We start from the raw sequence: 115,343 nt of genomic DNA, 5'->3' as shown, positions 1-115,343 counted from the left end.
AACCGGTAGCGGTGCCGGGAAAACAACGGTGACCCTCGGCCTGATGAAAGCACTCGCCCAGCGCGGATTGCGTGTACAGGGCTTCAAATGCGGCCCGGATTATATTGACCCTACCTACCATACTGCCGTCACAGGAAGAGCATCTCGCAATCTGGATGCATGGATGACATCTCCCGAGTATGTTCGGAATACGTTTGCCAAGGCTTCAGCGGGACATGATATTTCCATCATAGAAGGCGTCATGGGATTGTACGATGGCAAAGATCCGCTCAGCAATACGGGTTCTACAGCGGAGATTGCTCTCGTAACACAAACCCCGGTGATCCTGGTCGTCGATGTCCGCAGCATGGCTCGCAGTGCGGCTGCAATTGTGCTTGGTTTTCAACAGCTGGAGCCTGAATTGAACATTGCAGGTGTCATCGTCAATCGCTGTGGAAGTGCTGGTCACTACAGCATCGTGAAGAAAGCGATTGAGCAAATGTGCGGCATTCCCGTTGTAGGCTGGCTGAAGCGGGATGAAGATATGTCCATTCCGGAGAGACATCTGGGGCTGGTTCCTGCCATTGAGCGCGGCGAACTTGAACCGTTATTTCAACGGGCTGCTGACGTACTGCTGGAAGGAACCGATCTGGACATGATTCTGGAGCTTGCAGCGAGTGCGCCGCCTTTGGAGGGAAACACGTCAGACCACATCGATAGCGCGGTGGAAAGTCATGTTTCCGGAACATACGGTACGAAGCCCAATGCCCGTGAGGATGTCAGTTCTGGATCAGCGGGAGAAGAGGAAACGAACGCCAATATGCGTCCTGTCATCGCTGTTGCACGTGATGCTGCGTTTAATTTCTACTATCCGGACAATCTGGAATTGCTTGAAGCAGCGGGTGCTAAGCTTGCCTATTTCAGTCCGCTTGCTGGTGAGGGCATTCCATCGGATGCGGATGGCATTTATCTTGGAGGGGGCTTCCCGGAGGAGTTTGCAGCTGTAATTGCAGGGAACGAGGTATTCTTAAGTGGGCTGCGTCAGGCAGTGCGCAGTGATATGCCTCTGTTTGCAGAGTGTGGCGGATACATGGTGCTTGCCGAGACGCTGACCGACAGGCAGGGTTTAACCCACAGCATGGCGGGCATTATTCCTGCACAGGTGCAGATGCAAGCGAAGCGAGCGGCACTCGGGTATCGCGAGGCAAGCGCAGTTCAGGACTCTTTTTTACTGAAAAAAGGAGAAGTGCTTCGGGGTCATGAGTTCCACTATTCGACAATGACCTATCGGGAGGAAGACACCATTCCTTATGCGTATGAGACCAAGGGATTACGGGGTCTGAAGCAGGAGGGATATGCCTCAGGTCATATCGTTGCCGGGTATACGCATGTCCATCTGGGTTCATACCCTGGTGCAGCACGGAGATGGGTAGAGCATTGTTTGACGTACAGATTAGGAAAAAGAGGTCAGTAACGAGGATGGAATCCGGTTATAAGTCGCAAAAATGAGGGGGTAACTCCTGAACAAGTCTCATGAGACTTTGGTCGTGAAGTTCAGCTTTCCTGTATACAATTAAAGGTTTTTGCCTGACCATGTGGAATGAATTATAAGACAGAGTAGCCTGCCGAAGGAGGGATAGTAAGATGAAAACCGTATGTGTAACCGGGGCAGCCAGGGGACTTGGACTCGCTTTGACGGCACAAATGCTGAAGAGAGGTTATATTGTTTATGCAGCAGGTCTCGATGTGGAAGAATCCGAAGGGATTCGTCTGCTTACGCAAGCTTATCCGGAGCATCTCCGAGTCATCGAGCTGGATATTTCCGACGATCTATCGGTTGCCCTGTTTACCGAAACGCTCAAACTGGATACAGAACATCTGGATATGCTGATCAATAATGCGGCTATACTAGGGAATATTACGGACCACGTCCGTGGGCCGTTAAATTTTGCAGAGATGGCGGAGGTATTCAACGTGAATACCTTGGGTTCGCTGCGTGTAACTCATGCACTGCTGCCCCTCCTTCTTCAGGGAACCAGCAAGCTGATTGTGGACATTTCTTCGGAGGCAGGCAGTATTGAGCAATGCAGCAGGCATGGCTGGTTTGCCTACTGCATGTCCAAATCTGCGCTGAACATGCAGGCCCGTCTTGTGCATAACGGTCTGAAGGATGAAGGTGGACAAGTCATGCTGATTCATCCCGGGTGGGTGCAGAGCTATATGAGCGGGGAACTGAATACCGCCGCAGACCTCACGCCAGAACAATCGGCACAGCATATCGCAGCGCTCATCGACCGTCATAAGGAGTTTATGGGCGATCAGCCTGCGTATGTAGACTACAAGGGGGACGAGCTTCCCTGGTAATCTTTGTTTATAAATTGAGTCTGATTTTACACTATAACGGAGAGCGCAGAACCAATCTGGAGAAACGAAGTGCTCGGTTTATCCCTAGATTTTCCCATTTGTAAAAGGATTCAAAAAAATCTGGGATAACAGCGATCGTAAGATGGTTCTGCAATCGGAGTGAACTGTGTAGAAACTTTTCTCATTTTATATAGGTTTAACTTGAAAGGAGTTTTTATTAATGGACCATCGTAAAAAGGCATTGTTACTCGGCGATTATACACATCCGGACTGGCATCCGCTGCAGGATGTTGACGCAGAGATCAGCCGTATTTTTCATGATAGCATGACCGTGCAGTGCAGCGAGAATCGCAACATGCTGCTGCAGGAGAATATATCCGGATTCGACGTATGTATCTCATACATGGATGATTGGAAAGGAAAAGTCTCTCCTCAGCAGACAGCCGGACTGCTGTCCTACGTCAGTAACGGAGGTGGACTGGTCATTCTACATAACGGGATTTCGCTCCAAAATCGTTATGAGCTCAAGCAGATGATTGGTGCCAAGTTCCTGCACCATCCACCGTATGCCCCGCTGGAGTTTACCGTAACAGAACATAAACATCCCGTGACTGAGGGAATCACTGGATTCACCATGGAAGAGGAGCCCTATCTGTTCGAGTTCGGATCATTTGCAGAAACGACCGTTCTGCTTGAATACCAAACCGAGGATGGACCTAAACCGGCAGCCTGGGCGCATACCTATGGGCTGGGCCGGATCGTTTACCTCATGCCAGGACATCATGTGCCTTCTTTTGCACACGAATCCTATCGCCAGTTGATTTTGCAGGCAGGCAAATGGGCAGCGCGTTACGTGTAACCTGACCGATTCTTTGTTGTGCTGGTTATAAAGGGTATAATATAGAGATCAACGAAGAGGAGGATGACAGGAATGAGCGATTTGTTCAAAAAGGCGATCTCGTTAGGGTTGGGTCTCACCGTCGTAAGCAAGGAAAAAATCGAAAAAACCGTAGATGATCTGGTCAAGCGCGGGGAACTTGCGCCCGGAGAATCCAAAGCTTTGGTAGAGCGTCTGATGGAACGGGGCGACGAAGAACAGGGCCAGCTCAAGCGAGTGATTCATGAGCAGGTCAAGCGAGTGCTTCAGGAAGTTGGTGTACCGTCCGAGAGTGATGTAACCAGTCTGGAACAGCGCGTTGCGGTACTGGAGAAAAAGCTCGCCGAACTGGGTCACACACCACAGCTTCAACCAGATGCATCCCCAGCTCCACTTGAAGTTCCTCCTCCGGCTAAAGGAAACGAGATCGAGTAGATGGCTGTGCGAATTAAACATGTCGGCAGATACCGGGAAATTGCCATGGCGCTGGTGCGTCATGGCTTCGGTTATATGGTCGAGGAGCTGGGCCTGTTCCAGCTGCTGGCCATACCCCGGCGGTGGATGTCACGTGAAGCACATACAACCAAAACGCTGAGTGAACGAATCAGGCTTGTGCTGCAGGAGCTGGGGCCGGCTTTCGTCAAGCTGGGGCAACTGGCAAGCACAAGAGCAGATTTGCTGCCTGAGCCGGTCATCCGCGAACTGGTGAAGCTGCAGGATCAGGTGCCACCGTTTTCTTCGGAGACGGCACGGGGTATTTTGGAACAGGAATTGGATACACCGCTGGAAGAGATCTTTTCCCGGTTCGAGGATACCCCTGTAGCTGCAGCCAGCATTGGACAGGTGCATCTGGGCAAGCTTCGAAGCGGTGAGGCGGTAGCCATCAAAATACAGCGCCCCGGCATCTCGCGAATTGTACAGCGTGATCTGGATATTTTGCGTGAGCTCACAGCTATGGCCGAGAAGCGATGGGACTGGGTGAAGCAGTACCAGATTCCGCAAATGGTGGAGGAGTATGCCCAGGCCCTGATGGCTGAACTGGATTATACGGTCGAGGGGCGGAATACGGAAAAGATTGCTCAGCAATACCAACAGGACAACAAGGTCAAAATCCCGTTAATCTACTGGGATCAGACCTCCTCTCGCGTGCTGACCATGGAGTATGTGGAGGGCATCAAACTGAATGACCGTGACGAACTGGTCAGACGTGGACATGACCTGAATGACATTGCTCAGCGGCTGGTGGATTCCTTGTTGAACCAGATCTTTATTCATGGATTCTTCCATGCCGATCCGCATCCCGGCAATCTGATGGTGCTCAAAGATGGACGACTCGCTTTTATCGACTTCGGCATGGTGGGAAGTCTAAGCGATGAGATGAAGCAGCAGCTGGCTTCGCTCATCATCGGGCTGATGCGCAAGGACACGGACAGCATGATCCGGGCGATTGAGAAACTGGGCATGATGCCTGATGATATGGATCTCCGCGGTCTTCATAATGATCTGGACAAGCTGCGCAGCAAATATTATGACATTCCTTTTTCCAAAATCAGCGTGGGTCAGGCGCTCAACGATCTGTTTGGTGTCGCTCAAAGGCATCGGGTCGTTATGCCAGCTGATATTGTGCTGCTGGGAAAATCGCTGCTCACGATGGAAGGTGTAATTGAGCATTTGGATCCATCCCTCAGCATTGTGGACATGGCGGAACCCTTCGGGCGCAAACTGCTTAAGGAACGCTTCAGCCCAAGCAGAATCAAGAACAGGCTGTTCCGCAGTGCTGCAGATATGGCCGAAAGCGTGATTGGTCTACCAGGGCAACTGAGGCAGCTGTCTTCCATTATCAGCAAAGGCAAGCTAAGGCTGGAGATCAGCGTTCCTGAACTGGACGCGCTCATGCGGAGACTGGACCAGATCAGTAACCGGTTGTCTTTCAGCATTGTGCTGCTTGCGTTCTGTATCATTATGGTCGGACTCATTATTGGTTCTTCCATAAGTCATCAGTCAACGATGCTCTGGGATATCCCGGTCATTGAAATCGGCTTTCTGGTCGCCATTCTGATGGTAGCATTCCTGCTCTATTCCATATTTAAATCGGGAAAATTCTAGATTCACTTTGTGATGAGAGAGTCGTTAACGCTTCTTGGTGAAGGAGCATTAGCGGCTCTTTTTGTTAAACGGAAAATAATCCCTACTGCATCCCGCAGATAAACAGAGCATAGTCGAGGAATAGTATAAAAAATAGAGATATTTCAGGATTATATACCAATTACGAAGACATATCCTGTTCGTGCAGAGAACACATTCTGTCTATAATAATAGGTCAGTACATAACGGACCCGGTTTTTCTGAGAGGGGAAGACCAGAGGCATCAGAATCAGGATCAAGGTGTCTTACAAGCTAGAACCTGAATGTTGCAGCAGAATCATATGGAATGCGCTGGAACGGATAAGACGGGATCGCCATGATTTCGGGGGATTTTCCCGGGATGATGAGCAGCTTACATTCAACACGTACAGACTATGATGCGGAAGGAGTGTTCCGTTGTTTTGTGCTGTCTGTCGTGGTTGGTCAGTGATGGTCCATACTGCTGCGATTCAGGTAATCAACCCAAGAGGTTAACCATGTAGGAGGAACGGCAAGAACATATGAATACGTTAAAACAACAATGGTTTGGTAACATTCGCGGAGACGTGCTGGCAGGCATTACGGTAGCGCTGGCGCTTATTCCGGAAGCCATTGCCTTCTCCATCATTGCGGGCGTTGATCCGATGGTCGGATTGTATGCATCCATTACAATTGCCATCGTGATCTCGATTGCGGGCGGCAGACCGGGAATGATCTCGGCTGCAACGGGCGCCATGGCGGTACTAATGGTTGGTCTCGTCAAAGATTACGGCGTGGAATACCTGTTTGCGGCTACGATATTGACGGGTATTATTCAGTTTATTTTGGGGATTTTCAAGGTTGGAAAGTTCATTACGTTTGTGCCTCACTCGGTCCTGACCGGATTTGTGAACGCCCTGGCGATTCTGATCTTTATGGCGCAGCTGACGCATTTCACGGGAGCGAACTGGATCATGTATGCGATGGTAGCGGGTACTCTTGCGATCATCTATATTTTGCCACGGTTTTTCAAGAGTGTTCCAGCGCCGCTGATTGCCATTATTATCATGACCATTATTACAGTAGTGTTCCATCTGGATGTGAAAACGGTGGGCGACATGGGGAATTTGACAAGTACCCTGCCGATGTTCCATTTGCCGAATATTGCATGGACATGGGACACGCTGATGATTTTGCTGCCTTATTCATTTACCATGGCGCTGGTCGGTTTGCTGGAATCCCTGCTTACCGCTACGATCGTGGATGAAATGACCGAGACCAAAAGCAGCAAAAACCGTGAGGTGCGTGGTCAAGGGATTGCGAACTTCGTCAACGGTTTATTTGGCGGCATGGGCGGCTGTGCCATGATTGGACAATCCGTCATCAATGTGAAGTCTGGCGGACGGGGACGGCTGTCTACGTTCACTGCAGGAGCCTTCCTGGCCATCTTGCTGCTGCTGCTCAGCGGAGTGGTGAAACAGGTGCCGATGGGTGCGCTGGTTGGCGTCATGTTTATGGTGTGTATCGGGACATTTGACTGGAGCTCTATCAAAAATATTGCACGTGTCCCTCGCGCGGAAGCATTAGTAATGGTGATTACGGTGGTTATTGTCGTCATTACCAACGATCTATCCATCGGGGTACTGGTCGGCGTTGTGCTCAGTGCCCTGCATTTTGGATGGAAACAGGCCAAGATTCGTGTTCATTCCAGTCAGGAGCAGGGACATAAGGTATATCGGGTTCATGGACCGTTCTTCTTCGGTTCTTCGTCCCGCTTTGTGGATGAATTCAATGCCGAGGCTGATCCGGAGGAGATCACGATTGATTTTGGCGGGTCCCATATTTGGGATAACACCGCGGTGGTCGCCATTGGCAAGGTGAAATTCAAGTATGCGAAACTGGGCAAAACGGTGCATCTCCGCGGACTGAACGAGGAGAGCTCGCGTTTGCTGGAGAGAAGCGGATTTGCGGCTTCGCAGAGCCACGGTTAATCCGTATAAATAACCTGTAGGTCATAAAATACAATAAAAGGGTACCGGAACAGGTCCGGTGCCCTTTTGTTTTGCTGGACAAACGTGTAAACTACACGGTATGGAGAAAAAGAGCAGACGGACTGATTGCTTTTTGAAAATCCATTTCATGGGGAATAATACGTGAAATGGGCTTATCTAAATGAACATACAGAGGTGTAACGATTGGCAAACTTTGAACAACTGGGCATTCGCCCGGAATGGTGCGAGATTCTGAAACATCAGGGGATCGCCGTGCCGACACCGGTACAGGAGCGTTCAATTCCCGTACTGTTAGGCGGACGTGACATTATTGCTGAGGCACAGACAGGCACAGGGAAAACGCTGGCTTTTTTGCTGCCGATTATTCAGAAAATCAACGTATCGGATCGCTCGCCGCAGGCATTAATCATCGCGCCTACGCGTGAGCTGGCCCTGCAAATTACAGAGGAAGCGAAGAAGCTGACGGCAAATGACGATAAGCTTCATGTGCTTGCTGTATATGGTGGACAGGACGTGGAGAAGCAGCTGCGCAAACTGCAAAATGGTACTCAGATCGTCATCGGTACACCGGGACGTCTGCTGGATCATTTGCGCCGTGGCACGCTGAAGCTGGATAACGTGAGAAAATTGGTACTGGATGAAGCCGACCAAATGCTGCACATGGGCTTCCTGGATGATGTGGAGACCATTCTTCGTGAACTGCCACACAAACGTCAGACGATGCTGTTCTCGGCAACGATGCCGAAGGGCATTCGCAACTTGGCGAAAAATTACATGAAAGATCCTGAAGATGTGAAGGTATCTTCGAAATCGGTTATCCCGATCAATCAGATTCGTCAGCAGGTGCTCGAGTGCACGGATCGTGGCAAGTTTGATGCACTTCGCGGCATGATTGATACGTATCGCCCATATCTGGCGATTATTTTCTGCCGGACCAAGCGTCGTGCATCCAAACTGAATGAAGATCTGCGCGAAGCAGGATACGAAAGCGACGAGCTTCATGGGGACCTCTCCCAATCCAAGCGTGAGAATGTCATGAAAGCGTTCCGCGACGCGAAACTGCAAATTCTCGTTGCTACCGATGTGGCGGCACGCGGACTGGATGTTGAAGGCGTAACGCATGTATTCAACTATGACATTCCACATGACGCGGAAAGCTATATTCACCGGATCGGTCGTACGGGTCGTGCTGGCGGGACGGGCCTTGCCGTGACGTTTGCAACACAACATGACAGACCGGAGCTTGCGCGTATTGAGGAAGGAACCAATCAGAAGCTGACCCGTATCCAGTGGACGAGCGAAGGTCCGGTTGCCTCAACCGGAGCAGCGAGACGTTCCATCAACAGTCAAGGTGATGATGAACGTTCGGGTGGACGCTCCGCCGGGACAGGCAGTGCCCGTCGCGGCGCAGGCCGTAACGGCCGCAGTGAAGGCGGACGTGGAGGCCGTGGCTCCCGCGGCGGTGAAGGTGGACGCAGCGGTGGTCGCAGCGGCGGCCGCAGTGGCGACGAGCGCAGCGCAAGCCGTGGATCGGCACGCAGCGATAGCCGCGGTGCGGGTCAAGGCGGGCGCGGTGCGGGTCGCAGCGGCGAGGAGCGCAGCAGCGGCTGGGCTGGCCGCAGCGCGGACAAGCGTAACGCAGGCCGCGGCGGTGAAGGCGGCCCGGGCAAGCAGGGACGCGAGGGCAATCGCCGGCCGGATTCCGCAGGACGCGGACCGGCCAGAGGTGACCGCCGCGATTCTCGTCGCGGACGGTAAACCTTGTCGCCAGCGGCGGTGCAGCCGTGCTGAGCGATGGGTTTGACGCCATGCAGAGGACAGCAGCATGGCGAGAATATGAGAGGACTCGGGTACAGATGTACCGAGTGCTCGGTGTAAGGGTCGCGACGAATTTCGTCGCGACCCTTTTTTCATAGGCAGCATTGCACGCAACGCCCTTCCTTCTGGAACGTATTGGATACATATGTGAAAATAAGTGTTTGATTCATTGCTCGGATGCCATGGTGCATATGTGGAGAATGCGGGTATGCAGGAAGTGGGGAATTCCGTCTGACAATGGCATGAAGAGAAAGGCAGATTAGGAGTACATACCGAATTTCATCAAGGAGGCGGATATGATCGAATACGATAATTCCCAGAACAACGTCTCAGAGCTGATAGAGAGACAAAGACCGATAAGAGCATCCGTTAAATCGAAGCTGACCACAAACAGGGCTATGGGGATCGCGATGGTTGTCGTGCCTCTGCTGCTGATTGTAATCTATTTTTCTGCGGCGACCTGGTTTCTGCTTGGTCTTGTTCCATTTGGTGCTGTGATGTTCTATCGTTCCATGCAAGCTTTGCGGATGGAGTCTTGGCGGGATAACCACCCGGCATATACGAAAATGGATCAGAACGAGGTAAGCTACGTCACTTGGACTCCTCATTCTTACACATCTGAGGATAACCGATTTGAAATATCCCACATTCAACATGTATATTACGGCCGGCATGCCGTGGAGAATATGCATTTTTATATGGAGAGAACCCCGGAGACAGCGATTATGCTGCCCGTCATTCACTTTGTTTATGACCAAAACATGAAGCGGAGAGTCCACAGCGTCTCTTTTCTGGATGATAAGGATGCAGAGACATGGCTGGAACGTCTAACCTCGCTGGGGGTTCAGCTGAAGTTTACGGCAGAGCCCACTTCAGACCGAATGTCAGAAGTAGAGCTGCTGGATAAGCTCCTGAATGACAGGGATCAAAAGCCATTTGTGTTTAAGGGGAATGTGGACGGGCAATTTTACACTTACTTGGACAGGGTGGATGAAGAGTTTAGCAGAGCTTATGAAGAAGGCACTCTGTCCAAAGAAGAGGAAGAAGAGTTCTTGCAGAGAGTGCGAGCATATCAAGAAAAGGAACGTAACTCCTCGGCATTCAGGAATGTCGGTTTAGGCTGGTTTGTATTTCTTCTTCAGTGGGGAGTCGCTTATTACCTGGGCTTGGAGGCAATGCAGGGGAAAATAGATGCGGAACACTGGCTAACACCCAGTATCTGCATCATGGGGTTGAGTGTGCTGTTTTTTGTATTGGTCAAAAGGCTGCGCTGGAAACAGATTCTCATCTACGGCATAGGTTCCTTTATAAACTTGCTTGTCGCAAGTATGGTCCTTGAGCTTCTGGATCATACGGAGCCTGCGGCCGAATTGTACGTCTCCCTGTATTCAAGCGTTTTATTGTGCTCGGTACTGCTCTGGATCCCATACGTTCTGATCTATCCATTGAAGGCACGAAAGAGAGAATGACATGGCAGACAGATCACGAAGTTGTTATTAAACCATTTGGAAAAAGCACCTTATTCTCAAGAGAGAATAAGGTGCTTTTGGGTTGAAGAAAGGTTATTGTTTTTCAAGGGATGCTCCTGTACTGCCTTGTCCCAAAATCGATGCAGGGGCTTGCAGACATTCCATCGTCTATATTTTAGGGAATCATTTTGCACTAAAACACCTATTAGGAATGGATATCTGCATAGTCATTCCGATATTTCTCGTTATACACTCTCCCAACGGATTCGGCCAGACCGCCACGTGCCTTCCCTGGATACAGCTCAAGGGTTCGATACAGCCGCATAAACCGGTCTTTGGGCATAAAGCGAGCGTAGCGGGTAATAAGACTTGGGAACAACTCAATATATTTGCTTTTGCGCACGGCGGCAGCTGCTACGGCAGTCAAAATCTGAATTCCATTGTGCAGCTGCAAAATGTTAACTTCGTATGTGGCAATATACCGGATTGCATCCTCACGAATCAACTCCGGTTTAAGTCTGGCAATTTCGCCGATATACTCGGCCAGCAGCCGCTCGAAGCTGCGCAGCAGCAGAGGTTGAAGCTGCAGATCCATATCACTGCGCAGCACGAAGGATTGCAGCAGGGCAACCTGCTGAAGACGAATCCGGTCGTTGTAGACAAGTGAACCAATCTCGCGAAGCATCTCGTAAGCGAGCGCCTCGTCTTCTTTGCGGGCTTCGGCCACGAGAGCCCAGTTTCGGTTGATGCCCTGACGGATATCCTCCCGATCTTCGTTTAACATGCGCTTCATTTGCCGGTTTTGCTGGGCTGGGAAGGAACGGTGATGCATGAAGATAAGCCATCCGACAAGCAGCAGGGTTACCGTGGCTGCCAGCATGGTCTGATCTGTGGTTTCGCCAAAATAGGTGGCTGCAGCTCCAAGTAGGGCGGCCAGGAACAGATCGCGAGCGACCCGGCGTTTCACCCGTGATCCGGCACGCTCCTGGATAGAAACCAGGGCACTGCGACCGCAGGAAGTACACTCCTCTTCCCACAGGCAGGTATACTGCCCGCAACGCTTGCAGACATGCAGCTTTTCAAAAGCATGTGTCGTTCGCTTAAAAGGTCTGATGGATACCACTTGTTTGGTACTCATACTTAATCACGCTCACCATTCAGTATAGTGTATAGGGTACGGTCCGAATCTTCCCGTGTCACGGGCTTGCGGCCCTGGAAATAAAGGGAGACCCCTTTTATAAGGACAAAAAGAAACAATATGGCGAGGCATCCGTATGTAACCATAGTCGATTCCTTTCTAGGCATAGTTGTTATGCAGATTAGTGTAAATCAGTAGGTTCGGTTTTGTATGATTGCAGTTTGCTGCCAATAACTATATCATATTTCCATAGTTGGAATTAAAATGCCAACCGAAGCGCTGGATAGGTGGATTTTTGTCAGTCATTACAAAACTGTAACTCAAGATAGGGGTGCTTTTCAGAATATATTAGTAGACTGTTAAGATTTCCTTAAGGCTTGACGCCTATAATAAACTATTCCCATTTTAATCTCAAACGTGAAGGAGTACACCCAATGCTGCGGACAAGCAAAATATGCTGGCTCAGTGGAACCCTGGTTCTGCTGACACTTCTTACGCTGCTGCTGCCTCAGACGATGCTGCCCCAAGCTGCAGCTGCTCAGGCACAGACGAGCGGGATCGACGCGGTACTTGTAGCCGATGTAAGTAACTCGATGAATACAAGTGACCGTGACAAGATCAGCAATGAAGCCATGAAAATGTTTATTGATATGCTGCCGGTCCAGGGGGACAAGGTAGGGATCGTTGCTTATACCGATCAGGTCGAGCGGGAAAAGGCAATGCTGGAGATTCAGTCCGATGCGGACAAGAGCAGCCTGAAAGACTTTATTGATCAGCTCGGCCGAGGGCCATATACCGATATCTCTGTCGGGGTAGCCGAAGCGGTGAATGTACTGAATCATGGTGCTGATGCTTCGCATTCCCCAATGATTGTATTGCTGGCTGACGGAAACAACGATTTTAACGATACCAAAGGCCGCACGCAGGCAGAGTCGGATGCGGATTTGGCCAAGGCGGTCAAGGAAGCACAGGATCAGGGCATTCCGGTATATACGATCGGACTGAACGCAGACGGCAAACTGAACAAGGATGCACTTGCTGATCTGGCCAAGCAGACTGGAGGCAAGTCATTCATAACCAATACACCGGATGATCTGCCGCAGATTCTGAGTGAGATTTTTGCAGACCACGCCAAGCTGAATGTCGTGAAATTGCCTTCAATCACAGGGAACGGCAGTTATCAGGAAGTTACCGTGAATGTGCCGAATGATAGCGTGCTTGAAGCGAACATCTCGATTATGTCTTCTAAGCAAGTGCAGATTGAATTGACCGATCCTTCCGGCAAAGTGGTGGACCTGAATTCGGATGAAGCCAAGCTCTCCACATCCAAAAGTTATTCACTGGTGAAGCTTCTCAAGCCGCAGGAGGGAGACTGGAAACTTCGGGTAAAAGGGGCTCCCAAAGACAGCATTGATATCAACCTGCTGTTCAACTATGATCTGCAGCTCGTCGTGGACCCAATTAAGACCAAGTCCTATACGAAAGGTGACAATGTGGATCTGGCAGCCAAGTTGGAAAATGGAGGCCAGCCGCTTCAGGATAATGATCTGTATGCCGATATGAAGGCGACATTGGTCGTGACTGATCTGGATACGGGCAAGAGCGAAGAACAACCGCTGGAAAATACGGGCAGCGGCTTTGCCGGTACCTTTGAAGTGCCGGACAATCATAACTATGAGCTGGTGATTCGTGCGGAAGAAGACAGCTTTTACCGTGAAAGTGCTCCGATCACCATCAATGCGGGCAGTGCAGCAGGCACGGGAACGCAGCCGACCACTTCAGGTGGTGCGCAGGACAAGCCGTTTCCATGGTTACCCGTTATTTTGGGAGTCGTAGCCTTGCTGGTGATTGCCGTTGGTGCCTGGTTCCTGATGGGCTGGCTGAAACGCAAAAACCGTGGTTTTGTCGGACAAATTATTATCGAAATCCGCGATGAGAACACCGGAGACAAGTCCTATCCGCAATACAAAAAGCTGGCTTCCTTCCGGGGCAGATTCCATCTGCATCAGCTGTTACAGCTCGATCCGGAATTGAAGGAAACCGAGAAATATGTATTTACGCCCAGCAATGGGGATCGAATTATCATTCGCAACACCGCAGGCGGTACATTGGAGAAATCCGGACGTGCCGTTGATGCAAGCTCAGGCGTTGAACTGAAGAACGGTGACCAACTGAGCATCCCGCTGCAACAGGCGGATAAAACCATTTTGATTGAGTACCTGGTCTAAAAGAAACAAATGGATAAGTGAATGTAAGCTATATAAGTTGAAATATACATTTACACGAGAACGTAGAGGGCAGAAATAACCTGAAGAAGCGGAGCTAAAAGCATTCTGTAAGAAAGCTGCTTCGGGAGCATGTTCTTCGCCTTTATCACCGGATTTTCACCTTTGTAAAAGTGAATCAAAAAATCTGGGGATAACAGCGATCGGAAGGTTGTTCTGACATCGAAGTGGCAAGTGTAGATATCTTTGATTTCAACTTGTATACATTGAAGCATATGTGTGTTAACCAAAGGGAGGACATGGTATGAAACCAATTGTCAGAGAACATATTCAGCAACTGGACGTATCGCTTGGCGGAGGGATTGTCAGCGAGAAAATCAGGGTCGACACGATCGATAACCCGATCCTGATTATTGGTCTTGGGGGAACGGGAATTGATGCGCTGCTGCGTCTCAAATATCAGATTAACCGCCGCTTCAAGCTTCCTCAGGACCCGGTATCCAAGAAAAAAATGGACAAGCCGGACAACGTGGAGTTTCTCGCGTTTGAAACCAACGAACAGGATCGTGCGAAGAAGTACAAAGGCATCGGACTTGACCCGATAAACGAATTCGTCCTGTTGTCCAATGCCGAGATCGGTGGACTGCTGCAGAACCGCAGCGTACTGGAGCCGTATATTACAGACTGGCTGTCTCCGGAACTGAGCATCACGGACGGTATGAATGGAGCAGCAGGTGTACGTCAGGCTGGACGTTTGCTGCTGTTCACCAAGATTAATCAGGTCGTGCAGGCGATCGACAAAAAGATCAAAACACTGTCTGTAGGCACCAACAAAAAGCTGATGGTGTTCCTGCTTACCGGTTTGTCCGGTGGTACGGGCAGCGGCTGCTTCCTCGATATTTCCTATATCGTGCGCGGCATCATCGAACGCGATCATGGTTCTGCCGGGATTGACCGCGTAAATACGCTGGGATACCTGTTTACGCCAGACGTGAACCTGTCGAACAAAAGCTTGAGCGAACACACCCGCGAATACATTCGCAAGAACGGGTACGCTGCCCTCAAAGAGCTGGATTACTGGATGAACGTAGACAGCCGCGGGGAGCGTTTCACACAGAAATACGGCAATATTCTGACCGTAAATTCACCGCTGCCGCCATTTAACCTGTGTCATCTGATTTCGGCAACGAATACGGAAGGCAAGTTGCTGGAGAACGCCTATGACTACTGCATGAACGTTACGGCTGAGAACATCACCAACTTTATGGCCAGCGAGGAGAAGCAGTCGGGCGAAGAATTTGCGATTCACGATTATATCAGTAACATTCGCACCAACATTGCACAGATGAACAAGGCTTATCCGGCCAACTATGATTACAACATTATCGGTGCCTCTTCGGCCGTACTCCCGATTGAAGAGATGACCACCTATCTGGCTTACCGGATGTTCGACAAAATGAGCACCATGTTCTCCAAAGCACCGAACCAGGAGGACACGGAGAAGTTTGCCCGCAAGCTGGGCATCGATCTCGAAAGTGTCGTGAAATCTTTCGAATCCCGCGTGCCTGAACCACTGCCGGGTTATCAGAACAGCGAACGTCTGTCGTACGGAAATGTGGTGAAATCACAGGTCGTGAACATGGACACCGAGCTGGAGCAGAACTTCCTGGCCCGTGCCCGTGAGGAATATATCAAGGCGAAGAAACAGCTGCCGGGCGAGATTGCCGGTCAGTTTACCGAACAGATCCGGCGTATGTTTTTGCATCCCGAACAGGGTCCGTTCTACGTCTCCCGTCTGATCTACACGGAGAAAGGGTTCTGTATACTGAAGATGATCCAGTCGTATATCGAAACCCTGCGTGAGAATGCGTTCCGCATTCCGCGTGACATTGAAGCTGCACAGGAGCAGTCCGAGGAGAAACTGGGCGACGCGAAGAGTGCTTTTGTTTCAAAAGAGAAGAAGAAAAATGCTTATATTGAAGCAAAAATCCATGAATACTGGCTGCACGCCGACGTGGAGCGCAACGATCAGATGATCGAGTTTTATGAAGATCTGTACGAATTGCTCAATCAGGAGAACAGCCGCATCTACAACGTATTTACGGAGACGCTGAATGCGCTCAGCTCGATTTTCTCCAAGAACGGAGATATTTTGACGCGTGGCGAGGAACAGTCCGATCACAAAGGAAATAAAACATACTACTGGAATGTGGTTAGTGTACCGGATATCGTCAATGTGGTGGATGGGCTGCTGGACAAGCGTGATACGGATGATCTGATCCGTGACTTCTCCCGTGAACTGCTGGAGAACTCGAACCAGTGGGTGAAGGAAAATGAGATTGACGTGGTCAGCTCCATTTCAGACTTCCTGACCGAGAAGTTCGGGGACCTCATTACCCGTTCCATGGAAGATTTCCTGGTGATCAAATACGGGCAGGACGAGTCTGTCGAGAAATTCGTGGAGCGTCACATTGCAGGCAAGCTGGATGACGAAGCCGTTCCGGTGTTCAACCTGAGCAACAGCACAGGCAGTCTGCATTTCCCGTCATGGGGATTTGTCTCTGTGCCGACACAGGCACCGGGCATTCTCAAAGGGATTCGCAACTATCAGAACAATGCGGTCGGCAAATCCCACTTTACGGTCAAGGAAAGCGAAGTCCGCAACCGGATTTTCTGGCTGAACACGCGCAACGGGGTGCCGCTGTTTGTGTATACGCCGCTCAAAGTATATGAAGAAAGTTATGAACGCACCATTTTGGACAAGGAAGGCATTGGCCGCCATCTGGTACAGACGGAGAAAAACAACTGGACCTACCTGCCGTCTCCAATTCCGGAAAAGTCTTGGGGCGATGTATACGAGAATGCTCGGGTGAAGCAGTATAACGCCCGCATACGTACCGAATTTGAGCAAGCGATTGGATACAACATCATTACAGCCAAAACGATCGATGAAAATACGAGCAACCGTTATGCCGTTGTCACAACAGAGCCGTTTGACCTGTCCGCGAAGATGAATGCCTACGACATGCGTCTGACGTCAACGACCCCGAATCTGGGTGAAGTGAAACGGGCGGTTACGGAACTGAAACGTCTGCAATCTGAAGGCCTGCCGCGTGTAGGGGTTAAGGATATTTTCGGTAGTATTAATGAGGATATGGCAAAAGAAAACCTGGTACGTTCCCCGCAGCTCATCGCACGGGTACGTGAGGAACTGGCGAAAATGAATGCCATCTCGGCCAAAGTTGCTGAACTCGAAGGCATTCTTGCCCAATATCAGGACGAGGAGCAGTGGTATGACCGCTTCATCGAAGCTCTGTATACCGACACGATCGTCAAAAAAGGCGCGCTCTACGTCTATGACCGTGATCCGGAAGAAGATGCATGGGAGCCGTTTGCGAACCTGATGAAGAGCCGCAACTTTGCCGAGTATGAAGTGTTTGGCAACTTCCGTGGTCTGTCCGAGAAAGATCGCAGCACATTGCTGCGCAAAGCTTCCCGCCGGGATAACGAATTAACGGCTTCGGAGGACATTGCTCCGCTGCTGGTGAAACTGGATGATCTGGCTGCCCTGTTCATGGAATCCCGCGACCGTCTGGAATATGAACGCGTGGAGCTGGCGAACGGTGAAGACATCTATCAATTCTACAGAACGATGTCGTCGAAGCTGAATGACATTCGCAGAAGGCTGAAGTAACATGGCGGCCGGGAGGGAGTTCAGTATGAACAATACCCTGAAGCGTGACCTGGAGAAGTATGCGGCACAGTATGCGGCAGAGCAGGAGCGGCAAGGCAGCCTGGGTGATGGACGAAGCAGCATCCATTACCCGGCCCTGTTTCTTTTTATAGGCGACCTGGTCGAACCGGCCATGTCTGCAGTGCGAGAGATCAATCAGTTGAAGTGGGATAACGGGGAAGGCGTGGTGTATCTACACATTGGAACGGAGGGCGGGAAAGGCCAGGGGGGACGAGAACATCTTGATTCATCGGATGATGGTCAGGTGACCCATCATACCCTGCCTCTAACCACCGTACAGGCGGAGCGGCCTTCCAAGACCATGCGCAAGGATGTGCACCGCAGCTTTCACGATTCGGAGCAGGCGCTCTTCGGTCTGAATCGCACGTTACGCCGGGTGAGCAACCGGATTGCTGAATACGGGCGGCTGTATTCATCGTTTGACCGGATCTACGTGACGGTTGTCACAAGGGCGGATGATCCGCTGAATGTGCTCCTGCCCGAACTGACCAAGCTGACCGAAATCATTCTAGCCCAATCCTTCAAGTCGGTTCAGACGGATCTGCATGTGCTGGTCAGCGAAATGGAGCAGGTGGATTCCTTCGGATATGCAAGTGCAGCCGGACTCGCTTTCCTGCGTGAACTGGATTACATGCAGGCGCTGGACTATACGTTCAGCGGCAATCTGTTAGTGACGGAAGATGGCATTTCGATTCCGGTGGAGCATCCTTCTTCGCCTTTGTTTGATCTCGTCTATATCCTGTCAGACAAAAATGAGCGCGGAACCGGTGTAACCGGTGGATGGATGGAGAATGCCGAGATTATCTGCCGAATCTGCCTGCTGAAGAACCGGAAACAGGATCCCGATGCATTTGGTGCTGTTGCAAGCACAGGAGCCAACACCTATAACAATACGTCATTCAAAAACAATATTCGTACCACCTCGGACCAGCATGGCTATGCGAGTGCAGGTTTTGCCGAGATCAGACGGCCAAACAAACCAATCGCGCTCGCAGTCCTGTATCATCTGTACCGATATCTGTTGGATCGGATGCGGCAGGAACCCGAATGGAGTATGAAGGACAAGCTTGCTTTCTTCGGACTGGATGCGGCATCCGTTGAGCGTAAGGTCGAAGGCCTGCTGCCTGAACAGGATCTGGTGGGCGGCATGAGCGGCATTATGACGCATAACGTCAGCTTCTCCGATCTGAAGCCGCTATCGCTGCGTGAAGCAGAGCGAGCGCTATTCGGTCAGGGAGCTGAAGCGTACTTCCGTGATAACATGGTGCGTCCGGCCGAAGAACGTTTGCGTCAGCGCAGCAGCCAGGGCTCCCTGCGCCGGCAAGCGGAGCAGTCACGGACGGAGTATCCGGAGATTGGCTATTTTCAGTGGGCTTCATGGAGTGACAGCAGCCCCGGAAGCGTACGTGAGGCCCTGCAGGGACTCATTCGTGATAAATCCGTTCAGCTGGATTCTGCACGTGCACTGCTGGAACAGCGCCAGCAGGAGCAGGTGGAGGATCAGTCGTTCAAACGGGCATTGTTCCGCGACAAACAGAACGTAAGGAACCTGATCGATTGTTTGCTGGAGAGAGTGTATGTACCCAAAGTCGAACTGTTACGTCTGGAAAATGAACTGCAGTTGTTCCGGATCTGCGATTCAGAGATGGAAGAGCTTCATAGCTTCAGCCGCAGCGTAACGGCAGCATTGGAAGCACTGGAACGCATGCTGCGTGAGACGGCAGAAGAGCGTATCGCTGCCGCGGACGAATACATCGGACAGAATGTGATGGAGTATTACGGCAAGGTGACAGAAGCGTTGATAGCCGATTTGGAGGGCAAGCGCGGACGGGATGTATGGTTTGAGGATCGTTATATGGGAGACATAAACCGGCTTGCTGCCGAAGGCAATGAGCGTTTGCTTCAGCGTCTGATGGAGGTATGCCACACATTACTGCTCACAGCGGAACCGCTGAGGGTACCTTTTGAGGAAGAGCTGCTGCAGCGGGCGAATGTAACCATTGCTTATGGGGACAAGAACGTATTGACCCGTGATGATCTGTTCCGCAGGCTGTATCGTACGCTGGAAGATCAGGCGGTTATTCGGATACGGGTATTTGATTACACACAGGAACATCGATATGAAGAAAAGTATTTCTTTGGTGATCATCACAGTGCCTTCATGGATTATGCGGCGCATGCCGAGGAAACGTCACGCATCTATAAGCTGGGTGTCGTGTACGAAGAGCGCAGCAGTGGTGTGGAAAAGTTGAACCTGATGGGAGGGTTCCATCTGGAGGATCTGATGGTCTATCGCAACGGCAAGGTTTATTACGACTCGTATACGGAGAACGGTTATGAGCTACACCCCTCCGATTTGGCTGATAAACTGTCACCCATGCGGTAGTACGACATATCAGATCAACTCTGGTATTAATTCAGCCTACGATAGGCTGGTTTGGAAAGGATGCATGCGAACATGCAGCGAAAAATCAATCTTCTCCTGGTCCTGTTCAGCCTGATTGGCGGAGCCGTGGGATTTGCGGCAGGAGAAATCATGCTGCGTCAGTGGCTCGGGGAAATGCCGCGCCTGCTGCTGATGGGATTATACTTCGGTGTACTGGCGCTGAGTGTGGGTCTATTCTGTTTGCTCGCCGAGATGATCTCGCCCAAGCTGAACGGGTCTTCCTGGAAGCTGAGATATCTTGGGTTATCGTGGAAACTGCTCGTTCCGGCAACGCTTGCTCTGCTGTTTGTCGTTGGGCTGGTTTTTCAATTGTTGTATCAGATCAATCCAGGCGGTGTGAAACAGGTGAAAGACATCGTGCTGATGATCGACAACTCGGGCAGTATGACGGATACGGACCCCGATAATGGGCGTTTCGAAGCAGCCAAGACGCTGATCAATCAAATGGAAAGTGACAAGCAGGTTGCGGTCTTCACCTTTGATGATCAGCCGCAGCTGCTGCAGCCCTTTATCGCATTGGATAGTGAAGCGGCCAAAAACGAGGTAAACAGCAAGATCGACGGCATTGTCACAACGTCAGGCGGTACAAACTTCGATGCCGTGCTCCGGGAAGCCATGGAGCAGATCCAAGGCAAGCAGGACCCTAAACGCGGAACGGTTGCCATACTGCTCTCGGATGGATTCAGCGAGGCCGATACCTCAGACATATTGGACGAATATGCGAATGAACAGATTGCCGTCAACACCGTCGGTCTGAGTCTGGTAGATCCATCCGGCACCGACTTGCTGCGCAACATTGCTCAGCAGACAGGCGGCATGTACTATGACGTACCGGATTCCGGTGGTCTCAACATGGCATTTCAGCAAATTTACGATACGATTGATGAACGGACATTGGTGACCGAACGTACGGGCATGATGGAACACAGTACCTATCTGGCGATCTTCCGTGTTGCCGCTATGCTGCTGATTGGTATAGCGCTGGGCGTATCGCTTGGGCTGGTCTTCGATAACCGCCACCTGGCTGTCAGCTTCGGTATTGGTGGAGCGGTATCAGGCCTGCTTGCAGGACTCTTGCTGGAATGGGGGCTGGATGGATCGCCTGTTGGTGATACGTTTGTAAGATTCGGTGCGATGCTCATACTATCGGCTGTGCTTACGCTGTTTACCTGGATCATTCCCATCAAGGAGAATACTCCGCGGAGCAGCCGGGGTCGCCGTGAAGCGGGCAGGGGAACCCCGTCGGCAGACGGTTTCGGTCAGCGGGCGAGAGATACACGCAGCAAAGGATTTTAAACATCGGGAGGTTGGAGACACATGCGATTTGCAGATGCGGACCCTTCGGTGCCTCTGATTCGCAGACTTACACTTGCGGTGGACGATGGCTATTGTACGCTTCGCTGGCTTTGGCCGGAAGGTGTGGAAGCTGTGTACGTGGAACGGCTGGAGCTTGAGTTGGTTGGTGACGAGCAGAGTAGGGACCAGACTGCTTCAGGCAAGTTAAAGCTGTATACGAGAGAAGAATACAAGGCGAGTAACGGATATATGGACCGGATGACAGGGTTTGGCGCCATTCGGTATACGGTGCATGTTTGCCGAATGGACGAGGACGGTCCGGTGCTGCTGCGTCAGCTGAATGACGAGAATACGGTCATTGCAAGCGCAGGCAAGGCCGATATCCATTTTTCCATTCGATACAAAAGTGGTTTTTTTCAAAAACGAAAAAGTGTACTCATGACCGTAACGGCAGAAGTGCCGGTGCCTAAGGAAGCGCTCTGTTATGTACGCAAGCAGGGCGGAGTTCCATTGAACAAGGAAGACGGCACGGTGTACCCTTTTGTCAGTGATTTTGCTCCAGGAAGAAACGAGATGCCGCCCGTGGAAGTAGCCAAGGATGACTATGTGAGGCTGTTCTTCACGGACGGACCGAAATACGGAGCCGTTTACCGCCTAATATCAGACTAGATGAATGTGAGGCAGACTCGAGCTGCCTGAACAGGGAGGGGAGTGGCTATGAGTTTTTTTAGTCGGTTTTTGAAGAGACAGCAGCCGGAAGAACGGCCGCCGTTTTACGATATTGTATGTCCTTATTGCTTCAGCAAGTTTTCACCGGAAGAGGTGGTGTTCCGGGCTGCCCATCACCGGGACGACGATGAAGATTATGCACTGGGGGAAGATGCGAAGCTGAATCGGTATCGCGAACGCTTTGGGCTGGATACCGTATTTGATATGGAAGCCGTTCTGGCTCCGCATGATGTGCCTGAAGAACATCGCATTTATTCGGATAACATTGTGATGGGACTGAATGACCGGTACGGTGTAGTTACGCGGCGCCGGCTGTGTCCACACTGCCATAATGAGCTGCCGGTAACGGCAGGCAAGGCACCAAGCAATATCATTTCCATTATCGGTGCATCCCAGGTGGGCAAGTCGGTGTACATGACATCGTTGATTCATACGCTGCAGCACTATACCGCTGACCACTTCGATGCAGCCTGCATGCCGCTGAATGCGGAGATTAGCCGCAGGTTCCGCGCAGATTACGAAGAACCGCTGTTCGAGCGGGGGAATCTGCTGGATTCGACGCAAAAAGAGAAGCTGCAGGAGCCGTTTATTTTTCAGTTTGTGTTCAAGGATGAAGATAAAGCACCGCTGACCCTGGTCTTTTTTGACGTGGCCGGCGAGGGTATGGTTGAGCAGGATTACCTGGGACTGCATGGACAGCATATCAAGAACTCAGCGGGTATCCTGTTTATGGTGGACCCGCTTCAGATTCGTTCGATTCGGGACAAAATTCGCATTAACCTCGGCAACGAGCCGGGCGAGTGGACCCCACGATATGATGAGCCGCGTGATGTCGTACTGACTCTGTTCGGTGATTTCATCGCCTATCAGGATAAAGCCAAGACGAATATTCCTACGGCCGTTGTGCTTACCAAGAGCGACATGCTGCACTCCCTCAAGGATGAAGAGGGAGATTATATCAAATCCAACAGCAATGTATTCCGCAATATGGTACACCGCGACTGGTTTGATCTGACCGAATTCGAAAATATCGACGGAGAGATCCGGCGTTTTATCGAGAAGGTGGACCGTCCATTCAAAGGCACGATGGATGTGTACTTCAAGGATACGGCCTATTTCGCAGTATCTGCGCTGGGCAGCAATCCGGTGGATATGAAGCTTCAGGGTGTCGTGAGTCCCATCCGGGTGGACGAGCCGTTTCTGTGGCTGCTGTACAAGCTGAAGTACATTGAGGGGAGAGTGGGATGATGCGTTCTTCCATGACCCCGCCAATTGAACAACAGATGTACACAAGAGAGCGGCGCGGGGTGTTTCGCACAACGGAGGGTTTCGATACGGTTGCGGCATCGCCGGGACTGGACCCTTCTTTTATCAAAAAAATTCTTCATCCCTATTGCGTCTATGACGCTCCAGCGGAGCTGACGGGCCGGAGTGAGAAGGACGAGGCGAAGTTCCCGTCATCCATTCATCTGATTCATCTGGAGGGCGGGGAAACGATTCTTGGGCAAAATGTGTACCAGTCTGCAGATTTCACCGGGCTGCGCAGCGCCTTTTTTGCACATAACTATGTCCTGTCTCCGGAACGCTCCGAAGAACAGATGAAGCAGGGGAATTGGCTGGATGCTGTATTCGCCACGTCATATGACATCGAACAAGGTACGGTATTGCCTGCCCTGACTGAATTGCCGGGTGCGCCATTAAATGGGCAAGGGATTGGCTTGGGAGCCGGAGCTATTGCCCGTGCAGTAGCACCAGCCGATATTTTGGGCGCACTGAAAATGAACGAAACTCTCTTCAAGCGTTTGCTCTATGCGGTCATGCAGGCCGTATCGACCCGGCGAAAGGTATACATTGCGCTGGACCTGCCTGCTGAGGAGATCACGGCTGGAGCCAAGGAACTGCTTCGCCTGCTCTTTGCTGCGCTGCCTTACGCGTTCAGGCGGCAGCTCGGCTTCATGACATTTGCCAAGGAGCCACAGGCCAAGAAGGGAGTCCATCTTCAGTTTGTAGAGCGGGGAACGCTCCGTCCCAAAGACCGGAACACGGAGAAGGATTTTACCTTCGATCTGGCTACCGGGAGGGTAACCCATGCGGAAGCATCGGTAGCCCAGCTTCCTTATGCGGAGTTTGCCTGGTCACTGCTGCAGGAGCCGGAAACGGCAGTTTCATTCTATACCTTTGCAGATGAGATGTTATCCGGCACAGAACCAGGACGCGAGCTTTCCATTGAAGCTTACGGGGAACTGTCCGTGTTTTACCGTCTTGAGCAAGGGATGGAAGAGCTCTACCTGAATAATAAGGGCGGGGTCCTAAGCGGACTGCTTACCTATCTGAAGCCGGAAGGCGGAGCCCAGCGGCGTTCTCGCCTGAATGAACTGTTCCTGACCCTGCTCAGCCGGGAGCTCGACAGCGTTAAAAGGGAGAATGTACCCGAGGAAACGGTCGCTGCACGCATCGCGGAGTACTTCCGTGTCGCTGCGCCTGTCGTTCAGTCCCGGATCGTGGACTATTTCATCTATGCGGTTAACAATGCCAGGTCTCAGAAACGGATGATTGCCGTACAGGAATTGTATGCTTTACTGGATCGCGATTCTGGGCTGAGCCTTGCATTCTTCGATAAAGTACTGGTCAATGAATCACTGACGAAGCTGCTGTTTGAGCCTTATCTGGACAGTCAGTTGAAACGTACGGAAACCGCATCGGATGTTATAGGGGTGGTCGAGCGTTGGGTAACCAAGCATACAACTGCAGTGCACAACAGCTTCCTGCTGGAACGGACAGCCACGGAGCTGCGTGAACGATTATGTTCTGCGCCGAATCCGGTTCAGGCTGCGAATGACGCGCTCAAGCGGGTGAGTGTGCTCGACCGGGTTTCCTCTGACATGTTGGTCAACGATGGAATTAAAGCTCGAATTGGGCAGTCTGAGACTGTGACCAGGTCCGGCCGCCCGAGGGGAGCCGAATCAGCAGGATTATCCGCTTATCAGGAGGAGCTGACACGTCTTGCCGATAAGCTGGCATATGTCATTAATCTGTTTCTGATCCAGGATCTTGATCTGGAACGGGTGAACCGGGAGCAGCTATTGAGCATAGATATTTTGTTGCACAGCAGCGAGGTACGTGACTGGGCGGCACGTCAGGGCCAGGATGTATCCGCTCGTACGAACATGATGCTGGCGGCCAGAGCGTGGCTGAGCGGTGAAGGACGTGAAGAAGAGGAACTGGAATCGCTGAGCCTTGCGGAGCGGAATGAACTCCAGCGTTGGGCACGCCGCTGGCTCGCGGACGAACTGCGGAATCATCCGGGAACACCTGCATATGATGCGCTGCCGCTGGCCTTCTACCGGGGAGGGAGCGGCAGCAAGCTGGACTATGCGGGGCTGATTGAGTTTGTCCGAAGCAGTGCTGGCAGTGCGGACGTTTTGTATTCATTTTTCGAATGGTCGGGGAATCAGCGGTTGTTTATTCGGGGCTCCCAGGCGAACAAAGCGTATTCGGACGCCATTGTAGCCTATTTCAAGGAACATGATCGGGAAGCCTTCAAGTCCAAGTCTTCGTTCAAGCCGTATTATGCGAGAGCGGGTAAAACGATGAAGCCGGCCTACGATCGGGCCAAAACGGATTTATCTTCACCGCTTGTGCGCATGCTGACGGGCAAAAGAAAGAACCTATTTTTCGGATCGGTTATCGTCATCCTGATTCTGGGTATAACCGGGGTTACGTATGCACTGACGGTGAATAAAACAGAATCGCCAGAAGCGGCACCTCCACAGACACAGGAGCCCGTGGTTCCGGCCGAGCCTGAGGTGCAGCTTGCAGAGCAGATCGCTTATGTAATTCCGGCATCCGAGGCAGACGGGACGAACACAGATGCACAGCTGGTGCTCCGTTTCAGGAATGAAGCAGACAGTAATGCGTTGTCGCCCGGCTCGCTCCAATTAACCATGCAGGATGGCACAACGCAGGAGGTTGATGCGGCGGCTGATTGGGAGAGTTTTAACCGAAATGAGGAACCGGATGCGGAGGGACCGGCAGGAGATACGAGTTCATCTGAAGGAACTTCTGGGGATACGTCTACAGGCTCTGTGAATGATGAAGAGCAGGTAGAGGACTCCGACCAGGGGACAGGTACACCAACGATGGATGATTCCACTACAGATCAAGCAGCAGATGCAGAAATGAATGGAGAAAGCGGGAATACATCTGGCTCCGCAGATGCTGATGGAGATAGCGAACAGGGAACGGACACCACATCGTCCGATACTTCGGACACAGCGGTGGGATCAGATTCGACTTCATCAAGAGAGCTAACGGTCGCTGAAGCGGATCGCCTGTATCCCTATGGGCAGCAGATGACGTTACCTGCTGATATTAATCCGGAAGACATCGTAAGTGTCCAGATGGGTACGTTGGTAATCAACCTGATGCCAGCGCCGAAGCTGTAGCCGTAGCGTAATGATATGTTTATAACCAAATTGAAAGAATGCAAGATGACCTTGGCATGTAGTCGGGGTCATCTTTTTTAATTTTCATTTCTCACGAATAATTTAGGGAGTTCTTATATTTATCAAAAAATGCAACTTTCTGGTTTTCGGAGATGTCTGACATGAGAGGAGCTATTCTAATAATAAAATGAAGGCAGGTAACCAATGATGCGTGTGTATTTCATACTTTTGATGTGTATTGTGCTCTTGGGTTGTTCGAACACTTCAAGGGGAGACGCACAGCCGGATCATATTCAAAAAGAAGATGGCGGCCCAGTGATTGCAACGAAACAAATAGGGGAGTACATGCTCCGATTCGCCATTCAGAAATCAGATGATCATACGTTCACTTTTCAATCAGGTTTGAAGTATGTGGGAAATGATGCCGGTCATGTGATTCTGCATTCCAAGCATGTTTTTGCGGTAGATATACAGGTGAAAGGGAAGACCATTCTTCCGCCATGGACAACGACAAGCGAAGGACTGACAACAAACTTGACGAATGAGGAATGGTATACGGAACAGGTTGAGATCACACTCACTCAAGCACAAATTCAAAAGTTAACCGAATCAGAGGCGACCATTGTGCTCAATGCCTATTTTCAATCCGAGCAGTCCGGATTTATAGATGAGAAGAGAATGATGTTAAATGCGTCCCAAGTTCTGTTAGAAAATAAGGAATAGAATTATGGTTGTTCACAAATCAGACACAATGCCCTGGATTCAGAAACTTTGGAGATTGAACAACAGCGATAAAAAGCGCGTATACATTGAGAAAAGCTCTCACAACAATCATAGGAATCCCGACAGTAGAACCCTTAAAACAGACCGAAATGTCCTAAAACAAAGCGAAGAGATTGGTTTTTGGTGTTGACAAATGATAATGATTATCAGTATCTTTAGTATAGAAGATTTGTTGTGCCGGAAATACGCTGAACATATAAATTCGTTTTCGTTATCGATAGCCGGAATACATAACCGGGATAAATGAGAGAGGGATGATCGCATGTTTCGTCTGGAGACGTCCAAGCTGGATATCGCTTATGAGGAAAGACTGATTGTTGAGGATCTGAATATTCAAATTCCCCAAGGAAAAATTACTGCGCTTGTTGGAGCCAATGGTTCAGGTAAGTCGACCATCCTGAAAACGATGGCACGGATCATGAATCCAAAAGCAGGTAGCGTGTTGCTCGACGGGAAGTCCATTCATAAGCAATCCACCCGCGAAGTAGCCAAGCAGCTTGCGATTTTGCCACAAAATCCTACGGCACCCGAGGGACTTACAGTAACGGAACTGGTCTCCTACGGAAGATTCCCTTATCAAAAAGGATTTGGCTCCATGCGTGCTGAAGACAAACGCATGATTGAATGGGCCATCGAAGTGACTGGCATGACCGAGTTTCATGATCGTCCGATTGATCAGTTGTCTGGCGGACAACGCCAACGTGCCTGGATTGCCATGGCACTTGCACAAGAGACTGACATCTTGTTCCTGGACGAGCCGACGACATTCCTCGACATGGCTCACCAACTTGAAGTTCTGCAATTGCTGGAGATGCTGAACGCAACGGCAAACCGCACCATTGTCATGGTTGTGCATGATCTGAATCATGCTTCCCGTTACGCACATCACATGATTGGCATTAAGAAAGGTAAAGCGATCGCTACAGGTTCCCCTGTAGAAGTCATGAACTGTGACGTGCTTCGCGAAGTGTTCAACATTGAGGCCGATATCGTGATTGATCCGCGTTCCGGTGTGCCGCTGTGCCTGCCATACGCTCTTGCTGGAGAACGCCAGCAAACGGCAGCGCCAGATCAAATGGTGATGAACGGTGCAATGGTGAGTGCTGCTGCTGGACGCTCGGAACAACGAGTTCGTACCGCAACAGGAAGTTAATGAAATGGACCGGGTATGGTCCTAAATTATAGAATGCAGCCGCTTTGCACTTGTGCAGGCGGCTCATTCGCATTCATGGGAGGACTGCGGGGAATGGGAGCAATCAACTACACCTGGTTACAGCAATATGGAAGAATCACAACCGAGGCGAGCGTAGAATCGGTATATGAGATGCCCATGGCGGCGCTAAGGCAACCGGAGAAGGCGAGAGAGATGCTCGAAGTGTATAACAAACACCTTCAGGCAGAATCCATCCGTTCTGCGGCCGTATATTTCATGCATTCGGTTCGCGGGCTGATGCTCGGGATTCATTACATGACGGCACTCTGTGATACGTGGGTTGATCTTTCACTGGAGAACATGAACCTGCAGTTGGAAGTGAAGGATGGCCGTGCAGCCTTCTGTTTTCAATTGGTGGATGGTACAGAACATTCTTACCCATCTCCGGTGAGTCCTACGGATGCGACAAAGACCTCAAGTCGTACCGATGTCCTGACCTCATATTACAGGGAGCAGCTGCGTCCCCTGATTGAAGGAGTAGCATCTGCTGGAGGCGCTAACCCCGGTCAGATGTGGTCACAGCTTGCCTCCATGCTCCGTTGGTACAAAACAACAGCATTGCAGATGAACATTGAAGAGGCAGAGTGTGAAGCGGTGATTGAAGGATATGAGCACGTTATTGCTATGCCTGCAGATCTGCTCGGTCTAAAAAAGAATGTGCTATCTTTCAAGCCGGTAGAGATTGATAATCCGCACCAACCCGGAGAGACCATGCTAATGAAGCCGGTATGCTGCCTGCATCATCAGGTGTATGGAGGTCAGAACTATTGTTATAGCTGCCCCAAACTCAGTAAGGCAGAGAGGCAGGAGCGTTATGACGCCATTGTGGCAGCCAAATCAGGGTAACCCGCAGAGGTTCGGATCGTGAATTTGGTAAATGGGTTAGCACAGGACTATAATATGGAGACAGGCGCTGTATTACCTTGTAATTTGCAACGTAAAGGCAGCAGCCCAGAAACTAACATCCGTCATGGGAGGAATCAGTCATGTCCGTATATTCGTATCAGGCCGTAACGACTGCCAATCAGGAAGTGCCGCTGGATCTGTACCAAGGTAAAGTTCTTGTCATCGCCAATACAGCGAGCAAGTGTGGGCTGACTCCGCAATATGGAGAGCTGCAAAAGTTATATGATCGTTACCGCGATCAGGGTCTGGTTGTACTTGGGTTCCCTTGTAACCAGTTTGGAGGTCAGGAGCCAGGTACAAGCGAGGAAGCCGAATCCTTCTGCCAAGTAAATTATGGCGTTAACTTCCCCGTATTTGCAAAAGTCGACGTGAACGGTGAGGATGCTCATCCGTTGTTCCAGTATCTTCGCGAGCAGCAGCCTGGCGCAGGTGAAGATAATACGATTCAATGGAATTTCACCAAATTCCTGGTTAACCGTGAAGGAGAAGTTGTCGGACGTTTTGAACCCAAAGAGTCTCCTGAAGTCATGACTGAAGAGATTGAGAAGCTGCTGGGCTAAACAAATAGAACAGATAAAGCCTGTCTCCATTGCTGGAGGACAGGCTTTTTGGATTAATAAAATCATTCAGATTAGGGTAACGGTTTTTTTAAGGTGTAGTATCCTTGGTCCGAGGCAAGCTGAAGGAGATTACGGGCGTAATTGCCAGCCCATGAATAGCCGTTTCTCCGCTCCTCGCTAATGTCCATGATATCCATGTACTTTTTGCCGTCGCGGTCGGCGTAGAAGGGCACATCTTCTTCCACATTGTAGAAACGGTACCAGATAACACTCGTCGGATCAGGCTCAAAATAAACAGGCCCTTGGCGATTGTACTTCGTTCCATCCTCACGAACCTGATCGAACCAGCGGAGGGCGCCCTTGGCTGCTCGTTCAATCTCCGGTGTCTGAGGTCTGGACATGAGAAAAGCGGTGATGGCTACGGATTCGGAGCCTGACTTGGACGCCAGCTCATAGGCCCTTCCGGATACAGGTGCATAAGTTGAAGGATCATGCTGTGCACCCCATACTGTAGGTACACCGTCGTTGATAATTTGGGCTTTCAACGTATACGCAATCCCTTTATCCAAGGCTGTTGCCAGCTTCCCCCTTGTATCCTCACTCAGGATATCGTTGTTAAATCCTTTGCGCTTTTCAATGATGTCATCGATGAGAACCATGGTTCGCACCATGGCATTGTCATTATAAGTAACGCTATCTGAGTAATTGCCACGTTGCGGGTAGACTTGAGGCCATCCGCCTGATGGGTACTGGGAAACAAGGATAAAGTCCACCGCTTTGCGAACACTGTCCCGGAAGAGGGGATTACCCGTTTTTTCATACATGTCGGCTAGGAAGCGGATCTCTGTTGTAGTTGCATCATTATCAAACGTCCCGAGTTCTACGCCTTTTGAGTCCTTCCAGTCAGAGCGTGGTGTTACCCCGTCCCATGAAGACTTATACTTCTCCTCCATGGCTTTGAAAAATCCCCCATGCGGCAGCTGCCAGGATACCATGTTCAGCGCATATGCGGTGTCCTTAGCCAGGTCACCTGTGGAGAACATGCTGTAATCCCTGAGCTTATTCAGCAGTGAAGATACATCAACGCCTGCGGAAGTTTTGGAAGATAGCACCTCCGTTTTTATTGTAACGGGCGGAGAATCGGCGAAAGCAGCAACAGGTTTAGCTATGTCTGTGGTCAGCATGGCAATGATTGTGGTGACAGGAATGAGACTTAATGAAACAGAGATTGAACGTTTCTTCAAATGAACGCCTCCCAATAGTAATTGGTATTCCATTCATATAAAATCCAAATAAAGGGTCAATATTATTGTAAGCGCTTACTAATATAAAAGGCAACCCTCATCTAAAGATTTTTTACTAACTAATCTACAGAGACGGATAGCAATCCGCCACATAATGAAGGATTGCTTTCTCCAGAGGTTCCGAAGCATAATCATGGCTCGAACAGGGGACAATATTCTGAGTGAGGATGAAGATGTTCCCCAGAGGCTTGAAAGAAACTTTTTTTATTTATTTTGAGAAAACACTTGTAATGTGAAAAAGATCACATTATAATGAGTACATGAGGTGAAATAAATCACAAAGGCAACTGACATGTAGTGAATATTTTCACAATATCTGTTTAATCTCATTAGTGAATATATTCACAAGTGTGAGAAAGCGAGATAGCAAACATCGTCCAAAATTCGAGGAATCAAGGCAGCACAATGATAAATGAAGAACAAAACTCTATTTTATAACTCCAAGGGGGACCTTTATTATGAAAATCGCAGTTATCGGATGTACACATGCAGGAACCGCAGCGATCGTGAATACCGCCAAATTGTACCCGGATGCTACCATTACGGTGTATGAACGCAATGACAATATTTCCTTCCTGTCGTGCGGTATCGCACTTTATGTAGGTGGCGTCGTGAAAGATCCGGATGGATTGTTTTACTCTTCGCCAAACCAACTGGCCGAGCTGGGTGTAGTCACTAAAATGCTGCATGAAGTTACAGCAGTGGACGCTGCAAATCATAAGCTTCAGGCTAAAAACCTGAAAACCGGGGAAGAATTTGAAGACACGTTCGACAAGCTCATCGTGACGACAGGTTCATGGCCGGTAGTTCCAAAACTCGAGGGAATCGAGATGGAAAACATCTTACTTTGCAAAAACTACAACCATTCCAATACGATCATCGAAAAAGCAAAAGACGCTAAACGTGTTACTGTTGTCGGAGCAGGATATATCGGTGTTGAACTGGTTGAAGCGTTCCAAATGAACGGCAAGGAAGTAACATTGATCGATAGCGTGGACCGCATTCTGAATAAATATCTGGATCCTGAATTCACAGATGCCATTGAAGAGACATTAACGGGACGGGGCATCAAACTGGCGCTGGGCCAAACGGTGCAGAAATTTACCGGAGAGAATGGTAAAGTGACAAAGGTGATTACATCTAAAGGTGAATTTGAAACCGACCTCGTAATTCTATGTATTGGATTCCGTCCAAATACCGAATTGCTCAAAGGGCAAGTGGATATGCTGCCAAACGGCGCGATTATCGTGGACAAATATATGCAAACAAGCCAAAAAGACGTTTTCGCCGCTGGAGACAGCTGTGCGATTCACTATAACCCAACCGGTAAGGCCTCTTACATTCCGCTGGCGACCAATGCCGTAAGAATGGGTACACTCGTAGCCCGTAACCTGGTTCGTCCTACGACGCCGTACATGGGTACGCAAGGAACATCGGGGATTAAAATTTATGACCAAAATATTGCAGGTACAGGCCTGACCGAAGCATCTGCTGCGGATGACGGTCTGGTGGTGGAAGCTGTGACGCTGGAGGATGCTTACCGTCCGGAGTTCATGCCGACGGCTGAGAAACTGCTGCTAAAAGTGATTTACGAACAGGCTACACGCCGGATTGTCGGAGCACAAGTCATGTCCAAGGCAGATCTGACGCAGTCGATCAATACGATCTCGGTATGCATTCAGAATAACATGACTGTAGATGAGCTCGCCTTCATCGATTTCTTCTTCCAACCACACTACAACAAACCGTGGAACTTCCTGAACTCGGCTGGCCTTCAAGCTCTTCCTCCAGTGGAAGTGAAAGCACCAGCTATGGTTTAAAAAATATCTTATCTAAGGAGTGATCCCTCTGGGGATTACTCCTTTTTATAATATTCGCATCTTTTCTTCCAGCCAGGTAATTCCTTAAATTCAAAACAAATCAATTTGGAATAAACCCATGAGGTTGTGATTAATTGCACAAAGTTTTAAAGCGAGCCGCGATACAATAATATCATCCCAATGAAACGTTCAAACGTCCCGTGCGTGATGTGGGTTACTGCGTTTCATGAACAGTGAAGGAGAGGATGGTTATGGCGGCAAAAACACCTCTTGAGGTTGCACAATATACGGTGAAAACAGGGATGAAGAAAGCACAGAACAGGGTGTCCTCTGTGCTCGTTCTCAGTTTCCTGGCAGGAGCATTTATCGCGCTTGGATTCCTGCTGGATATTCGGGTAATTGCCTCCGCCCCGGCAGAATGGGGCAGCTTGGTTAACCTGATCGGCGCTGCGGTATTCCCCGTAGGATTGATTATGGTATTGATCGGCGGGGGAGAACTGCTGACAGGCAATATGATGGCTGTACCACTCGCCACGCTGGCACGCAAATTGTCCGTGGGCAGCATGCTCAAAAACCTTACTTTAGTTACGATAGGCAATTTTTTGGGTGCACTGTTTGTGGCATATGCATTCGGGCATGTGCTTGGCCTCACGGGAGAAGGCGTATATCTGGCCAAGGTTGTGGATATGGCAGGACACAAGCTGCATGACGGCTTTCTTCAGGCGTTTATATCGGGAATCGGGTGTAACTGGCTGGTTGCCCTGGCGGTCTGGCTGTCTTATGCATCTGATACGATGAGTGGCAAGGTGCTCGGCATCTGGTTTCCGACGATGGCCTTTGTCGCTATTGGGTTTCAGCACGTGGTTGCCAACATGTTTCTTATTCCGGCTGCGATCTTCGAAGGACATTATTCGTGGGGGCAATATATCATGAATTTCATTCCGGTATGGCTCGGTAATCTGACAGGAGGCGCTCTGTTCGTTGCTGCTGCCTACTGGATGGTGTACTTGCGCAAGACTGAACCCGAGGTCAAAGCGGTTGTTCCGACGGTGGAACTGGAAGCCAGACCGATGTTGAGTAAGCAGGCATAACTTTGATTCAACATATATAGCAGCGATTCCATATCGCCTGGATCACAGTGATTGTATGCTGTGAGCTGGCGAGCAGGGGATCGCTTTTTATGTCCAGACAAAATAAATTCGCCATGACAAGGTTCGGGGGAACGAAACCTGTTCATGGCGAATTTCGGGAGTGGTCCATGATATGGCATGAGGAGGAAGTGGGGAAACACTAACCTAATGCCTTGTTTTTAATTTACCCCTGAATTTAGGAGGTGAATCATAGGGTGAAAACTTTTTTTTAGAAAAAATGCATAGTGCGTGCAGCGCCGAAAACAAGACTGTTCTCTTTACGCCATTACCTCCAAAATTATATGATGTAAGGATAGTTTTAAATGGGGAGGACTTGTACATATGATCGATCAGGAGAATGGCGTGTTTCCGGCGGTTTGCCCGCTTGACTGCCCGGATACTTGCGGCCTGCTGCTTCATAAGGAGAACGGTAGAATCGTAAAGGTTGCAGGCAACCCGGATCATCCGATTACAAAGGGTGCCATCTGCAACAAAGTCAGAAACATGGCGGAGCGGGTATATCATCCCGAGCGGCTGCAATATCCGATGCGACGTGTCGGAGCGAAGGGCGAGGGCAAGTTCGAACGTATAAGCTGGGACGAAGCCATTGATGAGATAACGGGAAAATTCAAATCTGTATCCGAGACGTACGGTTCTGAAAGCATCCTGCCATACAGCTTTTACGGAAACATGGGTATCCTGGGGGTAGACGGCATGGACCGTCGTTTCTTCAATGCGCTTGGTGCCAGTATGCTGGAACAAACGATCTGCAATGCGGCTGGCAATACCGGATGGAAATATACGATGGGCGCTAACCGGGGAACCGTGCCCGAAGATACGGAGCATGCGGATCTCATTGTCGTATGGGGTGGCAACATAGTCAGTACAAACATGCATCAGGTGGTCCTGGCTGAGAAAGCCCGCAAAAAGGGAGCCCAAATTGTGGTCATCGACGTTCACCGGAATCGTACGGCACAATGGGGGGATTGGTTTATCCCGCTCTATCCAGGCACAGACAGCGCACTCGCACTGGGATTGATGAATGTACTGTTTGAACAGGGATTGACGGACGAAGCCTTCATGCAAAAGTATACCGTGGGCCATGAGGCACTCCGTGATCATGTTCGCAGCTACACCCCTGAACGCGTTGCGCGCATCACTGGCGTACCAGAGGCGGATATCGTGAAGCTGGCTGAGCTGTACGGTAGAGCACAGGCGGCGCATATCCACATCGGTAACGGTCTCCAGCACCATGACAACGGAGGCATGAATGTGCGAAGTGTAGCCTGTCTGCCAGCCATTACGGGGCATTGGCTGAAGCGCGGCGGCGGTGCCGTGCGCACCAACAGCTATGCGAGCACCAATAGCGACGCACTGGAGCGTCCGGAGCTTCGCAGCAATCCAGAGCCGCGAGTCGTGAACATGAACCGGATTGGTGAAGCGCTGCTGGAAGCGGAGCAGCCCATCCGGGCCATGATGGTCTATTGCAGCAATCCACTGGTCGTGGCACCGGATACCGAGCGGGTCGAGCGAGGTTTTGCACGGGAAGATTTGTTTACGGTTGTGCATGACCTGTTCATGACGGATACAGCGAAATATGCGGACATTCTCCTGCCAGCCAAATCTTCATTCGAAGCGACGGATCTCTACACCTCCTACTGGCATCAGTATGTTCATCTGCAGGAGCCGGTTATTGCACCTGTGGGTGAGAGCAAGAGCAATGTGGAGCTGTTTTCACTGCTGGGACTGGCCATGGGATATGATCCTGAGATTTTCGGTGAAACGCCGGAACAGATGATTGCGGGTGCCCTTACGGATACCGGTAATCCTTATATGAACGGAGTTACGCTGGAGGCACTCCAGGAGCATCGTTTTGTAAAATTGGACATGGCTCCACATGCATCATATCTGGAACAGCTGCCTACACCGTCGGGTAAGATTGAGTTGTTCTCCGAGGCGATGGCGGAGAGAGGCCTGCCACCGCTGCCAACGTATCGTGCTTTGGTCGAAGGGTATGACGGAGAACATCCGGCCGGACCTGGTGATGTGCATCCGCTTATGTTCCTGTCGCCACCGAACCACAACTTCTTGAACTCTTCCTTTGCCAATACGGAGAAGCATCAGCGTATGGAGAAAATGCCAATGCTGCAAATTCATCCGGAGGATGCAGCGAGCAGAAACATTGAAGATGGCGATGCGGTGGTGGTGTGGAATGAGCGAGGACGGATTGAGCTTACCGCGAAGGTGAGTGAGGCCATGCTGCCGGGTACAGTCATCAGCCAGGGCTTGTGGTGGGATGGCAGCGGCCGGAAGCAGCGGGTGAATTCGCTGACGTCCAATCGGCTGTCGGATATGGGCAATGGGGCAACATTCTTCTCGGCCACTGTCGAAGTGAAGCGTCAATGAGTGTGCTTGCGCATTGGGGCTTTTCAGGTAAGATGAACAATGGATGAACCATGGAGCAGAATGTAGAAAGTTAAAGTTATCTTCAATAAATACGAATGGCCTCTGCTCTGATCAAAGAATAGCCGTGAGCAGAGGTTGTTTTGCTTTTTTAAGGTGTTAAGGAGAATGAATAAAGATGATGAGATGGTTGGATACATATCCAAAGGAAGTCAAAGTATTTTTGCTGGCAAGCCTGGTTAACGCGACAGGCAGTGCCTTGATGTGGCCGCTGACCACGATGTACGTATTTGATGAACTCGGAAGGACGATGGCCAACGCTGGATTCGTTATATTAATCCAGTCGCTGGGTGGTATCTTTGGCCAGCTGCTCGGTGGCGCACTATATCACAGGGTGGGCGTCAAGAAACTGATTATCGGATCGCTTGCCCTTAATGCACTCGGGCTGTTTGCACTGCCCTGGATTAGTGCGTACTGGGTCGTGTTTATATGTGCGATGGGCTGGATCGGTTTGTTCAGTTCGTTGTCACTGCCTGCCATTCAGGCCTTCATTGGGTTTCGGTTTGCGGAGCGGCGGGGAGAACTGTTCAATATTATTTATGTGGCAAACAATATCGGTGTAGCGATTGGTACGGCACTCAGTGGTTTTTTGGCCGACTTTTCCTATCATCTCAGTTTTGTACTGAACGGAGTGACCTCTGCCGGGTTTGCGATCTTCTTCTGGTACTATCTGTCGCAGGCGGAACCGGATCAGGGAGAAGTTCATTTGACGAAACGCAAAACCGTCCAGGATGGCCCGGGGATCTGGGCGCTGCTCGGCAACACCAGATTATACCTGTTTATGAGTCTGGGTGTTTTGTTCATCTTGTTTGGCAATTCCATCTGGAATACTGGCGTGTCTCCGTATATTATCTCTGAAGGTATGGAAAAACGGATGTACGGCCTGCTCTGGACGCTTAATGGGGTTCTGATCTTTGTAGGACAACCGTTCACCAGCTGGGTTAAACGTACCATGGCCCGCACCTCCACTGCGCAGATGGCAGCAAGTGCTGTGTTCTACGGTATGGCTTACATCGTCATGATTACCATGTACAGCTACCCCGGAATGGTTCTTGCAATGGTGCTGGCTACCTTTGGGGAAATGCTGATCTCGCCTGCAACTCCGGCCTTCATATCTGAACATGCAGGGAGAGCTGCGCCATTTTACATCGGGGTGTCTGGCGGGATCGGATCCATTGGTCGTGTCATAGGCCCGTATGTGATGGGTGTGATGTATGATAAGCAAGGCCTGATTTCCGTAGCCTGGCTGGCGACAGCCATGGCGGGGGTGGCACTGCTCGGTTTTGTACTCCATGCCGTGCTGAATCGCCACCGCGAAGTGAAGGAGTATGGTTTGGACACTTAGCGTTTCCAGCGCGGAATATAAGGAGAAGACACGTTGGTCGAGCAGGAAATCCATCCAGCGTGTCTAAACGTTCTAGAAAAATACAGTTGACAAAAATATGTTTTTATGCTATAATTTACATATTATTTATTTCCGTATATACTAAGGTTCTCCTGGCCAGGGGGACCTTATTTTTGTTATGCGGGAGGATCACGATGAAGCCAAATGAATCCAGCATCACGTCTTTGATCTCGGCCTTCGGCCGCGCTTATCACAGTCAGTATGACACACCTCTGATTTTCAATGATTATGTAGCCAGGGAGCTGATTGCTCCCCAGGAATTTGAACAGATTAGTGAGCAAATGGTAAAGGGCATTCATTTTTTTAATCCGGAAATGGCTGATAGGGTTAAGGAGGATCCCGATCAAATATTGAAGTGGATCACACAAGTTCAGCTGTCCCCGATCGCTCTGTCGAGGGCTGCCTATTGCGAGCGGGTGCTGCTGCATGAAGTTACACTGGGAGCCACACAATATGTCATTTTGGGAGCCGGAATGGATACCTTTGCGTTAAGAACTCCAGAACTAAGCGATAGTCTGAATATCTTTGAAGTAGACCACCCGGCCACACAGCAGTTCAAGATCGATAGGCTGAATTGGGCCAACCTGCCTATTCCTAGCAACCTGCATTTCGTTCCGATGGATTTCACGCATGAGTTTAGTTACGAGAATCTAACGAACAGGGGCTTTCGGAATCAGAAAACGTTCTTTAGCCTGCTGGGCGTTACGTATTATCTGACCAAAGAAGTGCTGTCCAATCTCATGCAACATGCCTTTGCCAACCTCCCATCCGGAAGTTCGATTGTACTGGATGTTGCAGACGAACGACTCTTTGAGGAAAAAGGAATGTTTAACCGGGTAGAGAACATGGTAAAGCTGGCTGCCGTAGGCGGCGAGCCGATGCAATCCTGTTTTACGTACAGCGAGATGGAGCGCATGCTGATGGATGCTGGCCTTCTCATTTATGAGCATCTGTCGCCAGAAGATATCCAAGAGCGATACTTCAGTAATCGTACTGATGACCTCTCTGCATTTGAAACCATCCATTTTATCCATGCGGTCAAAAAATAAATGCCTGTTCAGAATGCTGCGCTTTGAATCAAAAGTACCCTTCTCCTGGTTTTACAGGGGAAGGGTATTCGTATTGAACAGTGTAAATTAAATCACGTTACCCGAATTGCGCCTGATGCAGTCGACTGTACGAGCCTTTACGTGCGAGAAGCTCATCATGGCTGCCCTGTTCGGCAACGCCGCCGTTCTCCACAACAATGATGCGGTCTGCGTGTCTGATGGTCGCCAATCGGTGTGCAATAACCAGCGTAGTGCGCCCTTGGGCGAGCTCGGACAGCGCCAGTTGAATGGCTGCTTCTGTTTCGGTATCCAGAGCCGAAGTCGCTTCGTCGAGAATAAGGATGGGCGGATTTTTCAAAATCATTCGTGCGATGGACAGACGCTGCTTCTGCCCGCCGGACAATTTGACACCCCGTTCGCCAATCATGGTGTTTAATCCTTCTGGCTGTGAGCGCACCAGTTCCTCCAATTGTGCCCGGCGGATGGCTTCCCAGATTTCTTCATCCGATGCATTCAGTTTGCCGTAGGCGATATTTTCACGAATGGTGCCGTCAAACAGGAATATATCCTGCTGTACAATACCGATATTGGAGCGCAGCGACTCCAAAGTCATGTCCTTCACCGGAATGCCATCAATGGAGATTTCGCCGGCGTCTACATCATAGAAACGCGGGATAAGGCTGCAGAGCGTGGATTTACCAGCACCGGAGGGACCAACCAGTGCAACGGTCTGACCGGCCTGAATCTCCAGGTTGACCTGTTCCAGCGTAGGTTTATGTTCACCATAGGCAAAAGTAACGTGATGAAAAGCGATGTCTCCTTTTACGTTTGTGATCGGTTTGGCCTGCGGTGTGTCTTCTACGTCCGGAACAGCTTCCAGCAGCTCCAGATAACGTTTGAATCCGGCGATGCCTTTGGGATAGGTTTCGATGACGGAATTAATCTGTTGGATCGGACCAAGGAATATATTGGACAGCATGACGAAAGCGATAAATTCCCCGTAGGTCATACTTCCTTGAATGACAAACCATGTTCCGCATACGAGTACAAACAGCGAGACAAATTTCATTAAAATAAAGCTGAGCGAGGAGTTCCACGCCATAATGCGGTAAGTGATCAGTTTGGTGAGCCGGAAACGTTCATTGTTCTCAGTAAAACGGCCGATTTCATGATTTTCATTGGCAAAGGCCTGTACTACCCGGATTCCGCTGACATTGTTCTCCACCCGTGCGTTATAGTCTGCAATATCGGCAAACATGCGTTTGAAGGCTTTGGACATTTTGCGGCTGAAATACAGGGACAGGTAGATCATCAGCGGCACGATGATGAAGGTCAATACGGCAAGCTGCCAGTTGATGCTGAGCATGATGCCGAAGGCGCCGGCCAGAGTCATCAGGGCAATGAACAGATCCTCCGGTCCGTGGTGCGCAATCTCTCCGATATCCATCAGATCGTTGGTCATCCGTGAGACAAGATGGCCTGTTTTGTTATTGTCGAAGAAGCGGAAGGACTGCTTCTGCACACGCGTAAACAGCTCCCTCCGCATATCAGACTCAATGTTAATACCCAGCTTGTGTCCCCAGTAAGTGACGGCATAATGGAAAAAGGAGCTGAGCAGGTAGATGCCGAGCAGTGCAGCACATGCCGTTAGAATCATGGACCAGTTGCCCTCGGGGAGCAGTTTATCCACTACCTGGTTTACAGCAAGCGGAAATACCAGTTCCAACAGGGCTGCTGCGATGGCACAGGAGAAATCCAGAATGAAAAGTCCTCTGTAAGGACGGTAATACGCCATGAAACGGCGAAGCATATGTAGTTCTCCCTTCTATAACGCAAATGTCCAGGCAGGCCTTAGGCCTGTCCGGACACAGCATTCTGTCGTATTCAATGTATTGGATAAATCCTACTTACTTGCGGTTTTGCTCTGCACGTTCCACGATCATGTCAGCGAATTCCTCTGCCTGACCCTGGATGGCGATCGGATCGAAGTACCAGTAACGGTCCTCCTGCAATTCATACACCTGATTATTTTTCACAGCCGGCAGGTTCTGCCAGATGGAATCACCCTGGTAATTGGCATGACTCCCATCCACGGTGAGGAAAATATGGTCCCCTGCATAGTCGCCGATGACCTCACGCGAAATTTCTTTCCACTGCGTATCACCCATGAGTTCTTTCTTGGTGATCTCGAGTGGTGCAAGTTCCAATGCACGGTAGACGGCCTGTCCACCGCGGCCGAAATTATCTCCGTAGCCATAGTAGCTCTTGTCGGATACTTCGAGAATCGAGAACGTCTCCTCCGGTTTAATAACCGCCTTAACCTTGGCACGCGCAGCTTCAATGTGCTCGTCATACGTTTTCAGCCAGGCTTCGGCTTCTTCGGATTTGTCCATCAGTTCTCCGAATCCCCGAATTTCATCATGCACATTGGTGAATGTGCCGTAGGGAATGACAACGGTAGGAGCAATTTTCTGATACTTCTCAATCTCTTCAGCATCAGCGGAGTAGGTAATGATCAGATCCGGATTCAATTCAACGACCTTCTCAAGAGAAACGGAGCCGCGATCCCCAATATTTTCGACGTCTGCGACCTGATCAGCATAGAATGGATTCTCCAGGTAGTATTTAATTGCCCCCACGGGCTTCACGCCCAGAGCAAGCAGATCACTTACGTACATATCCGTCACAATGCGTTGGGGTTCAGCTGGTATTTCAACATCCCCACTAAGGGATTTATAGATTCGTGTTGCATTGGCGGAAGTGCCTGAGTCGGTCGATGATGCTGTAGTTGTTTCTGTCGACCCGTTTGAGACTTCGGTTCCTGCCCCGGTCTGTTCAGCAGTGGTGGAACCTGCACCACTACTGCAGGCAGACAGGATCATGATGATGGCCAGCATAAGCAGCAAGCCCGAAAAACGTTTTTTAACGACAAACATCGGTAAGTTCCCCCTGTGATAATCAATAATGATTATTATTCTCATTAATAACATAGAGGAAGATCTTACATTTGTAAATGGACAACTATGATCACTGTTCCATGGACAATTGTGATGTGAGTTTGTGTATGATATCCTGCAGCTGCTCCATGACAGAGAGTGGGTCAAATCCGTAAAACACGTCCGCATCAATCTCATATACATGTCCATTGCGAACAGCATTCAAACTGCTCCAGGGTTCCTGACTGAGCAAGGCTTCTAGAGTCTGTCGTTCCTTTTTATCTGCAGGGTAAGCCATAAATATGTGATCAGCAGCATACAGGTGAATGTCTGAAATGGGTACATGGACGTATCCCATGAGCAGTTGGCCGTCCTTTTTCATACGTGCTGGCGGGCTGAATCCGAGAGATTGATACAGAATATGCGAGGCTCTGCCCCAACCTTGGCCATAGATATACGCTCCACCTTCACCGGTCCAAAAAATGCATACAGCCGATCCGCGGAGTCCGATCCGTCGGTCCAGCGTATGATTGGCTTCTTGCTGCAGTTGGTCGTATTGGCTCAGCAGTGCCTTGGCATGGTTCTCCATGTCTGTAACCCGGCCAATTTGAAGGAATTGCTCCTGCCAGTCCATTTCCTCGAAGGGCATGAGAATGGTTGGCGCGATCTGGCGCAGCTCATCCGTACTGGAGTGCGGCGCATAACCGATGATGACATCGGCACCAGATTCGGCAATGAGATCAAAACGAGTGATTAGTTCATACTCGGAATGCTGTTTGAACGAATGCTCTCCACTCCGGACGAGTTTATCTTCCATCCAGGAGGCCACCGCACCCATGTGAGGGGTACAACCCAGTGCCAGCAGAGAGGCTGTGCAGTTGTATGTAAGGGATACAATCTTCTTGGGCGTTTTGCGGTAGAGTGTCGGTGCTGTTCCGACTATCTGCTTGAATTTACGGCTTAGATAGAAAATATCCCGGTATCCTGTCAGCTGTGCAAGCTCCTGCAAAGTGGGATTGGCGAGCAGCAGATGCTCCTGTGCCAGCCTGATTCTTAGCCGCGTGACATATTCCACAAAGGTAAGACCGGTATGTTTCTTGAATTCGCGCGAAAAGTGTTCGGGGCTCACATTGGCATCTCTCGCTAACTGGTCCCGGGTCAATGGATGTTCAACCATCTCATGGATGTGTCTGATGACAAGGGACAGCCATGAATGCTCATCACGAGTTGAACGGAGAGAATGATCACGTATTACATCAAGCAGCTGATAGAACAGCATGTGAGACTTGAACGGACCGAACTCCTCGTTTTTGGAACAGGTCAATACCAGTTCTGATGCAATCTCAGCGATCCCACGGCTTGTAATGGAAACAGGAGAGCTGAATGGCCAGAGCAGTGGTTTATTATCGGCTTCTTCGAATGCTATGGCAATGCCCTGTACTGGTGAGAGGGAGCCGCGTGTGCGTTCATGCTGAAGAATGGTTCCGGCCTGCCGGATCACCGCGGAGCCCGTGTTTACTGTCCATTTTCTATCCATGCTGACTAGTCGGGTCTGACCTGAAGTGACGACATAAATAACATGCAGTCTGTGCCACTCTTCGTCTGTACGGGAGAAGGCCTCTTGGTCATGGAACTGCATCAGATGCCGCAGCCCGTACATAGCCGGTGGAAAGGATCGAATCTCGTGCACAGAGGCGTTACTGGGCAAGGGGTGTTGATAAACGTTTTGCTCCAAATAGCTCATAACATAGTGTCTCCTTATTTGGTTTTAATTCATATGCAGTATAAACTATAATTGCTGAATGTGGTTGCATGGAATCATTCGGTCCACTTATTTCGGTGAAAATGAATAAAGAGGTTGAAATCGCTATCAACTCCGACTATAATGAAAATGTCGAAACGTTTCAATGTCTTGCTGAGAAGCAATGTCCATACCATTTCAGTATGGAGTTGTCTGCAGAGCTTCACATGAAGAGGCGTGTCTCGACGCTGATTGCTCCCTAAATAAAGCTTATATGAATGAGCCGCGGGGCAAGAAGCTGGATCGTAGCATTTTTTTTGAAATACCTTCGAAACGTTTCGATTAAAGAGGTAAGCAACGATTATCCCATGGAAAAGTATAGAATTGGGTGGTTGTCGCAACCATTTAAAGTATAAAATGTAGATAACATATGAAATTGGTCAAGTTAGAAGGGGCGAACGTGGAATGGCAACGATTAAGGATGTGGCAAAGCTGGCAGGTGTGGCGCTCTCGACCGCTTCCTATGCTCTGAACGGGGACAGCAAAGTCAGCGCCAAGACCAAGGCAAAAGTGCTGGAGGCAGCACGGGAACTGAATTACCGCAAAAACGGCTTTGCCATGGACCTGAAACGGAGCCGGACGAATACAATTGCGTTGATTCTGACTGATCTTTCGGGTCCGTATTACTCGGAGTTGATTCGCAGCGTTCAGGATGTGGCGCTTGCGAACGGATATGATCTGATCGCGTGCAGTTCGATGGGTGGACGTGATTCGACTGCGGTTCGTTTTTTGCGGGAAAAAAGGGTGGATGGAGCGATTATACTGGCACACAACATTCATGATGATATTTTGGTGGAATCTGCTGGACAGCGTTTCCCCATTATTGTGATGGATCGTCATCTGTCGGGTGACCATCTGGTTAACGTGTTGGTTGACGGTGAACAAGGTGGATATCTGGCTACGCGTCACCTCATTGATGAGGGGCATCGGATGATCGCCTATATTAGCGGCCCATCCAACTCATATGATAATGGCCTGCGTTACCAAGGATATCTGAGAGCCATGAAGGAAGCGGGACTTGAAGAGAAATCCAAATGGCGTCTGAGCGGCAATTTCGTACGTGAGGGCGGGTACAGCGCAACCAAAATGATGATTATGCAGGGCGAGCTTCCAACGGCCGTATTTTACGGGAATGATGAGATGGCCATCGGGGGATTAAAAGCACTGGAAGAGAGCGGCATATCCGTACCGAATGACATTTCGGTCATTGGGTTTGATGACATTCAACTGTCCGAGTTTGTTCATCCTCCGCTCACCACGGTGCGCCAGCCGAAACACGAAGCCGGATCACTTGCAGGACATCTGCTGTTCCAGATGTTGAACGGTGAAGCGGTGAATCCATCCTATACGTTAACGATTGATATGGTAGAGCGCCAGTCTGTGCGCTCCGTCCAGGCGGAATCGGGCACACAGCCCGCGTAAGAGTTATCGGCTGCATGAGAGTGATTGATTGCTGTCGTGGCATATGGATTGCTATATCTCAGGTCAGACATTCAATGGACCTATTGTAAATCTGGTTGGACAGGAGATGAAGAAATGGCTTTGATACAATGCCAGTTGTTCGCGGAAAGTCTTAGCGTGTCGACAGACATCACTCTCATATTGCCGGAACATTCACCGCTCCGTGCAAGCCGGGATGGAAAACTGCCTGTACTGTATCTGCTGCACGGACGCGGTGCGGATCACTCCGAATGGACACGGCATTCTTGTATCGAACGCTATGCCGAGGCCAGAGGAATTGCGGTTGTGATGCCCGCGGCTGGAAGAAGCTACTATATGGATATGCAGCAAGGCGGGTCTTATTTTACATATATAAGTGAGGAACTGCCTGCATTTGTGAAGTCCCTCTTTCCAATTTCTGACCGCCGTGAAGATACCTTTGTAGCGGGCGTTTCCATGGGCGGGTATGGTGCATTCAAGCTGGGTCTGCGTTTCCCGGAACGATATGCTGCGGCAGCCAGTCTGTCAGGTGGGCTCGATCTGGCGGCCCGGGTGCGTGGACAGGGAAACTTCACTCCTGCGGAAATGCAGAGTATCTTCGGCAGCCCTGAGCGGATCGAGGGCAGCGATGATGATCTGCTGGCTGTAAGCCGCAGGCTGGCAGCAGCGGGGACGGCGTTTCCACAGCTGTATCAATGCTGCGGAACAGAGGATTTTCTGTATGAAGCCAACCAGACATTCCGCCATATGATGAAAGAACTTGATGTACAAGTAACGTATGAGGAAGAGCCAGGAGGTCACGAGTGGAGTTATTGGGATATGAAGATCCAACGTGTCCTGGAATGGCTGCCCGTTAAAGTGTAACAAGCCAGTGGGAATGAAACCAAGGGGTTCGGAACCGGATTGGCCTGTAGAGGCCGATTTGCAGAGGAGCCCTATTCTTTTTCGAAAGATTCGAAACGTTTCGATTTATACTACATGAAGGAGTGAATGATATGACAACGATGATTAATGAACCGATCCGGCTGACTGCCGGGGAATTGACCTTTACCTTTTTGAACAGCGGGGACCTGTATCAGGCAACATCCGGTACAACCATGCTGAACCAGCTGCTGAGCAACCAGATCGATGGATCTCTGAACAATCTGTACCTGCGCGTACACGAGGGCGAGAAAATCAGCTCTTTTCCATTGCTCGGTGCACGTTCGAACAGTAAGGTGATGACAAGCAAGACTCAACCAGGCAATCAGCTGATTTGGGAAGGCAGCGTTGCATTGGAAGGCAAGGAAGAAAGCATTGGCTACCAGGTTGTATTCACTGCAACGTCCCAAGGCGTCTGGTTCTGGGATGTGAAACTAAAAGGGCAGCATATCGGTGTTGATATCGTATACGGACAGGATGTGGGACTGGCTGACCCAGGTGCGGTACGCAGCAATGAGGCCTATCTGTCGCAGTATATTGACCATACTGTATTTGAAGAGGGAGCCAAGGGTTATGTCGTTTGTTCCCGTCAGAACCAGCCTCAGGGCGGCGCGTTCCCTTATATGCAGCAAGGTTCTTTGACCAAAGCAGTCGGCTACTCCACAGACGGCTTCCAATTCTTCGGCCTGTCTTACAAGGAAACCAACGAACCGGAAGGCCTGAGCCGCAAAACACTGGCCAATGAGACGTATCAATATGAATTTGCCTATACGGCATTACAGTCTGAGCTATTGAATTTGGATGGGGAGGCTGAGGTTGTCTTCTACGGACTGGCGAAGCCCGATCATCCAGAAGGCATCTCCGCACTGGAATATGCAGAGGAAGTGGCTGCGGCATGGGCCGCTGTCCAGGCACTCGAAATTCAGAACGGTGAAACACTTGAACAAGTGAAGCTGTCTTCCAGCCTGGGTGAACCACTTGTGGCACTGGATATGACGGAAGAAGAAATCAATGATCTGTTCCCTGATCGTCATCAGGAAGAGCGCAATGAAGATTCGCTCCTGTCCTTCTTCACAGGCAGTTACGAACATATCGTTCTGAAAGCGAAGGAACTGCTGGTTGAGCGTCCACATGGTCATATTTTGATGAGCGGTGGCAACGTGAAGCTTGGAGCAAAGGTCATTACGACAACGTCCTATATGTATGGTATTTTCAACTCACAGCTGGTTATTGGCAACACCAATTTTAATAAAATGATCAGTAACGCCCGCAATGCGCTGAACGTGCCGAAGACTGCCGGACAACGCATCTACGTGGAGATGGAAGGCAAGTATCGTCTGCTGACCATGCCATCCCTGTTCGAAATTGGCTTCAACTATGTACGTTGGATGTACAAAACCGAATCCGATACACTCATCGTGACGAACTACACAGGGGCACATACAACAGAAGTGCGCATGAATGTGCGTTCGACAAGCGGCAAAGCCTATCGTTATCTGATCACCAACCAGATCACCATGAATGTGAACGAATACGAATATCCGCTGCATATGACGCAAGATGGTCAGACACTAATCTTCAAGGCAGATCCGCAAGCGATCAGTGCCGGAACATATCCTGATTTGCAATATCGCATGTCTGTCGAAGGTGCTTCGGTGAAAGCAGGTGACGAAACGCTGCTGGCAAGTGGTATCCGCAGTGGATCGGCTTCTCTGGTTACGCTTAGTCTGGAAGAGAGTGCGGAGTGGACGCTTACGGTTCAGGGTGTACTGGAAGGTCAAGCGAATGAGGCCGGATCGACTCTTACCTTTGAAGAGGAAGTACAGGCTTATCGCGAATTCTTCGCGGGTGTGATGAACGGGTTCCGTCTGTCTCGTGGGGAAGGTCAAAGTGCTGAAGATTTGTTCAAAGTGAATGCCCTGGCTTGGTGGTATACACACAACATGCTGGTTCACTACTCCGTGCCTCACGGTTTGGAGCAATATGGCGGCGCAGCATGGGGTACACGTGATGTATGTCAGGGTCCGGTTGAATACTTCATGGCCACGCAAAAATACGAGCAGGTACGCGACATCATCAAAATGGTCTATACGCATCAATACGAGGATGACGGCAACTGGCCGCAATGGTTCATGTTTGACAAATATTTTGCCATCCAGCAGGAAGAGAGTCATGGCGACATTATCGTCTGGCCGCTGAAAGTGCTGGCAGACTATCTGACAGCGACTCGCGACTACGCGATTCTGGATGAGAAAGTGCCGTACACTGTTAAACACAGCTTCGGATTCACGGAAGAGACAGCAACCGTACTGGATCATGCGAAGAAAGAGATCGAATACATTCGTTCACACTTCCTGCACGATACATTCCTGTCTTCCTATGGCGATGGGGACTGGGACGATACCCTTCAACCAGCCAATGCACAGCTCAAGCAGTTTATGGTGAGCAGCTGGACAGTCGCTCTGACGTATCAATCCGTCAACGTGCTTTCGCAGGCTTTGAAATACAAGGATGCATCCTTTACCGAGGAGCTTGAAGCTCTGGCTGTTGGCATCCGTGAAGACTTTAACCGGTGCATGCTGGGGACCGATGTCATTCCGGGCTTTGTGTACATGGAAGACGCAGATCAGGCGAAGCTAATGCTGCATCCGACCGATACGGAGACAGGCATCCAATACCGCCTGCTGCCTATGACACGCAGTATGATCGGTGAATTGCTCACGGCAGAACAGGCAGAATCACATTATGCACTGATTCGCGAGCAGTTCCTGTGCCCGGATGGGGTGCGCCTGATGAACCGTCCGGCTCAATACGCCGGCGGTGTGAGCAGTCACTTCAAGCGGGCAGAGCAAGCGTCCAACTTCGGACGCGAGATTGGTTTGCAGTACGTACACGCCCACATTCGTTATGTGGAGGCGATGGCGAAGCTCGGCAAGACGGATCAGGTATGGAATGGGCTGGCGATGATCAACCCGGTCGGAATCGGGGAGGTTGTGCCTAACGCGGAGATCCGCCAGGCCAATGCGTATTTCAGCAGTTCTGACGGCAAGTTCAACACGCGTTATGAGGCGCAGGAGCATTTTGACCAGCTGCGTAAAGGAACGGTACAGGTGAAGGGTGGATGGAGAATCTACTCCAGCGGTCCTGGAATCTACATGAACCAACTGATTTCGAATGCACTCGGCATTCGTCAGGAGGGTGGGGATCTAGTCATTGACCCTGTCCTGCCAGCAGAGCTGGACGGCATGCAATTCGAGTTTGAATATGCGGGCGAACCAGTAACGTTTATCTATCACTTGAACGAAGGATCAGTTAACCGTGTAACCGTGAACGGTAAGGATATTCGCACGGAAACTATAGCGAACCGTTATCGCCAAGGCGGAGTCTGCATTTCCCTGGATGAGTTCAGACAGCTGCGTACTTCGGAACGTACCATCGTTGATATTTATATGTAATTCAACTTCGTATGAGCTTTTTGAAGTTTGAGTGTAATGAAAGGCTATCCTCCTTAACAGGCAGGATGGCCTTTTTTTCATAATCTTATTGCTGTTGACTACACCAAAAGTGATGTTGATCATTGGTTATCAGCGCAGTGGTACCGCGAGCAGCGTATGCAGAAGTGAATTGTAACGGATATGCTTCGTAACGTAACCATGGTCCTCCAGCCAGCCGCACAGCTCGTCCAACAGGGGGAAGTGGCGTTCTCTTACGGCACGCAGCTGCAGGGTGTCTCCTGCCGTCTTAGCTTGTCTTATATACTCTTCCCGGTGTGCTGCGTCCACAAACATGAGATCCGTTAGACAGATTCGTCCTCGTGCGGTTAACACTCTCTGCATTTCCTGCAGCGCCAGCTGCTGCTGGTCTGGACTCAGATGATGGAAGGCGAAGCTGGATACGAGAAAATCAAAGGTTTGATCGGCAAAAGGCAGTGCGAGGAAGTTCCCCAGCTTCACATGCATCCCGGGATATTTGGTGCGGCATGTGCGCAGCATCTCTCTCGATTGGTCAATCCCGGTCATGGTGGCACCACGTTCCAATAACTTGCCCGCCAGATTGCCAGTGCCTGTTCCAATATCCAGTCCTTGCTCACCAGGAACGGAGGATATCCAATGTGCTGTCTGTTCCAGTGCTTCGTCATAGTTGTGATACAGGTAAAAGGAAGACGGCACCTCCTTGGTTGCCGGGCCTTCTCCGGCGTTCGTGGATTCGTTATAAGGCATGCTATCGGCTTCCTCTGGGTCATGCCCAGCGGTCATGCCGTCTGCAGCCTGCACCTGCTCATCATGAACCGCTGCCTGGGTATCATAATTCCAACGGTCATGCCAGTTCTGGCGTGCTTCCCGCAGGCGGCGGGAACTGTCTGCGAGCTCATGCAAATGGCTTACGTCCAGCGGCCCATCCTGACGGTTGAGATCAATCATGCGCTGAGTCGTATCCAGCATGCGTTTCAGTTCAATCCATTGGGCATACATGACGGCTTGCTGCAGCTCCAGATACTCTTCCAGCCGCTGCTGATTGCCTTGGTCAATCTCTCCGAGCGCATGGGTAATATCCTGAAGGGACATGCCAATCTCACGCAGTGCGGCGATGGTTTGCAGCCGCCAAATGTCATTTTCCGTGTAGCATCGGTATCCATTACCGGCCTGTTTGGAAGGGAGAATCAACCCTTTTTCCTCATAAAAGCGAATAGCCCTGGGGGATATGCCGAGCCTGCCTGCCGCCTCTTTAATATTCAAGAACCACACCTCCTTCGTCATTATCATCAGTATAAACGATGACGTTACGTAAAGGTTAAGAGGGATTCCCGATTTTAGTTCGGGCTCAGGGCTGTGCTACAATGTAGTCAAAAGAAAAACATGCGCATAGGTTCGTACAAGCTGCAAGCCAATCATGCGCTAAGATAAAGTGATAACTGCACGAAAGGTTGAAATGTGATGCTTACCCGTCAAACGTATAAGATTCGACCATCCGAGATGAAGGATGCACCCCAGCTGATGGAGATGGATGCTCTAGTGTGGGATATACATACCTCACCCGCGCCGTTTCACTGGAAGTCCAGACAGCAGTTTCTACAGCATTGTCCACCAGGGAGCCAACTGGTGGCCGTAGAGGGAGAGCGGGTCTGCGGTTATGTGGGCTTCTATCCAGCTACGAGGATGCCTGTCAATCGTCATGTCTATGAGATCAATATCGCTGTTCATCCCAATGATCGGCGCAGTGGCGTGGCAACGTCCTTAATGCATGCAATGAAAGAACACGCTCGTGAACAAGGGATTCATAAGCTGCGGCTCCGCGTTCTGTCGAGCAATCCGGGAGCGATTGCGTTTTATACACAGTGCGGGTTTGAGACAGAGGGCCGACTGGTATCGGAATTTTATATCGCGGGGAAATATGTAGACGATATTCTCATGAGTTATTTTATCCGGACTGAACGATAGTCCAAGGACGAAGGAGGAACAACGATGGACATGGGACTTCGGGGTAAAAAAGCGCTGGTGCTTGCATCCAGTCAGGGACTGGGCAAGGCGGTGGCAGCACAGCTGGCCGCTGAAGGCGCAGACGTGATGCTTGCCAGTCGAAACGAGGAGAAGCTTGCAGCCGTAAAGCAAGAGCTGCTGGAATTGAATGGTGGAGGGCAAATTGAGTACTATGTAACGGATGTTACACGCAAGGAAGACATTAGCGCGCTAATAGATCGGACAGGAGAGCTGTTCGGGCAGATTGATATTCTTGTGAACAACTCGGGTGGTCCCCCTTCGGGTACATTTGAATCCCTTACGGATGAGGATTGGGAGCGGGCATTTGAGTTAAATGTCATGAGTTATGTACGGATGATTCGGGGTGTGCTTCCTTATATGAAGGCAAATGGCGGACATATCGTGAATATTGCTTCAACTTCGGTGAAGCAACCCATCCCGGGGCTGATTCTGTCCAATACGTTCCGCACCGGAGTCTTTGGTCTGGCGAAGACGTTGTCACAGGAGCTTGCGCCTTATGGCATTTTAATCAATACGGTCGCACCAGGTCGAATCGGGACAGATCGGATCCGTGAACTCGACTCTGCGCGGGCAGAGCAGAATGGAATCAGTGAGGAAGAGGTAGCGGAGCAGTTCCGTAAGGAAATTCCGCTTGGACGGTACGGCCAGCCCGAGGAATTCGCCAAAGCGGTGGTATTCCTTTTGTCCGGTGCCAATACGTATATTACCGGCACTTCTCTAGTGGTAGATGGCGGTATGGTACGGGCTCTCTAGGAGCAATAGCTACTTCATCTGAATGGGATCCGGAATGTAATCTGAATAGATGTAAAACCCTCTGCTACACCAAAAGGTGAAGACAGAGGGTTTTTGATTGGAAGCATACACTCAAGCTGGTACTTCCAATTAGGAAGGATCCGTGCTGCTTGTGCTGGTTGATTGGTTGGAGCTGCCCGAGTCGGACTGGGCTCCGGAGTCATCGCCACGTTTGGCCCGGTAACCATTCCGTCCTTCTGACAGTACACCGTTCACCAAGTCAGTCACACGCTCGTTCAGGCCGGTTGTGCGCTTATCGTACTGAGTTTGCGTAATTTTGCCATCAGTTAGCTGCTGCTGCAGCTCGCTCTTCCCGGCAGCGACAAGTTTGTCGATAACGGTCTGCACGTCCACATTTTTGCTGGCAGCCATCTCGGCAATGGTGCTCCCTGATTTACGGGCTTCCTTCAGTTCGTCTGCTGTTACGCCGAGGGCAGAGGCCAGTTCGTCCGAATATCGGCCAAGTCCATGTCCCTTTTTGCCGTCTGCGGATTTCGATGTATGTGAATTCGTTCCGGAGTTGCTGGCGTTCTTGTTCTGAGCAGAAGTACCTGCAGCCGGATCGGCATGAGCGAAGTTATTGGCAAACAATCCTCCGCCAAGTGCGATCGTCAAAGCCATCGTGCTGGTCATCATCATTGTCCTTGAAGTTCTGCTTCTCTTCATCAGCGATCATCCTTCTTTCTCAGTATGGTAGTGTGGATGCTGGACCCATAACGTTATCGTAGGCAACCAGGATGAAGAGAGGCTGAAAGAGACCTTAAGGTGCAGTAAAAATAAATAGGTACCCCAATCAAAGATGTCTCTCTCCCGCAAGAAGATTAGCTTCTTGCGGGGGAGAGACATCCATTGTTTGTAACATTATGTATGCGGGTTAACGCAATAGTTCCCATTCATGCTGCAGCATGCCGTATACGGCATGATTGACGTATCCCTTGGGCAACTTCTCTGCCTGACGGATTACACCTTCAAGGACAAATCCAAGACGCTCAGGGATGGCCCGGCTGCGCTTGTTATTGGTGGCCGAACGAATCTCGACCCGGTTCAGATCCAGGGTGACCAGAGCATGATCAACCAGAACACGGCAAGCACTGGTCATTAAGCCTTGACCCTCAAAGCCTTTCCCAAGCCAGTATCCGATACTTACGGAACGGTTGGTCCAGTTAATCTCGTGGAAGCCGATAATGCCTGCGAGATCACCCTTCAGCCAGACACCTGCAGTGAAGCCTCCGTTTTCGGCGCCCTGCTTCAGCGCGTTGCTGATGAAGTTTGAGGTATGTTCTACTTCCGTTACATGGTCCACCCATGGCAGCCAGTGTCTCAGTTGATCGCGCGAGCGATCCGTAAGTTCGAACAGAGGCTTGGTGTGCTCCATGGAGAGTGGACGGAGCTCGGTATATTCATCCAATGAATAGGTAAACATGAGTGCAACCTTCTTTCTTTATAATTAGTGGTTTAGCGGGAGGCAGGAGGCAGTTTGCGCTCCAGTGCAAACAAATCTTCTTCCATGGAGGCCATGCGCTGATTCACGGTGGTACGGGCGTCACGGAGTGCCTGATTATATATGTAGGGAGCGAGCTCCGTCATAAACAGATCCAGCACCCCCCAAGCTGCCAGGTCGCCAAGTTCTTCGCCATGTTCCTCTTCGAAATACGACTGGATGGTACGGATGGCTTCATCCTGCTGTTCTTTGGTCAGTTTGAGCGTGTTCAATGGGAATCCCTCCCTTTATTTTGTTTTTACTATCATGCTACATGATTCGCGCGAACCCGTCAAAATGGTTTTTGGCCTATCTTGTGTGCAGGCAATCCGGACTTTGGTGCCGTTCTTTATTGAACTCGTCCTTCGTAAAAGGTATATTTAGATGAAACACTTTGTAATTTCTGAAAGCTCCAATCAATTCATGAAAGGTTTGATACCTGTGGACAATCGTACAACCCCTCCTAACTTTATCAAAAATATTATCACCGAAGATCTCCGGTCAGGAAAAGTCCAGGAAGTCATTACCCGTTTTCCTCCGGAACCGAACGGTTATCTGCATATTGGCCATGCCAAGGCCATCTGGATCAACTTCACGCTGGGCGCTGAATTCGGCGGTAAAACGAACCTGCGTTTTGATGACACAAATCCGGTCAAGGAAGATGTGGAATACGTACAATCCATTCAGGAGGATGTCAAATGGCTCGGCTTCGAGTGGAACGAGAAACGTTTTGCTTCCGACTATTTTGACGAGATGTACAACCGTGCTGTCCTGCTGATCCAAAAAGGAAAGGCCTATGTCGACGACCAAAGCGCCGACAAAATTCGGGAAATGCGTGGTACGCTGACAGAGCCGGGCAAGAACAGCCCGTACCGTGATCGTACCGTCGAGGAGAATCTCGACCTGTTCGCACGGATGCGTGCAGGTGAATTCCAGAACGGAGAAAAAGTGCTGCGTGCGAAGATTGATATGGCTTCGCCCAATATCAACCTGCGTGATCCGGTAATCTACCGTATCGCTCATGCGCACCACCATAACACGGGTGACAAATGGTGCATCTATCCGATGTATGCCTTTGCTCATCCGCTGGAAGATGCCATTGAAGGTGTGACACATTCCCTCTGTTCCCTGGAATTTGAGGATCAACGTCCGTTCTACGATTGGGTCATCGCCGAATGTGAGATGGAGAGCCAGCCGCACCAATATGAGTTCGGTCGCCTGAACCTGTCCCAGATGGTTACGAGCAAACGGAAGCTGAAGTTGCTTGTGGACGAAGGACATGTGGATGGATGGGATGATCCGCGCATGCCAACGATTTCGGGTCTCCGTCGCCGGGGTTACACACCGGAAGCGATTCGTGATTTTGTATTCGAGACAGGCATTTCGAAAAGTCAGGGCGTTATTGACCTGCAAACGCTGGAGCACTTTGTCCGTGAGGATCTGAAACTGAAAGCTCCTCGTACCATGGCGGTTCTGCACCCGCTGAAAGTGGTTATCACCAACTACCCTGAAGGGGAAGTGGAGTGGCTGGAAGCAGAGAACAATGTGGAAAATCCGGAAATGGGCAATCGTCAAATTCCATTCTCCCGTGAGATTTACATTGAGCAAGACGACTTTATGGAAAATCCGCCGAACAAATACTTCCGTCTGTTCCCTGGCAATGAAGTTCGCCTGAAACATGCGTACTTTATCAAATGCAACGATGTCATCAAGGATGCGGAAGGCAATGTAATCGAGATTCACTGTACGTATGATCCGGAGACGAAGAGCGGCAGTGGCTTCACGGGTCGTAAAGTTAAAGGAACAATCCACTGGGTAGAAGCGAGCCAAGCAGTTCCGGCCGAATTCCGTCTGTATGAGCCTTTGATCTCGGCAGAAGCACCGGAAGCAGATGCAGAAGCAGAAGTAGCCGGGGCTGAGCTCGTGGAAGAACAACCGGAGAAAACGTTCCTGGATCAACTGAACCCGAACTCCCTTGAGATTGTTCACGGATACGTGGAGCAAGAGATGAAGGAAGCGAAAGCACAGGATAAATTCCAGTTCTTCCGTCACGGTTATTTCAGCGTGGATCCGAAGCATTCCGAGCCAGGCCGTCCTGTGTTCAACCGGGTCGTGTCCCTGAAAAGCTCGTTCCAACTGCCGAAGGCATAAGGTACTAACAGAGGTAGAACAATAGGTAAAGTAAAAGGTTTAAGGTCAGGCTACAAGTTAGAGCTATAAACGTAAAAGGCGTCTCCGGGGCAACAAGCCAATGGAGACGCCTTTCTCTCTACTACTATTCTTAATCCTTTGTTTGAATGTTTGAACTTTTTATTTACACCTAACGGAGAGGACAGAATAAAGCATGAGAAGCGAAGCGTTCGTGTTTATCACCATGATTTTACCCTTTAAATAAAGGGAATCATAAAAATCCGGGGATAACAGCGATCGAAAGATTGTTCTGTCCAAGCAGTGCTCCAGTGTAAATTTTTCAACTTTTGCCAACAAAACATTATCCATCCTCATCCATGCTGCCCATCTCGGTTAGTACAATAGGCTGGTAACCGTTTCTGCGGTTGATCAACCACATCACTCCAAAGCCGACTGCACCGATGAGTGAGAAAAAGACGCCAATGTTATACATGACCTCGGCACCAAAGCTCTGGAATAACCAACCGCCGAACAAGCCGGCAATGACACCGGATATGCCGCCCCAGGCCATCGTATACACTGCTTGACCAGAGGAACGATAGGGTCTTGGGATAAACAGCATGGTCAGCTGGGTACCCACATAGAAGTACCCACCAAACGTAATCGAGTGCATCAGCTGGATAAATACAATCTCCAGCGGGTTAACGGCCTCAGCCATCAGCTGCCAGCGGACAGCGAACAGCAGGCTGACGAGTACGAGACTTGCAAGTAGCATGCTCATTTTTCGTTTCAAAAAGCGATCCAGCAGCAGGAAGACACCTACTTCGAGAATGGATGACGTGAAGATGGCCCACCCGACCATCTGTTTGTTGCCGCCCATCTCTGTAATGTAGAGCGACATAAATGTACTGTTCATCGCATTAGGTACCGACACCAGCACACCTAGTCCAATAAACGTCATAAAGTAAGGATTGAACATCACCCTGCCGAAGCGGCGGAACGTGACCACTGGGGTATCCGAAGCGATGGGCTGCCTTGGCAGAAACATGGCAAACGCAAAGGCGATGGCAATCATGCAGGCAAAGACAATCGATACACTGCCCACGCCCAGGCGGTCAATAAGCGGTCCGGCAGCTGCAGCAGTCAGAGCCCAACCGAGTGAGCCCCACAGCCGGAACGTGCCGAATTTCTGGGTGGTCCCATCGATATACCCGAGAATGAGACTGTTGGTTTGGGCAAACAGCGGACTTTGGAAGAAATAAAAGAAAATCATGGCTCCATAGATCCAGGCATATGTGGGTGCATGAAAGACGGCTTGGGCAAGCACAAATGTGCCTCCCATCATCATCATAAGGACAATGCGAATATTGCGGGATTTGTCGCTCCAGAAGCCCCAGAACGGATTGGCGAACAGGGATACAAAGGGACCGATCGCCATCAGACTGCCGATTTCCAGCTTGGTCATGCCGATTTCCTGCAGATACAATTGAAGAAAGCCAGCGAAGATGGAGATGGCTCCGTAAATGAAAAAGTTATATAGTTTCAGCGAGACCAAAGAGGGATTGCCTCTTCCGGGTGCATATCTGTCCAATAGAGCCATTCCTTTCAGAATCAATATTCTTCAATGTATCATTTGTTGAAAGGGGATTCAATGTATAGAATAAGTTTATTATATGAGAACCGGAAGGGAAGATTACCGTGAACATGAAGGAATGGACCGGCATTATACTGGCAGGCGGCCTGTCCAGCCGGATGGGCACCAACAAGGCGCTGCTTCCTCTGCATGGTTCCATTGTTCTGGAGCATGTGGCCGCAGCCATGGCTCCTGCAGTATCCCGGGTCATTATTGCTGCTGGGCCTAATGCGGCTGCTTATGATGCTCTCGGTTATACATGTATTCAGGATCGTTACCCGGAAAGGGGGCCGTTGGCCGGGCTGCATGCAGCCCTTGAAGCATCGGAGACCGAATGGAATCTGGTCTGTGCCTGTGACCTGCCTCTGATCCAGCCCGGCTTTTTTACCGCCATGCAGCGGCTGGCTGAATCGGACCAGAAGCATCCGGCGATGGTGCCGTGCTTGGAAGGACGGGTTCATCCACTGGTGGGCATTTACCATAAGCGCGTCCTTCCCAGCCTCGAACAGTGCTTGGTCGAAGACCGTTTGCGGGTCACCCGCTGGCTGGAGGAGATTGGGGGGCGATATGTCGACGCAGACGATCTGGAACAGGCAGGGGTCCAAGATGCCGCGGGCCAGTTAAACAATATGAATACCATGCAGGAGTATCAGAACTTGTTGGGCAACCGTCCGCCAAGCATGTGATTGAAGATGCATCGCATTTAAGATTAGACGCGCCGTCATAAACTGTCTGGGTCATGAGGATGTACCGATACGATTTAAGGCGGTTATTTGTTGTTCATTTAAACAGGTTTTTGGCTGTCTGCGCGAGCAGCTGCATTCCACGCTCCATCTCCTCAGGCGAAGCATATGCGTAGGACAGACGAAGGTGGTCTGCATCTAGACGGTCATACAGATAACCTGGGTGAATGAGCACGCCATCCCGGAGACAGGCATGGAACAGCTGACGAATCGAAAGGGAGCCGGCGGTGAACCGGAGCCAGATATAAAAGCCGCCGGCTGGTTTATTCCACTCGGCAATACCCGTGAAATGACGTTCCAGAAGCTCAAGCATGAAGTTTCTGCGACGGCGAAGTTCAGGCCGCAGATGGTCCATATGCCGGGTGTAGTACCCTTCCGCAAACCATAACGCTGCGGCTTCCTGAGCCAGGGAGCTGGTACCATAGTCTGTCTGCATCTTGATATCTGCCAGACGACGAATGACCGGCTCTGGCCCAACCAGCCATCCAAGACGCAGGCCAGGACTGACAGCTTTGGACAGGGTACCCATATGAAGCACACGACCATCAAGATCCCGCGCCTTAAGTGATCGTGGCGGAGGCTCGTCCAGCCACAAATCCGTATAGGCGGCATCCTCCAGAATGGAAATGCCTCCGGCATGGGCTGTGGTCATCAGCTCGTTTCGGCGAGCGTCACTCATGACAGAGCCAGTCGGATTATGGAAGCTTGGAATGGTGTAGAGCAGCGGCGAGGTGTGACCCTGAGGAAGTCCGTTCCGCAGAGTGTCCTTCAGACGCTGAATGTGTAATCCACCCGCATCCATGGGGATGCCATTCATTTTTAATCCCGCAGATTGAAAGGCATGAATGGAGTAGAGATAGGACGGTTTTTCCAGCAGGACGGCTGATCCGCGGGGAAGCAGACCGACCGATATTAAATGCAGTGCCTGAAGCGAACCGGATACGATCAGAATGGCGCTAGGGGATGCCTGAATGCCACAGGTCATTAAATAGTCGGACAAGGCCTCGCGAAGTTGCAGACTGCCTTGGGGCTCAAGGTAGTTTAGTGTACGTGAACGCCCGGATAGGGAACGAAGAATTTCATTGAAGGCTTCTTCGGGCATCAATTCAGGCGCAAGTTCTCCGGTTCCCAGTCGAATGATGCCATGCTGAAACTCAGCCCGGTTAATGAGCTGCACTTCAGGCAGGTTGGGATAATACCAGCCTTCCTGAATGGCTTCGTTCCAGTCGGGTGCGGCACCGTGGGCCAGTGCATGCCAACCGGAGCCGGATACATACGTCCCGCCGCCGTGTCTGCCTTCAATCATGCCTGCGGCGGCCAGGTTGTCCAGAGCAGTAACCAGTGTACTGCGATTTACCCCCATGGATTGTGCCAATGCTCGCTGCGAAGGAAGGCGGTAGCCCGCTGTCCACTCTCCAGTTGTTATCTTTTGACTGATATATAATTCGATCTGGCGATACAGGGGCAAGGATTGTGCCGGGTCAGGTTTCCAATCGATGCCTTGTCGTAGGTCGGAATGATTCATGCCGAGTTTGCCTCCAGGTTGGTTGGATAATTGAAGCTTCATGCTTCTGTACCGAACACTATATCATTTGGTTGGTTTCTATGCCATCCAATTGGTTGGTCACATCGGAAGTCATCTCACCTAATATGGAGACAGATATAAGGGGGATGAACAAACAATGAGTGTGTTTATTCATGCCGTGGTACTGGCGTTTGGCCTGATCCTGCCACTTGGCGTGCAGAATGTTTTTATTTTTAACCAGGGGATGAGTCAGCGAAGTTTAATGCGTGCGTTTCCGGCGGTAGTGACAGCAGGGATCAGCGATACGCTGTTAATTGGGGCGGCAGTCGGAGGGATATCCCTCATTTTGCTGCAGTGGCCGCTGCTGGCAGGTGTGTTGTATGCAGGAGGGGCAGCATTTTTGCTGTATATGGCATGGAGCATTTGGAGGTCATCCGGGAAGGCGATTGGTTCGTTAACTGCGCTGTCTGCAGGACGTCAGATTGTCTTCGCGGCTTCCGTATCCTTGCTTAACCCACATGCGCTGCTGGACACGGTAGCTGTAATAGGCACAAGCTCGCTTCAGTATGAAGGGATGGATCGGATCACCTTTGCCATAACAGCAGCGGCGGTTTCGTGGATATGGTTTCTCGGACTGGCAAGTGCCGGAAGGCTGATTGGGAGAACAGATCGTACAGGACGTGTTAGTCAGGTCTTCAATCGGTTATCCGCAGGGGTAATGGTTGTAATGGCAGGCATGATGTTGTGGAAGCTGTTTCATATGTAATCGTCTTAAGGTACAGTAGTCTAAAAAAATAATCCCCGCAACGTAAGTGTGCGGGGATTAGCCATTTTATAGGCGAAGTTGAGCTCATAATATGGGGATTAATATTTATTAAGATTCTGTCTTCAGAATCATGGATTCAATAAAGACTTTCAGTTCCTCGCTCACATTGTTCAACTGGTCAATGATCTCGCTAAATTCCGTTACCAGCTCGGCTTGCTGGGTGCTGGACTGGGAGATGGATGTGATCTCCTGTTCCATCTGACGGATTGAATGCTGTACATCCTTGAGGGAACGTTCGATATTTACGGTAGCTTCCTTCGTCCCGGTGGAAAGTTTGCGCACTTCGGATGCCACTACCCCGAACCCGGCGCCTGCTTCACCCGCTCTTGCCGCTTCAATGGCCGCGTTTAGACCCAATAGATTGGTTTGCTCAGAGACTTCCCGGATAAACGAGGCGACTTTATTGACCTCGGTTGCATTTTGCACAGCAACTCGGGTGTTGTCCAGAATTTGAGAAGAGGAAGCGGACAACTCCTCAGATTGGGCGGCTACGGTCTGGACCATGTCGGTCAATCTGCCACTGATGCTGCTGATCAATTCAGTGAAATGTTCCAGATGCTCTTCATTTTTTAGAGAGAAGCCGATGGCCAGGGCACCGACAATATTACCTGTCTCATCTCGCAGAGGAGTAGCTGTAGAATTGAGGGCGGTCCCATAATGATGGGCTTCGATACGATTGGCTGAAGTTTCGCCATGAATCAGGGCACGGCGCAGTGTAGGATCCTCAAGCGAGACAGGATCCCCAGCCTTGATACCGAGGTCAAGATCCTCACTGGGCACATAATACCAGAATTTCTCGGTGTCCGTTACAGCGATCATCAGATTATGTTCCTTAAGCATGATTTTAAAATAAGGGCTTGCTGCAACGAGTGCTTCAACAATATTCATTCAGTCAACTCCTATGTGCGGTATGTGTGATTCGGGGTGTATTTGTCTAAACATCGTCAAGATCGCTGGATCGTGATGACGTATATTAATTTATATTGTAACAATTTTAGTAGCAGAATGGGTAAAACAAGTTTCTATTAATTGTGAACGCATAGAAAAAGCCGCAAAGGATGTCTCCTCAGCGGCATACAGGACATATTAAAATGGCTTGTGTATACATTATTGGTCAGTAGGCAGGCATCGGTGTCTCTTGTGCTACCCGCCGATCTGGGACATGCGCCGTACGGTTGGGGTATGGCTTTGCATCTTTTGCTCCAGTGCCAGAGCCATTTCATGGTTCTTCGGCTTCGTACCGAGTGCCTTGAGGAAAAGGGCAGCCATGGCATGCGGATCATCGACGTAGCGGCGGACGTTGTATTCATCCGACCAGTACAGGCAAGCTTTGATATGTCCGTCTGCCGTCAGGCGAAGCCGGTTGCAGTTATCACAGAAGTGATCACTTACCGGGTGAATCAGGCCGAAGGTTCCCTGCGAACCAACAATCTTCATGTTGCGGGAAGGGCCGTTCCCAGCCGGGCCTGATGTGCTCTCTACTGTCCAGCCAGCCTCTGCACATGCATCGGTGACAGTTTCCAGCGGCAGATAAGATTTGCGCCATGAATCCGAAGCATGTCCGATCGGCATGTATTCGATAAAACGCACATGCAGCGGTTGATCGATCGTCATGGCAATGAAATCCTTGATTTCATCATCATTGATGCCTTTCATGAGCACGACGTTCAACTTGATTGGCGCAAGTCCAACTGCCGTTGCAGCTTCGATCCCTTTGAGCACCTTTTTGACATCTCCACCACGAGTAATCATGGAAAATCGATCCGCATGAAGGGAATCCAGACTGATGTTAATGCGGTTCAGCCCAGCATCTTTCAGTGCCTGAGCCTGTTTATCCAGCAGCAGCGCATTAGTAGTCAGCGCAATATCCTCAATTCCGTCGATAGCCGAGATCATGCCAACGAGCTTATGCAGATCCTTGCGTACCAAAGGTTCACCACCAGTCAGGCGCACCTTGCGCATCCCCATCGGGGCAAGCACCTTGAGTACCTGAGTAATTTCTTCGTAGCTCATAATTTCATCATGCGGGGCGAACTCCATGCCTTCGGCTGGCATGCAGTACACACAACGCAAGTTACAGCGGTCCGTAACAGAAATACGGATATAGTCATGTATCCTGCCAAAAGAATCCTGGAGCATCTCCATGCAGACCACCCTTTCATTGATTCGGATTGGAAAAACTTCTATAAAATGAACGATACGACAATGTCGAAATTCAAAAGGAACAGTTGCATCAAATTTTAGCCATTTCTCCAATCCGCGTCAACGATGACGTCAGATGACAGCCATTTTTTCGGGATGAGTCAACTGGAATTGGCCCACAAGCTGCTGCAGGAAAACAGTAATGACCTCCACGTTATGCGACGATTGCTGAACATGCATCATGTCGCTGAGCAGTGCCATCATCTCGGCCTCCACCTCTGCGGACGTGGAGCGGTTTTTATGGCTGATGGCGGCGATATTTTCCATGAACATCACGACCTGATCCACAACCTGAGTCCTCTGCGGATCCTCGGCTGTTGCCTTTTGCAGCAGCTGTGCAGCGGCTTGCACAAGGGCGCTGCCTTCAGCCAGAACCTGATCTCCTTCATGGATGGAGCGGGCAGCAGCTCCCGCTGCAGCTGTGATATTATCCAGAATCTGATGAATGTCCTCGGTAGAGGAACGAGACAGCTCAGCCAGTTTGCGAATCTCACCGGCAACGACAGCGAAGCCGCGGCCATGTTCTCCTACATGTGCTGCTTCAATGGAGGCATTCAGCGCAAGGAGGTTGGTTTGAGCAGAAATCTCATCAATTGCCGCCAGTGCACGGTAAATGTCCTGCATGGTATCCATAAAGGACAAAATCGTACGGTTGGTATCTGTGACTGTCCCTGAGATCTGATTCATTTTGTCGCCAATGCGTTCCACTTCCTGACGCGCCACCACAATCTGTTCGGTGGCAGAGGTCTCCAACTGCTGCAGCGTATACCGCATATGGTCGGCAGCCAGCTTGGCCTGATCCAGATCCTCCAGTTGTTCGCGTATGCCGTGGATCATGGAGCCGAGCTTGTGATTTACACGTTCGGTGGTAACTTGGGTTGTCTCGGTGGAAGTGCGCATCTGATACTGATTGTTCATCACATCCACGGTGGCAACCTGGACCTTGAGCATAATGCCTTCGAGCGAATCAATCATGTTGTTGATCCATTTCGCGAGTTCACCTGATTCGTCCTGGGCAAAAGCAGACATGTCCAGCCGCTGTGTCAGATCGCCCTGACCTTCCGCATTGATTCGAATAAACCGGCTGATGCGCCGCAAATCCTCATGGACGCGTTGGTAGTGTCTCCGTTGCAGCTGATCTGCGATGAATAAGCCGAAAATGATATTGAATGCCGCTATCGCTGCTGCACTCCATGCGCTGCCTGAAAGAGCGTACACGAGAGCTGCTCCCCCAATGCCCGACAAACCAATGAACAGGCTGTGCAGCTTGAACTGACGCCAGCCGATACTGCGTATCCGGTACACTTCCTCCAGATCGCCTTCGCACATCATGCCCCAACGATCCGGACAGTGGGGAAGCTGGAAGGTGATTCCTTTGCCAATTACGGAAATATGGCGGTAATCGGAGTAACCCGGATAGGCAGCAAATAGGTTCGACCCGTTGCGGATAGTGTTCGCTACACCCGGATGCAGCTCGCCGGTGGAAGGGTCGGTAAACATCAGTTCCAGCTCGGTATGCTCTTTGACGGAGACAATCCCCCACTCGGTGGTGACGCCATCCTTGAGATTCTCGCCATGTGTAAATGTACGATCTTCGAAGCGGCTGCGGGACAAAGCCGTTCCGGGTTGCAGCTGTGGCCGCAGTTTCGATTCAGCCATAAAGAGATAATTGTCCCCCGAATCAGGATAGATGTGTCCGGATTCCCGTTGAATCAAGTCCCCCAGTACATCATTGGGGATACGGCAGCACAGTGAACCGATGTAACGTCCTTCCTGTACGATAGGTTCAATGAACATCAGGGTGACGTCATCGTGAAAAGAGGAAGAGCGCCGCCCAATGTCCAGTGTTAACGGATCTGAATAGGGGCCATATAGACATCGTTTCCCGTTCATATCCGTTTTGGAATACTGTAACCCTGGTCCAAACAAAACTTCGTTATCTTCATAGATCTGTCCAACATGTTTTTTATATGTAGAAAATACAACCTGATTCTGCTCATCGAGCATAAAAATTTCCGTACTATCTGCTGCCCGGATGTAAGCGGCTTTAAACCATACATCCCATTTGTTTCTATTCTGAGCTATTTGTTCTGCATCCAGGGGTCCGGTCGATTGGACCTGATGCAGTAATCGATCCATATGACTCCATTGCTCATCGGCCCAATCCATCAGCAGCTGCTGCCTCGTATCGGCAATCCCCTCAAAAATCTGTTCCACATCACCCTTGATATGTGCGTTCAACCGATACGACCGCCATAACGGCCACCCTTTTCTCCATCCAAGCCAATCAAACATGCAGACCACCCCGATCTTTAAAGTTGAAAGCTTTTTGCATAGCCCTTTCTATGAAACGATATGGATTCTGTAATTTCTAAAAGAAGGTGTATTCCTGCCTTTTCCATATAGAACGTTATACAAGAAAAACGACAAGAATACGAGGGTATATGTCATATTTTCCGAATATTTATTCAATAAATACAAAGAAACATGCGCTTTTCAGGGAGGGGAGAGCTGCGATTGGCCTATAAGATAGGCCGGAAGACGTTGGAAAGCATATCCCCACCAATGCCAATTCTTCGGTGAGAAGACAATAATTCATCATTGGGATATGCGGTTATTCAGTGAAGTGATGTCAGATAAACAGTCAGAGCAATGACATCGTCCTGAATGAGAATTCGTCTCATTTTACACTGTGTAACATGAACAGGCCCATACTCAAAACAGTCTGTATAATGTAATCCCTGCTCAATGATATATAGTATTACCTAACCAGAAAAACCCGTTACGTTCGTGAACGCAAACCTTCCATTCGACCTTGGTGTGAAATGTAACCAACTTCCCTCGAAAAGGAGAATGCCCATGTCATCCATGAACGTCCCCGAAGTTTGCCACATTGAAGTCGATCATGTATCTGTTGTATTTGGCACTGGAGCAAAACAGGTCACCGCGCTGTCTGATGTTACGTTCCACATCCAGTCCAATGAATTTGTGTCTTTGCTTGGCCCCTCTGGCTGCGGCAAGTCGACGCTGCTCAGGCTCATAGCCGATTTGCTGCAGCCAACATCAGGCACCGTCCGGATTGCAGGTGCAGAACCAGAGAAGGCGCGTCTCCAGAGACAATTCGGAATCGTATTCCAGACTCCAGCCCTGTTTGACTGGCGAACAGTGCGTCACAACGTTGAGCTGCCGCTGGAGATTCTGGGCACGAGCAAAAAAGAGTGCCGCCGCATCAGCGGTGAGCTGCTGGAGATGGTCGGACTTACCCGGTTTGCTGACCATTATCCTTGGCAGCTCAGCGGAGGCATGCAGCAGCGGGTATCTATTGCACGTGCACTTGCACTTGATCCGCCATTGCTGCTGATGGATGAACCATTCTCCGCGCTCGACGAATTCACGAAGGAGAAGCTTCAACTGGAGCTGCTTGATATTAAGCGGTCCACGGGCAAAACATTCCTCTTTGTTACGCACAGTATCCCCGAAGCCGTGTTTTTATCGGACCGCATTATCGTCCTCTCCGCACATCCCGGACAGGTGCATTCCATTCATCCTGTCGCCCTGCCCTCGGACCGTACCAATGAACTGAGGGAGACCGAAGACTTCTACCACATGCTGACCACCATACGCAATTGTTTCCACAAGGAGCGTGATCCGGATCATGTCCCTGCGCTCATTTAAGCTGGAGTATCGTTCCTGGGTCGTGATCTGGATACTGTCCATATTGATGCTGTGGGAAGGCATTGCCTGGATTCTCCATCTTTTAATGTCACCGCAGCAGGCCGCATCCCGTCTGCCTTATCTTCATGACGTTCTTGCCGCGCTGATTCGCTACTCGGGCACACTCGCTGAGCAGGGAGCGGTGACGTTCGGCAATGCTGCCATTGGATTTGCCGGGGGAACGCTGCTGGGTCTGGTGCTGGCGCTTCTGATGAGTGTCGCCGTTTGGCTGGAACGTACATTATCTCCCTATGTCATCTCCTCGCAGATGATTCCGGTCATCGGTCTCGCACCGATTATCTACGGCATCATTCATAACGCCGAGTGGGCACGGATATTCATGGCGGCTTATGTCACGTTCTTCCCCATCATTATTCACACACTCAAAGGATTAAAAAGCGCTGCACCGGAACATCTGGAGCTGATGCGTTCTTGTGGAGCCTCGTTGACGACTCGATATATCAAATGTCTGCTGCCTTCTGCACTACCTGGACTGTTCGCAGGCATGAAGATCGCTGCCCCGCTCGCAGTGACCTCCTCCATTGTGGTGGAGCTGATGGGTGCACCGGATGGACTTGGAGTCCTGATGGTCAGTTCCTTGTACTATGGCAGTGCTCAGGTCGGCATGTTCTGGGCCACAATCGTGCTTAGCATCGGCATTGGACTGATCTCGTATCTGGTCATCAGCCTGGCTGAGCGCTGGTTGACACCCTGGCAGCCTGAATTCAGAGCCAAGGGAGGGAGCAGAGTATGAATGAAGGTGCGATGATGAACCGCAATCGCGATGAGATCGGGGTTGCTTCTGTCTCTGGTACGTCATCTCTGTCTGGATCGTCTTTGGCTGCTTCTGTTCCAAGTTCGGAGGTTCAGGGACAACGGGGACAAGCAGAGAAGGAACGATCAGATGTTAATACACGGAGGAAACGGATCGTGTTGCACTCGCTTCCCTGGCTGGCAGGCATGTTATTTCTCGCTTTGTGGCAGTTCCGGTTCTTTCATCGGTTGTTTTCCTTGGAAAGTTATCAGCTTCCTGTACCCGCGGCAATTGCAGCATCCATCAGGGAAAATGCGGAAATGCTCTTTCGATATGCTCTATATAGTGGGACGGAAATGCTGGGTGGCTTCCTGCTCGGTTCCCTGCTGGGTGCGCTGGCGGCAGCGGGTGCCTCGTTCTTTCCGATCAGCGGCAAGGCAGGGATTGCCGTGATGTCTGCTCTAAACGCAGTGCCGATTGTTGCGCTGGCTCCGATCATGAATAACTGGTTTGGCGACGGCATCTGGTCACGGATCGCGGTAGTGGCCGTCATTACGATGGCTGCGATGGCGGTTAGCCTGTTCAAGGGGCTTACCTCCATACAGCCGCAGTACAGTGAACTGCTGGGCGGGCTTGCTGCCAGCAACATGCAGGTTTTCTTGAAATTGCGGCTGCCTCACGCCATGCCCTCCCTCTTTGCCGGGCTAAAGATCAATATGTCCACCAGTATTATCGGAGCCATTGTGGGTGAATTTTTTATCGCGTCCCAAGGGCTTGGATATCTACTTTCGGATCAGATTCGCCTCGCCAACATGCCGCTTGCCTGGTCCTGTATCGTCATCGCGGCTGCTCTCGGCATCGTGCTGTATGAAGCGGTTGTACTGGCGGAAAAACGGCTTATTCAGTGGAATCGTGCACGTACAAACTCATGAGACCAACGGTATACCGGCATCCACAGATCTGTTGCAGTACCTGATGGAATCCTTATAAAAACAAGGGGGTTGTTCTGTAAATGTACAAAACGTCGAAATCAGGTTTACTGGTGTTGGTGCTGATGCTTGTTGTTGCCATGCTGGCTGCATGTTCCACGAAGACGGAACCGTCTGCCGAGCCTGCTGCGGCAAGTGCAGGAGGAACAGCGGAGCAGCCCTTAACCAAAGTGAAAATTCAGCTCAAATGGGTGCCCCAGGCTCAGTTCGCCGGTATTTATGCCGCGAAGGAACAAGGTTTTTTTGCAGATGAGGGCATTGATGCCGAGATTATTCCGGGTGGTCCGGATATCGTTATTGAACAGCAGGTGGTGAACGGCGCAGCCGATGTTGGAATTACCGGGGTGGACAGTCTGCTGGTAAGCCGTGATAACGGTCTGCCGCTGGTCTCCCTTGCGCAAATTTCACAGAAGAGCAGTTATCGCTTGATCGCCAAGAAGTCAGCGGGAATAACTGATCCGGCTCAAATGAAAGGGAAAAAGGTAAGTACATGGTTCGGCAGCCAGCAGTTTCAGGTCCTCGCTTTTATGGAGAAGAATGGACTTGATCCTAAGAAGGATATCGAGCTGGTGAAGCAGGGCTTTACGATGGATCAGTTTTTCAATGACCAGGTGGATGTTGCAACAGCCACAATATATAACGAATATCACGTCGTGCTGGAAAGTGGAGTACAGGAGTCCGATCTGGATGTGTTCAACATCGAGGATGCCGGTGTAGGTATGTTGGAAGATACATTGATTGCGAAAAAGGATTGGGTCGACAGCAACCGTGATCTGGCTGTAAAAGTTACCCGTGCCATTCTGAAAGGCTGGAACTACGCCATCGACAATCAGGAAGAGACTGTGGATACCGTCATGAGCAATGTCACCGACGGCAGTACGACCCGTGAACATCAGGTGACGATGCTGGCAGAGATCGCGAAGCTGATTCGTCCGGAAGGATTTACAGAGCAGCAGGTGGGCAGTTTCGTGGATGAGTCGTTTGCCCGTACAGCGGAAATTGCCCTCAACTATGGACTGATCAAGAAGGCGGCCAATCTGGACGAAGCACTGGAGAAGAGCATCTATGAGGATGCGGTGAAATAAGTCAGTCAAAGGAGGATGACGGATGAGCTCTGTGGATCAGCAACCTCAGCCGCTTGGCGGTACGAAGGAAGAATGGCTGGAGAAGGACCGCAAATACGTGTGGCATCACATCTCGCCTCATAACGATCATCCGATGATTGCCGTTAGCGGGGAAGGCAGCTGGATTACGGATCAGGATGGCACGCGTTATCTGGACGCCATGTCCGGACTATGGTGTGTGAATGTGGGGCATGGACGTGAGGAGATTGCTAAAAGTGCATATGAGCAGATGAGAGCACTCGCTTATGTACCAATGACGCAGAGTCACGAACCGGCGATTTTGCTGGCAGAGAAGCTGAATGACTGGCTGGGGGGAGATTATCGGATCTTCTTTTCCAACTCGGGCTCAGATGCGAATGAGGTAGCGTTTAAAATAGCCCGTCAGTTTCATCACCAGAATGGTGAGCCAACCAGACACAAGTTCATTTCCCGTCACCGGGCCTATCACGGCAACTCCATGGGCGCGCTCGGCGCTACCGGGCAGGCAGCCCGCAAGATCAAGTATGAACCGCTGGGTGTGGGCTTCTCCCATGTTCCACCCCCGTATTGTTATCGCTGTCCGTTTGGACGGAACAAGGAAGCATGCGGACTCGAATGTGCGACCATCTATGAAGAGGTCATCCGCTGGGAAGGTCCCGAGACCGTAGCGGCGGTCATTATGGAGCCGGTGATTACCGGGGGCGGCATGATTGTCCCGCCTCCGGATTACATGCGAACCGTGCAGGAGATCTGTCAGCGCTACGGTGTGCTGCTGATCGTGGATGAAGTGATCTGCGGGTTTGGGCGCTCCGGACAGAAGTTTGGTCATCAGAACTATGGGGTGCAGCCAGATATTGTCACAATGGCAAAAGGGATGACCAGCGCATACTCTCCGTTATCCGCTACAGCTGTTCGAGCGGATCTATACGATACGTTCCGGGAACCCGGGCCGGATGCACACTTTCGCCATGTGAATACATTCGGCGGCAATCCGGTTTCCTGCCGGGTGGCACTGGCCAATCTGGACATTCTGGAGCGTGAGAACCTGGTCGAGCGTGCGGATGAGCTGGGGCACTTGCTTCGTGAGAAGCTGGAGCCGCTGCTGGAGCTGTCCGTGGTTGGAGATATCCGAATGTTTGGTTTTGCCTGTGGCATTGAGCTTATTGAAGCGGATGGCTCCCCGGCAGATGCAGGGAAAGTGGTACAAGTGCTGGCCAGCTGCAAGAAGGATGGGGTGCTGATTGGTAAAAACGGGGACACGGTACCAGGGTTCGCCAACATTTTGACGATCTCTCCTCCATTTGTCACCACGGAGGATGAGCTGAATCTGATTACTGGCAGTGTACTCAAAGCACTGCGCAGTCTGGAGACAGGATAGCCTGAATCGCAGGAATAATTAGACCGTTTGGCAATATTTCTCATGGAGGCGAGGGAAGATGCAGATCACAACCGGAAAAGGCATTAACCAGCTTCGATTAAATGAACGAATTGAACAATTGTCCCGTATCGGACGAATTGGAGAGACGGGTGTATGCCGGCTTGCCCTTACGCCCGAAGATATGGATGGCATTATTCAGGTACGACTCTGGATGGAAGAAGCCGGACTGGCAACCCGGATCGATCCGTTCGGGAATCTGATCGGCCGCCTTGAAGGGACAGATCCGGCACGGCCTATTCTTATGCTTGGCTCGCATATTGATTCACAGCCTTACGGCGGTCGATACGATGGAGCGATCGGTGTTCTGGGTGCGCTGGAAGTTGTACAGTGCCTGATGGAGAATGGCATTCAGCCCTCTATGCCAATTGAGGTCATTGCCTTTTGCGATGAAGAGGGTTCCCGCTTCAACAAAGGGTTGTTTGGTTCGCGTGGAATGACTGGACAGCTGGAAGAGGGAGAACTGGAGCGGCAGGACAAAAATGGGGTGACCCGCCGGGAGGCCCTGAAAGCCTTCGGTTGCTCCGTAGAGAATTTTGCTGAAGGGATCTATTCGCCAGGCTCGATTGGCTGTTATTTGGAGCTGCATATTGAACAGGGCCCTGTACTGGAATCATTGGATGCCCCGGTGGGCCTGGTAACAGGTATTTCTGGTCCGTTATGGCTCACGGTCACAATCAAAGGCATGGCAGGGCATGCCGGTTCTGTACCGATGGCCATGCGGCATGATGCACTCGCAGGCAGTGCCAGGGTCATTGCGGCTTTTGACGATATGGTAAGAGCAGATCCGGATGCCCCCACGGTTGGTACCGTGGGCAGTCTGAGGGTATTCCCGGACTCACGCAACATTATCCCCGAAGAAGTCAGCTTCACCGTGGATCTGCGCGATATGGAGATGGAACGCCGCAATCAACTTGAAGCCCGGCTGATGAATGTGCTCGCTGAAATATGCAGTCAGCATGGCCTGACCTATTCCTTGACCGAAGATACCAACAGTGAACCGCGATATTGTGCGGAACGGGTCCAGGCGGCCATACGTTCGTCTGCGGAGGAGATGGGACTGCCCTTGCCGGAGCTGATGAGCGGCCCGTTCCATGATGCGCTGGCGCTGTCCTATGTGTGTGAGTATGGCATGATCTTTGTCCGCAGCAAGGATGGGATCAGCCACCATCCGAGCGAGTATTCCTCGCCGGAGGACATTGCACTGGGAACAGAGGTGCTCTACCGTACGATTCGGCAAATGTGCAGCCAGCTGCCTGCTGACATTGAGTCGGGTGACTGATCAACATCTCAAGGGAACTCAAAACGATGAATGAGTTTATTTCATACCAATCCATCATGGCAGAAGGAGGGCGTTTAACGTATGGGAAAAGTCAGTATTGGCCTGATTCAGGCTTCGCATGAAGTGGAAGGATCAGCCCCGGTTGAAAACCACAAAGAGGCTGCCATTGAAAAGCACATCATCCTGGTCCGTGAAGCCGCTGCCCGGGGCGCTCAGATTATCGGATTGCAGGAAGTTTTCTATGGACCGTACTTTTGTACGGAGCAAAATCCCAAGTGGTATGCATCTGCCGAACCCGTGCCGGAAGGACCGACGACCAGACGTTTTCAGGCGCTTGCGAAGGAACTGGGTGTGGTTATCATTTTGCCTGTGTATGAGGTGGAAGGCATTGCTTCGTATTACAATACGGCTGCCGTGATTGATGCCGATGGCTCCTATCTTGGCAAATACCGCAAGCATCATATCCCGCATGTGGAAGCGGGCGAGGGCACGAACGGGTTTTGGGAAAAATATTATTTCAGGCCTGGGAATCTGGGATACCCGGTATTTGATACAGCGTACGCCAGGGTTGGCGTGTACATCTGTTATGATCGGCATTTCCCGGAAGGAGCGCGTCTGCTGGGACTCGCCGGGGCCGAAATTGTCTTCAATCCGTCAGCCACAGTGGCCGGTACATCGGAATATTTGTGGAAATTGGAACAGCCTGCCCACGCGGTCGCCAACGGCTATTATGTCGCTGCCATTAACCGGGTAGGTGTGGAAGCGCCATGGAATATGGGTGAATTTTATGGTCAGTCGTATCTGGTGGACCCGCGTGGAGGAATGGTTGCCATGGGCAGCAGGGATCAGGATGAGATTGTCATTGGCGAGATGGATACGGAAATGATCCGTGAAGTACGCAATGTGTGGCAATTTTACCGGGATCGGCGACCCGAGACGTATGAACATCTGGTTAACCTGTAAGGGCGATTGAAAGGTTCTGTTAGAAGATCAACCCAGATTAATCCTTAGGAGGTGCGTGGTCGTGATAAACAGCCCGGGAGCAACGTTATCCGATTATGGATGGGAGAGCCGTTTTGCCGAGATGAAACCCGCTATGTCTGGCAAGGAAGCGATGGAGGAATCAAACCGCTGTCTGTACTGTTACGATGCACCGTGTATCAAGGCGTGTCCCACAGATATTAACATCCCTTCGTTTATCCGCAAAATCTCGACAGGTCACCTTAAAGGTTCGGCTCGAACCATTATGGATGCCAATCCGGTGGGTGCGAGCTGTGCAAGGGTCTGTCCAACTGAGGAACTGTGTGAAGGCGCCTGTGTACTGAATGAATCGTCGAAGCCCATTCGCATCGGTGATTTGCAGCGATATGCTACGGACTGGGCGCGTGCGAAAAATGAGCCGCTATTTCAGGCAGCTGCCCCCAATGGGAGATCCATCGCTGTTGTTGGGGCCGGGCCTGCCGGATTGTCTGCAGCCAGAGAGCTCGGTCGTGCAGGTTATGACGTGACGATCTATGAAGCCAAACCCAAAGGTGGCGGATTGAATACGTACGGAATTGTATCATTCCGTTTGCCGGAAGCGGTAGCCTTGTGGGAAGTGGAGCAGGTCGAAGCATTGGGGGTGAACATTCGTTATGGTGTACGTATAGGCATGGACATTGCCCCTTCACAATTGCTAGAGCAGCATGAAGCTGTCATTCTGGCCTGTGGGATGGGTTCCGTTCCGATGCTGGGAATCGAAGGAGAGACGCTGGAAGGGGTATACGATGCGATTGAACTGGTGGAATCCACGAAGCAGGGCGTCCCGCCTGCGCTCAACGGTCTGAACGTAGCTGTCATTGGTGCAGGCAACACGGCAGTGGATGCGGCTACCTGCTCGGTGCGCCTGGGAGCAGAGCGCGTGCAGATGCTCTATCGACGCGGGGAGAGCCAGATGACGGCGTATGCGTTTGAGTATACGTTTGCGAAACAGGAAGGTGTGGAATTTCGCTGGTTTACGATGCCACAGCGCATCATTGGTGATGAGAATGGGCGAGTCCGGGCTGTAGAGTGTGTGAAAATGGAGCTGGTTACCCCGCCGGGAGGTGGGCGTGCATTACCCGTACCCCAGGAAGGAACGGAGTTCATAATTGACTGTGACACCGTTGTCCGGGCGATAGGACAGAACAGGCTGCTGCCACTCATTGAAGCCTTTGGCCTGCGTCATCACTGGGGTGTCGTTGAAGTGGAACCGCAGACCTATCGCACCTCGCATCCGCAGGTCTATGCGGCGGGCGATGTGGTCTTCGGCCAGGGTCAGGGCGAAGCCATGGTTGTTTCGGCAGCACAGCAAGGCAAACTGGCCGCAGCCGCACTGATGAAGGCGCTGCCTGGACAGGTGGAAGTGACAGCTTGAGGTTAACTCGTTTGTTTCGAACGCTAACGAACTGCCAGCACCTTATTTTGAAGATCAGCATGAAAGGGAGAGGCTAACGAACATCAGTGGCGTTATTCAGGTAGATACCCGAGATAGTACGGATGGAATCGAAAATAAAACGTAGGTGATTCGTTACAACGCCATACTTCTAGTAGTACGTTTAAAAGAGTGTGCTCAGGTTCGTTAGATTACACACTGATCAAAAGGTTGTTCGGACCACGAAGTCATAAAGTGAAAGACCAGATGTTCAAACAACACCAAGGAGGGATCGTTATGGCTGACTTATCGATAAATCTGGCAGGTATTCGATCACCTAATCCATTCTGGCTGGCATCCGCGCCACCGACCAATACAGGATATCAGGTGCAGCGTGCCTTCGAGGCAGGCTGGGGAGGTGCGGTGTGGAAGACGCTGGGTGAACCGATCATCAATACTTCTTCCCGGTTTGCAGCTGTACATTTCGGCGGGCAGCGGGTAGCGGGATTTAACAATATTGAATTGATCTCCGATCGCCCACTGGAGGTGAATCTGCGGGAAATCGCTGAAACCAAGAAACGTTTTCCGGATCGTGCGGTCATTGCTTCACTGATGGTGGAACCGAAACGGGAGAAGTGGCATGAGATTGTCAAAAAGGTCGAAGCAATCGGCGTGGATGGCCTGGAGCTGAACTTCGGCTGTCCTCACGGCATGGCTGAGCGTGGCATGGGGGCAGCTTCCGGACAGCAGCCGGACCTGGTTGAGCTGCAAACGATGTGGGTGAAGGAAGTAGCGACCACACCCGTGATTGTGAAGCTCACGCCGAATATCACGGATATTACGGCGACTGCTCGGGCAGCTGTACGTGGTGGTGCAGATGCCATCTCCCTGATCAACACCATCAACTCGCTGGCGGGTGTTGATCTGGATTCATGGAATACCGTACCCCATGTAGGCGGCAAAGGCGCCCATGGCGGTTATTGCGGTCCTGCCGTGAAGCCGATTGCCCTGAACATGGTGGCCGAGTGTGCACGACATCCGGAAGTAGGGGTGCCGATCTCAGGAATTGGAGGCATATCCGATTGGCGGGATACGGCAGAGTTCCTGCTTATGGGGGCGTCAGGGGTTCAGGTGTGCACGGCAGCGATGCATCATGGTTTTCGCATCGTGGAGGACATGATTGACGGGTTGAACGATTATCTGGATGAGAAGGGCTTGAGCAGTGTAGCGGAACTTGTGGGTCAGACGGTGCCTAGGTACTCGGACTGGGGCAATCTGGATCTCAATTATAAAGTGGTCGCCCGCATCAACAGGGATGTCTGTATCAACTGCAACAAATGCCATATTGCCTGTGAGGACACATCGCATCAATGTATTGATATGTTGACCGATCCTTCCGGTGCCTACCTGGAAGTGGTCGAGGAAGATTGTGTGGGATGTAACCTGTGCTCGATTGTTTGTCCGGTTGACGGGGCCATCGAAATGGTGGAGATTGCAAATGAACAGACCCCATTAACCTGGAATGAACGTCAGTCTGCGATTGCCTTGCTGCAATCGGCCAGGGATCAATCAACCAAGGAGGCGATATCATGAGTGGACGCAAACTGATTCGGAATGGCGTATTGGTCACGGCATCGGATACTTTTGAAGCAGATATACTTATCGAAAACGGAAAGATCACGCAGATTGGATTGGGCGTGGTGGCGGATGACCGAACGGAGATTGTGGATGCTTCCGGCTGTTATGTCATTCCTGGCGGGATCGATCCGCATACACATCTGGATATGCCGTTTGGTGGTACAGTTACCGCCGATGATTTTGCGTCGGGAACCGCTGCTGCTGCTTTTGGCGGGACAACGACAATCCTTGATTTCTGTCTGACGCAAAAAGGCAAACCGCTCATCGACTCCCTCAAGGAGTGGCATGGGAAGGCCGAGGGGAAAGCTGCAATCGACTATGGATTTCATCTGATGATCGGGGAGATGAATGATCAGGTACTGGAGGAACTGCCGCAGGTCATTGAGGAGGAAGGGGTGTCTTCCTTCAAGGTGTTCATGGCATATAAAAACCAATTCCAGGCGGATGATGGCATCCTCTTTCAGACGTTACAAAAAGCCAAGGAGTACGGTGCTTTGGTTATGGTGCATGCCGAGAATGGAGATGTCATTGATCTGCTTGTGCGTCAGGCACTCGCCGATGGGCGGACCGCGCCCATTCATCATGCGCTTACGCGCCCTTCCATTCTGGAGGGAGAAGCGACAGGACGTGCTGCGCGTCTGGCTGCACTTGCGGATTCACAGCTGTATGTCGTGCACGTCACTTGTGCCGAAGCGGTGGAGCAGATTGCGCGCATGCGTGACATGGGATACCGGATCTGGGGCGAGACGTGCCCGCAGTATCTTACGCTGGATCAATCTATTATGGATCAGCCTGATTTCGAAGGTGCCAAGTACGTCTGGTCCCCGCCGCTTCGGGAAGCCTCACATCAGGATATGTTGTGGAATGCACTGAAGAGCGGCCAATTGCAGACCATTGGCTCGGATCACTGCTCATTCAATTTCAAGGGACAGAAGGATCTGGGAAAGAATGATTTTAGCAAAATTCCGAATGGCGGGCCTGTCATTGAAGATCGGCTTAGTATCCTGTATTCGGAGGGAGTTGCCAAGGGCCGCATTTCATTGAATCAGTGGGTGGATCTGTGCTCTACCCGGGCGAGCAAGCTGTTTGGTCTGTTTCCGCAGAAGGGGACGCTTGCTGTCGGTACTGATGCGGATATCGTTATTTTCAATCCTTCTGTTTCCCGGGAGATATCGGCCAGTACACATCATATGAATGTGGATTATAGTGCCTTCGAAGGCATGCAGGTTCAGGGATGCCCTATCACCGTACTGTGCCGGGGGGACTATGTCATTAAGGATCGGCAGTTTGCCGGAGCGGCCGGAGCGGGTCAATATGTAAAGCGTGCCAAATATGATGCGGGTACACCCATACCTGTGCGGCAAACGGTCACGACATCGACGGGAGGGTAAGGCTGATGCTGGAAAATGAAGCTTTTGAAGCAGAGAAGGTGGCGATCGAACGAATGGTTACGTTAGGATATCGGATCTATTCTGTTCAGGAACATCTGGAAGGCGCCAGTGTAGTCTGGGAACATCCGGATCGTCCAGGTGAAATGAAGGAGCAGCATGTCGGTACGGCGTCCGGACGAAAGTGGTTCGTCCACTTTCTAATCCGGCAGCTTCGGGAACAGCGAGGGGCGTAGCCTTTATGCAAGTTATGCAATTGGACCATGGACGTATTCATAAGCATAGATGGCGAGTTCAATGGCGACGCGTTTCTCGGGGAGGACATAGTCTTCTCCGAGCAAAGCTTCAATTTTGTCCAACCGATGATAGAGGGTCTGTCTGACAATAAATAAGGCGGTGGCGGTCTCCTGCTTGGAACAGCAAAGCACAAAATACTGTTTTAGTGTTCGCAGCAGTTGTCCGCCTTTCTCTGCATCATGCCGAATGACGGGACCGAGATATTCTTCGATAAAGTCCTCCAAATTGCCGCTCTGCTTCATCCCTGCAATGATGCGATAACCGTGGAGGTTGCTGTAAAACGGCTGCTGCATGGGTCCGGTATCTTTCTGAATGCGCAATGTTTCTTTGGCTGCATCCAGGCTGTCCTTGAGACGTGACAAATCGGTACAGCTGTGACCAATGCCCAGTAGGCCGGAGAACAGACGGTGGGTCTGGTCTATTTCATGCTGCTGTAGCTGCTCTATGCAGCGCCAGAGACTGCTTTTGCGCTGAGGAACGGGCTGGGGATCGAGAATGATCAGGATAATTTGATGGTTCAATACCGTGCTGAACAGGGTAAACCCTTCCCGGGAAAATACAGAGCGTGCGACAATGTTACGCTGTATGAGCAGCTTCTGAAGCTTGAGGCTGTCGGTATAGCTCGGATTGCTGTCAAACAAAACAACGGTGCCTTTGCTGGAAGCAAGCAGGGGGCCTCTGCTGATAAGATATTCCTGGATTTCTTTGGCCGTGTGATGTCCGTTCAGCCAGTCAATCACCCACATGTCTTCCTTGTAACGACGCTTTTCTTCCATGTACTTGGTCCGCATCCAGTCCTGTGCTATGGCGGCCGCACAGCGCTCCACTGCCTGAATGACAAATTCATCGGAAGGCTTGTGACGTTGTAACTCAAGTTCGTGATCGGGAAGCTTCTCCAGGAAGAGTACAAGATCGGCAAAGGTATACTCCAGCGCCTGAATAGGGAGGGTAAGGGCGTCCATTGGTTGCCCTGAACGATTCTTTTGACCCATTTGGTCTGTCTGGGATGAGTGGCTGCGCTGAGTTAACCACGCCATTCTGCGGTTCTCCAACAGCTCTGGAGGACAATAAGGGACAGCACTGGCTTCCCCCTCAAGTGGATATAATGCCACAGGGTAGCCGGTTGTGCGGGACAACAATCGAAGCAGCGGCTGCACGCCGTCTCCATTTAGAAGAAGTTGGTTGAACGAGGTAGTAAGATTGTCGAGTTCGGCGAGCATTCGCTGATGACTGCGAATCAGGGCGAAGTGCAGGTCTTGCGTAATATCAATATAGCGGACTTGTTCATGGAACCAGATGAGCGGAAAATCATCCGCTGCTGCAATTTCCTTCATTGCTCCGAGTTGCGACTTGGTGTGAGCCCCCAGCTCAATACAGAGTCCTGCAGCACCGCGGGCAATTAACTGGCGCAGGAAAGACAAGCCTTGCTGCTCATCATCCTGCCAGCCAATGCCGGTGGTCAGCACGAGTTCTCCTCCGTTTAAAAGATTGCCTACGTCAGGCACCTCCATGATATGGACCCAACGGACATATCGCTCCAGTGCCCGTTCACTGGCAAGAACCTCTGCCTTGCGGAATACAGGCCGTTTTAACATATCTCTCATCTGAAGTTGAAGCGTTGTTTCCCCCATACAACCACCGTCCTTCCTCGAATTGCATGCCGTTTGCAATCCCGCCTTATGATGCGGGTTTCTGAAGAGCGTTTGTTATGTTGTGATGTACGAGCAGGGTAAGCTGTTTAAGGTCCGTTGACATACATAATTAAGCTATATTATAAGTCCATTTACAGAACATGAGCTGAAATCTCACGCTCATTTGTTTCATTTTACAAAACAGGATCTTCATTTTGTGATTTGGCATGGTTGAATTCCTGATTGGTGTTGTTTTACCTAACATTTATGGTGGTATTCTGTTTCCACCCATAAAAAAACCTCCTGGTCTTTCATTGAAATGAACAGTCATTTCAATGAGAACCAGGAGGCAGATTATAATAGCATGCTCTATTTCATTCTTTCGAATCGACGCTCAAACGAGCAGATTAATCTTCGATTCTTTTCTTCTTGAACTTCATCAGGAATTCATACACGATTGGCACAATCACCAGGGTGAGCAGCGTGGAGCTGATCAGACCGCCGATAACGGTAATACCCAGACCTTTCGAGATGATTCCCGCGCTTTCTTCCAGTCCTGTAACGAGTGGCAGCAAGGCACCAATCGTTGCAAGTGCGGTCATGAGGATTGGACGCAGACGTGTTGCACCAGCTTCAAGCAGGGCTTCACGAGTAGACAAGCCGTCTTTCTCCATGTGAATGACACGGTCGATCAGGACGATCGCATTGGTGACCACGATCCCGATAAGCATCAGTCCACCCATCATCGCAGAGACGTCAATGGTACCACCAGCCAGGAACAGGCCTACCATAATACCAATAACGGTGAACGGCAGGGAGAACAGGATGGCGAATGGCGCCAGTCCGCCGCCAAATGTAACGACCAGTACAAAGTATACAATGGCGATGGCTGCCAGCATGGCAAGACCCAGTTGGGTGAAAGTATCATTGATTTGTTCGGTTGTACCGCCGAATTTCACTTCCACACCATCAGGCAGATCCAGTTTGTCGATGTTATCCTGCAAGTTTTGTGAAGCTTTTTGCACATCTGAAGCCAAAATGTTGGCTGACACCTGAGCAACGACTTTGCCGTCAATACGCATAATCGAGTTCGGAGATGTACCTTCTTCGACTTTGGCGACATCTTTGATCGGTACTTCGATACCGAGCGGAGAAGTCACTTTCTCATTTTCAATATCAGCGATGCTGTCGAATGTTTTTTGATCTGTCTCGACATACACTTTATAGGTTTTGTTATCAATATCCACTTCCGTCAGTACAGAGCGTTCCTGTGCAGGGCTCAGTGCCATAGCCAGTTGGCCTGCAGTCAGACCCAGCGAGCTAAGCTTCTCCTGATCCGCAACGAGGGTATATTGCCCATATGTGTCAGAGAGAGTGGTGTCCGCTTTTTCGAACGATTCCGTATCCGCTTCAACCAGTTTGAACACTTCATCCGTAACCGGTTTGATCTGGTCTACGTTGTCGCCATAGATGGAGATGCTGAGGCTGCTGCCTCCCAGACCGCCGGACATATCCAGCTCAGTCCAGGTACCTACGGTAACTTCCTTCCTCAAACCTTCTACAAGCTGTTCTTTCACTTGAGTGAAATCTTTTGTATCTTCGTTATATTCAATATAGAAGAGAGCCGAGTTGGAGCTTCCGCCACCCATGCTGCTCAGTGGATTGCTGCCGCCGATGGAATACTGCATTTTCTCCAGACCAGGCTGTTCTAGCAACCACTTTTCAGCAACAAGTGCTTCTTTTTCAACATCTTCACGCAAAGCCCCGGTTTCCGGACTGTAAGTGATGGTCACGTATTTGTCCTGCTGCTCTGGCAAGAAGCTTGCACCGATGAACGGGTACAGGAACAAACTGCCGACCAGCAAGAGTACGGCGATACCGACCGTAATGATTTTGTGTGATAATGTCCAGTTCAAAAGGCGTTTGTAGCCTTCGGCCATCTTCCCTGGTTTTTCCTCGTGATTTTGCTTGTTCTTCAAACCTTTGCGGAACAGGGTATGAGCCAGCATTGGCACAATGGTAATCGCCACAATCAGGGATGCCAGCAATGCAAATACCATGGTTAATGCAAATGGCAGGAAGAGCTCGCCCACCATACCGCTTACGAGTGCGAGTGGCAAGAATACGGCAATGGTTACAATCGTGGAAGAGAGGATCGGAATGAACATTTCCCGAGTAGCTTCCCGGATCAATTCACGGCCTTTCAGCTTCTCTCCCTTAAGGGTCAATCTGCGATAGATATTCTCGATAACCACGATGGAGTCATCGACTACCCGGCCAATCGCCACCGTCATGGCACCCAGCGTCATCATATTCAGCGTGATGTCCATGAGCAGGAGTGCAGTCATTGCCATGAGCAAGGAAAGCGGGATAGAGATAATCGAAATAATGGTTGAACGAATGTTACGCAGGAACAACAGGATGATCAGGATGGCAAATAGAGCACCGAAAACGGCTTTGCCGAGCATCGTATTAACAGAATCCTGAATCGGTTTACCTTGGTCGAGCAATACAGTCAGCTGCGCGTTTTTGAATTGCGTCTGCAATTCTTCCGCCTTCTCCTTGACTGCGTTAACCACATCTACAGTGTTGGCATCATTGGATTTCACAACGGAAATACCGATGGATTCCATGCCGTCTGTCCGTGAAATGGATTCGGCCTGACCAATGACTTCAATCTTCGCGATCTCGCTTAATTTTACCGTAGGAATTCCTGCTGCACTGGCAGCGCCGGAAGCACTACCTGCACTTGCATTTCCACCAGCCGATTGCCCGGCAGATGGGTTGGAACCCTGTGCAGCACCCGGAGCTGTTGCTTGACCAGCAGCACCGCCGGCTTGAGCAGATGGATCTGCAGCTGCTGCGCCAGCACCGCTTGGTACCACAGGAATGGCGAGGTTTTTCAGATCATCCAGATCGATGATGTTGCCGTCAACCACAACGGCTTTCTGTGCTTCGTCCAGTTCGAACAGTCCCAGTGGTACGCGGACAGAAGAACCTTGAACGATACCATTTACTGTTTCTTCAGTGAGACCAAGTTCATTCATTTTCTCCTGGTCAAACTTCAGTTGTACTTCCTTGACATATTGACCGGAAACCTGTACTTGGGCTACACCGTCGATATCTTCGAGTGCAGGTTGAATATCGGATTCAACGAGTCTGGTCAACTGCTCCAGATCTCCGCCGTCCTTATCGGACAAGCTCAGAGAGACAACTGGGAACGAGTTGATGCTGAACTTGGAAATGGTCGGTTTCTGTACACCGTCCGGGAGCTGCACTTCATTCAGTGCCTCGCGAACAGCTGCGGTTGCATTGTCCAGATCAGTTCCATAATCAAATTCAAGTGTGATGGAAGCAGCGTTCTCCATGGATGTGGATGTAAGGGTCTTGATTCCCTCCACATTACGCAGGGTCTGTTCCAACGGTTTGGTGACATCTTCGACAATACCTTCTGGGGCAGCTCCGGGATCAATCGCCGTGACACTCAGAAATGGCACATTGATGTTCGGAATGGTCTCCTGCTTCATCGTTAGTCCGCTGTACAAACCGGCGAAGGAAACGATAATGGTCAGAATCCAGATCGCAAACTTGTTGTTCAGTGAGAAATTAATAATTCCTTTCATACGACAGTTTCTTCTCCTCTCAGTTCTCCCTGTTTTTTTATCTTATTTGTGTGACGAGTCAGCCTGGATGAACCGGCTGTACATGGCATCCAGAATATGCTGAAGCTCGGAGTGCAAGGATTCAATCGCTGGAATGTTCTCCAGGTTGTGCATCATGCCCAGAATAATGGCACGCCGCGGCGTGAATTCCATCATTTCCTGTTTCAGAATGGCGATGGTTTCAAGTGCATCGTTCCTGAATTGTCCTGCAGTCAGATCGGTAGTCACGATATCCTGCATCTGTTTGATGATGTGAATGGGATGACGCATCATCGTCGAATCCGTAATTGAATCGCTGGTCCATGCCGGCCAGTTTTCCAAAGGAATCAAAGGTGCAGGCCGCTGATCCAGCAAACCATACGCTGCATAATCAATCGTTTGCAGTAGATTCGAGGCCATTTTGGAAACGGTAAGGGATGGCATTTCCGTGAACCAGATTTTGACGTAGGACAGGAACAGACCATGCGTCAGCAAAATAAGGTCTACGGTATAAAGCTCAATCTCGGGACCGTACAGATCCTCAAGCTTATCCTTAAACCAGTGCAAGGTGCGGATTTCCATATCCCTGTGCTGCGGATTGCATTTACTGCTGGGATGCTGCTCATCATCCATCATGATGCTGCGCAGCTGTACCCGAAGGAACTCTTTCAGTTCGGAAACGTGAACCAGCAGCGTCTCAATCTGCTTGTGCAGACGTTCTCTGGATGTGAGACCAGCCTCATGTTCAATCTGCGACATTTCATCCATCAGGGTGTAAAGGCAGTACTCCATTGTACTGGCTTCCAACTCCTCTTTGGATTTGAACATCAAATAGAGGCTTCCCTTGGACATGCCGCATAGCTCCGCAATTTCCTGCATGGAAGTTGCCACACTGCCTTTGGCAGAAAACAACTTAAGGGCTGTCGTAATAATGAGTTTTTTCTTCTCATTCATCTCATGAATAGGGTTCATTAACGATACTTTCACCTCGGTGCGGAACTTATGAGTTCTTAAATTGACTTTAGGGTCAGAACAAGTATAAACGATATGGGAGTGTGAATTCAAATGGGAGGGAATTGGGAAAAACGATAGGAATGAGCCGATATTTAATAGAAGGAGAGATGAGAGATGAGGATAGGCACCTTCTACAGGATAGTGGGAGAGCTATGCTCCGTTCTGAAAGGCATAGATGGCCAGAATTATAATGGCAGCAAGTGCAATCAGGTAAAAGGCACCTATAAGGATGAGAAATGAATATCCTGCGAGCGAGCCGAGATGAGTCAACCATTTCTTCATACAGATCATCCTTTCCACTTTCACCGGGATACATCTACTTACATGATATACCAAAAAGGCAGCTTCCAGATGGAAGCTGCCTTAGTTTTTACATAATAGATACAGTTTTTACGTAATCAGTTTTAAACCAACCGCAGCCACCAATATCATGGCGATAAACAACAGTCGTTTGGCCTCCTTGCGTTCACCAAACAGGAACATGCCCGTTAATGTGCTGCCTACAGTACCAATGCCTGTCCAGACAGCGTAGGCGGTGCCCATGGGAATGGAAGTCATGGCATAGGACAGCAGCGAGAAGCTGAATACAAAGGAAACGAGCATAAGCACGATATAAGGCCAGCCCTTTTTGGTTGAAGCGCCGTTAATGCCGATCACGCCAAAAATCTCACAGATGCCTGCGCCTACAATGGCTAACCATGCCATTATGCCACACCTTCTTTCGCTTCTTCTTGTTGATCTGTGACCAGTTTCAGTCCGATTACGCCGCAGAGCAGCAGTCCAATCAGCAAAATTTTGGCCAGACGGAAAGGCTCGCCGAACAGCAGCATTTCCGTAAGCACCGTGCCTGCGGTTCCAATTCCGGTAAAGACGGCATATACCGTGCCCACGGGCAATCTCTTGGATGCTGCAATGATCAAAGCAAAGCTCACAATGATGGCTGCAGCGGTTAAAGCCCATTCCCATAGATTGGAGGCGTGCTTCAGTCCGCTTACCCAGACAATTTCGATAATGCCTCCGATAAATACATATAACCAATTGCGGTTCATGATGATGTTTCTCCTTCCGGCACGATCTTCTGTGCCTGTTCGTTCAAATGATGAATACCATGCCAAAAGACAGGCCAAGCCGCTTTCAGGCGCCGTTTATAACGGTGTGAGCTTCCATAGATAATCTCAACGGTAATTCCATCGAGAGAAGTCATAAAAGCAATGGCAGCTTGTTCCGTTGGAATCAAAGGTAATTCTCCATGACGTACCGCTCGCTGCAGGAGTCGGTTAAGAGAGCGTTCCATGCCATCAAGAAATGGATGCACGAGATCCATCACTTCCTTGTACAGTCCCGGGGGAGGAAAGTAAGACATGCGCAGCATCAAGCGGGCAGAAGCGTTAGCGTTGTATTCCTGTTCGAACCAGGGAAACACACCCCTCAGTCTGGCTTCCAGAGGAAGCTCGGCATGATCGCGGAAATACTCCAATGTATGGCGTTTTACTTCTTGAAAGGCATGGGCCAGCGCCTGAAGGAATAAGTCTTCCTTGCCGCTGAAGTGGGCATATATCGACGGTTTCTTAATCCCAACATCGTCAGCGATAGCTCGAAGGGATGCCCCTTCATACCCATCTCTGGCAAAGTGGAACAAGGCCGCATTTCGTATGGCTTGTGCTGTCATTCTACTCACCTTCCTAACGGTCGTTAGGTAAACTATATTTTCATATTTCACATCAGATGTCAAGTCATTCAAAAGAGCCGCCTGCTAAAGTACACAGGCGACTACAGGTGCAGCGATATACGGATCAGAACGTGGTGAATCCCAGTATAAGCTGCAGTTTATAGAGAATCCCCTTCAGAAAAGTTGTTTTCTCCTGGAATTCGTCCAAGTTCAGGGTGAACTCCGCATCCTCATTATTCCACAATCGTTCGAAATAATCCGCCACGCTCCGGGTGAACTCATGATTCGCAGGCGCCGCCACCCATAGTTCATTTTCAAGATTATAGTCATTCATGTTTCGTGGGGTGAGGTTGGTTGATCCGCCAAGTACGATATGATCCCCGGTTGCTTTGGCAATATACATCATTTTGGTGTGATACTGTTCTTTGGTTGTGTTGTACCAGCGGATTTGAATTTTGCCATCCGATTTGTCATGCAGCTCTGCGGCTACAGGACGATTCGGAATGCCGATTTTCTCCTGACCGAATGCATTTTCGTTCGGATCGAGCACAAGCCGGATGTCGACTCCCCTTGTGGATGCATCCAACAGCGCATCCAGTACCTTCGGAGAAGCAATGTAAAACATGCCCATCCACAAGGTATCCCCTTTTTCCGTCAGATGGATCTCATGCAATACGGCATCATTCACTTTTCCTTCGGTCAGATAGCGAATTCGCAGATCCCCCTTGTTTGGATCCGTGGAAGGAGCTGTATAGGAAGGAACCTGACCTCCCCCTGATATATTCAGAACGGCCTGTTCCGAGTGAAGAATATCCCCAATGACGGGCCCCGTGACTTCAAACGCTACATTGGAGTGATAGGCACTTGCATCATGGATGTTGCCGGAGGAGACAATCGCCTTTTTCTCGCTAGCGACCACCTTGCGGTGATTGGCCTTTACATTAAGCAGCTTGAGATAGGAACGCATTGTAACGTCCGGGCCGTCGCTTGCCATCAGGTTCGGAATCCAACCATCACCCGACTGGCCAAACCATTGAAAGAACGTACGCCAGACTGCCGAGTATACGGGCGTCGAATCCCGGAGTGGATCAACATTAGTGATGACAACCTGAATGCCTGCCTGTTTCATTCGTTCCAGCAGCGCATTCGGTGCAGAGTTATAGTTGGTATTCACTTCATCCGTAATAAACAGAATCTGCATGTCGGGGTGCTGCTTTTTTTTGGCGACCAGAGCATCCGTGAATTCCAAACTGACCGGAGGGAAATGCTGTCCCTTATGCTGATAGTTGTTGTATAGGAACATATCCACCACAACAAACTGCTCAGCCTCCTCCACAATCTGAAGCATGCGCTGGAAAATCTGCTGCTCATGTTCCATTTGTCCGTCTTCAGAGGGGTAAGTGAGGTCATGAAGGAAGGCTACCTCGTCCACGCGATATTCAGGGCTTTCATAGGAAATGCCTGCAGGTAGTGGCTTGTATGTTTGGTAAAGCATGACCGCCACGAGCCATAAAATAAGGAGTCCAAGAGCTGTTCGTATGTATGGAAAACGACGTCTGGATGTCTTGTGTTCTGATGATGAGCGCCTCGTATTAAACAACGGCATATCCCCCTTCTGTAAACGTGCTGACTTCTATTACCACTCCGTTATCCATATTGACGCAGGCGGCTTATTTGGACAGGGGAAAATGGGGTTTTGTTCATGAAGGAATTGCCTGAATGCAATCGACAGGTGTGAGGCCGTTGTGTATAATGAGTGTATTATTTTTGTGGAATGTTGGGATTTTCATATACCTGACAAGGACGGAGGAAGTATTCGTTAACCTATAGATGGCCTGGATATTTCAGAAAAGAGAGTGGGTAATAAAGTGTATTCCATCAAACAAGTCGCTGCCATGCTGGACATTCCAACGGTAACGCTCCGGGCTTGGGAGAATCGGTACAGTGCGGTAACCCCTGAGCGGACGGAATCGGGTTATCGATTGTACACCGATGAGAATGTTGAAGATCTGCGCTGGTTGAAGGAGCAGGTTGAACAGCATCAGACCAACATATCTGAAGCTGTACGCATGTTAAAAGTGAACAAAGCAAAGCCGCCCGAATCGGTCATTCCAGCTCCGCTAACCGCACCGGTCCCGACGATGGAAGAGGCATATGCACGCATGGCGGATCAGATTTATGACTCGCTCTACCATTTCCAGGGTGAACGGGCCAACGGTTTGATTGATTTTGGCTTCACCATGTATGGATATGACTCCATGTTTTATCATGTGCTTGTACCCATTCTCGTTCGTGTGGGAGATGCATGGGAACAGGGCAGAGCAACGGTGGCGCAGGAGCACTTTATGACCCAATTGATCTCACAGCGGTTCTATCAGTTTTTCCATCTGTTCCCGATCTATCCGCATCTGCCCAAAGTTCTGGCGCTCTGTCCGGAAGGGGAGCATCACCAGGTGGGGCTGCTGTTGTTCTCGCTATTTATGCGCAAAAATGGAGCCGAGGTATTATATCTCGGTGCCAACACTCCCGAGGAAGGGGTATTCCCCATTATCCGGGAGCAAAAAATTAAACTGGTCTGTCTCTCCATTACAAACCCCGGCTTGAGTGAACCGTGTGATCGACTTGTAAACCGCATTCTGTCCGAGTTTCCGCATATGCGCTTTATCCTTGGGGGCAAGGGCTACGAGCGTAATGAGAATGCGGCTTATCCGGAGTGGGTCATGCCAGAGAATTCATCCGACTGGCAGGCATGGCTGGAGCGGGAGTATTTGACGGAGAATCCTTTGCGTACGCAGGACTAAGCGGTGGCCAGTTTTTTTTGGCAAGGTGCAGACCACATGAGGGAGTTCATGAGCAACTTCTGTTTCATGATAATGTATAGGCTATAGACTAAGGGACATCCTTTGCGCAAGAGCGCAAGGGGTGTCCTTTTTTGATATTGTTGTTAAGTTTTTTATCATTTGACCCACGAGTCATATTCTTGTTTACAAGTTCGTATAATATTTGTATTATATTTGTATAAGGTTTTGGGTGATATCCGCTTCGATGGTTCCCCAGCGGTTTAATAATAGGTTAGGGACGTAGGAAGTATGTTTTTGACCATAAGAAAGGTGAGTTGGCATGATATCTAATCAGCAACGTAAACGTGCAGCTGTTATTGGTGCTGGTCCAGGCGGACTTGCAGCGGCCATGTTATTATCCGGTCAGGGATATGAAGTCGACGTTTATGAGAAACAGCCAGTGATCGGTGGACGCTCTGCCAGACTGGAGCTCGGTGAGTATCGCTTCGACCGGGGTGCGACTTTTCTGATGATGCCCGAGCTGCTTGAAGAGATGTTTGACGTTGTGGGACGCAAACTATCCGATTATGTGGATCTGAAGGAGCTGACTCCCTTATATGCCCTGAACTTTGGCGATAAGGTATTCACGCCTTCCCGCAACCGTGAGGATACCGCTGCTCAGATCAAGGAATTGTTCCCCGGCAATGAGGACAATTATCTCAGGTTTATGCAGGAAGAGGAGATCAAGTTCGGCAAAGTCATGCCCTTGCTGCGCAGGCCCTTTGGCAAGCTGACAGACTATCTGCGCAAGGACGCTGTAACGGCTCTTCCGAAGCTGGATGTGAACAATACGGTTTACGGCATCCTGTCCCGTTATTTTACGGACGAGCGATTGCGCTGGGCCTTTACTTTTCAGTCCAAATATCTGGGGATGTCTGCCTGGGATTGTCCGGGAACATTCACGATTCTATCATTCATTGAGCACCACTATGGACTGTTTCATCCGATTGGCGGCGTGAATCGTGTATTTCAAGCGATGGCTGACATTGTAAAAGAGTATGGAGGACGAATACATACATCATGCCCGGTTAAACAGGTTATCGTTCGTAATGGCCGAGCTGAAGGGTTGTTGCTTGAGAACGGTGAACGCATTGAAGCGGATCATGTGGTCGTTAATGCAGACTTTGCACATGCGGTGAACCATCTGTTTGAACCGGGTGTGCTTAAGAAATATACGCCGGAGAAAATGAAACGCAAAAAATACTCCTGTTCCACCGCGATGCTCTATCTAGGAGTAGACGGCGAGATTGACCTGCCGCATCACTCTATCTATTTTCCCGAAGATTACCGACTGAACGTCGATGAGATCACGAAGCATAAAGTGCTGTCCGCTGACCCGTCTCTATATATTCATAACCCTTCCAAGCTCGATTCGACGCTTGCCCCTGCAGGAAAATCTGCATTATACGTGCTTATGCCTTCTCCGAACCTTACGGGGGACATCGACTGGGAAGTGGAACGAGAGAATGTACGCGAGGCAATGATGCAGCGGCTTGAAGCGATCCCCGAGCTGGCTGACATTCGGAGCCGTATAGAAGAATCCATGATGTTTACCCCGCTGGATTGGGAAAATGAACTGGATGTATACCGCGGGGCAACGTTTAACATGGCTCATAATCTGGGTCAGATGATGTATCTTCGCCCGCATAACCAGTTTGAAGAATTGAAAAGGGTATGGCTGGTGGGTGGCGGAACCCATCCGGGCAGCGGCCTGCCTACCATATTCGAGTCCGCTCGAATCAGTGTCAGGCTGATTCAGGAAGAGGATGCCAGAACCCGTTCAAATCGATCCTCATATGTGAAGACCGCTGAAGCCGGAGGCCATTCATGAAGCGGGCAGCCATTGTAGGGGCAGGCATTGGCGGACTGACCTCGGCACTTTTGCTGAATCGGCAAGGCTGGGACGTAACGGTATACGAACGGGGTACCCGAGTTGGCGGGCGCATTGGCTATGAACAAAACGGGGAGTATCGCATTGACCAAGGCCCGACGATCGTACTCCTGCCTGACATGCTGCATGGCATTCTGGAGGAGGCCGGTGTGGACCGCTCCAAGGTGGAACTGCTGCGCTGTGATCCGTTATACAGGGTCCATTATAGCAGCGGACGCGTCATGACCAAGATGACAGACCGAAGGCAGCAGGCTGAGGAGATTGAGCGGTTATTCCCGGGAGAGAGCCGGGGATTTACGAAATTCATGAAGGACATGGATACGCTGTTTCCGGCAGGACGATCTGCTTTTCTGGAAAGAGCTTTTCCACGGAAAAGGGATTTTTTCACACCGTCTCTCCTGTCCCTGATGGGCAGGCTGCGTGCACACAAAAGTGTACGTAAAGCTGTAGGAGATTATTTTCATCATGAAGAACTGCTTGATGCCTATTCTCTTCAGAGCCTGTATATCGGAGGATCGCCGTTTGGTACTCCGGGAATATACTCTCTTCTTCCCTACGCGGAACATGAATATGGAATCTGGATGGTGAAGGGTGGGTATGCTGCATTACCCTCGATTCTGGAATCAGAACTGATTGCGCGCGGGGGGCGTGTCGTGCTGAACACGGAAGTGACTGGGCTCCGTATTCAAGATGGCGTCTGCCAAGGTATTGAAACGGCAGCAGGTACTGAAGATGTGAATGCAGTCATCTATAATGGGGATTTCCCCCATTTAAAGGGCTTGCTTGGCGACATGCCTGAAGCAGCAATCAAAAAAAAGCCGTATCAGCCCTCTTCCGGTTGTGTATTAATTTATGCTGGTGTCGACAAGACCTGGGAGGATGCAACCACGCATCAATTTTTCCTGCCACCGAGTCTCGATGCAAGCTTGCGGGAAGTGTTCAATCAGCGCCGTATTCCGGCAAAGTCTTCGTTTTATGTATTTAACCCGGTTGCTGTGGACGAATCTGCTGCTCCGGCGGGCCAAAGTGTATTATATTTTCTCATACCGGTGCCAGATGCTGAAGGGGTGGACTGGTCAACGGAAAGTGATGCACTGGCCGATCGGGTCCTGGAAGAAGCAGAGCAACGTGGGTTCCCGGGGCTTCGTGCAGCGATTAGATGGAAGAAGGTACGTACGCCAGCAGATGCCGAGCGTGACGGACTTTACGGCGGAGGCAGTTTCGGTATTGCGCCTATCCTGTTTCAATCGGGTGTATATCGGCCACAGCCGAAACCATTCCCGGCAATAAGCGGATTGTACGCAGTAGGGGCGTCGGTCCATCCCGGAGGCGGAGTCCCAATCGTGATGCAAAGTGCGCGCATGGCCGTTAATCTACTCATGAAGGAGATGGGAACATGAATGAAACGATTTTGAACAGGTGCGAAGCGTTGATGCAAAAGGGGTCTTCTTCTTTTTATCAAGCCTTCAGAGGTTTGCCCAGTCCGCGTCGTGAAGCAGTATATGTGATCTATGCGTTCTGCCGCATCATTGATGACAGTGTGGATGAGCCGGAAAAGTCGATGTATACCATACATGAAATTCGTGATCGTTTTGAACATCTGGAAAAGGCGGAAGGCCACTTTATCTGGCCCGCATTGAGATGGCTGTTTTCTAATTTCCCTCACCTGGACAAGGGGCCTTTCTTCCGCCAGATGGATGGACAAATGACCGATCTTGAGGTAACCCATTACGGGACGATGAAAGATCTCGAACATTACTGCTATCTCGTTGCCGGAACGGTAGGTGAAATGCTGCTGCCTGTGCTGCGGGATGATAATGGCGCGGAAGTGGCCGTGAACGGCATTGCACTTGGCAAGGGAATGCAGATCGTAAACATTATTCGTGATGTAGGTGAAGACCGGGCAAGAGCACGTCGTTATGTACCCCTCGAAATCATGGAGAAACATGGCTACTCCGAACAGGACTGGGCAGAGGGCATTGTGGACGAACGGTTTGTAGCAATCATTCAGGAATTAAAAACATCAGCATTGGAGTGGTTCAGGCTTGGCATGGATCGGCTGGAGACCTACCCTGCGGAAAGTGCATTTGCCATCGAACTGGCGGCTGCCTTTTACTCCACCATCTTGCACGCGGTAGAACGTAACGACTATGACGTATATAACAAACGGGCCTTTGTGACCGATGAGCTGAAACTGGAGATGCTCGGTGCTATTGTGAAACGGTATCCGGTATTGGCCTATCATGCTTCGCGTACGGCGGTTTCCTGATGATTCAGGTTTTGTATTGGGCATGGTACGTCATTGGGGCAACACTGATGCTCACCATCGGAGTCCCTGACATATTATCTTTTTCCAACGGTCTGTTTCTTGTTTTCTATGCACTTTGTGTGCTGGATCTGATCTATCAGGGGCGGAAAAGAACAGAAATGTCCGACCGGTCAGTCATATGGAAGGAACCAGGACTCTGGGTGGCTTCTGCCATCCTGTGGCTGGGTGGCATGGGTGTGGAGTGGGTTGGTGTCCATACGAAATGGCCCTTTGGGGAATATGGCTACTCAGACTTTTTCGGCATTCATCTGTTCAGTGTACCGTTGACCCTAGGCTTTGCCTGGATTGCAGTAGTCGGAAACTCTGCTCTGCTAAGCGGCGGCGGTTCAGGCTGGACCGGGAAGCTGGTTCGGGCGGTCAAGACCGGATTCTGGGCTATTGTGCTTGATCTGGTGCTTGATCCGGTTGCGCATGCGAGAGGTTTCTGGCATTGGGAAGCACCCGGCGGATTCTATGGTGTTCCCTGGACCAATTACATCAGTTGGTTCATTATGGGTGCGTTTCTGTCGCTCTTTCTTCCAGCCATGCCTGCTGACCGCCATTCGTTGCTGCGAGCCAAGTGGGTGTACCAGCTGTTCATCCTGTTATTCGGTCTGCTTGCATTGAAAGAAGGCATCACAGGCAGTTTCATCATTGCGCTTGTGGGCGTGCTGCTTGCAGAAGGGAGCTGGCTGAATGATTCCCGCCGTAAAATCAAAACAGTTTAACCGAGTGTTCTACTTATACAATCAGTATTATTTGCTGCGTCGGCGCTTTCGTTCGTTCACGCTTACGGGGACATTGGACCCACAGCTTGACGGCAAAACCGGCTTGTCCATAGCACCGAATCAATCCGTCCTTTATTTCATGAACCACAGTTCCTGGTGGGATGGCCTGTTACTCTATCACGCAGCGATCCGGACTTCCGCAGGGGATCATTATGTCATGATGGAAGAGCAGCAGCTGCAGCAATATGCCTTCTTTCGCAAATTGGGCGCTTACTCCATTAACAAGGAGAGTGTTACTGCAATCCGGAAGACCATGCAATATACAACGGGGCTGCTTCAGTCGGGGAAGAGAGTGTGGATCTTTCCCCAAGGCGAAATTCTGCACCAGGATGCAAGGCCCATTCGGTTTCGCCCTGGCATCGGATTACTGCTTCGTCGTTCTCCCCAGACGCTGGCTGTACCTGTAACCCTGTGTCATGGCATGGTTCAGCATGATTTGCCGGAGATATCGATGGTGGCCGGTACGCCTATAATGGAAGATTGGAGTGTGTGGAAGAGTGAAGAGATTGCGGTCAGACTGGGTCTTGTGCTGGAGCAGCAGTTAGACAATCACAAGTCTGAGTTGGTGCGCAATGGACAAGGAAGTTTGCCGGGAGCAATCTCCCTGATTCGTAACGGACGATCAACGAGTGAAAAATACGATGCGGCACGAAAGCGGGGAATCCGTTAACGATGAGTGCATCTGAGATATTATGGATCATTTTGACGTCTGTGCTAGGTGTGCAATTGATTTTTGCGCTCTGGAATGTAACCTGTCTTCCCAAGATCCGCTCGTTCCCTGCAAACCGGTTGCTGCACCCGGATACACTCGTATCTGTCTTGATTCCGGCTCGTAATGAGAAACTACATATTAAGGGATGTCTGGAGAGTGTGCTTGCAAGTGATACATCCGGCTTCCGGATGGAAGTGCTGGTGCTGGATGATCGCTCGGAAGATGAGACGGCATCCATCGTTCAGGCAATTGCGAATCGGGATGCACGTGTGCGATTGCTGGGTGGAGCCGAACCCCCGGCAGGGTGGATGGGCAAGTCACATGCGTGTCACCAACTCGTTCAGGAGGCCAAAGGTGAATGGTTTATGTTCGTTGATGCGGATGTGCGACTGGAACCAGAGGCGATACGGCAAACTGTCGCTGCCGGATGTGATCAGGGAAGAGGTCTTGTGACAGGGTTCCCCTATCAGGTGGCGAAGACGTGGATGGAGAAGCTTGTCGTTCCCATGATGGTATTTACGATCATCAGTCATCTTCCGATTTTCATGGTACGCAGGTCTTCCAGTCCGTTATTTGTTGCCGCAACGGGAGCATTCCTGCTGATTCATCGTTCAAGTTACGAAGCTTCAGGTGGTCATGCAGCCATTCAGGGAGACCTGGTGGATGACATGAGTCTGGCAAAAGCGATCAAGCGCGCAGGCCATCCGGTCATGCTGGTTGATGTGCATGAATTGGTCAGCACACGAATGTATCAGAACGGCTCAGAGGTATGGAACGGTTATAAGAAAAACATGTACGAGGGCACAGGACGCAGGGATGTGCTCCTGTTGGGCATCCTGTTGATGTATACAGTCATGTACCTTGTACCTCCAATAGGACTCGTTTTCGGATTATTTTCAGGCAGTTCTACATCCATTATATATGGACTCATCGGCACGCTGCTGGGCATGGGAGTGAAAAGGGTGGCAGATCAAGCGGGCGGGCAGCCGTGGTGGCTTGCATGTTTGCAACCTATTAGCATGTCCTGTGTCATTGCCATTGGAATGGCTTCCTGGCGGGCAGGCCGTTCAGGTAAAGGGTATGTATGGAAAGGCAGGCGGTATAGTTGAGCAGAAAAGTCGTCATTGTCGGCGCTGGGTTTGGAGGCTTGTCCTGTGCCATTCGCCTTGCTTCACAAGGCATACAGGTAACCATGCTGGAGCGGCAGGCACACGAAGGAGGCAAGCTGCAGCAGGTGCTACAGGGCGGATATCATTTTGACCGTGGTCCCAGCACCATTACGATGCCATCCGCTTTCCGCTCTGTCTTTGAGCATGCGGGGGTGGAAATGGAAGATTACGTCCAGCTGTACGAGCTGGAGCCACGCACACGCAATGTGTTTGCTGATGGTACCGTGGTGGATCTGTCCGGAAAGCGGGAGTGGATGGAGGAACAGATCGCAACTTACAGCCCCGAGGATGCACTCCGTTATGATGCATTTATGGATGAGTCAGCAGCTCTCTATGCAGAAGCGAGCCGCCATTTTCTTGGCAAACTGCTGCTGACCGCCAAAGACAAATACAATCTTCAGATGCTGCGCAGTTTGCTGCGGGTGCGGCCGACCGTGAAGCTGAATCAGCTTCTGCGATCCTATTTCAGTCATCCGCATACCCTGGCAATGTTTGGACGTTATGCGACCTATGTCGGCTCATCACCTTATCAGGCACCATCCATCTTCGCCATGATGGGCCATGTAGAGGCGGGTGAGGGCGTTTATGGTGTGAAAGGCGGGACCTATCAGCTGATAGCTGCCATGACAAAGCTTGCCCGGGAAAAAGGAGTAGAGATTGTTAAGGGCACGGAGGTCCGGCATATAGTTGTTCGAAATGGCAAAGTCTTAGGTGTGGACACAGATCAGGGCTTCCGGGAAGCCGATCAGGTTGTTGCTAACGGCGATGTGCTCAGTGTGAATCGTCTCCTGCTGGCACCGGAGCATCGGAAACAGATGAGTGATGACCGGATTCGCAAGTATGAGCCTTCCATATCCGGATTTGTAACTCTGGCTGGAGTGCGGCGGCAGTATGATTCCCTGCTGCACCATACTGTTTTTTTTCCGGATCAGTATGAGCCGGAGTTTAACCATATCTTTCGTGAACGCAGGATGCCGCTTGATCCGACAATCTACATTTGTTATTCCGGCTATTCCGAAGCGGGCATGGCTCCGGCAGGGGCGAGTAATCTGTTCATATTGGTAAATGCTCCGTATCTGACGGATGCTTGGAACTGGGATGAGCAAACGGAACGCTACGGTGAGATTGTACTGGATAAGCTGGCACAGCGGGGAATCACGGGGCTCAAACAGTCTGATGTGCTGATTCGGTACACGCCTCAACATATCGAGCGCGATACATTGGCTCATCAAGGGTCAATCTACGGCATATCATCCAACTCTGTGAAGCAGACCTTCTCACGCCCGGGTAACAAAAGCAAGGATGTAGAGGGGCTGTGGTATGTGGGTGGAACGACACATCCGGGAGGCGGGACACCCATTGTGACGCTATCCGGGCAGCTGGTTGGCGAGCAGCTTGCATCCGAGCTCGTACGATGAATCGGAGATAGGCGGGTGCGCCCTTTCAATAGCATGTTGGGAACGGTATACTGGGTAGAGTTGACGCGCGGTATGTGTTTAACCATGGCTATTATAGATCCTATTCATGCAGAAGTGCGTTACATAGAAGCAAGGAAAAAACGGAACAGCCTATTGAACGGAACCGGCAGGGGGTCCCTGTCCATCCGCGCAATTTCTCACATAAGGGGGTCTCACCATGAATGAACAAGAGCGGGCCGGCGAACGGCTGCTTCCCGAGGTGGCTACGGGGGAACGGAAGCTGGAGCATGTGCGCCTCTGTCTGGAGGAGAATGTGGCAGGAGAAGGGATCACGAGCGGAATGGAACGGTATGCATTTCGTCACAATCCCCTGCCTGAACTGAATTTTGATGAGGTAAGCCTGGACACATTGTTTTTTGGGAAAAAGGTTCGTACACCTCTGCTCATCAGCTCGATGACAGGTGGAAGCAAAACGACAGGTGCCATTAATGAACGGCTTGCCCGTGTGGCCAATGCCAGAGGCTGGACGCTTGGTGTAGGTTCCATCCGGGCAGCAGTGGAACAACCTGACCTGGCGACTACCTTTGATGTACGGCGCTGGGCACCTGACATCCCGGTGATTGCCAATCTGGGCGCAGTGCAGCTGAACTATGGCTTCAGCGTCGCTGACTTTCAGCGTGCGGTTGAGATAGCTGGTGCCGATGTGCTGGTGCTGCATCTGAACGGGTTGCAGGAGATTTTCCAGCCGGAAGGCAACACGGACTTCAGTGGTTTATTGAACCGGATTGAAGACTTGTGCCGCACAATGGATGTACCTGTCGGGGTGAAGGAAGTAGGCTGGGGCATTGATGGAATCACGGCGCAGAGGCTGTATGAAGCGGGTGCAGCATTTATTGACGTGGCCGGAGCAGGAGGCACCAGCTGGGTACAGGTGGAGAAATACCGGAACAACAATCCGGTACGCCGTGCTGCAGCCGAAGCCTTTGCAGATTGGGGCATTCCAACAGCTGAGTGCATCCGGGAAGTCAGAGCACTGAATCCGGAAGGTGTCCTGATTGGCAGCGGCGGATTACAGAATGGCGTGGACGCAGCCAAGGCACTTGCACTGGGTGCGGACCTGGCAGGTTTCGGTCGCTCTTTGCTCGAATCTGCAGTGGCTTCGGATGAAGCCCTGGATGGGCGGCTGGAGCAGGTGGAATTCGAACTGCGTACCGTCATGTTCGGCATCGGTGCCGGACAGATCGAAGAATTGCAGCAGACGACAAGGCTGGTGGAGCGGCGGTAAGGTTCCTTGTTTCTGACTGGCACTTGAGTGGGATAAAAAACGGATGCTTCTGAGCATCCGTTTTATTTATTGAGATGCAGGGTATTTACATACACTCCTCTACAACAGAAACCTTATCGTTGGTTATGGTGACATAGGAGTTGCCGGATAAATATTCGGTATAGCCGCACACGGTATGGTTCTGGGTTTTACCTTGATTGTCGGTGAATTCCAGATAGATCGCTCCTTCACCAGAGAGGTTTAGCTGTGGAGCGAACTTTACCTTTTTACCGCTGGGAACATCCCTTTGCAGAATATACAATGACCCATCCTCAATGTTATTTTTGGAATGGTCTCCTTTTTCCAGTCCTGTTTTAACGGATACAATGTCATAATCGGATTCATTATTTATGGTGACCCGAAAGTTCCTGAAAAGGTCAAAGGCGTTCTGAAAGCTGAAATAAACGACCAAACCTATCACAATCACGATGATTGTGAGGATAATTACTCGCCAAGGTAGCGAACGGCGGGTCATGCCCATTCGTATTCAACTCCTTTCATTATGGTAATAAACGAACCAAGACTATTGAAAGTTGTGCGGAAATATCAATAACTTCTTTACGCAGATACATAAATATAAAGTTACAATAGTATAAAATGATAGACAGAATATAAACCCGGGAGGGGACACTTTGCAGCTTGTACCTATGAATGATCAAGAGTTTGAGAGCTTTCGCTTGCGTTCGATTAAGGATTTTGCAGAAGAGAAAGTAGAAGCGGGAGCATGGGCGGCGGAAGAGGCGCAGGATCTTGCAGAGGCATCCTATGATCGCTTTTTGCCTGAAGGACTCAATACGTCTGGAGCTTATATCTATAACCTGGTGCATCCGGTGGACGGCAATGTGGGATATATCTGGTTTAACATTACGGACAATCGGCGCGGCAAGGAAGCCTTCTTGCTCGACATTGTCGTCGAAGAAGCGCATCGGGGCAAAGGGTATGGAACCGAAACGATGAATGCCCTTGAACAAGCGTCCCGGAGTCTGGGTGTGAATCGAATTGGTTTGCATGTGTTTGGACATAATGTGCGGGCGAGCAGCCTGTATCGCAAGATGGGATATGAGGTAACGGATCTGACGATGTACAAGGAATTGAACGGGTAAATCGTCAGTAAGTCCAAATCCCGAAGTTCCTTGATGCCTTGAGGTTTGTCATATATAATGTATAGGATTATCCATACCGAACAAGTAATGAATGAGGAGTTGTCATATACATGGCTTTGAAAGCAGGAATTGTAGGGCTTCCGAACGTCGGAAAATCTACGTTGTTTAACGCAATTACACAAGCAGGTGCCGAGTCGGCAAACTATCCGTTCTGTACGATTGACCCTAACGTGGGGATCGTTGAAGTACCGGACGAGCGTTTGGACAAATTGACAGAACTTGTTGTACCGAAAAAAACGGTTCCAACGGCGTTTGAGTTTGTAGATATCGCAGGTCTTGTACGCGGTGCAAGTAAAGGCGAAGGTTTGGGTAACAAGTTTCTTGCCCACATTCGTGAAGTAGATGCGATTGTTCATGTGGTACGCTGCTTTGTCGACGAGAACATCACACACGTAGATGGAAAAATTGACCCGGTGAGCGACATCCAGACGATCAATCTGGAGCTGATCCTGGCCGATATCGAGAGTGTGGAGAAGAAAATCGACCGTTCCAAGAAAAACATGAAGGGCGGCAATAAGCAGGCTGCTCAAGAAGTGGAAGTACTGGAGAGAGTGAAAGCTGTTCTGTACGAAGATAAGCCAGCACGCAGCATGGAATTGACAGACGAAGAGCGTCTGATCGTACGTGATCTGCACTTGCTTACCCTGAAGCCTGTTCTGTATGCAGCGAACGTAGCCGAGGATGAAATCGGTGAAGTGGCGAACAATGCTTATGTGCAAAAAGTAAGAGAATTCGCAGCTGCTGAGAATGCAGAAGTGGTGCCGATCAGCGCGAAGGTCGAAGAAGAAATTTCCGAGCTGGAAGGCGAAGATAAACAAATGTTCCTGGAAGAGCTCGGTATCGAGGATTCCGGTCTGAACCTGTTGATCAAAGCCGCTTACAAACTGCTGGGACTGTACACGTACTTCACGGCAGGGGTACAGGAAGTTCGTGCGTGGACGATTCGCAAGGGCACGAAAGCCCCAGGAGCAGCCGGTGTAATTCACACTGACTTCGAGCGCGGATTCATCCGTGCCGAGGTCGTTTCCTACGAAGATCTGGTTGCAGCTGGTTCCATGAACGGTGCCAAAGAGCGTGGGCAGCTTCGTTTGGAAGGTAAAGAGTACGTTGTGAATGACGGCGATGTTATGCATTTCCGTTTCAACGTATAGAACGTATAAATAATCAAAGCAATACAGGATAAACAAGTACAGCCCTGCTATCTTCTCCATGAAGATGGCAGGGTTTTTGATTTAGATGAATGTGAAGGCTGAATAACCAATAAGGTATTTAACATGAATTCTGCTCTGTTTCTGCTGGATTGTTTGCGAGACGTGGATATAATAGAGGAAGAGGGCATGAATCTTAAGAGAGCCCGTAGGCAGGTGGAAAAGCATCTGTTCAGGGTGATAAGAATATGCTATAATTAAGAGTCGTGTACCTAGGTTGATTTGGCTCGTCATTTGAAGGGCCAAAGCGGGATTCCGCTTAAGGTGCATGGGCTCTTTTATATAACTTACAAGTAAAGGATTTGATGACGTTGTAGCGATGTTGTGCGTCGGTCATTAATGAATGTTACGGTCAGGGGTTCAGTCATGTTGTTGAGAACCTGTGCGTTATGAAATATAGATGAAATAGATATTAACATGGAGCGCTTATCGGAAACGATGTACAGCGTAATAACCAAAAATAAATCGTGAGGTGACTATATATGTTGGATAAATTACAGGCATTAGCCGACCGTTATGACAAGCTTAGCGAGTTGCTGTGTGACCCGGATGTAGCTAGTGATAACAAAAAGTTGCGGGAGTATTCCAAAGAACAATCGGATCTGCAGCCGACGTATGAAGCTTACAATGAGTACAAACAGGTAAGTCAGGATCTCGAAGCAGCCAAGGAAATGCAGGGCGAGAAGCTGGATGACGAGATGCGCGAAATGGTCAAAATGGAAATTGAGGAGCTGAGCGCTCGCCAGAAAGAACTGGACGAATTGATTCGTGTTCTCATGCTGCCAAAAGATCCGAATGACGACAAAAACGTCATCGTGGAAATTCGCGGAGCGGCTGGCGGAGATGAAGCTGCTTTGTTTGCAGCGGATCTGTACCGCATGTACACACGCTATGCTGATAATCAAGGCTGGCGCGTGGAGCTGATGGATGCCAATACGAACGATGTAGGTGGATTCAAAGAGGTTATCTTCCTGATTAACGGTCGCGGTGCGTACAGCAAAATGAAATACGAAAGTGGTGCACACCGTGTACAACGGATTCCGACAACCGAATCGGGTGGACGAATTCATACCTCTACTTCGACAGTAGCTGTCATGCCTGAAGCTGAAGATTTCGATATTGAGATCCATGACAAAGACATCCGCGTGGATACGTTCTGTTCCAGCGGTGCCGGCGGACAATCGGTTAATACAACAAAATCCGCTGTACGGGTAACGCATGTGCCAACCGGAATTGTGGCAACGTGTCAGGATGGTAAATCGCAGAACTCGAATAAGGAAAAAGCGCTGCAAGTATTGCGTACCCGGATCTTCGATATGATGCGCCAGGAAGAAGAAGCGAAAATTGCTGGGGAACGCAAAAGCAAAGTGGGTACAGGTGACCGCAGTGAACGGATTCGTACCTACAACTTCCCTCAAAGCCGTGTGACAGATCACCGCATTGGTTTGACCATGCACAAACTGGATCAGGTCATGAACGGAGAGATTGAAGAAATCCTGTCTGCACTGACGATTGCCGAGCAGACGGAGATGATGGATAGAGGAGAATAATGCTGTGACCCGCGCGCAGTTTGTGATGACGCCGGAACAGAGCTGTCGGGAAGCCTTCGTGGAGGCTTCCTCTTTTTTGGAAAAGTGCGGCGTGTACGAGCCGCAGAATAATGCCCGGCTGCTGCTGGAGCATGTGCTCGGCGCCTATGGTGCCGCGTACTACATGATGCAGCCGGATCCCTTTCCCAGCGAGCTTCGCAGCCGCTGGGAAGACGCGGTCACGCGCAAGGCTGCGGGTGAGCCGGCGCAGTACATCATCGGCAGCCAGGAATTCTACGGGCTGCCGTTCGAGGTCACGCCGGCCGTGCTGATTCCACGGCCGGAGACCGAGCTGCTGGTCGAGGCTGTGCTGCGCGAAGGGGACCGCGTCTTTCCTGACGGCGCTCCGCTCGCCGTCGATATTGGCACGGGCAGCGGGGCTATCGCAGTGACGATCGCCTCGCAGCGCCCGCGCTGGCAGGTCGGCGCCGGAGATATCTCGGCGGCGGCGCTGGAAGTGGCCGCGCGGAACGCGGCCGCGAACGGGGTACAGATCGACTTCCGCGAAGGCGATCTGCTGGCCCCGTTCGCCGGGGTGCGGGTGGACATTCTGGTGTCCAACCCGCCTTATATCCCGGCGGACGACATCGCCGGGCTGCAGCCCGAGGTGCGCGATCATGAGCCGCGCACGGCACTGGACGGCGGTCCGGACGGACTTGCGCCGTACCGCGTCATGCTGGAGCAGTTGGCGCTGCTGCCTGCGCCGCCTCAGGTGATTGGATTTGAGCTGGGTCAGGGGCAGGCTCGCGACATCGCAGCATTGCTTGAATCGGCCGGACATTGGCCGGAAATTATCATTGTCCCGGACCTTGCCGGGATCGAGCGGCATGTCCTGGGTGTTCGTACTTCGGAACAGGTGACGAAAGTGTAAGGTTCCGCGGGTTTCCTTTTTGCCGTGAAATCCTCTACAATGGGATATACCGAAGATTGCTGAATGCTTGGGGGAACATAACTACATGCTGCATAAATTTAAAAAGATAGACTACTCGATTGTGTTCATATTACTGATCCTGATGGTCATCAGTATTTTGTCCATTTATAGTACGACCTTTGGCCGTCCGAAGCTGGAGGGGCTCACGAGAAACGCTGTTATCTTTTATATTTTAGGTTTCGTCATCTTTTTTGGAATATCGATGATCAACTACAAGGTCATTATCAAAAACTATTTATATATTTATGGAGTAGGCATGCTGCTGCTTATTCTTGTTATGTTTATAGGTCAGGAATATTATGGCGCCAAGGGCTGGTTGTCCATTTTTGGCTTCAGTCTGCAGCCAGCGGAGTTGTTCAAGCTCTGTCTCATTGTCTTCTTATCGGCCCTGCTTGCCCGAAAGAAGAACCGACCGCTTTATTTTGGACGTGATGTCGTACCGGTCTCACTCTGTGTTCTGCCACCTTTGCTGCTTGTGTTGCTTCAGAATGACTTGGGGAACGCGCTGAGTTATGTAGTCATTCTGGTTGGACTGTTATGGATTGGCAACATCAAATTCAGTCATGCCCTCATTGGTTTTATGATTGCCGTCGCTGCCTTTGTCGGTGGAACACAGGCATACATTCACTATCATGATGAGATCGTCAAGTTTCTGAAGGACATTGGCCGTTCACACTGGGCCGATCGTTTCGACCCATGGCTGGTGCCGGATCAGACCTCCCGAGATGTGCTCTGGCAGACGTACAACGCGAAGCTGGCGATTGGTTCGGGCGGCATTAGTGGTAAAGGCTATTTGGAAGGTACAACGATTCAGTCGAATCGGGTACCGCTGGCCTATGCCGACTCCATTTTTGTACAGATTGGGGAAGAGTTCGGGTTTGTAGGCGCCTCGGTGTTACTGCTGCTCTACTTTATTCTCATACACCGGCTGGTGCTGATTGCACTGGAGTGCAAGGATCGTGCTGGGCCTTATCTTATTGTCGGCATCATCGCGATGCTGCTCTATCAGATTTTTGTCAACATCGGTCCGTTCATTGGATTGATGCCGCTGACCGGGATCACGCTGCCGTTTATCAGTTCAGGCGGAACCTCACTCGTGCTGAACATGATCAGTATGGGTATTGTGATGAGTATCAAAGTTCACACGGAAGAGAACGAGGATATTCTCGGTTCTGCCGAACAACCGGGCATTACGGATCTGGTCATGAAGTTGTTCAGACGGAAACCGTCTCAGCAGGAACAGTAATTCCTTTGACCGGGTACAGGAAACAAAAGGCAAGTGGGAAATAGAACCCTGGAAAAGCTCAATCCAATTGGATCTGACTCTTCCAGGGTTTTTGTTTTGTGTACTTGCTATATTTGCTCGTGGTTTGTGGCCCATCCTCCTCATGACAATAAAAATTTCCATTTTAACTCCCGATTTTATACAATGGAAATATTGAGTTAATTTGGTAAATGAGGATTTAGTATCCGGGAGGTCGGATGGAATCATGTTAAGAATGCTGAAAAAGATGGATGGCGTCATCCTTTTTGTACTGTTACTGCTGATGATCGTCAGTGTGTTTGCCATTTACAGTGGTACGCAGACGGATTCCACATTGGCCAAACATCATATCAAGACCTTGTTGTTTTATATCGCAGGCTTCGTTGCCGTGGTGGGCATCGGATTGGTGAATTACAAGTTGTACGTGAAATATGCATTTTATTTGTATGGCATAGGAATCGTTCTGCTTGTTCTCGTCAACTTTGTGGGGGGACCGATTAATAATGCCAATGGCTGGATTAAGCTTGGGGACAATCTTTCGTTTCAACCTGCGGAGTTGTTCAAGATGATCTTGATCCTATTTCTCGCACATTTGCTTGTGAAGCGCCAGAGAAACACGCTTGGTTTCTGGAGAGATATCGTTCCCATCGGATGTTGGGCGTTCGTTCCGTTTGCACTCGTCATGATTCAAAATGATTTGGGCAACGCCTTGGGTTACGTGGTCATCTTGGCGGCGGTATTCTGGATCGGTAATATCAAGCTGAAACACGCCATTATTGGTCTTGTGATTATTGGGACGACCTTTTTTGGTTTCATCAAAGCGTATACGACATATCACGAGGAGATCTTCACCTTTCTCGAAAAGGTAGACCGCGAGCATTGGGCGGAACGGATTGACCCTTGGCTTGTACCGGAAAAGGCCACATCCAAAGCGACGTGGCATACCAAAAATGCCGGTTTGGCTATAGGTTCAGGAGGCATCATTGGCAAAGGTTATTTACAAGGTACTTCCGTGCAAAGTGGACGCGTGCCTTATACGTATTCGGATTCCATATTTGTCGTTATAGCTGAGGAGTTTGGTTTTGTTGGGGCCTCGGTACTCTTGCTGCTCTACTTTATTCTGATCCATCGGATGGTGCTGATTGGTCTGGAGTGCAAAGATCGGGCAGGGCCGGTCATCATTGTAGGCATTATCGGCATGCTGCTCTACCAAGTGTTCGAAAACATCGGCGCGTTCCTCGGATTGATGCCGCTTACGGGTATTACGCTTCCGTTTATCAGTTATGGAGGGACTTCATTACTCATTAATATGGCATGTATCGGACTGGTTATGAGCATCAAGCTGTATGGACAGGAAGAGGAGGATGAACTTCTTCTGGGAGAGCAAAAGCCGAGTTTGCCAGAACGATTATTGCAGCTGCTCAAGAGAGAAAAGACAACGGTATAGTTCAAAAATGGCTTTGTACATCAATAGATTCTTTAAATTAATAGAGTGTTGTTCAACGGTAACGTGTGAGTATGGTTAATCCGCCCTGAGCCAGGTGTGGATTGGCCTTTTTTTTCGATAGCTGTTCATCAGCATTAGAATGAGAGAATCGATATGCTAGATTTATGTTTTATACTAGGTTTACTTCTGTCTCTTCCGGGCATACTGATAGACATGAGAGAGTTACAGGGAGCATGATCACGGGAGCCGAGGGGGAGAACGGGATGAGCAGACGGGTAGTGAAACAAATTGGACTTATTATGGTTTGTCTTATGATGATGATTATGATGTGGGAAGGTCAAAAGACGGATGCAGCTCTGGCGGCTGCAGCGATTCCGGAACAATCCATTCGATTGCGCATTCTCGCCAATTCGGATGCAGCAGGGGATCAAATGGTAAAACGCGAGATTCGGGATGCCGTTGTTGCTCAGATGAGCGAGTGGGTTACCGAATTGGACAATCCGCAGAGTCTGGATGAAGCGCGCCTTGTCATTCGCGAGCATTTATCTGAAATTGAAGATCGGGTGGGCGAAGAACTGGCGAGCCGTGGACTGGATTACCCTTATCAGGTGGAGCTCGGTGTTGTTCCGTTTCCAACCAAACTATATGGAGGCACTGTATATCCCGCAGGAGATTACGAAGCAGTGCGTATAACACTGGGAGAAGGAAAAGGTCAGAATTGGTGGTGTGTGCTGTTTCCGCCATTGTGCTTCATCGATGCGAGTACGGGGGATGCGCTGGCGAAGCCAACTACCGTGTCTGCTGCGGCAGCTGAGCCTGGAGATGCTGAAGCGTCCGTCCAGGGAAATACACCTGAAGCGCGTTTCTTCCTGGTCGATCTGGCTGTCAAGGTGTGGGATTGGGTAGCTGGATTGTTCGCATAATACTGCGAGCATTAATAATGGAGGGCAACTTCGATTCAGGGAGATGCCCTTTTGATCCTTTTACTACAGATTTCCGAATGCTGCTATGATACGGGGTTGGGCGGAGAGACATGGGGCCCATTCTTAGGTTGAACAGATATGGTATAATTATAGGTATTCGAAATATAAGCAAGAAAGCTACCGCCAAGGTAGAGGTACGCGTTACTAACCTATTGGAGTTTAGGGATGATGGATATATGAACAGAAAAAATGAGCAAGATGTTTACACAGGAAACGGCGTTCCGGAAACTCAGGGAGGATCATCTACCCCCATATGGGATGTTAGAGCATTACTGAACGAGGAACATCCTCATATCGTGGGTAATTCTGTTATGAGTGAACATGAGGAAGAGTTATCTTCCGGGCCAGAAGTCAACTCGCTGACGGCCACAGCGCATGGATCTGTTGTGAAAAAGGGGAGCGCCTATCAGCAGGCGCTCTCCGACTTGCAGGCTGCCGCAGCCTGCATTCGTCAAGGTCAGACGATAGCGTTCCCGACGGAGACGGTATACGGATTAGGCGCAGATGCACGCAGTACAGCCGCAGTAGAGGCTATATTTGAAGCCAAAGGCCGCCCGTCAGACAATCCGTTGATTGTGCATATTGCGCATCGTGACCAGCTGGATCCGCTGGTTACGGAAGTGAATGAAGCGGCGGAAGCGCTGATCGAGGCCTTTTGGCCAGGGCCGCTTACGCTTGTGCTGCCGGTTAAGGCAGGGGCAGTGTCCCCGCGGGTTACTGCCGGTCTGGATACAGTGGCCGTACGCATGCCGGATCACCCGGTGGCTCTGCAGCTGCTTGCCGCGGCTGAGTGTCCAGTGGCCGCGCCAAGCGCCAATCGCTCCGGTCGGCCAAGCCCGACGCTCGCTTCACACGTGATCGAGGATCTGGCTGGCCGCATCGGCGGCATCGTGGACGGCGGCCCCACCGGGGTGGGCGTCGAGTCCACGGTGGTGCAGGTCGGTGACGACGGTACCGTCACCATCCTGCGCCCTGGCGGCATTACGGCGGAACAGCTGTCCGCCGTCGCCGCCCGTGTCGCCACGGACCCGGCGATTCTCGCCGAAGGGTCCGCTGGCGATGGAAGCCCGGCGCCGCGCTCGCCGGGCATGAAGTACACGCACTATGCGCCCACAGGGGCGCTGTGCGTGGTAGAGGGGCCGCCGCCAGCCGTGGCGGCCTGGATCAGCGCCGCCCTCGCCGAGGCGGCGCAGCGCGGAGAGCGCACCGCGGTGCTGGCATTCGCCGAGCACGCGGAGCAGTACCGCGCCGATGCCGTGTTCTCGCTGGGCGATGCCAGCGAGCTCGAAGAAGCAGCGCGCCGGCTGTATGCCGCGCTGCGCAGCTGCGATGAGCAGGGCGCCACATATATTGTGGCCGAAGCCTGCTCACGCGAAGGGCTGGGAGCAGCCGTCATGAATCGGCTGCTCAAGGCGGCGGGTCACCAACTGATACAGGTTGGTGACCAGTAACACGTAGACCGGAGTTGCTGTCTCTCCGGTCCGCCTAATCGGCAGGCAGTGACGACCAACGATACTCACTGCCTGCCGATTGGACCATACCTTTTAACACCCGTATGCTTACATCTCTGCTTCCTATCCGAATCTCTCACTTAAGGGATATGTTCTATTCGGGAGAATACATTTGGAATAATGGAAGCGCAAGGTTATCTCCCGTCATGTTTGTGTCCTTGTCCGCATATCGTGTACAAGAACCTTTACGTGACTTGGGGGTATGGGGATGTGGGATGTATCTGCCCATTTGGGGCAGTTGGTAACCATTTTGATTATGGCCGTCGCTCTGGGGCTGGATGCCTTCTCGCTTGGCATTGGGATAGGCATGAAAGGCATTCGTTTACGCGATGTGCTGCGAATCAGTTTTGTCACAGCCCTGTTCCATGTCATCATGCCGCTGATCGGTATGTATACGGGCAAATACGTCAGTTCTTTCCTTGGGGATATTACGACGTATGCTGCAGGCGGGTTGCTCGTTTTGCTCGGCGGCCACATGATTTTGAATGCGTTCCGAGAGGGAGACACAAAGCTGGTGGATCACCGATCCATGCTGGGTGTAATTTTGTTTTCGCTCAGTGTAAGTGTGGATTCATTTTCCGTTGGCGTGTCACTCGGCATGTTTAGCAGTGATCTGGTACTGACTGTACTGGCTTTCGGCGCATGTGGTGGAATCATGTCCGTGATGGGACTGCTGCTGGGAAGACGAGTGAGTCAAAACCTTGGCGATTATGGTGAAGCCATTGGTGGAGCCATTCTGCTCGCTTTTGGGCTATTGTTTATATTTTAAAACAGCCATTCACGCGGAATGCTTGCAGCTTTGTGCATTCATACCTATTTTCTTTAAATTAGCTTCGTTTAAAATTAAAATATGGCATCATTCGACAACATTTGCGAAATGGGGAGGCTATCACAATGAAACATATTTTGTTTGTATGTACAGGGAATACGTGCCGCAGCCCCATGGCGGAGGGGCTTTTACGCAAGCTGGCTTCAGAACGGGGCATTCAGGTAGAGGTTCGTTCTGCTGGTGTAGCAGCAACAACCGGTATGCCGATTTCCCGTCATGCCGAAGCCGTATTAAGAGATCATCAAGTGGAGGGACCTGCACACTCCACGCAGCTTAGTGCGAGCCTCATTGACTGGGCCGATCTGATTCTTACATTGACACGAAGCCACAAACAGCATGTGATGCAGGTTTTTCCGGATTCCGTCTCCAAGACATATACCCTGAAAGAGTATGTGGAAAATGATGAGCAGGTTCTGAATGATCTTCAGGAACTGGACAGCCTGTTTGCGACACTGGAGCTGAAACGTGCACTGGGTCAGGAGATTCTGGCGTCAGAGCGTGAGCGCGTGATTGAGATCCGGCAGCGCATTCCAAGCTTTGATATATCCGACCCGTTCGGCGGAAGTCGTGACGATTATAATATAGCTGCTGCAGAGATCAGGACCGCACTGGATCGGCTTCTGGACAAGTTGGGATAAACCGGTGCTGTGCAGGGCAATGTAATTTGGGCAGTAACGATCGAATCTCAAGACTCCGTTTCATATGAAAAAACGAACATGTGGTGTAAATTAGCCGTTGATTTTAGGCGTAGGTTGTTTTATGATGAAGGGGAAAACAGGGATCCGGTGTAACTGGCGACGAAGTGGGCACAACCACAATGGAGCACCGGAACAAACGGCCGGTCGCCTGGGCAAAAGAGCAATTCTGCGGTACCCGCAGACTGCTCTTTTTTTCGTCTTTCATCTGATTATTCGCTATAATAGTACCTGAAATGCCGTGCATGAATACAAAATCGGGCATCCGTGAGGAAGTCAGGCATGATTTTATCGGGAGGCGATAGGATGACTATTGAGTTAGATTCGGAACAACCCGGATTGCAGGAACAGACCGCATCCATTCTGCGAGAACTGGCACATGCCGGACAGCTTGGGCCTGGACAGATCGTGGTGATCGGAACAAGTACAAGTGAAGTCGCAGGCCAGAAAATTGGTACAAGTGGTGCGATTGAAGTGGCACAGCAGCTTCTTGCGGGTATCCGCGAGGTGCAGCAGGAATTCGGCTTCGAGCCTGTGTTCCAGTGCTGTGAACATTTAAACCGTGCGCTGGTGATGGAGCGTTCATTGCTCACACGTCTTGGTTTGACTGAGGTGGGCGCCGTGCCCGTTCCCAAGGCAGGCGGTTCCATGGCATCCGCAGCATATCGCTCGCTGAGTGATCCTTGCCTGGCAGAACATGTGCAGGCTCACGCGGGAATGGATATCGGGGAAACGATGATCGGCATGCACTTACGGCATGTGGCAGTTCCTTTCCGTACAACGCTTCGCTACATTGGGGAAGCCCGTGTGACGACAGCCTTGACCCGTCCGAAGCTGATTGGCGGCGAACGTGCGGTGTATCAGATGGAAGAGCAACCAGATTCGACATTTTGCGACTAAAATCTTCAACCAACTATAAAGCGAAACTGAAAGGTTACACTCCTAACTCCGATTGCAAAACCATCTTCCGATCGCTGTTATCCCCAGATTTTTTTAAATCCCCTTTAAAGGGGAAATCCGGTGATAAAGGCGAACACTTCGTTTCTCTAGATTGGTCCTGCACTCTCCGTTTTCGTGTAAATATTAATTTCGTTTTATAACTTCACTTATACTTGGGAGGAATTTAAACATGGAACAATTGCGCAAGAATGACCCTGCAGTACTTGAAGCGATGAATTTGGAACTGAAACGTCAACAGAACAACATTGAGCTGATTGCATCCGAGAACATCGTAAGTGAAGCGGTAATTGAGGCACTTGGATCTGTACTGACGAACAAGTACGCTGAAGGATACCCAGGCAAACGTTATTATGGTGGCTGCGAGCACGTGGATGTCGTGGAAGATATCGCACGTGATCGCGCGAAGGAACTGTTTGGTGCTGAACATGTTAACGTGCAGCCTCACTCCGGAGCACAAGCGAATATGGCAGTGTACCTTGCAGCCCTGAAACCTGGCGACACGGTACTGGGCATGAACCTTGCTCATGGTGGACACCTTACTCACGGCAGCCCGGTGAATGCATCCGGTTTGCTGTACAATTTCGTGGCTTATGGCGTACAGGAAGATACGTTCCTGATCGATTACGATGAAGTGCGCAAAGCGGCATTTAAGCACCGCCCTCGTCTGATCGTTGCAGGTGCAAGCGCATATCCGCGTACCATTGATTTTGAAAAATTGGCTTCCATCGCCAATGACGTAGGCGCATTGTTCATGGTGGACATGGCCCACATTGCAGGACTGGTTGCAGCCGGATTGCATCCGAGCCCGGTTCCACATGCTCATTTTGTAACAACAACAACACACAAAACGCTGCGCGGACCTCGTGGTGGTATGATTCTGTGCCGCAAATCCTGGGCAGCCGCGATTGATAAAGCCGTATTCCCGGGTTCCCAAGGTGGACCTCTGATGCACGTTATCGCTTCCAAAGCGGTAGCATTGGGTGAGGCGCTGCAGCCTTCATTCAAAACATACGCACAGAACGTAGTGAAGAACGCTCAGGTTTTGGCAGAAACACTGATTGCCGAAGGATTGAACATCGTATCCGGGGGTACAGACAACCACCTGATGCTGATCGACACACGCAGCGTGAACATCACAGGTAAGGAAGCCGAGCATGTCCTCGACTCCATCGGTATTACCGTGAACAAAAATGCAATTCCATTTGATCCTACCAGCCCGTTTGTAACCAGTGGTATTCGTATTGGTACCCCAGCAGCAACTTCCCGTGGTATGAACGAAGAGGCTATGGTAGCCATTGGTAAAATTATTGCCAAAACATTGAAAAATCCGAAAGATACAGCGAAGCTGGATGAAGCTCGTGCAGAAGTAACGGCACTTACGGACCAATTCCCGCTGTACACTGATCTGAAATACTAGTCCATTCACCAATGGAATCAACCCACATCTAGAGCAAAAAGGACCGGAACATGCCAAGTTTCCGGTCCTATTTTTATAGTATTCGGTTTTCTGTAATGATTACATGTCCTTTGATGGTGTAATTCGGTGTAGGTGATGATATAATATACAGGATTTATCGGGCCTATGAATGATGATTAGGCATTATTGGAAATGCTGAACATGAAGAACTTACCGGAGGGACAAATTAGATGGGAAAATTAGTAATATGTGATCACCCTTTGATTCAACACAAACTGACGTTTATACGCGATATGCGTACGAATACGAAAGATTTTCGAGAATTGGTGGATGAAGTAGCAACGTTGATGGCTTATGAGATTACAAGAGATGTTGAACTGGAGACGATTGATGTACAAACTCCTGTAGCTGAAACACAAGGCAAAGTCATTTCCGGACGTATGCTCGGACTGGTGCCGATTCTGCGTGCAGGACTCGGAATGCTCGATGGCGTTGTGAAATTGTTGCCAGCTGCAAAAGTTGGACATGTCGGTCTGTTCCGTGATCCGGAAACACTGCAACCGGTAGAATACTACACCAAACTGCCTACAGACGTGACAGAGCGCCAATTGATTGTGATCGACCCGATGCTGGCAACTGGCGGTTCTGCCATTGCAGCGATTGACGTGTTGAAAAAACGCGGCTGCACTCAAATCAAAATGATGAACCTTGTTGCAGCTCCTGAGGGTGTAAAAGCAGTTCAGGATGCACATCCCGATGTGGACATCTATGTGGCTGCACTAGACGACCGTCTGGATGATCACGGTTATATCGTTCCCGGACTGGGAGATGCAGGAGACCGTCTGTACGGCACTAAATAAGCATGCTGCATGCTGAATAGAAAAGGGGCTTTGTTTGAATGTCCAACAAAATTAAAGTCATGACGATATTCGGAGTTCGTCCGGAAGCCATCAAGATGGCTCCGCTTATTTTGGAACTTCAGAAACATCCCGAATCTATCGAATCCATCGTCTGTGTGACCGCACAGCATCGTCAGATGCTGGATCAGGTTCTTGAAGTGTTTAACATTCAACCGGACTATGATCTGGACGTCATGAAAGATCGTCAGACGCTGAATGAAATTACGATTCGTGTGCTTGGAGGCTTGGAGCCGGTTCTGCGCGAAGCGAAACCCGATATCGTGCTTGTGCACGGGGATACGCTGACTACGTTTGTAGCCAGTTATGCTGCGTTTCTGCAGCAGATTCAGGTGGGCCATGTGGAAGCAGGTCTTCGTACATGGAACAAGCTGTCCCCATACCCGGAAGAGATGAACCGTCAGTTAACCGGTGTGCTTGCAGACCTGCATTTTGCACCGACGGATTGGTCTTTCTCCAACCTTGCCAAAGAAAATAAACCGGAGTCTAGTACGTATGTCACAGGCAACACGGTAACAGATGTGTTTCAATATACAGTACGGCAGGATTACACACATCCGGTACTTGAATGGGCACAGGGCAAACGTCTTGTGCTGATGACAGCTCACCGCCGTGAATCCCAAGGCGAGCCTCACCGCAACATTTTCCAGGCCGTCAAACGGATTGCCGACGAGTTCGAAGATATTGCCATCGTGTATCCGGTGCATCCAAGTCCTGCTGTGAAGGAGCCGGCTCACGCGATTTTGGGGAATCACCCCCGTATTCAATTGATTGATCCGCTAGACGTAGTGGATTTGCATAATTTTTACCCTCATACTCACTTGATTTTGACGGATTCAGGCGGTTTGCAGGAAGAAGCGCCTTCGTTTGGTGTGCCAGTGCTCGTTCTGCGGGATACCACGGAGCGCCCGGAAGGCATTGAAGCCGGAACGTTAGAGTTGGTGGGTACGGATGAGGAACGTGTATATGAGCGGACCAGAGCTCTGCTTACGGACGAAACACTGTATGCAAGCATGAGTCAAGCTGCCAATCCATACGGTGATGGACATGCTTCGGAAAGAATTGTCAATGCGATTTTGCACCATTTTGGCGTAAATAATGAACGACCGGAATCATTTCACAGAAAATTCAAAAAATAATTCGTTTTTTCTGACTGAATTCCAAAGGGTACAGCATACAGTTAAACTGTACGGTTTACGCGGGTTTATGGGCTCCCGGGGGCCTGTAAACCTGCCGTTTTACCCTTTAAAACGCTAAAATCAATCAATTGACAAAGGCTCTCATCATTCAGTAAAATTAACTGGGATTGCAAGGGTGGCGTGGAAAATGGCCGATTCGAACAAACCAAATTCATCCCGTAACCATGACGATAATGTGTGGAAAGCGATGGGACTCGTGACAGCATTTGGGATCGAGATTGCCATTCTCGCTGTTGCCGGATATTACGCTGGCTCCTGGTTGGACAAGACCATTGGAGGTAACGGAATATGGATCGCCGTAAGCGTTCTCTTTTTTCTGGCCGCAGGCGGTGTGAGCATCTACTTTATCGCGAAAAAATTCATGGGGGACAGTGATGAGTGAACTAACCAGATACCGCAGATGGATGACTGTTTTCATCATGTACTTTCTTATGATTTGTTTTCTCGCAGCGGCCTTTATGCCACGTGTGGAGACAATTGCTTTGGGACTGGCCCTGGGTACGGGAATTAGCTGGATCAATGCATTTTACCTGGGCTACAAAGTAAGGAAAATGTCTGATGATGCGGCAGAAGGTAACTTGAAGCGTGTGAACCTGGGATTTTTGACAAGAGCGGCAC

92 protein-coding genes and 1 riboswitch (2 of these 93 cut by a window edge) are annotated in these 115,343 nt (G+C 50.5%); of the genes, 69 read left to right on the top strand and 23 right to left on the bottom strand.

Annotation, left to right across the window (positions count from 1 at the left end; translation table 11 throughout):
• From AB3N00_RS20585 to AB3N00_RS20550, 8 genes are all read left to right on the top strand, one after another.
• Nucleotides 1–1,453: the 3' portion of a cobyrinate a,c-diamide synthase gene (locus AB3N00_RS20585; RefSeq protein WP_413036257.1), read on the top strand. Its footprint begins 47 nt before the window's first position; only the last 1,453 of its 1,500 coding nucleotides appear in the window; its start codon lies beyond the left edge, outside the window; it ends in the stop codon at nucleotides 1,451–1,453.
• A 170-nt stretch (nucleotides 1,454–1,623) separates the two neighbouring features.
• The gene (locus tag AB3N00_RS20580) at nucleotides 1,624–2,343 is read left to right on the top strand and encodes an SDR family oxidoreductase (protein ID WP_413036256.1); all 720 of its coding nucleotides are present in this window, start codon (nucleotides 1,624–1,626) and stop codon (nucleotides 2,341–2,343) included.
• A gap of 220 nt (nucleotides 2,344–2,563) precedes the next feature.
• Nucleotides 2,564–3,202 (top strand): ThuA domain-containing protein, encoded by a 639-nt coding sequence (locus tag AB3N00_RS20575; protein ID WP_413036255.1) that lies wholly within the window; start codon nucleotides 2,564–2,566, stop codon nucleotides 3,200–3,202.
• 72 nt (nucleotides 3,203–3,274) lie between these two features.
• Nucleotides 3,275–3,655 carry a phasin family protein gene (locus AB3N00_RS20570; RefSeq protein ID WP_413036254.1) on the top strand — a complete coding sequence of 127 codons (381 nt, stop codon included), beginning with the start codon at nucleotides 3,275–3,277 and terminating at the stop codon, nucleotides 3,653–3,655.
• The gene (locus tag AB3N00_RS20565; protein ID WP_413036253.1) at nucleotides 3,656–5,326 is read left to right on the top strand and encodes an ABC1 kinase family protein; all 1,671 of its coding nucleotides are present in this window, start codon (nucleotides 3,656–3,658) and stop codon (nucleotides 5,324–5,326) included.
• Nucleotides 5,327–5,865: 539 nt separating this feature from the next.
• Complete coding sequence (locus AB3N00_RS20560; protein WP_413036252.1) at nucleotides 5,866–7,314, top strand: SulP family inorganic anion transporter; 1,449 nt, start codon at nucleotides 5,866–5,868, stop codon at nucleotides 7,312–7,314.
• A gap of 204 nt (nucleotides 7,315–7,518) precedes the next feature.
• Nucleotides 7,519–9,093, top strand: a complete 1,575-nt coding sequence (locus tag AB3N00_RS20555) for a DEAD/DEAH box helicase (protein WP_413036251.1) — start codon at nucleotides 7,519–7,521, stop codon at nucleotides 9,091–9,093.
• A 356-nt stretch (nucleotides 9,094–9,449) separates the two neighbouring features.
• Nucleotides 9,450–10,622: a hypothetical protein gene (locus AB3N00_RS20550; RefSeq protein WP_413036250.1), complete on the top strand. Its 1,173-nt coding sequence runs from the start codon at nucleotides 9,450–9,452 to the stop codon at nucleotides 10,620–10,622.
• Between the two features lie 205 nt (nucleotides 10,623–10,827).
• On the opposite strand, the gene AB3N00_RS20545 is transcribed toward AB3N00_RS20550, so the two are convergent.
• On the bottom strand, nucleotides 10,828–11,760 hold the full coding sequence (locus AB3N00_RS20545; protein ID WP_413036249.1) for a hypothetical protein: 933 nt from the start codon (nucleotides 11,758–11,760) through the stop codon (nucleotides 10,828–10,830).
• Nucleotides 11,761–12,194: 434 nt separating this feature from the next.
• Here AB3N00_RS20545 and AB3N00_RS20540 point away from each other — a divergent pair, with 434 nt between their 5' ends.
• From AB3N00_RS20540 to AB3N00_RS20490, 11 genes are all read left to right on the top strand, one after another.
• Nucleotides 12,195–13,988: a vWA domain-containing protein gene (locus AB3N00_RS20540; RefSeq protein WP_413036248.1), complete on the top strand. Its 1,794-nt coding sequence runs from the start codon at nucleotides 12,195–12,197 to the stop codon at nucleotides 13,986–13,988.
• 301 nt (nucleotides 13,989–14,289) lie between these two features.
• A complete protein-coding gene (locus AB3N00_RS20535; protein WP_413036247.1) occupies nucleotides 14,290–17,679 on the top strand; it encodes a tubulin-like doman-containing protein in 3,390 nt (1,129 codons plus the stop codon).
• Nucleotides 17,680–17,704: 25 nt separating this feature from the next.
• Nucleotides 17,705–20,125, top strand: a complete 2,421-nt coding sequence (locus AB3N00_RS20530; protein WP_413036246.1) for a transcription initiation factor TFIID — start codon at nucleotides 17,705–17,707, stop codon at nucleotides 20,123–20,125.
• Nucleotides 20,126–20,197: 72 nt separating this feature from the next.
• Complete coding sequence (locus AB3N00_RS20525) at nucleotides 20,198–21,481, top strand: vWA domain-containing protein (protein ID WP_413036245.1); 1,284 nt, start codon at nucleotides 20,198–20,200, stop codon at nucleotides 21,479–21,481.
• Between the two features lie 21 nt (nucleotides 21,482–21,502).
• Entirely contained in the window at nucleotides 21,503–22,150 is a 648-nt protein-coding gene (locus AB3N00_RS20520; protein WP_413036244.1) for a beta-mannanase, read from the top strand.
• A 48-nt stretch (nucleotides 22,151–22,198) separates the two neighbouring features.
• Nucleotides 22,199–23,458 (top strand): TRAFAC clade GTPase domain-containing protein, encoded by a 1,260-nt coding sequence (locus AB3N00_RS20515; RefSeq protein WP_413036243.1) that lies wholly within the window; start codon nucleotides 22,199–22,201, stop codon nucleotides 23,456–23,458.
• Entirely contained in the window at nucleotides 23,455–26,655 is a 3,201-nt protein-coding gene (locus AB3N00_RS20510; RefSeq protein ID WP_413036242.1) for a hypothetical protein, read from the top strand. The genes AB3N00_RS20515 and AB3N00_RS20510 overlap by 4 nt, the downstream gene beginning before the upstream one ends.
• Before the next feature lie 213 nt (nucleotides 26,656–26,868).
• Nucleotides 26,869–27,378: a hypothetical protein gene (locus tag AB3N00_RS20505; RefSeq protein WP_413036241.1), complete on the top strand. Its 510-nt coding sequence runs from the start codon at nucleotides 26,869–26,871 to the stop codon at nucleotides 27,376–27,378.
• A gap of 322 nt (nucleotides 27,379–27,700) precedes the next feature.
• Nucleotides 27,701–28,591, top strand: coding sequence for an ABC transporter ATP-binding protein (locus AB3N00_RS20500; protein ID WP_413036240.1), 891 nt, complete (start codon nucleotides 27,701–27,703; stop codon nucleotides 28,589–28,591).
• A 93-nt stretch (nucleotides 28,592–28,684) separates the two neighbouring features.
• On the top strand, nucleotides 28,685–29,497 hold the full coding sequence (locus AB3N00_RS20495) for an IucA/IucC family C-terminal-domain containing protein (RefSeq protein WP_413036239.1): 813 nt from the start codon (nucleotides 28,685–28,687) through the stop codon (nucleotides 29,495–29,497).
• Nucleotides 29,498–29,637: 140 nt separating this feature from the next.
• On the top strand, nucleotides 29,638–30,117 hold the full coding sequence (locus AB3N00_RS20490) for a glutathione peroxidase (protein WP_413036238.1): 480 nt from the start codon (nucleotides 29,638–29,640) through the stop codon (nucleotides 30,115–30,117).
• Nucleotides 30,118–30,188: 71 nt separating this feature from the next.
• Here AB3N00_RS20490 and pelA read toward each other — a convergent pair whose 3' ends face one another.
• The gene (gene pelA, locus AB3N00_RS20485; protein WP_413036237.1) at nucleotides 30,189–31,361 is read right to left on the bottom strand and encodes a pectate lyase; all 1,173 of its coding nucleotides are present in this window, start codon (nucleotides 31,359–31,361) and stop codon (nucleotides 30,189–30,191) included.
• Nucleotides 31,362–31,879: 518 nt separating this feature from the next.
• Between pelA and AB3N00_RS20480 the strand changes: the two genes are divergently transcribed.
• The 5 genes from AB3N00_RS20480 (at nucleotide 31,880) to AB3N00_RS20460 (ending at nucleotide 39,288) form a co-directional block, all read left to right on the top strand.
• Nucleotides 31,880–33,241 carry an FAD-dependent oxidoreductase gene (locus tag AB3N00_RS20480; RefSeq protein WP_413036236.1) on the top strand — a complete coding sequence of 454 codons (1,362 nt, stop codon included), beginning with the start codon at nucleotides 31,880–31,882 and terminating at the stop codon, nucleotides 33,239–33,241.
• Between the two features lie 251 nt (nucleotides 33,242–33,492).
• Nucleotides 33,493–34,332 (top strand): formate/nitrite transporter family protein, encoded by an 840-nt coding sequence (locus tag AB3N00_RS20475; protein WP_413036235.1) that lies wholly within the window; start codon nucleotides 33,493–33,495, stop codon nucleotides 34,330–34,332.
• A gap of 381 nt (nucleotides 34,333–34,713) precedes the next feature.
• Nucleotides 34,714–36,777, top strand: coding sequence for a molybdopterin-dependent oxidoreductase (locus AB3N00_RS20470; protein WP_413036234.1), 2,064 nt, complete (start codon nucleotides 34,714–34,716; stop codon nucleotides 36,775–36,777).
• Nucleotides 36,778–36,955: 178 nt separating this feature from the next.
• A complete protein-coding gene (locus tag AB3N00_RS20465) occupies nucleotides 36,956–38,179 on the top strand; it encodes an MFS transporter (protein ID WP_413036598.1) in 1,224 nt (407 codons plus the stop codon).
• A gap of 194 nt (nucleotides 38,180–38,373) precedes the next feature.
• Nucleotides 38,374–39,288 (top strand): class I SAM-dependent methyltransferase, encoded by a 915-nt coding sequence (locus AB3N00_RS20460; RefSeq protein WP_413036233.1) that lies wholly within the window; start codon nucleotides 38,374–38,376, stop codon nucleotides 39,286–39,288.
• A gap of 97 nt (nucleotides 39,289–39,385) precedes the next feature.
• Here AB3N00_RS20460 and AB3N00_RS20455 read toward each other — a convergent pair whose 3' ends face one another.
• From AB3N00_RS20455 to AB3N00_RS20445, 3 genes are all read right to left on the bottom strand, one after another.
• Nucleotides 39,386–41,098, bottom strand: coding sequence for an ABC transporter ATP-binding protein (locus AB3N00_RS20455; RefSeq protein WP_413036232.1), 1,713 nt, complete (start codon nucleotides 41,096–41,098; stop codon nucleotides 39,386–39,388).
• A 97-nt stretch (nucleotides 41,099–41,195) separates the two neighbouring features.
• Nucleotides 41,196–42,224 carry an iron-hydroxamate ABC transporter substrate-binding protein gene (locus tag AB3N00_RS20450; protein ID WP_413036231.1) on the bottom strand — a complete coding sequence of 343 codons (1,029 nt, stop codon included), beginning with the start codon at nucleotides 42,222–42,224 and terminating at the stop codon, nucleotides 41,196–41,198.
• Nucleotides 42,225–42,315: 91 nt separating this feature from the next.
• Complete coding sequence (locus AB3N00_RS20445) at nucleotides 42,316–43,968, bottom strand: ABC transporter substrate-binding protein (protein ID WP_413036230.1); 1,653 nt, start codon at nucleotides 43,966–43,968, stop codon at nucleotides 42,316–42,318.
• 95 nt (nucleotides 43,969–44,063) lie between these two features.
• On the opposite strand from AB3N00_RS20445, the gene AB3N00_RS20440 reads away from it, so the two are divergent.
• From AB3N00_RS20440 to AB3N00_RS20425, 4 genes are all read left to right on the top strand, one after another.
• Complete coding sequence (locus tag AB3N00_RS20440; RefSeq protein ID WP_413036229.1) at nucleotides 44,064–44,228, top strand: hypothetical protein; 165 nt, start codon at nucleotides 44,064–44,066, stop codon at nucleotides 44,226–44,228.
• A 202-nt stretch (nucleotides 44,229–44,430) separates the two neighbouring features.
• Entirely contained in the window at nucleotides 44,431–45,447 is a 1,017-nt protein-coding gene (locus tag AB3N00_RS20435) for a LacI family DNA-binding transcriptional regulator (RefSeq protein WP_175396718.1), read from the top strand.
• 114 nt (nucleotides 45,448–45,561) lie between these two features.
• A complete protein-coding gene (locus AB3N00_RS20430; RefSeq protein ID WP_413036228.1) occupies nucleotides 45,562–46,329 on the top strand; it encodes an alpha/beta hydrolase in 768 nt (255 codons plus the stop codon).
• A 131-nt stretch (nucleotides 46,330–46,460) separates the two neighbouring features.
• Nucleotides 46,461–49,841 carry a GH36-type glycosyl hydrolase domain-containing protein gene (locus AB3N00_RS20425; RefSeq protein WP_413036227.1) on the top strand — a complete coding sequence of 1,127 codons (3,381 nt, stop codon included), beginning with the start codon at nucleotides 46,461–46,463 and terminating at the stop codon, nucleotides 49,839–49,841.
• A gap of 129 nt (nucleotides 49,842–49,970) precedes the next feature.
• Here the strand turns inward: AB3N00_RS20425 and AB3N00_RS20420 are convergent, their stop codons facing one another.
• A complete protein-coding gene (locus AB3N00_RS20420; protein WP_413036597.1) occupies nucleotides 49,971–51,131 on the bottom strand; it encodes a methyltransferase domain-containing protein in 1,161 nt (386 codons plus the stop codon).
• A gap of 189 nt (nucleotides 51,132–51,320) precedes the next feature.
• On the opposite strand from AB3N00_RS20420, the gene AB3N00_RS20415 reads away from it, so the two are divergent.
• Both AB3N00_RS20415 and AB3N00_RS20410 read left to right on the top strand, forming a co-directional pair.
• On the top strand, nucleotides 51,321–51,824 hold the full coding sequence (locus AB3N00_RS20415; RefSeq protein WP_413036226.1) for an N-acetyltransferase family protein: 504 nt from the start codon (nucleotides 51,321–51,323) through the stop codon (nucleotides 51,822–51,824).
• 24 nt (nucleotides 51,825–51,848) lie between these two features.
• The gene (locus AB3N00_RS20410; RefSeq protein ID WP_413036225.1) at nucleotides 51,849–52,637 is read left to right on the top strand and encodes an SDR family oxidoreductase; all 789 of its coding nucleotides are present in this window, start codon (nucleotides 51,849–51,851) and stop codon (nucleotides 52,635–52,637) included.
• 129 nt (nucleotides 52,638–52,766) lie between these two features.
• Here the strand turns inward: AB3N00_RS20410 and AB3N00_RS20405 are convergent, their stop codons facing one another.
• The 3 genes from AB3N00_RS20405 to AB3N00_RS20395 form a co-directional block, all read right to left on the bottom strand.
• Entirely contained in the window at nucleotides 52,767–53,309 is a 543-nt protein-coding gene (locus tag AB3N00_RS20405; RefSeq protein ID WP_413036224.1) for a hypothetical protein, read from the bottom strand.
• A gap of 241 nt (nucleotides 53,310–53,550) precedes the next feature.
• A complete protein-coding gene (locus AB3N00_RS20400) occupies nucleotides 53,551–54,099 on the bottom strand; it encodes a GNAT family N-acetyltransferase (RefSeq protein ID WP_175396711.1) in 549 nt (182 codons plus the stop codon).
• A 32-nt stretch (nucleotides 54,100–54,131) separates the two neighbouring features.
• Nucleotides 54,132–54,389 carry a DUF2164 domain-containing protein gene (locus AB3N00_RS20395; protein ID WP_413036223.1) on the bottom strand — a complete coding sequence of 86 codons (258 nt, stop codon included), beginning with the start codon at nucleotides 54,387–54,389 and terminating at the stop codon, nucleotides 54,132–54,134.
• 190 nt (nucleotides 54,390–54,579) lie between these two features.
• Between AB3N00_RS20395 and AB3N00_RS20390 the strand changes: the two genes are divergently transcribed.
• Nucleotides 54,580–56,307, top strand: coding sequence for a glutamine--tRNA ligase/YqeY domain fusion protein (locus AB3N00_RS20390; protein WP_413036222.1), 1,728 nt, complete (start codon nucleotides 54,580–54,582; stop codon nucleotides 56,305–56,307).
• A 340-nt stretch (nucleotides 56,308–56,647) separates the two neighbouring features.
• Here AB3N00_RS20390 and AB3N00_RS20385 read toward each other — a convergent pair whose 3' ends face one another.
• Entirely contained in the window at nucleotides 56,648–57,886 is a 1,239-nt protein-coding gene (locus AB3N00_RS20385; protein ID WP_413036221.1) for an MFS transporter, read from the bottom strand.
• 104 nt (nucleotides 57,887–57,990) lie between these two features.
• Here AB3N00_RS20385 and AB3N00_RS20380 point away from each other — a divergent pair, with 104 nt between their 5' ends.
• Nucleotides 57,991–58,605, top strand: coding sequence for a molybdenum cofactor guanylyltransferase (locus AB3N00_RS20380; RefSeq protein ID WP_413036220.1), 615 nt, complete (start codon nucleotides 57,991–57,993; stop codon nucleotides 58,603–58,605).
• A gap of 94 nt (nucleotides 58,606–58,699) precedes the next feature.
• On the opposite strand, the gene AB3N00_RS20375 is transcribed toward AB3N00_RS20380, so the two are convergent.
• On the bottom strand, nucleotides 58,700–60,187 hold the full coding sequence (locus AB3N00_RS20375; RefSeq protein ID WP_413036219.1) for a PLP-dependent aminotransferase family protein: 1,488 nt from the start codon (nucleotides 60,185–60,187) through the stop codon (nucleotides 58,700–58,702).
• 157 nt (nucleotides 60,188–60,344) lie between these two features.
• On the opposite strand from AB3N00_RS20375, the gene AB3N00_RS20370 reads away from it, so the two are divergent.
• Nucleotides 60,345–60,953, top strand: a complete 609-nt coding sequence (locus AB3N00_RS20370; RefSeq protein ID WP_413036218.1) for a LysE/ArgO family amino acid transporter — start codon at nucleotides 60,345–60,347, stop codon at nucleotides 60,951–60,953.
• 108 nt (nucleotides 60,954–61,061) lie between these two features.
• Here AB3N00_RS20370 and AB3N00_RS20365 read toward each other — a convergent pair whose 3' ends face one another.
• The 3 genes from AB3N00_RS20365 to AB3N00_RS20355 all read right to left on the bottom strand — a co-directional run bounded on the left by AB3N00_RS20365 (nucleotide 61,062) and on the right by AB3N00_RS20355 (nucleotide 65,510).
• Complete coding sequence (locus AB3N00_RS20365; RefSeq protein WP_413036217.1) at nucleotides 61,062–61,901, bottom strand: methyl-accepting chemotaxis protein; 840 nt, start codon at nucleotides 61,899–61,901, stop codon at nucleotides 61,062–61,064.
• A 255-nt stretch (nucleotides 61,902–62,156) separates the two neighbouring features.
• Nucleotides 62,157–63,158 (bottom strand): GTP 3',8-cyclase MoaA, encoded by a 1,002-nt coding sequence (moaA, locus tag AB3N00_RS20360; RefSeq protein WP_413036216.1) that lies wholly within the window; start codon nucleotides 63,156–63,158, stop codon nucleotides 62,157–62,159.
• Between the two features lie 129 nt (nucleotides 63,159–63,287).
• The gene (locus AB3N00_RS20355; protein ID WP_413036215.1) at nucleotides 63,288–65,510 is read right to left on the bottom strand and encodes a methyl-accepting chemotaxis protein; all 2,223 of its coding nucleotides are present in this window, start codon (nucleotides 65,508–65,510) and stop codon (nucleotides 63,288–63,290) included.
• Between the two features lie 564 nt (nucleotides 65,511–66,074).
• On the opposite strand from AB3N00_RS20355, the gene AB3N00_RS20350 reads away from it, so the two are divergent.
• The 11 genes from AB3N00_RS20350 to AB3N00_RS20300 all read left to right on the top strand — a co-directional run bounded on the left by AB3N00_RS20350 (nucleotide 66,075) and on the right by AB3N00_RS20300 (nucleotide 78,146).
• Nucleotides 66,075–66,890 (top strand): ABC transporter ATP-binding protein, encoded by an 816-nt coding sequence (locus AB3N00_RS20350; protein ID WP_413036214.1) that lies wholly within the window; start codon nucleotides 66,075–66,077, stop codon nucleotides 66,888–66,890.
• On the top strand, nucleotides 66,871–67,683 hold the full coding sequence (locus tag AB3N00_RS20345; RefSeq protein ID WP_413036213.1) for an ABC transporter permease: 813 nt from the start codon (nucleotides 66,871–66,873) through the stop codon (nucleotides 67,681–67,683). The genes AB3N00_RS20350 and AB3N00_RS20345 overlap by 20 nt, the downstream gene beginning before the upstream one ends.
• The gene (locus AB3N00_RS20340; RefSeq protein WP_413036212.1) at nucleotides 67,680–68,615 is read left to right on the top strand and encodes an ABC transporter permease; all 936 of its coding nucleotides are present in this window, start codon (nucleotides 67,680–67,682) and stop codon (nucleotides 68,613–68,615) included. The genes AB3N00_RS20345 and AB3N00_RS20340 overlap by 4 nt, the downstream gene beginning before the upstream one ends.
• 80 nt (nucleotides 68,616–68,695) lie before the next feature.
• On the top strand, nucleotides 68,696–69,757 hold the full coding sequence (locus AB3N00_RS20335) for an ABC transporter substrate-binding protein (RefSeq protein WP_413036211.1): 1,062 nt from the start codon (nucleotides 68,696–68,698) through the stop codon (nucleotides 69,755–69,757).
• 22 nt (nucleotides 69,758–69,779) lie between these two features.
• On the top strand, nucleotides 69,780–71,153 hold the full coding sequence (locus AB3N00_RS20330; RefSeq protein ID WP_413036210.1) for an aspartate aminotransferase family protein: 1,374 nt from the start codon (nucleotides 69,780–69,782) through the stop codon (nucleotides 71,151–71,153).
• 58 nt (nucleotides 71,154–71,211) lie between these two features.
• On the top strand, nucleotides 71,212–72,492 hold the full coding sequence (locus AB3N00_RS20325; RefSeq protein ID WP_413036209.1) for a M20 family metallo-hydrolase: 1,281 nt from the start codon (nucleotides 71,212–71,214) through the stop codon (nucleotides 72,490–72,492).
• A gap of 81 nt (nucleotides 72,493–72,573) precedes the next feature.
• Nucleotides 72,574–73,455, top strand: a complete 882-nt coding sequence (locus AB3N00_RS20320; RefSeq protein ID WP_413036208.1) for a nitrilase-related carbon-nitrogen hydrolase — start codon at nucleotides 72,574–72,576, stop codon at nucleotides 73,453–73,455.
• Between the two features lie 121 nt (nucleotides 73,456–73,576).
• Nucleotides 73,577–74,887: an NAD(P)-dependent oxidoreductase gene (locus AB3N00_RS20315; protein ID WP_413036596.1), complete on the top strand. Its 1,311-nt coding sequence runs from the start codon at nucleotides 73,577–73,579 to the stop codon at nucleotides 74,885–74,887.
• A gap of 294 nt (nucleotides 74,888–75,181) precedes the next feature.
• Nucleotides 75,182–76,477, top strand: a complete 1,296-nt coding sequence (preA, locus tag AB3N00_RS20310; protein WP_413036207.1) for an NAD-dependent dihydropyrimidine dehydrogenase subunit PreA — start codon at nucleotides 75,182–75,184, stop codon at nucleotides 76,475–76,477.
• On the top strand, nucleotides 76,474–77,913 hold the full coding sequence (hydA, locus tag AB3N00_RS20305) for a dihydropyrimidinase (RefSeq protein ID WP_413036206.1): 1,440 nt from the start codon (nucleotides 76,474–76,476) through the stop codon (nucleotides 77,911–77,913). The genes preA and hydA overlap by 4 nt, the downstream gene beginning before the upstream one ends.
• 5 nt (nucleotides 77,914–77,918) lie before the next feature.
• Nucleotides 77,919–78,146: a hypothetical protein gene (locus tag AB3N00_RS20300; RefSeq protein WP_413036205.1), complete on the top strand. Its 228-nt coding sequence runs from the start codon at nucleotides 77,919–77,921 to the stop codon at nucleotides 78,144–78,146.
• Nucleotides 78,147–78,158: 12 nt separating this feature from the next.
• Here AB3N00_RS20300 and AB3N00_RS20295 read toward each other — a convergent pair whose 3' ends face one another.
• From AB3N00_RS20295 to AB3N00_RS20260, 8 genes are all read right to left on the bottom strand, one after another.
• Complete coding sequence (locus tag AB3N00_RS20295; protein WP_413036204.1) at nucleotides 78,159–79,838, bottom strand: PucR family transcriptional regulator; 1,680 nt, start codon at nucleotides 79,836–79,838, stop codon at nucleotides 78,159–78,161.
• A 407-nt stretch (nucleotides 79,839–80,245) separates the two neighbouring features.
• Nucleotides 80,246–83,461: an efflux RND transporter permease subunit gene (locus AB3N00_RS20290; RefSeq protein ID WP_413036203.1), complete on the bottom strand. Its 3,216-nt coding sequence runs from the start codon at nucleotides 83,459–83,461 to the stop codon at nucleotides 80,246–80,248.
• A gap of 42 nt (nucleotides 83,462–83,503) precedes the next feature.
• Entirely contained in the window at nucleotides 83,504–84,451 is a 948-nt protein-coding gene (locus tag AB3N00_RS20285; RefSeq protein WP_413036202.1) for a TetR/AcrR family transcriptional regulator, read from the bottom strand.
• Nucleotides 84,452–84,643: 192 nt separating this feature from the next.
• Entirely contained in the window at nucleotides 84,644–84,775 is a 132-nt protein-coding gene (locus AB3N00_RS20280) for a hypothetical protein (RefSeq protein WP_413036201.1), read from the bottom strand.
• A 108-nt stretch (nucleotides 84,776–84,883) separates the two neighbouring features.
• Nucleotides 84,884–85,198, bottom strand: a complete 315-nt coding sequence (locus tag AB3N00_RS20275) for a DMT family transporter (protein WP_175396691.1) — start codon at nucleotides 85,196–85,198, stop codon at nucleotides 84,884–84,886.
• Nucleotides 85,198–85,542 (bottom strand): DMT family transporter, encoded by a 345-nt coding sequence (locus AB3N00_RS20270; protein ID WP_413036200.1) that lies wholly within the window; start codon nucleotides 85,540–85,542, stop codon nucleotides 85,198–85,200. The genes AB3N00_RS20275 and AB3N00_RS20270 overlap by 1 nt, the downstream gene beginning before the upstream one ends.
• Nucleotides 85,539–86,162 carry a TetR/AcrR family transcriptional regulator gene (locus tag AB3N00_RS20265; protein ID WP_413036199.1) on the bottom strand — a complete coding sequence of 208 codons (624 nt, stop codon included), beginning with the start codon at nucleotides 86,160–86,162 and terminating at the stop codon, nucleotides 85,539–85,541. Before AB3N00_RS20265 ends, AB3N00_RS20270 begins: the two co-directional genes overlap by 4 nt.
• Nucleotides 86,163–86,286: 124 nt before the next feature.
• The gene (locus tag AB3N00_RS20260) at nucleotides 86,287–87,657 is read right to left on the bottom strand and encodes a phospholipase D family protein (RefSeq protein WP_413036595.1); all 1,371 of its coding nucleotides are present in this window, start codon (nucleotides 87,655–87,657) and stop codon (nucleotides 86,287–86,289) included.
• Nucleotides 87,658–88,018: 361 nt separating this feature from the next.
• Between AB3N00_RS20260 and AB3N00_RS20255 the strand changes: the two genes are divergently transcribed.
• From AB3N00_RS20255 to fni, 9 genes are all read left to right on the top strand, one after another.
• On the top strand, nucleotides 88,019–88,963 hold the full coding sequence (locus AB3N00_RS20255) for a MerR family transcriptional regulator (protein ID WP_413036198.1): 945 nt from the start codon (nucleotides 88,019–88,021) through the stop codon (nucleotides 88,961–88,963).
• A 319-nt stretch (nucleotides 88,964–89,282) separates the two neighbouring features.
• A complete protein-coding gene (locus AB3N00_RS20250) occupies nucleotides 89,283–90,833 on the top strand; it encodes a phytoene desaturase family protein (protein WP_413036197.1) in 1,551 nt (516 codons plus the stop codon).
• Complete coding sequence (locus AB3N00_RS20245) at nucleotides 90,830–92,293, top strand: phytoene desaturase family protein (protein ID WP_413036196.1); 1,464 nt, start codon at nucleotides 90,830–90,832, stop codon at nucleotides 92,291–92,293. The genes AB3N00_RS20250 and AB3N00_RS20245 overlap by 4 nt, the downstream gene beginning before the upstream one ends.
• The gene (locus AB3N00_RS20240; protein ID WP_413036195.1) at nucleotides 92,290–93,162 is read left to right on the top strand and encodes a phytoene/squalene synthase family protein; all 873 of its coding nucleotides are present in this window, start codon (nucleotides 92,290–92,292) and stop codon (nucleotides 93,160–93,162) included. The genes AB3N00_RS20245 and AB3N00_RS20240 overlap by 4 nt, the downstream gene beginning before the upstream one ends.
• A complete protein-coding gene (locus AB3N00_RS20235) occupies nucleotides 93,162–93,929 on the top strand; it encodes a carotenoid biosynthesis protein (protein WP_413036194.1) in 768 nt (255 codons plus the stop codon). Before AB3N00_RS20240 ends, AB3N00_RS20235 begins: the two co-directional genes overlap by 1 nt.
• A complete protein-coding gene (locus AB3N00_RS20230) occupies nucleotides 93,898–94,659 on the top strand; it encodes a lysophospholipid acyltransferase family protein (protein WP_413036193.1) in 762 nt (253 codons plus the stop codon). The genes AB3N00_RS20235 and AB3N00_RS20230 overlap by 32 nt, the downstream gene beginning before the upstream one ends.
• Nucleotides 94,660–94,661: 2 nt before the next feature.
• Complete coding sequence (locus AB3N00_RS20225) at nucleotides 94,662–95,810, top strand: glycosyltransferase (protein WP_413036192.1); 1,149 nt, start codon at nucleotides 94,662–94,664, stop codon at nucleotides 95,808–95,810.
• On the top strand, nucleotides 95,807–97,288 hold the full coding sequence (locus AB3N00_RS20220; RefSeq protein WP_413036191.1) for a phytoene desaturase family protein: 1,482 nt from the start codon (nucleotides 95,807–95,809) through the stop codon (nucleotides 97,286–97,288). The genes AB3N00_RS20225 and AB3N00_RS20220 overlap by 4 nt, the downstream gene beginning before the upstream one ends.
• A gap of 217 nt (nucleotides 97,289–97,505) precedes the next feature.
• Complete coding sequence (gene fni, locus AB3N00_RS20215) at nucleotides 97,506–98,573, top strand: type 2 isopentenyl-diphosphate Delta-isomerase (protein ID WP_413036190.1); 1,068 nt, start codon at nucleotides 97,506–97,508, stop codon at nucleotides 98,571–98,573.
• Nucleotides 98,574–98,658: 85 nt separating this feature from the next.
• On the opposite strand, the gene AB3N00_RS20210 is transcribed toward fni, so the two are convergent.
• Nucleotides 98,659–99,093 (bottom strand): hypothetical protein, encoded by a 435-nt coding sequence (locus tag AB3N00_RS20210; RefSeq protein WP_413036189.1) that lies wholly within the window; start codon nucleotides 99,091–99,093, stop codon nucleotides 98,659–98,661.
• Nucleotides 99,094–99,244: 151 nt separating this feature from the next.
• Between AB3N00_RS20210 and AB3N00_RS20205 the strand changes: the two genes are divergently transcribed.
• The 16 genes from AB3N00_RS20205 to AB3N00_RS20130 form a co-directional block, all read left to right on the top strand.
• Nucleotides 99,245–99,715 carry a GNAT family N-acetyltransferase gene (locus AB3N00_RS20205; protein ID WP_413036188.1) on the top strand — a complete coding sequence of 157 codons (471 nt, stop codon included), beginning with the start codon at nucleotides 99,245–99,247 and terminating at the stop codon, nucleotides 99,713–99,715.
• A 110-nt stretch (nucleotides 99,716–99,825) separates the two neighbouring features.
• Entirely contained in the window at nucleotides 99,826–100,926 is a 1,101-nt protein-coding gene (gene ychF, locus AB3N00_RS20200; protein WP_413036187.1) for a redox-regulated ATPase YchF, read from the top strand.
• A gap of 539 nt (nucleotides 100,927–101,465) precedes the next feature.
• The gene (prfA, locus tag AB3N00_RS20195) at nucleotides 101,466–102,533 is read left to right on the top strand and encodes a peptide chain release factor 1 (RefSeq protein ID WP_095291198.1); all 1,068 of its coding nucleotides are present in this window, start codon (nucleotides 101,466–101,468) and stop codon (nucleotides 102,531–102,533) included.
• Nucleotides 102,534–102,558: 25 nt separating this feature from the next.
• Nucleotides 102,559–103,443 carry a peptide chain release factor N(5)-glutamine methyltransferase gene (gene prmC, locus AB3N00_RS20190; RefSeq protein WP_413036594.1) on the top strand — a complete coding sequence of 295 codons (885 nt, stop codon included), beginning with the start codon at nucleotides 102,559–102,561 and terminating at the stop codon, nucleotides 103,441–103,443.
• Between the two features lie 85 nt (nucleotides 103,444–103,528).
• On the top strand, nucleotides 103,529–104,749 hold the full coding sequence (locus AB3N00_RS20185; protein WP_413036186.1) for an FtsW/RodA/SpoVE family cell cycle protein: 1,221 nt from the start codon (nucleotides 103,529–103,531) through the stop codon (nucleotides 104,747–104,749).
• Nucleotides 104,750–104,993: 244 nt separating this feature from the next.
• Entirely contained in the window at nucleotides 104,994–106,214 is a 1,221-nt protein-coding gene (locus AB3N00_RS20180) for an FtsW/RodA/SpoVE family cell cycle protein (protein ID WP_413036185.1), read from the top strand.
• Nucleotides 106,215–106,477: 263 nt separating this feature from the next.
• A complete protein-coding gene (gene spoIIR, locus AB3N00_RS20175; RefSeq protein ID WP_413036184.1) occupies nucleotides 106,478–107,137 on the top strand; it encodes a stage II sporulation protein R in 660 nt (219 codons plus the stop codon).
• 236 nt (nucleotides 107,138–107,373) lie between these two features.
• Nucleotides 107,374–108,648 carry an L-threonylcarbamoyladenylate synthase gene (locus tag AB3N00_RS20170; protein ID WP_413036183.1) on the top strand — a complete coding sequence of 425 codons (1,275 nt, stop codon included), beginning with the start codon at nucleotides 107,374–107,376 and terminating at the stop codon, nucleotides 108,646–108,648.
• 268 nt (nucleotides 108,649–108,916) lie between these two features.
• Nucleotides 108,917–109,477 carry a manganese efflux pump MntP family protein gene (locus tag AB3N00_RS20165; RefSeq protein ID WP_413036182.1) on the top strand — a complete coding sequence of 187 codons (561 nt, stop codon included), beginning with the start codon at nucleotides 108,917–108,919 and terminating at the stop codon, nucleotides 109,475–109,477.
• Between the two features lie 125 nt (nucleotides 109,478–109,602).
• Nucleotides 109,603–110,175 (top strand): low molecular weight protein arginine phosphatase, encoded by a 573-nt coding sequence (locus tag AB3N00_RS20160; protein WP_413036181.1) that lies wholly within the window; start codon nucleotides 109,603–109,605, stop codon nucleotides 110,173–110,175.
• Between the two features lie 139 nt (nucleotides 110,176–110,314).
• Nucleotides 110,315–110,396: riboswitch (ZMP/ZTP riboswitch) on the top strand.
• Between the two features lie 142 nt (nucleotides 110,397–110,538).
• A complete protein-coding gene (locus tag AB3N00_RS20155; RefSeq protein ID WP_413036180.1) occupies nucleotides 110,539–111,132 on the top strand; it encodes a TIGR01440 family protein in 594 nt (197 codons plus the stop codon).
• A 229-nt stretch (nucleotides 111,133–111,361) separates the two neighbouring features.
• Entirely contained in the window at nucleotides 111,362–112,609 is a 1,248-nt protein-coding gene (glyA, locus tag AB3N00_RS20150; protein ID WP_095291213.1) for a serine hydroxymethyltransferase, read from the top strand.
• Nucleotides 112,610–112,839: 230 nt separating this feature from the next.
• Nucleotides 112,840–113,469, top strand: a complete 630-nt coding sequence (upp, locus tag AB3N00_RS20145; RefSeq protein WP_053782842.1) for a uracil phosphoribosyltransferase — start codon at nucleotides 112,840–112,842, stop codon at nucleotides 113,467–113,469.
• A gap of 38 nt (nucleotides 113,470–113,507) precedes the next feature.
• The gene (gene wecB, locus AB3N00_RS20140; protein WP_413036179.1) at nucleotides 113,508–114,665 is read left to right on the top strand and encodes a non-hydrolyzing UDP-N-acetylglucosamine 2-epimerase; all 1,158 of its coding nucleotides are present in this window, start codon (nucleotides 113,508–113,510) and stop codon (nucleotides 114,663–114,665) included.
• A 187-nt stretch (nucleotides 114,666–114,852) separates the two neighbouring features.
• Nucleotides 114,853–115,107, top strand: a complete 255-nt coding sequence (locus AB3N00_RS20135) for an AtpZ/AtpI family protein (RefSeq protein WP_175396668.1) — start codon at nucleotides 114,853–114,855, stop codon at nucleotides 115,105–115,107.
• Nucleotides 115,100–115,343, top strand: partial view of an ATP synthase subunit I gene (locus AB3N00_RS20130; RefSeq protein ID WP_095291219.1) — the 5' portion only. It continues 134 nt past the right edge of the window; the window shows 244 of its 378 coding nt (coding positions 1–244); it begins with the start codon at nucleotides 115,100–115,102; its stop codon lies beyond the right edge, outside the window. Before AB3N00_RS20135 ends, AB3N00_RS20130 begins: the two co-directional genes overlap by 8 nt.

It is taken from the genome of Paenibacillus xylanilyticus (genome assembly GCF_047246825.1).
Lineage (GTDB): Bacteria > Bacillota > Bacilli > Paenibacillales > Paenibacillaceae > Paenibacillus > Paenibacillus xylanilyticus_B.
Note: the sequence above shows the minus strand (reverse complement) of the source record. Positions and strands in the feature narration are given on the sequence as shown.

Coding starts and splice junctions, on each gene's coding strand:
- AB3N00_RS20495 (WP_413036239.1), top strand. CDS start 28,685: ATGGGAGCAATCAACTACACCTGGTTACAGCAATATGGAAGAATCACA.
- AB3N00_RS20400 (WP_175396711.1), bottom strand. CDS start 54,099: ATGTTTACCTATTCATTGGATGAATATACCGAGCTCCGTCCACTCTCC.
- preA (WP_413036207.1), top strand. CDS start 75,182: ATGGCTGACTTATCGATAAATCTGGCAGGTATTCGATCACCTAATCCA.
- AB3N00_RS20295 (WP_413036204.1), bottom strand. CDS start 79,838: ATGGGGGAAACAACGCTTCAACTTCAGATGAGAGATATGTTAAAACGG.
- ychF (WP_413036187.1), top strand. CDS start 99,826: ATGGCTTTGAAAGCAGGAATTGTAGGGCTTCCGAACGTCGGAAAATCT.
- AB3N00_RS20375 (WP_413036219.1), bottom strand. CDS start 60,187: ATGAATCATTCCGACCTACGACAAGGCATCGATTGGAAACCTGACCCG.
- AB3N00_RS20350 (WP_413036214.1), top strand. CDS start 66,075: ATGTCATCCATGAACGTCCCCGAAGTTTGCCACATTGAAGTCGATCAT.
- hydA (WP_413036206.1), top strand. CDS start 76,474: ATGAGTGGACGCAAACTGATTCGGAATGGCGTATTGGTCACGGCATCG.
- AB3N00_RS20260 (WP_413036595.1), bottom strand. CDS start 87,657: ATGCTTTACCAAACATACAAGCCACTACCTGCAGGCATTTCCTATGAA.
- AB3N00_RS20170 (WP_413036183.1), top strand. CDS start 107,374: ATGAACAGAAAAAATGAGCAAGATGTTTACACAGGAAACGGCGTTCCG.
- AB3N00_RS20370 (WP_413036218.1), top strand. CDS start 60,345: ATGAGTGTGTTTATTCATGCCGTGGTACTGGCGTTTGGCCTGATCCTG.
- AB3N00_RS20180 (WP_413036185.1), top strand. CDS start 104,994: ATGTTAAGAATGCTGAAAAAGATGGATGGCGTCATCCTTTTTGTACTG.
- AB3N00_RS20270 (WP_413036200.1), bottom strand. CDS start 85,542: ATGAACCGCAATTGGTTATATGTATTTATCGGAGGCATTATCGAAATT.
- AB3N00_RS20235 (WP_413036194.1), top strand. CDS start 93,162: ATGATTCAGGTTTTGTATTGGGCATGGTACGTCATTGGGGCAACACTG.
- AB3N00_RS20285 (WP_413036202.1), bottom strand. CDS start 84,451: ATGAACCCTATTCATGAGATGAATGAGAAGAAAAAACTCATTATTACG.
- AB3N00_RS20445 (WP_413036230.1), bottom strand. CDS start 43,968: ATGAGCTATTTGGAGCAAAACGTTTATCAACACCCCTTGCCCAGTAAC.
- AB3N00_RS20520 (WP_413036244.1), top strand. CDS start 21,503: ATGCGATTTGCAGATGCGGACCCTTCGGTGCCTCTGATTCGCAGACTT.
- AB3N00_RS20245 (WP_413036196.1), top strand. CDS start 90,830: ATGAAGCGGGCAGCCATTGTAGGGGCAGGCATTGGCGGACTGACCTCG.
- AB3N00_RS20340 (WP_413036212.1), top strand. CDS start 67,680: ATGAATGAAGGTGCGATGATGAACCGCAATCGCGATGAGATCGGGGTT.
- moaA (WP_413036216.1), bottom strand. CDS start 63,158: ATGGAGATGCTCCAGGATTCTTTTGGCAGGATACATGACTATATCCGT.
- AB3N00_RS20450 (WP_413036231.1), bottom strand. CDS start 42,224: ATGTTTGTCGTTAAAAAACGTTTTTCGGGCTTGCTGCTTATGCTGGCC.
- AB3N00_RS20160 (WP_413036181.1), top strand. CDS start 109,603: ATGAAACATATTTTGTTTGTATGTACAGGGAATACGTGCCGCAGCCCC.
- AB3N00_RS20575 (WP_413036255.1), top strand. CDS start 2,564: ATGGACCATCGTAAAAAGGCATTGTTACTCGGCGATTATACACATCCG.
- AB3N00_RS20275 (WP_175396691.1), bottom strand. CDS start 85,198: ATGGCATGGTTAGCCATTGTAGGCGCAGGCATCTGTGAGATTTTTGGC.
- AB3N00_RS20385 (WP_413036221.1), bottom strand. CDS start 57,886: ATGGCTCTATTGGACAGATATGCACCCGGAAGAGGCAATCCCTCTTTG.
- AB3N00_RS20535 (WP_413036247.1), top strand. CDS start 14,290: ATGAAACCAATTGTCAGAGAACATATTCAGCAACTGGACGTATCGCTT.
- AB3N00_RS20135 (WP_175396668.1), top strand. CDS start 114,853: ATGGCCGATTCGAACAAACCAAATTCATCCCGTAACCATGACGATAAT.
- AB3N00_RS20185 (WP_413036186.1), top strand. CDS start 103,529: ATGCTGCATAAATTTAAAAAGATAGACTACTCGATTGTGTTCATATTA.
- AB3N00_RS20265 (WP_413036199.1), bottom strand. CDS start 86,162: ATGACAGCACAAGCCATACGAAATGCGGCCTTGTTCCACTTTGCCAGA.
- AB3N00_RS20250 (WP_413036197.1), top strand. CDS start 89,283: ATGATATCTAATCAGCAACGTAAACGTGCAGCTGTTATTGGTGCTGGT.
- AB3N00_RS20355 (WP_413036215.1), bottom strand. CDS start 65,510: ATGTTTGATTGGCTTGGATGGAGAAAAGGGTGGCCGTTATGGCGGTCG.
- glyA (WP_095291213.1), top strand. CDS start 111,362: ATGGAACAATTGCGCAAGAATGACCCTGCAGTACTTGAAGCGATGAAT.
- AB3N00_RS20410 (WP_413036225.1), top strand. CDS start 51,849: ATGGACATGGGACTTCGGGGTAAAAAAGCGCTGGTGCTTGCATCCAGT.
- AB3N00_RS20315 (WP_413036596.1), top strand. CDS start 73,577: ATGAAACCCGCTATGTCTGGCAAGGAAGCGATGGAGGAATCAAACCGC.
- AB3N00_RS20540 (WP_413036248.1), top strand. CDS start 12,195: ATGCTGCGGACAAGCAAAATATGCTGGCTCAGTGGAACCCTGGTTCTG.
- AB3N00_RS20330 (WP_413036210.1), top strand. CDS start 69,780: ATGAGCTCTGTGGATCAGCAACCTCAGCCGCTTGGCGGTACGAAGGAA.
- AB3N00_RS20280 (WP_413036201.1), bottom strand. CDS start 84,775: ATGAAGAAATGGTTGACTCATCTCGGCTCGCTCGCAGGATATTCATTT.
- AB3N00_RS20415 (WP_413036226.1), top strand. CDS start 51,321: ATGCTTACCCGTCAAACGTATAAGATTCGACCATCCGAGATGAAGGAT.
- AB3N00_RS20425 (WP_413036227.1), top strand. CDS start 46,461: ATGACAACGATGATTAATGAACCGATCCGGCTGACTGCCGGGGAATTG.
- AB3N00_RS20345 (WP_413036213.1), top strand. CDS start 66,871: ATGTCCCTGCGCTCATTTAAGCTGGAGTATCGTTCCTGGGTCGTGATC.
- AB3N00_RS20550 (WP_413036250.1), top strand. CDS start 9,450: ATGATCGAATACGATAATTCCCAGAACAACGTCTCAGAGCTGATAGAG.
- AB3N00_RS20515 (WP_413036243.1), top strand. CDS start 22,199: ATGAGTTTTTTTAGTCGGTTTTTGAAGAGACAGCAGCCGGAAGAACGG.
- AB3N00_RS20390 (WP_413036222.1), top strand. CDS start 54,580: ATGAAAGGTTTGATACCTGTGGACAATCGTACAACCCCTCCTAACTTT.
- AB3N00_RS20325 (WP_413036209.1), top strand. CDS start 71,212: ATGCAGATCACAACCGGAAAAGGCATTAACCAGCTTCGATTAAATGAA.
- AB3N00_RS20430 (WP_413036228.1), top strand. CDS start 45,562: ATGGCTTTGATACAATGCCAGTTGTTCGCGGAAAGTCTTAGCGTGTCG.
- prfA (WP_095291198.1), top strand. CDS start 101,466: ATGTTGGATAAATTACAGGCATTAGCCGACCGTTATGACAAGCTTAGC.
- AB3N00_RS20475 (WP_413036235.1), top strand. CDS start 33,493: ATGGCGGCAAAAACACCTCTTGAGGTTGCACAATATACGGTGAAAACA.
- AB3N00_RS20570 (WP_413036254.1), top strand. CDS start 3,275: ATGAGCGATTTGTTCAAAAAGGCGATCTCGTTAGGGTTGGGTCTCACC.
- AB3N00_RS20500 (WP_413036240.1), top strand. CDS start 27,701: ATGTTTCGTCTGGAGACGTCCAAGCTGGATATCGCTTATGAGGAAAGA.
- AB3N00_RS20240 (WP_413036195.1), top strand. CDS start 92,290: ATGAATGAAACGATTTTGAACAGGTGCGAAGCGTTGATGCAAAAGGGG.
- AB3N00_RS20460 (WP_413036233.1), top strand. CDS start 38,374: ATGAAGCCAAATGAATCCAGCATCACGTCTTTGATCTCGGCCTTCGGC.
- AB3N00_RS20335 (WP_413036211.1), top strand. CDS start 68,696: ATGTACAAAACGTCGAAATCAGGTTTACTGGTGTTGGTGCTGATGCTT.
- AB3N00_RS20380 (WP_413036220.1), top strand. CDS start 57,991: ATGAAGGAATGGACCGGCATTATACTGGCAGGCGGCCTGTCCAGCCGG.
- AB3N00_RS20225 (WP_413036192.1), top strand. CDS start 94,662: ATGAGTGCATCTGAGATATTATGGATCATTTTGACGTCTGTGCTAGGT.
- AB3N00_RS20320 (WP_413036208.1), top strand. CDS start 72,574: ATGGGAAAAGTCAGTATTGGCCTGATTCAGGCTTCGCATGAAGTGGAA.
- AB3N00_RS20165 (WP_413036182.1), top strand. CDS start 108,917: ATGTGGGATGTATCTGCCCATTTGGGGCAGTTGGTAACCATTTTGATT.
- AB3N00_RS20465 (WP_413036598.1), top strand. CDS start 36,956: ATGAGATGGTTGGATACATATCCAAAGGAAGTCAAAGTATTTTTGCTG.
- AB3N00_RS20300 (WP_413036205.1), top strand. CDS start 77,919: ATGCTGGAAAATGAAGCTTTTGAAGCAGAGAAGGTGGCGATCGAACGA.
- AB3N00_RS20290 (WP_413036203.1), bottom strand. CDS start 83,461: ATGAAAGGAATTATTAATTTCTCACTGAACAACAAGTTTGCGATCTGG.
- AB3N00_RS20155 (WP_413036180.1), top strand. CDS start 110,539: ATGACTATTGAGTTAGATTCGGAACAACCCGGATTGCAGGAACAGACC.
- spoIIR (WP_413036184.1), top strand. CDS start 106,478: ATGAGCAGACGGGTAGTGAAACAAATTGGACTTATTATGGTTTGTCTT.
- AB3N00_RS20230 (WP_413036193.1), top strand. CDS start 93,898: ATGATTCCCGCCGTAAAATCAAAACAGTTTAACCGAGTGTTCTACTTA.
- fni (WP_413036190.1), top strand. CDS start 97,506: ATGAATGAACAAGAGCGGGCCGGCGAACGGCTGCTTCCCGAGGTGGCT.
- prmC (WP_413036594.1), top strand. CDS start 102,559: ATGACGCCGGAACAGAGCTGTCGGGAAGCCTTCGTGGAGGCTTCCTCT.
- AB3N00_RS20210 (WP_413036189.1), bottom strand. CDS start 99,093: ATGGGCATGACCCGCCGTTCGCTACCTTGGCGAGTAATTATCCTCACA.
- AB3N00_RS20490 (WP_413036238.1), top strand. CDS start 29,638: ATGTCCGTATATTCGTATCAGGCCGTAACGACTGCCAATCAGGAAGTG.
- AB3N00_RS20525 (WP_413036245.1), top strand. CDS start 20,198: ATGCAGCGAAAAATCAATCTTCTCCTGGTCCTGTTCAGCCTGATTGGC.
- wecB (WP_413036179.1), top strand. CDS start 113,508: ATGTCCAACAAAATTAAAGTCATGACGATATTCGGAGTTCGTCCGGAA.
- AB3N00_RS20510 (WP_413036242.1), top strand. CDS start 23,455: ATGATGCGTTCTTCCATGACCCCGCCAATTGAACAACAGATGTACACA.
- AB3N00_RS20435 (WP_175396718.1), top strand. CDS start 44,431: ATGGCAACGATTAAGGATGTGGCAAAGCTGGCAGGTGTGGCGCTCTCG.
- upp (WP_053782842.1), top strand. CDS start 112,840: ATGGGAAAATTAGTAATATGTGATCACCCTTTGATTCAACACAAACTG.
- AB3N00_RS20480 (WP_413036236.1), top strand. CDS start 31,880: ATGAAAATCGCAGTTATCGGATGTACACATGCAGGAACCGCAGCGATC.
- AB3N00_RS20580 (WP_413036256.1), top strand. CDS start 1,624: ATGAAAACCGTATGTGTAACCGGGGCAGCCAGGGGACTTGGACTCGCT.
- AB3N00_RS20560 (WP_413036252.1), top strand. CDS start 5,866: ATGAATACGTTAAAACAACAATGGTTTGGTAACATTCGCGGAGACGTG.
- AB3N00_RS20530 (WP_413036246.1), top strand. CDS start 17,705: ATGAACAATACCCTGAAGCGTGACCTGGAGAAGTATGCGGCACAGTAT.
- AB3N00_RS20365 (WP_413036217.1), bottom strand. CDS start 61,901: ATGAATATTGTTGAAGCACTCGTTGCAGCAAGCCCTTATTTTAAAATC.
- AB3N00_RS20405 (WP_413036224.1), bottom strand. CDS start 53,309: ATGACCAGCACGATGGCTTTGACGATCGCACTTGGCGGAGGATTGTTT.
- AB3N00_RS20455 (WP_413036232.1), bottom strand. CDS start 41,098: ATGCTTCGCCGTTTCATGGCGTATTACCGTCCTTACAGAGGACTTTTC.
- AB3N00_RS20545 (WP_413036249.1), bottom strand. CDS start 11,760: ATGAGTACCAAACAAGTGGTATCCATCAGACCTTTTAAGCGAACGACA.
- AB3N00_RS20470 (WP_413036234.1), top strand. CDS start 34,714: ATGATCGATCAGGAGAATGGCGTGTTTCCGGCGGTTTGCCCGCTTGAC.
- AB3N00_RS20565 (WP_413036253.1), top strand. CDS start 3,656: ATGGCTGTGCGAATTAAACATGTCGGCAGATACCGGGAAATTGCCATG.